Consider the following 114,143-nt stretch of genomic DNA (forward strand, 5'->3'; position numbering starts at 1 on the left):
TGGTCTTGTTCTTGAGCTGCTCGGCCCGTGCGGCCGCGCCCTCTTCGGTCAGCCGCATGGTGATGCGGTCGGGCTGGCGCAGGTCGATGGCGATCAGGTCCTTCTCGCTGACGGCGAAGTCGCGCTCGAGCCCGACCAGGCGGGTGACGGCGGCCTTCGTGTCGTCCTCCGGCAGGCGGATATCGATGCCGGTGTCGAGCTTGAGGTTCCAGCGACGGCCGGCGACCAGGCTGCCGGCGCGGATGCGCGGCGCGAACGGGCCGGCCTCGGCGAGCAGGGCGACGTAGTCGCGGGCGCGCAGATTGGCGCCCTCCCCGACCACCAGCGGCAGATAGGCGAAGCGGCCATCGTCCATGCGGTCGATCACGGTGCCGTCGGCGGCGATCAGGAACAGCTCGCCCTTGACCTGCCAGAGCGCGAAGGGCTCGCGCTCGACGAGGTTGATGACGATCTCGCCCGGATAGAGCTTGCGCACCGCGGCCTCGCGGATCATCGGCATCTCTTCCAGCCGCTTGCGCGCCGCATCGGCGTCGAAGAAGGCGAGCGAGATCTTCGGATCGATGCCGGCGGCAACCAGCACCTCGATCTCCGACAGCCCGTTCAGGCCCGAGACGGTGACGCGGTCGATGCCGAAGCCGGCAAGACGCGCCAGCGCGTGCTTCGGCTCGCCATAGGCTTCGCGCAGCGTCTCGACATGGCCGCCGAGGGCGGCGCCCGTCGTCACGCTCGCACCGAGGAAGGCGAGCGCCAGCCAGGTGCCGAGCCCGCGCGGCAGGCGCTGCGCCAGCGGCAGCGCGCCACGGCGCGAACCGCGGAACCAGCGGCGTTGCCGCTCTCCGACGAGCAGCGGGGGTCCGGGCCTGCGCACCGGGACCAGCGGAGTGGAGCCGACCAGCATCGCATTCACCGATTCAAGGAGGCGTCCTCGACCATCCATCCGACGAGCTCACCGAAATTCATGCCCGCATGGGCGGCCAGTTCAGGCACAAGGCTGGTCTCGGTCATGCCGGGTTGCGTGTTGACCTCCAGCCAGACGAGAGACCCGCTCTCGTCGTCGTATCGGAAGTCGGACCGACTGACCCCGCGGCACCCGATTGCTTGATGCGCCGTTAACGCACACTCTTCGATTTGGCGGTAAATATTCGGTAAAATTTGTGCCGGGCAGATGTGGACCGAGCCGCCTTTCGCATACTTGGCGTCGTAGTCGTAGAACTCGCCCGTCGCGGCGCGAATCTCGGTTACGCCCAAGGACTTGCCGTCCATCACGGCGCAGGTCAGCTCCCGCCCGGCGACGAAGCGCTCGGCCAGCAGCAGCTCGCCGCAGGGCCAGTCTTCGCGGGCGACTTCCTGCGGCGGGTGCTCGCGACCTTCCTTAACGATCACCACCCCGACCGAGGATCCCTCGTCGATCGGCTTGAGGACGTAAGGGGTCGGCAGGACATGGTGCTTGGCCGCCTCGAAGCGCGAGACCGTGACGCCATGGGCGACCGGAACGCCGGCCGCGGCGGCGACCATCTTGGCCTTGTCCTTGCGGATCGCCAGCGACGAGGCCAGCACGCCGGAATGGGTGTAGGGGATGCCGAGGATCTCGAGCAGGCCCTGGATGGTGCCGTCCTCGCCAAAGCGGCCGTGCAGCGCGTTGAAGACGACATCCGGGCGCAGCGCCGCCAGCACGGCGGCGATATCGCGCTGCACGTCGATGCGCGTGACGCGATAGCCGATCGCTTCGAGCGCGGCGGCGCAGGCCGCGCCGGAGCTGAGGCTCACCGCCCGCTCGACCGACCAACCACCCATCAGGACCGCGACATGCTTGCTCATGAGGACTCCGCTGCACCTCTGCGGAGACCCTGAACAGACATGGTTAACGGCCCGTTAAGACCGGTTAACGGACCGGCCGGTGTGACTTGGCCGCCTCACCCGCGCGCGTCCCGGACGAAGCTCCGCAACCGCAGCACACCGCGGCCGCAACGGTGCATAAGCCGCAGGGCAGGCCCGTTAACGGGCAGGAATCGGCTGCGGATCGCCACGGGAATAAGAAAGCGCCGGCGGCTCCCGCGCGCTTCAAGAGGTGGCATCGCCGGCTGCGTTTCGACCGGCGCGAGAGACGCCACGCCCCGCCTCAGGCCGGCACGCCGATGCGCTTGATTTCCCAGTGCAGCTCGACGCCGGACTGTTCCTTGACCCGGCGGCGGACCTCCTCGCCCAGCGCCTCGATATCGGCCGCCGTGGCGCCCCCGGTGTTGATCAGGAAATTGCAGTGCATCTCGGAGACCTGGGCCCCGCCGACCCGCAGGCCGCGGCAGCCGGCGGCGTCGACCAGCTGCCAGGCCTTGCCGCCCTCCGGGTTCTTGAAGGTCGAACCGCCGGTCCGCTCCTTGATCGGCTGCGCCGCCTCGCGCGCCGCCGTGACCCGGTCCATCTCGGCCAGGATCGCCTCGCGATCGCCCGGCCGGCCCTGGAACAGCGCCGAGGTGAAGACGATGTCGGCCGGCGCCGTGCTGTTGCGATAGCTGAAGCCCATCTGCGCATGGGAGAGCGTCACGATCTCGCCCTTGCGGGTGACGCCGCGCGCCTCGACCAGCGCATCCGTGGTCTCGCCGCCATGGGCGCCGGCATTCATGCGCAGCGCCCCGCCGATGCAGCCGGGAATGCCGCGATAGAAGGCGAGCCCGTCCAGCGCCGCATCGGCCGCCGCGCGCGCCAGCTTGACGTCGGGCGTGGCCGCCCCCGCCCGCAGACGGTCGCCGGGCTCTACCACGATCTCGCCGAAGGCCTTGCCGGCGAGGCGAATCACCAGCCCGGGAATGCCGCCGTCGCGCACGATCAGGTTCGAGCCGAGGCCGATCACCGTAACGGGAATTTCGGCCGGCAACCGCGCCAGCAGATAGGCGAGATCGGCCTCGTCGGCCGGGGTGAACAGCAGTTGCGCCGGCCCGCCGACGCGGAACCAGGTCACCGGCGCCAGCGGCTGGTTGGCGAGAAGCCGCCCGCGCAACTCCGGCGCGGCAGCGAGGATCTCGGCGGAGATGTCGGGGAAAGCCATGAGGACGCTCGCGCTAGTCCTTCTTCCCTCGGGGGAGAAGGTGGCCCGGCGGAGCCGGGTCGGATGAGGGCAGTCCGGCGAGGCCGATCCGATCGGCGATCTCGCGCAGGACGAAATCGAGGTTTCCTAGAACGCGCTCATTGGGAAAGCGCAAGACCTGGTAGCCCTCGCGTCGCAGAAAAGCGTCGCGACGCGCATCGCGGGCTCGTGCCTCGTCACTGGCATGCGGCTCGCCGTCGAGCTCCACGATCAGGCGGTGCTCGAAGCAGCAGAAATCCGCGACGAACGCACCGATCGCCATCTGGCGCTTGAACTTGAGATTGGCGAAACGCCGGGCGCGAACCGCCTGCCAGAACGCGGCTTCGGCGCGCGTCGGCTGGCGCCGTTGGTCGCGGGCGAGAGCGAGGGTACCGGCCGTGTTCTTGCGCTCCACGGCCGGCTTTCCCGCATCCGTCAGCGCTTCGCGCTGCCACCTTCTCCCCCGTGGGGAGAAGGAACGAACGAGGCCAGCTCGCCCGGCAGGGCGTAGGCCCATTGCGTGATGTTGCCGGCGCCGAGGCAGACGACGTAGTCGCCGGGACCAGCCAGGGTCGAGACCATGGCGGCCAGCTTGTCGGGGGCCGGCAGCGGCAGGGCGTGGCGATGGCCGCGCGCCTTGATCGCGGCGACCAGCCCGTCGCGGTCGGCGCCGGGAATCGGCTGCTCGCCGGCAGCGTAGACATCGGCGACGATCACCGTGTCGGCATCGTTGAAGCAGGCGGCGAAGTCGTTGAACAGGCTGGACAGGCGCGAATAGCGGTGCGGCTGCACCACGGCGATCACCTTGCCCTTGGTCGAGGCCCGCGCCGCGCGCAGCACCGCCGAGATCTCGACCGGATGGTGGCCGTAGTCGTCGAAGATCTGCGCGCCGTTCCATTCGCCGGTGCGGGTGAAGCGGCGCGTCACGCCGCCGAAGCCGGCCAGCCCCTCACGAATGGTCTCGACCGGCACGCCGAGATCATAGGCGACGGCGATCGCAGCCGTGGCGTTCAGCGCGTTGTGATGGCCGGGCATCGGCATGACGAGGTCGCGCACCAGCTCCTCGCGGCCGCGCTTGCGGTCGCGGATCAGCAGCGAGAAGCGCGACTGGCCGCCGGCGAGGTCGATGTCGACCAGGCGGAAATCGGCCTGCGGGTTCTCGCCATAGGTGATCACCCGGCGGTCCTCGATCTGCCCGACCAGCTCCTGCACGGTGGGATGGTCGATGCACATCACCGCGAAGCCGTAGAAGGGCAGGTTCTCGACGAAGGAGCGGAACGCCGCCTTGATCGCATCGAAGGAGCCGAAATGGTCAAGATGCTCGGGGTCGATATTGGTGATGATCGCGACGTCGGCCGGCAGCTTCAGGAAGGTGCCGTCGGATTCGTCGGCCTCCACCACCATCCAGTCGCTCTCGCCCATGCGGGCATTGGTGCCGTAGGCGTTGATGATGCCGCCATTGATCACGGTCGGGTCGAGCCCGCCCTTGTCCATCAGCGTCGCGACCAGCGAGGTGGTCGTGGTCTTGCCATGCGTGCCGGCGATGGCGACGCAGGATTTCAGCCGCATCAGCTCGGCCAGCATCTCGGCGCGGCGCACCACCGGCAGGCGCTTCTCGCGCGCCGCCATCAGCTCGGGGTTGTCGCGCTTGATCGCGGTCGAGACCACGACGACCTCGGCCTCGCCGAGATTGGCGGCGGCGTGGCCGACGAAGGTCGCGATGCCCTTCTCCGCGAGACGGCGGACATTGGCGTTGTCGGAGGCGTCCGAGCCCTGCACCTTGTAGCCGAGATTGTGCAGCACCTCGGCGATGCCGGACATGCCGATGCCGCCGATGCCGACGAAATGGATGGAGCCGAGCTTCGGCGGCAGTTTCATGGCACTACGGTCCTAAAACGATCAGATCTGGGCGGTTTCGGCGATCAGCCGCGCGAGCCGGTCGGCCGCGTCGGGAATGCCCGCGCTCTTGGCGCTCGCGGCCATCGCCGTCAAGCGCGACGGCTCGGCGAGCAGGGCCGAGAGCTCGGCGGCTAGGCGCGCAGGCGTGAAATCGGGCTGGAGGATGCGCAGCGCCCCGCCCGCCCGCTCGAGCACCGCCGCGTTGGCGGCCTGATCCTGGTCGAGCGAGCCCGGCAGCGGCACCAGGATCGCCGGCCTGCCGATCACGGTCAGCTCCGCCACCGTCGAGGCCCCTGCCCGGCCGATCACCAGATGCGAGGCCGCCATCCGCGCCGGCAGGTCCTTGAAGAAGGGCGCCAGCTCGAAGCGGATGCCGAGATCGGCATAGACCCGGCGCACGCGCTCGTCGTCCTCGACGCGCGCCTGCTGCACCACGGAGATCCGGGCGCGTTCCTCGGGCGGGAGCAGTTGCAGCGCCGGCGGCACGATGTCGGCCATCACCCGCGCGCCCTGGCTTCCGCCGAAGACAAGCAGCTCGAGCCGGCCGTCCAGCGCCGGATAGGGCGAGGCGGCTGCGATCACCGCCGGGCGCACCGGATTGCCGACCTGCCGGCACTTGGCGGCCTGCTCGGGAGCGAGCCCGCCGACCTCGGCGAAGCCGGTGGCGATCAGCTTCACCCGCCCGGCGAGGAAGCGGTTGGCCCGGCCGGCGACCGCGTTCTGCTCGTGCACCATGGTCGGCACGCCCATCAGCGCCGCGGCGAAGACCGGCGGCACGGTGGGATAGCCGCCGAAGCCGACGACCATCGCCGGTTTCAGCGCCCTGATCGCGGCCCGCGCCGCCAGCGCGCCGCGCAGCAGCACGAACGCGGCCTTCGCCATCTTGAGCGGCGACTTGCCGGAAGGCGTGGCCGCCGGAACGGCGTGGATCGATTCGGCCGGGAACGAACCGGCATATTCGGCCGCGCGCGTGTCGGTGATCAGCGCGACACGGAAGCCGCGCGCATGCAGCGCATGGCTGGCCGCCTCCGCGGGGAACAGATGCCCGCCGGTCCCGCCCGCGGCGAGCACGATCAGCGGCGCGGAGCCGCCCGCAGCCTGGGCCATGGTCTCAGTACCTCGAATTGCCGAGCGTCTCGGAGCGCGGCCGTCGCCGCGTCAGCGCCAGCAGGAAGCCGGTGCCCAGCGCCAGCGAGATCAGCGAGGAGCCGCCATAGGAGATGAAGGGCAGCGTCATGCCCTTGGCCGGCATCATGTGCAGGTTGACCATCATGTTGATCGCGGCCTGCGTGCCGAACAGCAGGGCAAGGCCGGTGACGGCGAGGCGGATGAACGGATCCTCCGCCCGCTGCGCGATGAACAGCGCCCGCAGCACGATGACCGCGAACAGCGCCACCAGCAGCATGCAGATCACCACGCCGAACTCCTCCGCGGTCACGGCGAAGATGAAGTCGGTATGGGCGTCGGGCAGGATGCGCTTCACCGTGCCCTCGCCCGGCCCCTTCCCGAACCAGCCGCCCTGCGCGAAGCTCTCCAGCGCGGTGTCGACCTGGAAGGTGTCGCCCGAATCCTTGTCCATGAAGCGCGCGATACGGCCGCGGACATGCGGGATGAGCTGGTAGGCGATCAGCAGGCCGAAGGCGCCGAGCCCCCCGAGCCCCATCACCCAGAACCAGTGCAGGCCGGCGACGAAGAACAGCCCGGCCCAGACCAGGGTGATCAGCACGGTCTGGCCGAAATCGGGCTGGAGGATCAGCGGCACGATCGCCAGCGGCAGCAGCGCGAAGGCGATCAGGGTGCCCGGCAGGTCGGGCCGGCGCGAGCCCTCGGAAAAGGCCCAGGCCGAGAGCACGACGAAGGCCGGCTTGAGGAACTCGGAGGGCTGGATCGAGCCCAGCGGCCCGAGCGAGAGCCAGCGCGTCGCGCCCTTGACCTCGACGCCGAAGCGCAGCGTCGCCAGCACCGCCAGGAAGGAGAACACGAACAGCAGGAGCGCCGCCCGGCGCACCTGGCGCGGCGAGAACATCGAGGTGACGAGGAAGACGGCGAGCGCCGCCAGCAGATAAACCGCCTGGCGATTGACGAAATGGAAGGTGGAGAGCCCCAGCCGCTCGGCGACCGGCGGGCCGCCGGCCATCAGCAGCACCACGCCGGACACCATCAGGGCGACCAGCGTCGACAGGATGATGCGGTCGATCGACCACCACCAGCGGCCGCTCAGGCTCGGTTCTGCGCGCGAGACCATCTGTCCAAAGGCTCCTACCGGACGGGCCGACCAGTCGCGCCGGCTCCGGCGAATCACTCTGGCAAGGACTGGTTAACCGATTGATTCCGGACCGCCCCCGCGGGCGTCCCTCAACCGGACGCCGCCGAGGGCACGAAGCCCGGCAGCGCGCTCACCAGCGCCCGGAACGCATCGCCGCGCACCTCGAAATTCGGGAACTGGTCGTAGGAGGCGCAGGCCGGCGAGAGCAGCACCGCGATCTCGCCCTCCCCGGCTTGCGCCAGCGCGGCCCCGGTGGCGGCGGCGACCGCTCGGTCCAGCGTGCCGGAGCGCTCATAGGCCACCCGCCCGTCGGCGTCGAAGGTCGCGGCGAAGGCGTCGCTGGCGGCACCGATCAGGTAGGCATGCGCGATATTGGGGAAATAGCGCCGCAGCGTCTCGATGCCGCCCTCCTTGGCCTTGCCGCCGAGGATCCAGAAGATCGTGCGGAAGGAGGTCAGCGCCTTTTGGGTCGAATCGGCGTTGGTCGCCTTGGAATCGTTGATGAAGACGACACGGCCGATGCGGCCGAGTTCCTCCATCCGGTGCTTCAGCCCGGGATAGCTGCGGAAGCCGGCGGCGATCTCCTCCGGCGTCAGCCCCAGCGCCTCGCAGGCGGCGAAGGCGGCGGCGGCGTTCTGCGCATTGTGGCTGCCGCGTAAGCTACCGATGCCGGCGAGATTGGCCACGACCTTCGGCTTACCGTCGCGCACCGCGACGATGCGGGTGTCGAGCCGCCCGTCGTTGGCGGTGACGCCGGCGAAGATGCCCTCGTCGAGCGGCTGCTCGCCGCTGATCCGCACCAGCGGCAGCCCGCTCGCCGCACGCCTGCGCGCCATGGCGAGCGAAGGCGCGTCGTCGACGCCGATCACCGCGATGTCGGAGGCGACGACGAGCCGCTCCTTGATCGCGCCATAGGCCTCGAAGGTGCCGTGCCGGTCGAGATGGTCCGGCGTCAGGTTCATCTGGATGCCGACCGTCGGCTTGATCGAGGGGGCGAGGTCGATCTGGAAGGTCGAGCACTCGATGACGTGGATGCGGCCCGCGGCCGGTGGCGCCAGCGCCAGCACCGCCGTGCCGATATTGCCGCCCATCTGCACGTCGCGCCCGGCCGAGGTCAGAACATGGGCGATCAGGGCCGTGGTGGTCGACTTGCCGTTGGTCCCGGTGATGCAGATGACCGGCGCGGCCGGCGCGGACTTCGCCCGCTCCAGGAAGAACAGTTCGATGTCGCCGATCACCGGGACATTGGCGGCCTTCGCTTTCTCGACGGTCCAGTGCGGCGCCGGATGGGTCAGCGGCACGCCGGGCGAGAGCACGAAGGCGGCGAAGCCCGACCAGTCCGCCTCGGCGAGATCGAACAGCGTGAAGCCCTCGGCTGCCGCTTTGTCGCGGCTCGCCTGGTTGTCGTCCCAGCACGCGACCTCGGCACCGCCGGCGACCAGCGCGCGCGCCGTCGCCAGCCCCGAGCCGCCGAGACCGAACAGGGCGAGCGTCTCGCCCGCGAAAACCGTGACGGGTGTCATGGCCGGCGCCATCCTCAGCGCAGCTTCAGCGTGGCGAGGCCGACCAGCGCCAGCACCACCGAGATGATCCAGAAGCGGATCACCACCTGCGGCTCGGTCCAGCCCAGCTTCTCGAAATGATGGTGGATCGGCGCCATCAGGAAGACGCGCCGGCCGGTGCGCTTGAACACCGCGACCTGGATGATGACCGAGAGCGCCTCGACCACGAACAGGCCGCCGACGATCGCCAGCACGATCTCGTGCTTGGTCGCCACCGCGATGGTGCCGAGCATGCCGCCCAAGCCGAGCGAGCCGGTATCGCCCATGAAGATCTGCGCCGGGGGCGCGTTGAACCAGAGGAAGCCCAGGCCGGCGCCCATCATCGCGCCGCAGATCACCGCGAGTTCGCCGACGCCGGGGACGTGGTGGATCTGGAGGTAGTTGGCGAAGATCGCGTTGCCGCTCAGATAGGCGATGAAGCCGAAGGTCCCGGCCGCGATCATCACCGGCACGATAGCGAGGCCGTCGAGCCCGTCGGTCAGGTTCACCGAATTGCCGGCGCCGACCACGACGAAGGCCGTCACCAGCGGGAACAGCAGGCCGAGCGGGATCATCCATTCCTTGATGAAGGGCAGCGCGAAGCCGGTCGCCAGCGAGGGCGGGCTGATCATCATGATGCCGGCGCAGGCGATCAGCGCTATGACCACCTCCAGTCCGAGCCGGGCCGCGCTGGAGAAGCCCTTGTGGGACTGCTTCGTCACCTTGAGGAAGTCGTCGTAGAAGCCGATCGCGCCATAGCTCGCGGTGACGCCGAGCACGATCCAGACGTAAGGGTTGGCGAGGTTGCCCCAGAGCAGCGTCGCCGCGAACAGGCCCGACAGGATCATCAGCCCGCCCATGGTCGGCGTGCCGCGCTTGGCGAGATGCGATTCTGGCCCGTCGGTGCGGATCGGCTGGCCCTTGCCCTGCTTGATCCTGAGCCAGGAGATCGCCGCCGGGCCGAAGAAGAACACGAAGAGCAGCGCCGTCGCCGTCGCGCCGCCGGCGCGGAAGGTGATGTAGCGGAATACGTTCAGGATCGGGAAATGCGCCGAGAACTCGGCGAGCAAAACCAGCATGAAACCCTGTCCCCTGTCCCCCCGGCGCGCGGATGCGGCGCCCGGTCTCGTCAGTCGTCGGAAGTCTCGACCGGGAAGCGCGCGGTCATCGCCTTCACGATCGTGCCCATGCGCGAGCCCAGCGACCCCTTGACGGTGACCACGTCACCGGCCCGCAGCGCGTCGAGCACCAGCGGTTCCAGCCCGCTCGCCTGCGCGGCATAAGCGCCCCGGAGGCGGGAAGGCAAGGCGTCGTAGAGCGATCGCATCAGCGGACCGCAGGCGAAGACGAGGTCGATGCCGTTTCCCAGCACCGGCTCGGCCAGGCCCTTGTGCAGCGCTGGCCCGGTTTCGCCGAGTTCGAGCATGTCGCCGAGCACGGCGATTCGCCGGCCGCGGCCGCCCGGCGCCATCCGGCCGAGATTCTCGATCGCGGCACGCATCGAGGCCGGGTTGCCGTTATAGCTCTCGTCGATCAGCGTGAACGGCCCGGCCGGCGCGTGCAGCATCTGCCGCGCGCCACGCCCAGCCGGCGGCTTGAGATCGCCGAGCGCCAGCGCCGCCAGCGCCAGGTCCGCCCCAAGCGCCTCGGCCGCCGCCAGCACGGCGAGCGAGTTCAGCACGATGTGGCGGCCAGGGCTGCCGAGCTTGTAGGCGACGCTCTGGCCGTTGACGCTGGCCTCCACCGTCGAGAGGTCGGGCGTCAGGCAGCAGCCGAGCAGGCGCACATCCGCATCGGCGCTCTCGCCGAAGCCGATGACGCGGCCGGCCGGACTGTCCTGCGCCAGCTCGCGCAGCAGGCCCGCCTGCGGAATGTCCGCGTTGACGATCGCCGTGCCGCCCGGGCGCAGCCCCTGGAAGATCGAGGCCTTCTCGCGCGCGATACCCTCGATCGACTCGAAGGCGGCGAGATGCACCGGCTGCACGGTGGTCACCACCGCGACCTCGGGAGAGACCATGCGCGCCAGCGGCAGGATCTCGCCCGGGCTGTTCATGCCGATCTCGTAGACGCCGTAGCGCACGTCGCGCGGCGTCCGGCACAGCGTCAGCGGAACGCCCCAGTGATTGTTGTAGGAGGCGACCGGCGCATGCGTCTTGCCCTGGCGCGAGAGCACGAGCCGCAGCGCCTCCTTGGTGCCTGTCTTGCCGACGGAGCCGGTGACCGCGACCACGCCGGCCTGAAGCTCGGCGCGGCGGGCCATGCCGGCCTTTTCCATGGCGCGCAGCACGTCGGGAACCACCGCGAGCGGCGCGTCGGCCGGAAAGGAATCGGCATGGGCCGCGTCGACCACCGCCAGCCCAGCGCCCTTGTCCAGTGCGCCGGCGACGAAGTCGTGCCCGTCACGGCTGTCGCCGCGGATGGCGAAGAAGGCGTCGCCCGGCTCCAGCGTGCGCGTGTCGATCGAGATCCCGCCGATCGCGCCCGGCACCGGGCCGCGCCCGGCCGCCTCCATCGCCGCGAGCAGGCGCGCGCCGCTCCAGAGCGGTTCCGCAGTCATGATGTCATCCCCCAGCCAGATCGGCGATCGCCGCCAGCACCACCGCATGGTCCGAGAACGGCAAGGTCCGATCGCCGACGATCTGGCCGGTTTCATGGCCCTTTCCGGCCACGACCAGCACGTCCCCTTGCCGCAGCTCGGAAACCGCCGTGGCGATCGCCTCGGCGCGGTCGCCGATCTCGCGCAGACGCCCCGGCGCGGCGGCCATGATCGCCGCGCGGATCGCGGCCGGATCCTCGCTGCGCGGATTGTCGTCGGTGACGATCGCGATGTCGGCGCCCTCGGCGGCGATGGCCCCCATCAGCGGGCGCTTGGCCCGGTCGCGGTCGCCGCCGCAGCCGAAGACGCAGATCAGCCGGCCGGTGGCATAGGGCCGCATCGTCGCCAGCACGGCCGCCAGCGCGTCGGGCTTGTGCGCGTAGTCGACGACGACGAGCCCGCCGCGGAAGTCTCCGACCCGTTCGAGCCGGCCGGCGACGCCGCGCAGGCCCGCAAAAGCCGCGACCGCCGCCTCGGCGCGCTCGCCCGCCGCGACGGCGAGCCCGGCCGCGACCAGCGCATTGCCGGCCATGAAATCGCCCGCGAGCGGCAGCAGAACCGGAACACGGACGCCGTCAGCCTCGACCACGAGACGCTGCGCGAAGCCCTCGCGCTCCACCGAGATCAGCCGCAGCCGGTCGCCGCCCTTGCCGACGCCGATCACCGGATGGCCGGCGGCGCGGGCCGCCTGCTCGGCCTTGTCCGCCATGGCGCCGTCGCGGTTGATCACCACCGGCGCGCCGTGCGGCAGCAATTCCCAGAGCCGCAGCTTGGCCGCGAGGTACTCCGCGACATCGGCGTGATAGTCGAGATGGTCGTGGCCGAGATTGATGAAGGCGCCCGCCGAGAGCCGGACACCGTCGAGCCGCCGCTGGTCGAGCCCGTGCGAGGACGCCTCCATCGCCAGATGGGTGATGCCGTCGCCGGCGAGCCGGTCGAGCGAAGCGTGCAGCGAGAGCGGGTCCGGCGTGGTCAGCGAGCCGTAATCGGCGCCGCTCTCGGTCACCACGCCGATCGTGCCGAGGCTCGCCGCCTTGCGGCCGCAGGCCATGAATATCTGCCGCGTGAACTCCGCGACGGAGGATTTGCCGCTGGTGCCGGTCACCGCGACGATCATCGCCGGCTGGCGCGGATGCACCACAGCGGCCGCCAGCGCCAGCGCGCGACGCGGATCCTCGACCCGGGCGAAGACGACCTGCGCCGGCAGGTCGGCCGGCCTGTCCTGCGCCGAGACGATCGCGACTGCGCCCTTGGCCACCGCGTCGGCGATGAAGCGGCCGCCATCGGCGCGCGAGCCGGCCAGCGCCACGAAGGCGTCGCCGCTCACGACCTTGCGACTGTCGAAGGCGACGCCGCCGACGCGCTGCGCGGGCGCATCCGGAAAGGCTCCCGGAAAGAGCTGGCCCAGGCTGAAACCGGTGTCGCGCGTCGCCATGATGTGCCGATCCGTCAGCGTGTGCCCCAGGCGCCGAGCCGCGCCATCAGCGGGAACGGGGCGGTCGGCGGCTCGAAGCGCGGCGGCAGGCCGAGCAGCGGGGCCGCCCGCTCGATGACCTTGCCGGTGGTGACGCCGGCGTTCCAGGCCGCGGTCGAATAGCCGCCGCTCTCGGCATAGCCCTTCGGCTCGTCATAGATCGAGAGGAAGAGGTAGCGCGGCTTGTCGGAGGGCACGACCGCCATGAAGGTGGTGAAGTTCTTGTTCTTGGCGTAGCGGCCGTTGATGACCTTCTCGGCCGTGCCGGTCTTGCCGCCGACGAAATAGCCCGGAATGCTCGCCTTGCGGGCCGAGCCGCGCTCGCCGTTAAGCCACATGATGTAGCGCATCGCCTCCGAGGTCTCGGGCTTGATGACGCGCTGCGCCACCTTGTCCGCCTCCTCCTGGGTGCGCTTGATATAGGTCGGCGTGATCAGCTTGCCGCCGTTGACCAGCGCGGCGACCGCGGCCAGCGCCTGGATCGGCGCGACCGCGAGGCCGTGGCCGAAGGCGATGGTCGCGGTGTTGATCTCGCCCCAGCGCGGCGGCAGGATCGGCGCGGCGCTCTCCGGCAACTCGGTCGTCATGCGGTCGAGCTGCATCATCTTCTTCAGGAAGGCGCGGTGGCCCTCGACGCCGACAGAGAGCGCCATCTTGATGGAGCCCATGTTCGACGAGTGCAGGAAGACCTCCGGCACGGTCAGCGTCCGGCCGGTGCCGTGATATTCGCGGATGACCTGGCGGCCGAAGCGCATCATGCCGCCGGCGGTCGAATAGGTGGAGTTGATATTGGCCTTGCCGGCGTCGAGCGCCATCGCGACCGTCAGCGCCTTGAAGGTCGAGCCCATCTCGTAGACGCCGACATTGATCCGGTTGATCCGGTCCTTCTCATGCGCGTCGACCGGGTTGCTCGGGTCGAAATCGGGCAGCGAGACCGAGGCGATGACCTCGCCGGTGTTGACGTCCATGATCGCGCCCGCCGCGGCGATGGCACGGTACTTCTCCATGCCCTTGACCAGCTCGTCGCGCAGAAGGTGCTGCACGCGCAGGTCGACCGAGAGCTGGATCGGCTTGAGATCGCTCGCCTGGGTGGCGAAGCCGGCACCGTTGAGGTCCTGCAGCCCCTTGGAGTCGATGTATTTCTCGATACCGGCGATGCCGACATTGTCGACATTGGCGAAGCCGAGGATATGCGCCGCCGCCGGGCCGTTCGGATAGACGCGCTTGTTCTCGGGCACGAAGCCGACACCGGGGATGCCGAGCCGGTGGACCTCGGCCTGCTGGCGCGGGGTGATCTCGCGCTTGATCCAGGCGAAGCCGCGGCGGGTGCCGAGCTTGTCGCGCAGATCCTTGGCGTTGAGGTCGGGCAGGACCGCTGTCAGCAGCTCCGTCGCCTCGTCCTTGTCGAGGATGTTGCGCGGTTCGGCGAAGACCGAGACCGAGCGCACGTCGGTGGCCAGCGTCACGCCGTTGCGGTCGACAATGTCGGGGCGCGCCGCCGAGGTCGCGTTGGAGGTCGCGCGCCGCAGGCCGACCTGGTCGTTCGGGAAGGCGGCCAGCGCGACGAGGCGGCCGGTAATCGCCAGGAAGAGCACGCTGAAGGCGAGGATGACCAGGCCGACGCGCGGCTCGCTCTTCTCGCCGCTCATGCGGAAGATGTCGCGCAGGTTGAAGCCCGGCAACAGGCGGCGGCGCGGCTTGGCGACAGGTGCCTTGGCGATCTCCGGCGCGGCGACGGGGGCTGCGGGGGTGTCGGGCGTCTCGTGGCTCACGGGCGGGCTCCCGGCGTCGTGGCGGCCGTGCTCTTGCGATCGCGCGGCGTCTCGGTCGGGACGCCGAGGCCGAGATCCTCGAGCTTGCGGCCGATGGAATCGACCTTGGGACCGCGATTGGGGATGTCGGACAGGCGCACGATCTGGGTGATCGCCAGCGGCTGCAGGTCGAGGTGGCGCTCCGCGAGCACCTGCAGGCGGTCGGGCCGGTTCAGCAGCTGCCATTCGGCCTTGAGCACGGCGATGGCGTCGCGCTCGCGCTGCGCCTGGGTCTTCAGCTTGCGCAGCTGCTCCGCCTCGAGCGTGGTCTCGTATTTGATCGAGTAGGAATAGAGCGCGGAGGCGACCAGCGCCCCGATCGCCACGACGTGCAGGAACTTGATCACGTCCGTGCCCTCCCCCGGCTCTGCGGCTCCGGCACCGCCGCCAGCGCGGCGAGTTCCGGATCGGCCGCCCGCGCCGGCTCCTCGGTGCGCTCCGCCGCGCGCAGCTTGGCCGAGCGCGCCCGCGGATTGGCGCGCGTCTCGGCCTCCGACGGCGCGACCGCGCCCTTGGTCACCAGCCTGAACGTCGCCTGCGGCGCCGCAGCCGAGGGCGCATGGCGCGAGCCGGAGGGCGCACGGCCGGAGCGCTGCGCCATGAACAGCTTGACGATGCGATCCTCGAGCGAATGGAAGGTCACGACGGCGAGCCGCCCGCCCGGCGCCAGCGCCGCCTCGGCGGCGTGCAGCGCCCGCACCAGTTCGCCGAGTTCGTCGTTCACCGCGATCCGCAGCGCCTGGAAGGTCCGCGTCGCCGGATGGGCGCCGCCGGGCTCGCCCCGCACCACGCCCGCCACCAGATCCGCCAGCGCCTTGGTGCCGGTGATCGGCGCCTTGCGGCGGGCCTCGACGATGGCGCGGGCCACGGCGCGCGAGCGCCGCTCCTCGCCATAGTAATAGATGATGTTGGCGAGCACGCCCTCTTCCGCCTCGTTGACGAGGTCGGCGGCGCTGCGCCCGCTGGCTTCCATGCGCATGTCGAGCGGCCCGTCCATGCGGAAGGAGAAGCCACGCTGCGCCTGGTCGATCTGCATCGACGAGACGCCGATATCGAGCACCACGCCGTCGAGCGGCCGCATGCCGAAGCGCTCCGCCTCCGCCGCGAGATCGCCGAAGCGCGCCTGCGCCACGGTGAGGCGTCCGCCCATCGCCGTGACCAGCGCGGCGGCGCCCGCGACGGCGGTCGGATCGCGATCGAGCGCCAGCAGCGTCGCCTGCGGCTCGCGCCCGAGCAGCGCACGTGCATAGCCACCGGCGCCGAAGGTGCCGTCGAGATAGCGCCCGCCGGGCTTGAGGGCGAGCGCGTCGAGGGCTTCGTCCATCAGGACGGGGATATGGGGCTCGCTCACGGCGCCGGCCTCGCGCCAAGCACGCGCTTGACGTCGCGCAGCTTCGCCCGCGCCTCGTCCAGATGCGCCTTGAAACGCTCCGGCTCCCAGATCTGGAACTTGTGCCCCTGCCCCACGAAGGTCACCGCGTCGGTGATGCCGGCATGGGCCTTCAGCGTCTCGCTGAGCACGATGCGTCCCTCCGGATCGATCTTGAGAACCTCCGAGGTGCCGTTGAGCGCCGTCGAGAGCGACTCCCATTCCTCGGAGAAGGGCGAGAAGCGCGACAGGATCTCGTCGATCACTGCCCGCAGCGCATGCCCGCCGCAATCCAGGCTCGCCTGATCCAGCGCGGGATGGACATAGAGTCCCTCGTAGCCGTCGCGCGCCAGCACGGCGCGGAACGATGCCGGGATCGAAACCCTGCCCTTGGCATCCAGCCGGTTGGTGAAATGGGAAACGAAGCGGTCCGTCAACGCCGCCTCCGAGCCGGGCTTCCACGACACCAGACGCGCCGGCCTCGACCGGCGGTCGCAAGTCCCGTCGACCCCGGCAAAACGAAGCCCCCGACCGAAAACCGCGCGGCACACGGCTCTCGCTCTGTCGCTTGCCTGTCGGTGCCGACGGGATGATTTGGGATACCATGGGGCAATATGGGCGTCAATGGAGCGAGCAGGCGCCCGCAAGGACGCGAGCCACCGTTTTCGATGACAGCCCGACAAGGTTAACTATCAGTGAAGACGCTGCTTTTCGGAGGCGCCAGCCGGGCCGAGCGCGACCATTCGCCCCGAGGCCGGGCAGCGATTTTTCCGGGGCGGGATAGGTCTACCGCCGCTCAGCCTTCGTCGGCTGCGGCCCGGCTGAGCAGAGCGCCGCGCAGATGGCGGATATCGGCCAGCAGGCGCGCCGCCGGCAGCCCGCTCTCCTCGACCGCGCAGGGCACCGGATTGGGCAACTGCGCCGCCTTGTCGTGCAGAGCCCGGCCGGCATCCGTCAGGTCGATGAAGACCTGCCGCTCATCCTCCCGCCCCCGGCGCCGCGTCACCAGCCCGGCAGCTTCGAGCCGCTTGAGCAGCGGGGTGAGCGTGCCGGAATCGAGCAGGAGCCGCTCGGAGAGCGCCTTCACCGGGCAGCCATCCTCCTCCCACAGCACGAGCATGGCCAGATACTGCGGATAGGTCAGCCCCAGCGCCGCGAGATACGGCTTGTAGGCGCGATTGAAGGCATGCGCCGCGGAGTACACCGCAAAGCAGAGCTGCCGGTCGAGACTGTCGACGCGCCGGTCGCCGGGATCATTCGTCATGCTCGCACGTTACCTCTTCCCAGCCCCGCCGCCAGCGGGCGATGGCGGCCGAACGCCGCCGTCACGGCGATTTGAATAGCTTGCTATTTAATTGTGCGCAATCTATATAGCATCGACCAGCTGGCGGACGATCCGCCTTTCGACAGGGAGTGCCTCATGAAGATCCTCTATACGGCCCATGGCTCCGCAACCGGCGGCCGCGAAGGCCAGGCCGCGACCGATACCGGCAACGTCAAGCTGACCCTGAACACGCCGAAGGAGCTCGGCGGCGGCGGCGGCGAGGGCACCAATCCCGAGCAGCTCTTCGCCATGGGCTACTCCGCCTGCTTCCTCGGCGCGCTGAAGTTCGCGGCCGGCAAGGAAAAGGTGAAAATTCCGGACGATGCGCGCGTCAGCGCCGATGTCGGCATCGGGCCGCGCGACGACGGCGCCGGATTCGGCATCGCGGTGAAGCTCACCATCTCGGCGCCCGGCATCGACAAGGCGCAGCTCGAGGACCTGGTCCAGAAGGCCCATATCGTCTGCCCGTATTCGGACGCGACGCGCGGCAATATCGATGTCGAACTGACTGTCGCCTGAGGCGAACCGGCGGGATGCTCGCCGCCCGTCAGGGCTCGAGCCTCCCGCGATCGCAAGCCCGCGGCGCGTCCAGCGCGGCGGGCCATCGGGATGAGGTGCCAGCCGGCCTGTAAGCCGGGTTCTGGACGGCCGGGAGATCGCTCTCCCGACGTGACGGCCATTCCTCTGGGACGCGCATCGCTGCGCGCCTCGAGCAACCAACCCGGACGACTGGACCGGAAAACAGGTCCTTCACCCTTGCGGGCGAGCGCCGTCCCTATTCGGTTTTGCTCCCGGTGGGGCTTGCCATGCCGTCCCCGTTACCGGGTCCGCGGTGCGCTCTTACCGCACCTTTTCACCCTTACCGCGGGCCGAGGCACGCGGCGGTTCGATCTCTGTGGCGCTTTCCCTGGGGTCGCCCCCGCCGGACGTTATCCGGCACCGTGTTTCCGTGGAGCCCGGACTTTCCTCCCCCGCACGAGGCGGGAGCGGCCGTCCGGCCGACTGGCGCCGCCGATGTGCGCCCTCAGGCCCGGCCCGTCAAGCCGGGACCCGGCGTCAGTTGCTGGCGAGGATGGTGCGGACCTTGGCGCAATAGACGCGGTTGGCGCCGTTCATGCGCACGGCCATGTGGCCGCTCTGGTACTTCATGATGGTGCGGCAGGTGTCGCCGCCGGCGAGGCGATAGGCCTCGGCGAGATACTTCATCCCGTAGCGGACATTGGTCTCGGCATCGAGCAGGCCCGAGGCGCTGCCGCGATAGCCGACGCCGCGCGCGGTCTGGTGGCGGATCTGCATCATCCCGTAATTGCCGGCATGGGCGGCGCGGGGATTGTAGCGGCTCTCGATGCGCACGACGGCATCGGCGAGCTCGAATGGCACGCCATGGGCGGCGGCATGCCGGGCGACCAGGCCGCGCAGCCCGTCCGATGCGGCCGGCGCTGCGAGCGGCTTGCGACCGGCGCTCCGAACCGCCTTCGCAGGCTTGGCGGCAGTGGCCGGCGCGGCCTTGGCGGTCTCTGATCCGGCCTCGGCGGGGGTTGCGGCGGCCTTCGCCTCCTCGGCGGCATGGCGGCGGATTTCCGCCTCACGCACGATGAACGCACGGGCGTCCGTCTCGGCATTCACCTCGGCCGCAGCAGGCTGGAGAGCGGCCAGGCAAATCACGAAGGCGGCGCATCCGCCGGCGGAGATCTTATGCATTACGCGAGTGCCTCATCTTTCGTTCCGGCCCCCAGAGCGGCGGCTCATCTGATAGATGAATGCGACATAAATCAGGCTGATACGCTCACGGAATGAGCCAATACGAAGACATCAGAACTACTATAGCCTCGTACAGCCAAAAGTAATGATCATGTATTGAGCCGGGGAACGATTCGCAGGCGATGGCGTTGACGCAGCACTCGGCCGGCCCCACATCAGCGCCCCATTGCCACCGCAATTCGCGGTCGCAATGGCATCGCAGGCCCGGGCGAGGCAGGAGCAACGCCGGACCGAGCCCTTGAGAGGGGGAAACCGAGATGAAGAAGATGTTGGCTATCGCGGCGGTCGGCATCGCCATCAGCGCCTGCACGCCCCATGAGGAGCGCGTCGGCGGCGGCGCGGCCATCGGCGCCGCCACGGGCGCCGTGATCGGCGGCCTCGCCACCGGACGCGCCGGCGGCGCGCTCGCGGGCGGCCTGATCGGTGCGGCCGGCGGCGCGATCATCGGCGGTGCGACATCGCCGTACTATGACGACGGCTATTACGATGGCTGCCCCTACGGCTATTATCGCGACCGCTACGGCCGGCTCTACTGCCGCTGAGCGCTCGCATTCGCCCGGCCCGCCTCGACAGCGGGCCGGTCAGGCCGGAGGACGGATGACGTCGTCATATTGGGGCGCCCTCGGGGGCGGCGGCATCGGCTTCGCCCTCGGCGGCCCCCTCGGTGCGCTGATCGGCGCGCTCGCCGGCCATGTCCTCGTCGACCGCGAGGGCGCTCTGTTCGGCCCTCCCCCGCGCCAGCTTGTCTTCACCACCGGCCTCGTCGCGCTCGCCGCCAAGATGGCGCGCGCCGACGGCGTGGTGTCCTGTGCCGAGGTCGCGGCCTTCCACCGCATCGTCACGGTACCGGAGGGTGAGCGCGCGCACGTCGACCGGCTCTTCGACCTCGCCAAGCAGACCACCGCAGGCTTCGAGGCCTATGCGGCGCAGATTGCCCAGAGCTTCAGCGACGAGCCCGCGCTGCTCGAGGGCGTGCTCGACGGCCTCTTCATGATCGCCGCCGCGGACGGCGCGGTGCATGAGCGCGAACATGCCTATCTGCGCGAGGTCGCCGCGATCTTCAAAATCTCGGACGCCGATTTCGCGCGGATCGAGGCGCGGCATCTGCGCCGGCGCGACGATCCCTATCTGGTGCTGGGCGCCAATCGCGAGATGTCCGACAGCGAATTGCGCGGCCTGCATCGCCGCCTGGTGATCCAGAACCATCCCGACCGCGAGATCGCCCGTGGCCTGCCGACAGAGGCGGTGGCGATCGCGACGCGCAGGCTGGCGGCGATCAACGCCGCCTGGGACCAGATCGCCCGCGAGCGCGGCTTCACCGGCCGCCTGCCGGAACCCGCCTGAACGACGCCGCGTGACAAGGCCAGCATGACCGCCCAGCCCACCCCCGACAGCCGTTTCGCCGCCAAGGTCTTCCCCTCACCCAATCATGGCGAGCGCCGTTTCCGCGACGGCACCGGCGAGCGCCGGCCGGATATGCTGCTCCTGCACTATACCGGCATGCCGGTAGCCGGCGAGGCGCTGCAATGGCTGTGCAACCCGGTCTCGCAGGTCTCCAGCCACTATTTCGTCTTCGAGAACGGCCATGTGCTCCAGCTCGTGCCGGAGGCGCGCCGCGCCTGGCATGCCGGCGCCTCGCACTGGGCCGGCGAGACCGACGTCAACTCGGCCTCGATCGGCATCGAGATCGCCAATCCCGGCCATCCCGGCGGGCTGCCGGCCTATCCCGAGCCGCAGATCGTCGCGACGCTGAATCTCTGCCGCGACATCTGCGAGCGCTGGTCGATCCCGCCCGAGCGGGTGCTTGCGCATTCCGACGTCGCGCCCGGCCGCAAGATCGATCCCGGCGAGGGCTTCCCGTGGCGCCGCTTCGCAGAGGGCGGCGTCGGGCTCTGGACCGAGCCGGCGCCGATCGGCGGCGGGCGCTTCTTCGCCCGGGGCGATGCCGGCCCGCCGGTCGAGGCGCTGCAGGCGATGTTCGCCATGCTGGGCTACGGCATCGCGGTCGACGGCCAGTACGATGAGCGCACCGAAGCGGTGGTCGCAGCCTTCCAGCGGCACTGGCGCCCGGCCAAGGTCGATGGCGTCGCCGATGGCTCGACCATCACGACGCTGCGCGATCTGCTGGCGGCGACGCAGGGCTCGCGCACGGCCTGAACGATCGCGCGCAAACCCGGCCGGTGCGAAGATTTCGTTAAGGAACTCGGCCTAGCGTGCGAGCCTGCTTTCTCCGACCAGTCTGCCGCCCATGCCGCTCTCCGACGCCGAGGCGCGACGCCTCTACGATCAAGCCGCAGCCATCGCGGCGATCGGCGCGTGGGAATGCGATCTGGCGACCGAGCAGTTGAGCTGGACCGACGGCGTCTACGACCTGTTCGGCCAGATGCGCGGCAGCCGTCTCTATCGGCGCGATACGCTCGACACCTATCACAGCACGTCGCGCAGCGAGATGGAGCGCGCGCGCCACCTCCTGATCGCGACCGGGCAGAGCTTCACGCTCGACGCCCGCCTGCGCGTGTCCGACCAGTGCGAGCGCTGGATGCGGCTGAGCGCCGGCGTCGCCTATGATTGCGGCCGCCCGGTGCGGCTCTTCGGCGTCAAGCAGGACATCACGCAGGAAAAGGCGATGTGGCAGGGGCTGCGCCGGCTCGCCTACAGCGATCCGCTGACGGGGCTGGCCAATCGCCGCGCCTTCGAGGCGCGGCTCGGCGAGTTGCGCGATTGCCCGCGCGATGCCCGCACCGCCGGGCTGATCGCCATCGTCGACCTCGACAATCTCAAGCCCGTCAACGACCGGCACGGCCACGCCGCCGGCGACGAATGTCTGCGCCAGCTCGCCTACCGGCTCGAAGCCTCGCTGAGCGACGCCGCGGTGGTCGCCCGCATCGGCGGCGACGAGTTCGCCTGCCTGATCTTCTCGAACGCCGGTACGGGCTATCTGCTGCGCCGGCTCGAGCTGACACGGCAGGCCCTGGCGCGCCCGGTGAACTGGAAGGGCGAACCGCTGCGGGCCAGCGCCTCGATCGGCGTGCGCCTGCTGCCGCCGGGGCAATCGCTCGATCTCGACATGTGCTTCGCCGAGGCGGATGCCGCGCTCTATACCGCCAAGGCGTCGGGCCGGAACCGGCTCTGCGTCTTCGGCGCGCCCCTCCCCGGCCCGCAGGAGCTGCCCAAGGAGCCGCCCGCCGACGACGCCGGTTGGGACCGCCAGTCGGCTTGAGGCCGCGCGCCGCGTCAGAGCGACTTGACGAAGACGCTCTGCCCGTCGGCCTGCCGGCCGGTCTCGTGCCAGCCAGCAGCGGCATAGAAGCCGGCGGCACGCGTGCCCGGATCGGTCGAGAGCCAAGCCTGGCGATGGCCGATCTCGGCGAGACGCGCCAGCACGGCGTCGTGCAGCGCCCGGCCATGGCCCTGCCCCTCATGCGCCGGATCGACGAAGAGCGCGAAGAGCCAGGCGTTGAGATGGTCGCCGCTGGCGAAGCCGACGATGACGCCGTCCACCTCCGCGACGAGGAACACCGCCTGGTCGATATACCAGAGCACGTCCTCGTCGGTGACGGCATCGGGATCGGTCAGCCGGTTCTCGCGGACGCCGTTGCGGATCTCCCAGATGCGCGCCAGATCCTCCCGGCGCGCCGCACGCAGATGCCTCATTCCGCTGCCTCGAGCGCGTAGCCGGCGGGATCGTAGTTCAGGATCGGCGCCAGCCAGCGCTCGACCTCGCGGATGTCCATGCCCTTGCGCAGGGCATAGTCCTCGACCTGATCGCGCTCCACCTTGGCGACACCGAAGTAATAGGCGTCCGGGTGCGAGAGATAGAGGCCCGAGACCGAGGAGCCCGGCCACATCGCATAGCTCTCGGTCAGCTTCACGCCGGCGCGCCTCTCGGCCTCGAGCAGGGCGAACAGCGTCGCCTTCTCGGTGTGGTCGGGCTGGGCCGGATAGCCCGGCGCCGGGCGGATGCCGCGGTACTCCTCGCGGATCAGATCCTCGTTCGAGAAGGCCTCGTCCGGCGCATAGGCCCAGAACTCGGTGCGGGCACGCTGGTGCATCCGCTCGGCGAAGGCCTCGGCGATGCGGTCGGCCAGCGCCTTGACCATGATCGAGCGATAATCGTCATTGTCGCGGGCGAAGCGATCGGCGATGCGCTCTTCCTCCGCGCCGGCGGTGACGACGAAGGCGCCGATGTAGTCGGGCCGGTCGATGCCGGCGGGCGCGACGAAGTCGGAGATCGACAGGTTGGGCTTGCCGTCGCGCTTCGAGAGCTGCTGGCGCAGGCCGTGGAAGGTCGCCAGCGTCTCCTGCCGGCTCTCGCCGGTGTAGAGGCGGATGTCGTCGCCCACCGCATTGGCCGGCCAGAAGCCGATCACCGCCTTGGGGTTGAACCAGCGTTCCTCGACGATGCGCTTGAGCATCGCCTGTGCGTCCTCCCAGAGCTGGCGCGCTGCGGCACCCTGCTTCTCGTGTTCCAGAATGGCCGGGAAGCGGCCCTTGAGCTCCCAGGTCTGGAAGAACGGCGTCCAGTCGATCAGCGGCACCAGTTCGGCGATGTCGTAGCTGCGGAAGGTGCGCGTGCCGAGGAAGGTCGGCTTGGGCGGCAGGTAGCCGCTCCAGTCGGGCTTGAAGGCGTTGGCGCGCGCCTTCTCCAGCGGCAGGCGCTGCTTGTCGGCCTCCGAGCGGCGATGCGCCGCGGCGACCTTCTCGTACTCGGCCCGCAGCCCGTCGACATAAGGCCCCTTCTGCTCGCCGGAGAGCAGGCTCGACACCACGCCGACCGCGCGCGAGGCGTCGGTGACGTAGACCGCCTGGCCTTGGTGATAGGCCGGGTGGATCTTCACCGCGGTATGGACGCGGCTGGTGGTGGCGCCGCCGATCAGCAGCGGAATGTCGAAGCCCTCGCGCTCCATCTCGGAGGCGACCGTCACCATCTCGTCGAGCGACGGCGTGATCAGGCCGGAGAGGCCGATGATGTCGACCTTCTCCTTGCGCGCCGTCTCGAGGATCTTCTGGGTCGGCACCATGACGCCGAGGTCGATCACCTCGTAATTGTTGCACTGGAGCACGACGCCGACGATGTTCTTGCCGATGTCGTGGACGTCGCCCTTCACGGTCGCCATTAGCACCTTGCCGGCCGCCTGACGCTCGGCGCCGCCGTTGAGGCGCTTCTCTTCTTCCATGTACGGCATGAGATAGGCGACGGCCTGCTTCATCACGCGGGCCGACTTCACCACCTGCGGCAGGAACATCTTGCCGGCGCCGAACAGGTCGCCGACGACGTTCATCCCGGCCATCAGCGGCCCCTCGATGACGTGCAGCGGCTTCTCCGCCTGCGCCCTCGCCTCTTCCGTGTCGCGGTCGATGAACTCGGTGATGCCGTTGACCAGAGCGTGCTTGAGGCGCTCGTGCACGTCTGCCTCGCGCCAGGCGAGGTCCTTGCCGGAAACCGCCTGCGAGCCGTCGCCCTTGAAGCGCGGCGCCGCCTCCAGCAGCCGCTCGGTCGCATCCTTGCGGCGATTGAGGACGACGTCCTCGCAGAGTTCGCGCAACTCGGGGTCGAGGTCGTCATAGGAGCCGAGTTGGCCGGCATTGACGATGCCCATGTCCATGCCGACGCGGATGCAATGGTAGAGGAAGACCGAGTGCATCGCCTCGCGGACCTTCTCGTTGCCGCGGAACGAGAAGGAGAGGTTCGAGACGCCGCCCGAGATGTGCGCGTGCGGCAGCGTCTCGCGGATCGTCTTCGTCGCCTCGATGAAGTCGTTGCCGTAATTGTCGTGTTCCTCGATCCCGGTCGCCACCGCGAAGATGTTGGGATCGAAGATGATGTCTTCCGGCGGGAAGCCGGCCTGTTCGGTCAGCAGCCTGTAGGCGCGCGTGCAGATCTCGACCTTGCGGGCGTAGGTGTCGGCCTGGCCGGTCTCGTCGAAGGCCATGACCACGACGGCCGCGCCGTATTGCCGGCAGATCCGCGCCTGTTCGAGGAAGGCGGCCTCGCCCTCCTTCATCGAGATCGAGTTGACGATCGGCTTGCCCTGGATCGTCTTCAGCCCGGCCTCGATCACGTGGAACTTGGAGGAGTCCACCATGATCGGCACCCGCGAAATGTCGGGCTCCGAGGCGATCAGGTTGCAGAACTCGGTCATCGCCTTCTCGGAATCGAGCAGGCCCTCGTCCATGTTGATGTCGATGACCTGCGCGCCGTTGGCGACCTGGTCGCGCGCCACGTCGAGCGCCGCGGCATAATCGCCGGCCGTGATCAGCTTCCTGAACTTGGCCGAGCCGGTGACGTTGGTCCGCTCGCCGACATTGACGAAGGGGATCGTCTCGTCGAGCGTGAAGGGCTCGAGACCGGCGAGGCGCAGATAGGGCTTCGGCTCCGGAATCGCCCGCGGCGGCTTGCCCGCAACCGCCTGAGCGATGGCGCGGATATGGTCGGGCGTGGTGCCGCAACAGCCGCCGACCACGTTCACCAGCCCGGAATCGGCGAACTCCGCCAGCATGGCGGCCGTCGCCTCCGGCCGCTCGTCATACAGGCCGAACTCGTTGGGCAGGCCGGCATTCGGATAGGCGCAGACCAGCGTGCCGGCGATGCGCGACAGGTCCTGGATATGGGCGCGCATCTCGCGCGCGCCGAGCGCGCAGTTCAGCCCGATGGTCAGCGGCTGCGCATGCCGCACAGCGTTCCAGAAGGCCTCGACGGTCTGGCCCGAGAGCGTGCGCCCGGACAGATCGGTGATCGTGCCGGAGATCATCACCGGCAGTTCGACGCCCTTCTCGCGGAAGACCTCGCGGATCGCGACGATCGCGGCCTTGGCGTTGAGCGTGTCGAAGATCGTCTCGATCAGCAGCAGCTCGGACCCGCCGTCGATCAGCCCGCGCACCTGCTCGGCGTAAGCGTCGCGGACCTGGTCGAAGGTCACGGCGCGGAAGCCGGGATTGTTGACGTCCGGCGAGATCGAGAGCGTGCGGTTGGTCGGGCCGATCGCCCCGGCGACGAAGCGGCGGCGCCCGTCCTCGGCGCGGGCGATCTCGGCGGCCTCCCGCGCCAGACGCGAGCAGGCGACGTTGAGCTCGTAGACCAGCGCCTCCATGCCGTAATCGGCCTGGGCGATCGAGGTGCCGGAAAAGGTGTTGGTCTCGACGATGTCGGCGCCCGCCCGGAAATAGGCGAGATGGATGTCGCGCAGCGCCTCAGGCAGCGTCAGCGCGATGATGTCGTTGTTGCCCTTGAGATCCTGCCCCCAGTCACTGAAGCGCTCGCCGCGGAAATCGGCCTCCGACAGCTTCAGGTTCTGGATCTGCGTGCCCATGGCCCCGTCGAGCACGAGGATGCGCTCCGACGCCGCCTGGCGCAGCGCGCGCTGCACCTCGGCGCCGTCGACGGGGGCGAGCTTGATATCGGTCATGGGACGCTTTCGTCTCGTCGTTCGGTCGTCAGGTCGCGCGCTGCCGCAGCACGGCGGCGCGCGACGGCATCACGCGGCAGCCACCTGCAGCGCCGGCGCCTTCTCGGGCTTGAGGCCGACGAGATGGCAGATCGCATAGACCAGGTCGGCCTTGTTCATCGTGTAGAAATGCAGATCGGGCGCGCCGCGATCGATCAGGTCGAGCACCTGCTCGGCGCAGACGGCCGCCGCCACCAGCCGCCGCGTCGCCGGGTCGTCCTCCAGCCCCTCGAAGCGCTCGGCCAGCCAGCCGGGCACGCTCGCGCCGGTCTTGACGGCGAAATTCGCGGTCTGGCGGAAGTTCTGCACCGGCACGATGCCGGGCAGGATCGGGATGTCGATACCGGCGGCCCGCACCTTGTCGAGATAGCGGAAATACACGTCGTTATCGAAGAAGAACTGGGTGATCGCCCGCGTCGCGCCGGCATCGACCTTCTTCTTCAGCGCCTCGATGTCGGCATCGAGCGAGGCGGCTTCCGGATGCTTTTCCGGATAGGCCGAGACAGTCACCTCGAAATCGGCGATGCGCCTGATGCCGGAGACGAGGTCGCAGGTCTGATGATAGCCCTGCGGGTGCGGCTCATAGGCCGTGCCGAGCCCGCCGGCCGGATCGCCGCGCAGCGCCACGATATGGCGCACGCCCGCCTCCCAATAGGAGCGGATCACCTCGTCGACCTCGCCGCACGAGGCCGAGACGCAGGTGAGATGCGCAGCCGGGCGCAGTCCTGTCTCGTCGACCATGCGCTTGACGGTGGCGTGGGTGCGCTCGCGCGTCGAGCCGCCGGCGCCATAGGTCACCGAGACGAAGGCCGGGTGCAGCGGCTCGAGCCGGCGCACGCTCTCCCACAGGCTCTCCTCCATCTCCGCGCTCTTCGGCGGGAAGAACTCGAAGGAGACGCGCGGGCGGCGCGACCCGTGCCGGCTCGGGCGGAAGGCATTCATCAGGCGACCTCGCGATCGTATTGGCGCAACGGAAAATCGCCCTGGACCCGCGGGTCGCGCCCGCGCCAGAGCATGACGCCGAGCTGGCCGCTGCCGCCGTCGAAGGCGGTGACCTCCTCGGCAAGATCGCAATCGAGCCCGGCCTCGCCCATCCAGGCGATGATCTGCTCGCGCGCGAAGCCGAGGCGGCGATGGGCGTGCTCGGCGCGCAGGAATTCCATCTCGTGCGGCGCGAAATCGACCAGCACCAGCCGGCCGCCGGGCGCCACCATCGCCGCGGCCTCGCGCAGCGCGCGCGCCGGATCGTCGAGGAAATGCAGGACCTGGTGCACGATCACCAGATCGAAGGAGCCACGCGCGAAGGGCAGCGCGTAGATATCGCCCTGGCGCAGCTCGACCCGCGACAGCCCGGCCGCTTCGAGATTGGCGCGGGCCACCGCCAGCATGGCATGGTTGGCATCGACGCCGACAGCCCTACTGGCGCGCGGCGCCAGCCGTTCCAGGATGCGGCCCGTTCCGGTGCCGAGATCGAGCAGCGCGTTCACCGGCTGCGGCCCGACCGCAGCCTCGATCGCCGCCTCCACCGCATCGTCGGGCACATGCAGCGAGCGCAGCCGGTCCCATTCGCGCGCGACATTGGCGAAATAGGACTGCGCCGTCGCGGCGCGTGCCGCGCGCACCGAGGCCAGCCGCTCGCGATCGGCGGCGAGGATCGGATCGGCGGGATCGAGCTCGCGCGCCAGCGTCAGCGCCAGCGCGCCGCCGGGCGCCCCGTCGTCGATGCGGAAGAAGGCGAAGGCGCCCTCCCGCGAACGCCGCAGCAGCCCGGCCTCGGCCATCAGCTTGAGATGGCGCGAAATGCGCGGCTGCGACTGGCCGAGAATGTCGGTGAGGTCCGAGACCGAGAGCTCGCCCTCGGCCAGCAGCGCCAGGATCCGCAACCGCGTCTCCTCCCCCGCCGCCCTCAGCGAGGCCAGCAGCGTCGTCAGCGCTTGTCCGGAAGGGCGGGTCACGGCGATCTCGATCCACACAGCGAAAAAGATATAAATATATCTTTATGTCAAAAGCACTGAGAACGCAAGGGTACGGGGATATGGACCGGAACGTGTACGGCGAGAGGCAGGCAGCCTTCGCGGAGGGCGAGTTGGAGGCACCGCGACGTGCATAGACGGCGCAGTGGGATGCCGCCCACCGCCGGCGACCTCGAGCCGGCGCGGCCGTCTAGCCCAGACCAGCTTCGCCGCACCGCACCTCACCAACTCAGTTCATTGACGGTCGGAATCGCACACCACTGGCGGCGTGGGCCACGCAAGATTGCGGGCCATTTGACGCCGAAGTCGAGCCAGCAAGCCCGCGTCATTCCGGGGCTTCGCGTAGCGAAGAGCCCGGACCCCATGAACACGACGCGCGTAGCTGACCACGGCACATTGCCGAAAAGGCCAGCAGCCTCGCGACAAGCGATGATCGCGGCTCGCCGCCCGCGGTCGCCGGCCAGATCACCGCCATACAGAAGCCGCCGGGCGCACAGCGACGGCGCCATACCCGGCTACCGTCGTGATCATGGGTTCCGGGCTCAGGCCTATCGGCCTGCCCCGGAATGACAAGGGTGGGGCCATCGATCAGAAAACGGCGTGCGGGCGTAGGCGAGCGCGGGGCGCGGGGCGCGGGGCGGACTTCAGGTAAGACTGTCCGCCTGGCGCTACGCATGCCGCTAAGGCGAACGAGGCTTTCCGGCTCCAGCGCCCCGAACGGCACAGAGAAACGCTAGCGTGACCGCCCCGCCATCGTCATTCCGGGGCTTCGCGCAGCGAAGAGCCCGGAACCCATGAACACGGCGATTCTCGCACTGAACACGCGGCGCGCGCATCGCGTCACGCGCCAAGCTTGCTCCAACGCTACGACAAGCGGCTCCACAGCCTGCGCGCAAACAGCCCGGCCGCCGCAGAATTCGGCACCGCCCGCCCGGCGACATGCCGGCTAACAGGGGCGTGTCGCGAACACGCCCTGCGATCGCCTGTCGACGATGTCGGGAGAGGGCGCTTCGACCGTGAACGGTCATCCGCGCCAAAGCCGGAGCCGGCACTTCATGGCGAGCCCCGTCGCCGGCCCATGCGAAAGCGGACGGCGCGCCGCCGCAGCGGCGTTCGGACGGGGCGCCCGATCAGAGCAGCTTGAGATCGCCCGCGGCAGTCTTGCCGCGTTCGGTGCGCATCTCGAAGGAGACTTTCTGTCCCTCCATCAGCGACATCAAGCCCGCTTCCTTTACGGCAGTGATATGTACGAACACATCCTTGCCGCCATCGGACGGCTGAATGAAGCCGTATCCCTTTTCAGTGTTGAACCATTTTACGGTCCCGGTCGCCATCGTCGCATCCCTTGGAGCATCCGTGGTCTCGCGGCACGCCCCGGAAGACCATCCGGGGAGCAACGCCTGGACAGGATTGACCGAAAATTCACGGTTGTCGAGATGAAAGCTCGCGCAAGGACAGGTTGATGGTGATCAGTCTTTGGTCGACCTTTATGCAACTCAGTTACGCGTCACCTCGAAACTCGTCGCCCGCTCGGCCAGCGAGGAGCCGCCGAGGAAGACCTCGAACAGGCCGGGATCGACCCGGGAGACCCCGGCATCGTCGTGGAAGCCGAGCGCCCGAACCGGCAGCCGGAACGCGACCGTCCGGGTCTCGCCGGCCTTCAGCGTGATGCGCTGGAAGTCCTTGAGCTCGCGCACCGGGCGCGACCGGCTGGCGACCGGCTGGCGGACATAGAGCTGCACCACCTCGTCGCCGTCGCGCGAGCCGGCATTGGTCACCTCAACCGAAATCGTGACGCTGCCGTCGAGCCCGACGCGCGGCCGGTCGACGCGCGCACCCGCATAGGTAAAGCGGCTGTAGGACAGGCCGAAGCCGAAGGGAAACAGCGGTTCGTTCGCCTCGTCCATGTAGATCGACTCGTAGCGCTGGCGCACCTGCTGCGGCCGGCCGGTCGGCAGATGGTCGTAATAGACCGGAATCTGCCCGACCGAACGCGGGAAGCTCATCGGGGTGCGGCCGGCCGGATTAACCTTGCCAGCCAGAACGTCGGCGATGGCGGCGCGGCCCTCGGTGCCGCCATGGAAGGTCTGGACGATCGCCGCGACATGCTTGGCGGCCCATGTCAGCACCAGCGGCCGGCCGGTCGCGAGCACGAGAACCACCGGCTTGCCGGTCGCGACCAGGCCCTCGAGCAGCTCCTGCTGCACGCCGGGCAGGCCGAGATCGGTGCGCGAGGCGCCCTCGCCCATGAACTCGCAATCCTCGCCGAGCATCGCCACCACCAGATCGGCCGCGGCCGCAGCCTTCAGCGCCGCGTCCTTGTCGGCGAAGGCGGTGCCGCAGGCCTTGGTGAAGGCCGGCTCGTAGGTGACGGTCGTGCCTTGCGGCAGCTGCTCGCGCAGCGCGTCGGGCAGCGGCTGCACCATCCGCCGGCCGAGCCCGGCCGGGTCGGTCCAGACGCGCTCGTCCTCCGGCACCGCCATGGCGCCGATCACCGCGACCGTATTGGTGCCGGCCGCGATCGGCAGGGTGTCCGCATCGTTCTTGAGCAGGATCACGCCCTCTCGCGCGATCTGCCGGGCGACGCGGCGCGCCTCCTCGGTCTGCATCAGCTTGGGCGCGGCGGCGACGTCGACATCGGGCCGGTCGAACAGGCCGAGATGGAACTTCACCCGCAGGACGCGCCTCACCGCCTCGTCGAGCGCCTTCATCGGCACCCGCCCGGCCTTCACCTCGTCGGCGAGATGGCGGTGATAGACATTGCCCATCATGTCCATGTCGATGCCGGCGATCAGCGCCTTGCGCGCCGCCTCGGCGTCGTCCTTGGCGATGCCGTGCAGGCGCAGCTCGGTGATCGAGCCGAAATCCGAGACGACGAAGCCGCGGAAGCCCCAGCGCCCGCGCAGCAGGTCGGTCAGCATGGCGCGGTTGGCGGTCGCCGGCATGCCGTTCAGCGCGTTGAACGCAGCCATGGCGGTCATCGAGCCGGCGTCGAACGACGCCTTGAACGGCGGCAGGTGCAGGTCGTGCAGCTGGCTGGTCGGGATCCAGGTCGAGTTGTAGTCGCGCCCGCCCTCGCCGGCGCCATAGCCGACGAAATGCTTCACCGTCGCCGCGACGCCGCCGCGCTGATAGCCGCGGGTGCGGGCCGCCGCGACGACGCTGGCGAGGTGGACATCCTCGCCCGCCCCTTCCAGCACGCGGCCCCAGCGCGGATCGCGCGACATGTCGACCATCGGCGCGAAGGTCCAGTTGACGCCGGCGGCGCGCGCCTCGCGCCCGGTCCAGAACGCCGCCTGCTCGATCAGCCCGGGATTCCAGCTCGCGGCCTGGCCGAGCGGCAGCGGGAAATAGGTCGAGAAGCCGTGCACGGCGTCGAGGCCGATGATCAGCGGGATCTTGAGGCGCGACTGGCGCACCGCTTCCTGGACCTCGCGCACCTCCTGCGGCACCACGAAGTTCATCACCCCGCCCATGCGCCCGGCCTTGATCTGGCCGATGTCGAAGCCGTCGCCACGGCCGGAGAGGTGCAGCTGGCCGACCTTCTCCTCCAGCGTCATGGTCTTGAGCAGCGCCGCGACACGCTTCTCGATGGCGGCGGCCTCGGCACCGGTGCGCCAGCCGACGGACTGGGCCGGCGGCAAGGCGGGCGTCTGGCTGGAAGCGGGCAGCGTGGCGGGAAAGCAGAGCAGAAGCGCAGCGACGAGCCGCAGGATCATGGAGACGAACTCTCGGGAGACTGGCGCGAAGGATGCTGCGGCCCTACAGGAACAGGCCGCATGGCTCAACCATTGCATGGCGCCGGATGCATGAACCGGCGATGAAGCGCGGCGCCGCCGCCGCACGACACGGAAGAGGAGGCCCAGCATGAGCGACAGCAGCCAGCCTTTGCCGGTCGAGCATCACCGCCTGTACGAAGATGCCTTCGCGGTGGTCGTCGGCACGCTGATGATGAGCCTCGGTGTCGCGCTCTACGCGCAGGCCGGCCTCGTCACCGGCGGCGCGGCCGGCATCGCCCTGCTGATCCAGGCGGCGACAGGGCTGTCCTTCGGCCCGGTCTTCTTCGCGATCAACCTGCCCTTCTACTGGCTGGCGGTCCGGCGCATGGGCCGGGGCTTCACGCTGCGCACCCTGCTGGCGGTCAGCCTGGTATCGCTGATGACCTGGGCGACGCCGCATCTGCTCCACATCGCCCGCATCGACACGCTCTATGCCGCGGTCGCCGGCGGCCTGCTCATGGGGCTCGGCATGCTGGTGCTGCTGCGCCACCGCACCGGCATCGGCGGGCTGAACATCCTCGCCGCCTATCTGCAGGAGCGCCACGGCATCCGCGCCGGCTGGTTCCAGCTCGCGGTGGACGGCGCCATCCTCGCCGCCGCGCTGACCGTGCTGCCGCCGGCGCAGGTTTTGCTCTCGCTGGTCGGCGCCGTCGCGCTCAATGTAAGCCTCGCGGTCAACCATAAGCCGGGGCGCTATCTGGGCGTGACCTGAGGACACGTTGCGCCACGCGCCGTTCCGTGGCACCGACCGGCTCGACACGACCAGCGGGAGCCTTGCGCCATGTCCCTGCCCCTGACCATCGAAGATCTGCGCCTGCAGGCGAAGCGGCGGGTGCCGCGCATGTTCTACGACTACGCCGATTCCGGCGCCTGGACGGAAGGCACCTATCGCAGCAACGAGACCGACTTCGCCAAGGTCAAGCTGCGCCAGCGCGTCGCCGTCGACATGACCAACCGCTCGCTCGCCAGCACGATGATCGGCCAGAGCGTCGCCATGCCGGTGGCGCTGGCGCCGACCGGCATGACCGGCATGCAGCACCCCGACGGCGAGATCCTGGCCGCGCGCGCCGCCGCCAAGGCCGGCGTGCCCTTCACGCTCTCGACCATGAGCATCTGCTCGCTCGAGGACATCGCCAACCATGTCGGCGGGTCGTTCTGGTTCCAGCTCTATGTGATGAAGGATCGCGCTTTCATCTCGCGGCTGATGCAGCGGGCCAAGGCGGCCGGCGTCAACGCGCTGGTGCTGACGCTCGATCTGCAGGTGCTCGGCCAGCGCCACAAGGATATCCGCAACGGTCTCTCGGCCCCGCCGAAGCCGACGCTGATGAACATGATCAACCTGGCGACCAAGCCGCGCTGGTGCCTGAAGATGCTGGACACGCCGCGCCGCAGCTTCGGCAACATCGTCGGCCATGTCGACGGCGTCGGCGACATGAGCTCGCTCTCATCCTGGACCGCCGACCAGTTCGATCCCAAGCTCGACTGGGACGACGTCAAGCGCCTCAAGGACGAATGGGGCGGCAAGCTGATCATCAAGGGCATCCTCGACCCCGAGGACGCCGAGATCGCGGCGCAGAGCGGCGCCGACGCGCTGATCGTCTCCAACCATGGCGGACGCCAGCTCGACGGCGCACTGTCGTCGATCGCCGCGCTGCCGGGGATCGTCGATCAGGTCGGCAACCGCATCGAGGTGCTGTTCGACGGCGGCATCCGCTCGGGTCAGGACGTTATCAAGGCGCTGGCGCTCGGCGCGCACGGCACCTTCATCGGCCGCGCCTTCCTCTACGGCCTGGGCGCTGGCGGCGAGGCGGGCGTCACCCGCTGCCTCGACATCATCCGCAAGGAGCTCGACGTCACCATGGCGCTCTGCGGCCTGCGCGACGTCACCACGGTCGACGAGCGCATCCTGGTCGGCGGGCGCGAGGGCGCGGTAACGCGGCTCGGCGTGGAGTAGAGCGCGGCCGCGCCGATCCGGCTGGAATCGAGGACCCCGGACGGGCGCGGCTACCGCCGCCCGTCCTTGAGCGCCGGGTGATTGCGCGAACCGCGCACACCACCTCGCATCTCCGCCACCCCCATCCCATCGCCAGATTTGGCGCGACCGCGAGCGCTCCGTTTCGCGACGTCGCGAGGTCGAACGCCGAAGGAGCCTGCCCCATGCGCTACGCCCTGCGTGCCGGGTTCCTGCCCATGGCCGCCGCCTGCGCCTGGCTCTCGGCGATCTCCTTCGGCGCGTGCCATGCGGCAGAGCTGGGGCCGCTCATCGCGAAGGGCAATGTCCCGGGCCTCGCCTATGCCGTCATTCGCGGCGGCAGGATCGCCGAGACCGGAGCCGTCGGCGTCCGCGACAGCGCGACAGGCGCGCCGGTCGACGAGAATACGGTGTTCGAGGCGGCCTCGCTGTCGAAACCCGTCTTCGCCTATGCCGTGCTGCAACTCGTCGATGCAGGCGTCCTGTAATTGGATACGACGCTCGCGAGCTATGATCCCGGTCATGTCTCGGGAGATCCCAACGCCGGACTCGTCACCGTCAGGGACGTGCTCAGCCAGACCTCCGGACTGCCGAACTGGCGCGGCTGGACGACGCCTCTGAAGACGAACTTCCAGCCCGGCAGCCGCTTCAGCTATTCGGGTGAGGGGTTTGTCTGGCTCCAGCGCGTCGTCGTCGCGGCCACCGGCGAAAAGCTGGACGCCATGATGGCCCGCCTCGTCTTCGATCCGCTCGGGATGAAGCGAAGCAGCTATGTCTGGCGGGCAGAGTTCGAGGCCGATCATGCCGTGCCGCATCAGGGGCGCCAGCCTGGGACGAAAGCGAAGCCAGAGGCGCCGATCGTGGCTTACACGCTGCACACGACGGCAGCCGACTATGCGCGTTTCCTGCAAGCCGTCCTGTCGGGCGCCCGCCTCGGACGCGCGACCGCGAAGCAGTGGCTCTCGCCGCAGATCGCCCTCTTCCAGCGCTGTATCGAATGCCTCGGCTCCGAGGTGACGAAGATAGACCAGCACGTCGCCTGGGGGCTGGGCTGGGGGCTGGAGCCTCGACAGGGAACGTTTTTCCATTGGGGGGGACAATGGCGGCTTCAAGGCCTTCGCGACGGGCTCGCCGGCCAGGCGATCAGCCATCGTCGTCCTCACCAACGGCTCCAACGGCATGGCGATCATGCCGGACGTCATCGACCGCTTGATGCCCGCGGAGCATCCGGCCTTCGCATGGCTCGCCTACGACCGCAGGGCCCCGGCCGGCGGATGGCTCGACTGGCTCGGCCTGCCGTGAAAGTGCCAGAGCGCGCTCCGAAAACGGACTGTCGCGCGGACGGGCGCCCCGATCACCCCGCTCCATGAAAAAAGCCCCGCGACACGGGCGTGTCGCGGGGCTTCTCGATCCTGGATCAGGCGGCGCTCAGCGCGAGAACTTCTTGTACTGGATGCGCTTGGGGATCGTGGAGTCGATGCCGAGGCGGCGCTTCTTGTCCTCCTCGTAATCCTCGAAGTTGCCCTCGAACCACTCGACATGGCTGTCGCCCTCGAAGGCGAGGATGTGCGTGGCGATACGGTCGAGGAACCAGCGATCATGGCTGATGATCACGGCGCAGCCGGCGTAATCCTCCAGCGCCTCCTCCAGCGCCCGCAGCGTATCGACGTCGAGGTCGTTGGTCGGCTCGTCGAGCAGCAGCACGTTGGCGCCGCTCTTCAGCATCTTGGCGAGGTGGACGCGGTTGCGCTCGCCGCCCGAGAGCATGCCGACCTTCTTCTGCTGGTCGCCGCCCTTGAAGTTGAAGGCGGAGCAGTAGGCCCGCGAATTGATCTCGCGCTTGCCGAGATAGATCACGTCGTTGCCGCCGGAGATCTCCTCCCAGACGGTCTTCTTGTCGTCGAGCGAGTCGCGGCTCTGGTCAACATAGCCGAGCTGGACGCTCTCGCCGACGGTGATCGTGCCGGCATCCGGGGTCTCGGCGCCGGTGATCATGCGGAAAAGCGTGGTCTTGCCGGCGCCGTTTGGGCCGATCACGCCGACGATGCCGCCCGGCGGCAGCTTGAACGACAGGTCGTCGATCAGCAGCTTGTCCTGGAATCCCTTGGACAGGTTCTGGAAGTCGATGACGTTGTTGCCCAGGCGCTCGGCGATCGGGATGATGATCTGCGCGGTGTCCGGCCCCTTCTGCGACGCCTTCTGCACCAGTTCGTCATAGCGCTGGATACGCGCCTTGTTCTTGGCCTGCCGGGCCTTCTGCGAGGCGTTGACCCATTCCTGCTCGCGCGCCAGCGTCTTCTGGCGGGCCACGTCCTCGCGGCCCTCCTGCTCGAGGCGCTTCTGCTTCTGCACCAGCCAGGACGAGTAGTTGCCCTCATAGGGGATGCCGTGGCCGCGATCGAGCTCGAGGATCCAGCTGGTGACGTTGTCGAGGAAGTAGCGATCGTGGGTGACGATCAGGATCGCGCCCGGATAGGTGCGCAGATGCCCTTCCAGCCAGGCGGTGGTCTCGGCGTCGAGATGGTTGGTCGGCTCGTCGAGCAGCAGCAGTTCGGGCTGCTCCAGCAGCAGGCGGCAGAGCGCGACGCGGCGGCGCTCGCCGCCCGAGAGCTTGGAGACCTCCCAGTCGTCCGGCGGGCAGCGCAGCGCGTCCATCGCCTGGTCGACCTTGGAATCGAGATCCCACAGGCCCTTGGCCTCGATCTCGTCCTGGAGATTGGTCATCTCGTCCGCCGTCTCGTCCGAATAGTTCATGGCGAGCTCGTTGTAGCGGTCGAGGATCGCCTTCTGCGGGCCGACGCCGAGCATGACGTTCTCGCGGACGGTCAGGCCCTCCTCGAGCTTCGGCTCCTGCGGCAGGTAGCCGACGCGCGCGCCTTCCGCGACCCAGGCCTCGCCGGTCCATTCCTTGTCCATCCCCGCCATGATTTTGAGCAGGGTCGACTTGCCGGCGCCGTTGACGCCGAGCACGCCGATCTTGGCGTCGGGATAGAAGGACAGATGGATATTGTTGAGGACCTGCTTGCCGCCCGGATAGGTCTTCGACAGACCACGCATATGATAGATGAACTGGCGGGACATGAAGATGCGCACTCCGCTGCGAGCTGGCGACTGCCGGTTGTCGGGAAACTGCCCGCGTATGTAGCGACCGGCCGCCCTGCTAGCAACCGCCACGGCCCGTCGCCGGCCCGTTCACATCCCCGGGGCGAGGCTTTCCCCGGCCCGCTCTTTGCGTGAAGCTCCCTTCCAGCGTGGATACGGGAGCCGCCGATGCCGACACCGTCCAGCCTGCGCCTGATCGTCGCCCGTGGCCTCGCCCTGCTCGCCATGCTGGCGGCCTGCCTGTCGCCAGCGCTTCCCCGCGCCGCCGAGCCGGGCTGCCGGCCGGAGATGGCCCGCCTCGGCCCGCCGGTGCTGCGCGCCAACCTGGCCGCCGACCAGGTGCGCGTCACCTTCGTCGGCCATGCCACCTTCCTGATCGAGACCGCCGGCGGGGTGAAGGTCGCGACCGACTACAACGACTATGTTCGCCCGCCGGTGACGCCCGACATCGCCACGATGAACAAGGCGCATTCCACGCATTTCTCGCGGGCGCCGGATCCCGCCATCCGGCACGTGCTGCGCGGCTGGGACCCGTCCGGCGCCGGCGCCGCATTGCATGACCTCACGCTCGGCGACCTGCGGGTGCGCAATGTGCCGACCAACATCCGCACCTATGCCGGCGGCACCGATCATGACGGCAACTCGATCTTCGTCTTCGAGGTCGGCGAGCTCTGCATCGTCCATCTCGGCCATCTCCACCACCCGCTGGAGCCCGGCCATCTGCGCGCGCTTGGCCGCGTCGACGTGATGCTCTTCCCGGTCGATGGCAGCTACACGCTCGACCAGGACGGCATGCTGGAGGTGCTGACCGCCCTGCAGGCCAGGGTGATGATCCCGATGCACTTCTTCGGCGGCGGCTCGCTGGCACGCTTCCTCGGCCGGGCGCAGGAGAGCTGGCCGATCGAGCGGCGCGACAGCCCGCAGATCGTCGTCGGCAGGGCCTCGCTGCCGCAGCGCCCGACCGTGATCGTGCTGCCCGGCAACTGAGGCCCGCCTTGGCGCTTCAGCCCGTCAGCGCCGGGCGTCCCTCGAGCGGATAGGCCGGATCGCTGTAGCCCGGCGTCGAGGGATGGCCGGCTGGCACCAGCGCGTCGACCAGCGCCTCGTCCTCGGCCGTGAAGTCGGCATCCAGCGCCGAGAGATAGGCCTGCCACTGCTCCACGGTGCGCGGACCGACCACGGCGGCCGTGAGCAGGCGGTTGTTGAGCACCCAGCGCACTGCGAACTGCACCGGCGTCAGGCCGCGTTCGGCGGCGTGCTCGCGGATGCGGCTGGCGATCTCCAGCGATTCCGTGCGCCATTCCGTCTGCATCATCCGCCGATCGGCCCGGCCGGCGCGCGAATCCTCCGGCGGGGTCTGCCCGGGCGCGTATTTCGCGGTGAGCACGCCGCGCGCCAGCGGCGAATAGCTCGCCACGCCGAGCCCGTAATAGCCGCAGGCCGGCAGGTGCTCGACCTCGGGCATGCGGTTCATCGCGTTGTAATAGGGCTGGCTGACCACCGGCCGGTCGATACCGAGCTCGTCGCAGAGCCGGCAGATCTCGGCGATGCGCCAGCCGCGATGGTTGGAGACGCCGAAATAGCGGATCTTGCCGGCCCGCACGAGGTCGGCGATCGCCCGCAACGTCTCGCCGAGCGGCGTACAGTGATCCTCCTTGTGGAGGTAGTAGATGTCGACATAGTCGGTGCCGAGCCGCTTCAGGCTGTTGTCGCAGGCCTCCATCAGCCATTTGCGCGAGAGCCCGCGCTGGTTCGGCCCCTCGCCCCAGGCATTGGCCGCCTTGGTCGCCAGCACCCAGTCGTGCCGCCGCGCCGCGATGGCGCGGCCGACGATCTCCTCCGAACGGCCCTGGGCGTACATGTCGGCCGTGTCGATGAAGTTGATGCCGGCGGCGGCGGCATGGTCGACGATCGCGCGCGAGGCCGCCTCGTCGGTCTGGTCTCCGAACATCATCGTGCCGAGGCACAGCGGCGAGACCTTGAGGCCCGAGCGGCCGAGCGAGCGGTAGTCCATCAGCGATCTCCCCGAGAGTGCGGCGCGAAGCCTGCCCCAAGCCGGAAAGCCGCACCAGCGCGGCTGGCGCATTGGGGCTTTGCGCAAGGAATTCCTCATCCTTTTCCGACAGGCTCGCCGCATGCCAGCCCTGCCGCCAACCCAGGCGACCCTCGCGAGCTTCCTGCAGCAGCGCAACCTCGCCACGCTGCTCGCCGCGCTGGGCGGCGACGGGCTCGCCGCCGGCCGCACCGTCGAGGCCAGGCTGATCGCGCTCGCGGCCGACGGCAGCGCCACCGCCAGCATCGCCGGCACCACCGTATCGCTCGTCCTCGCCGGCCCTGAAGCGCGGCAGGCGGCCCTGCAACCGGGCACCAACCTGATCCTGAAGCTGCTGGCCCCGCAATCGCCGGGCGCGCCCTTGCAGGCCGAAATGATCGGCCTGCGCCAGCCCGGCCAGCCGCCCGCACCACCCGGAACGCCGCCCGCGCCTCCCCGTGCCGCGAACGGCCAGCAGGCCCCAACCACGGTGCTATCCGCGGGCCAGGGCTCGGCCGGCGCGCCGACAGCAGTCGGAGCGGCATCGCCTCAACCTGCCCCCGCCATGCAGGCTCTTGGCGGGGCGGAGGCCACGGCGGCCGCCGCCTCCCCGCGAGCCATGGCCGGTCCCCTGCTCGGCCAGGCGCTCAGCCGCCAGAACGGGCTGGCGCCGCTCTTCGCCAATCTCGACGGGCTGGCCGGCGGCTCGGTAGCGCTGGTGCTGCCGAAGCCGCTGCTCGCACTGATCGACCGGCTGCGCGGACAGCGCCTGCCGGCGGATGGGCGTCCGCTCACGCCCGAGACCCTGAAGGCCGCCATCGCGGGCTCGGGACTGTTCATGGAGGCGCGGCAGGCGGCCGGGACCGCTCCGCCACCGCGCGGCGACCTCAAGGCCGATCTCCAGGCTTTGCGCGACATGCTCCGCCCGGCGCTCGCGCCCGCCGACGGGCAGCATGCGGCGACCGTCAGCCGACCAGCGGTCGCTCCGACCACTGTCGCGGCCGCGCTCCCGCTGCCGGAGAGCGACGAGGCTGGCCGTCCGCAGCCGACCGCGACCGCGCTTCCGCCGCGTGACACGCCCACGCCAGCGCGCAGCATGCCACCGCCACCACCGCGCGAGGGGCTGCTCACGCCGCAGCCGGCCGTGGAGGCGAGCCTGGGCGCCGCGGCGCGCCCCGCCGCGATCGTGCAAGCCCTGTTCGACCAGGCGGAAGCGGCGCTGGACCGCATCACGCTGGCCCAATACGCCTCGCTGCCGCAGGAGGCAGCGCGCGCCGACCAGCCCGGCCAGGCGCGCTGGCTGCTCGAACTCCCGCTGGCGCTCCAGACCGGCACGGCCGTGCTGCCGCTGGAGATCGAGCGCGACCCGCCGCAGCGCCAGCCTGGCGCGTCGACGGAGGCTCCGATCTGGCGCGTGCGCTTCGCCTGCGATCTCGAACCGCTCGGCGCCCTGCAGGGGCTCGTGACCCTGCAGGGCCGCGCCATTTCCGTCTCCTTCTGGGTCGAGCGCGAAGATACCGGCCGGCTGCTGCGCCATGCCGCGCCCGATCTCGAGGCCTCGCTGCTGCGCGCCCGCTTCGACAGCGCCTCGCTCGACGTCGTCACCGGCCTGCCGCGCGCCGCCAGCGCCGCGCCCGGCCGTTTCCTGGACCGGCGCTCATGACCGAGCCGACGCCGATCCCGCTCGCCGTAGCGCTGGAATATGACGGCACCGGCGCGCCCCGCGTCACCGCCAAGGGCTATGGCGAGCTGGCGCGCCGGATCGTCGAGACCGGCGAGGAGCACGGCGTCGCGGTCGAGCGCAACGCCGCGCTTGCCCAGGCGCTCTCCGCCGTCGAGCTCGACGACAGCATTCCGGAGGAACTCTATCTCGCGACCGCGCAGGTCATTGCCTTCGTGCTCGGCCTGCGCCGGCGCCCGGACGGGTCGCGGCGGGAATGAGAGGAGGCATCCTCGTCAGCCGCGTGCCGGCCGGCACCTATGCCGGCCGCGACGCCGCCTTAGCCACGCTCTGGTCGCGCGCCGAGGCGCCCAATCCGCACATGGCGCCGCCAGCCATCGGCGCGGCGCTCGCCTCCGGCGTTCCGGAGCGAGAGATCGTCGTTCTCGAAGCCCGCACTGCGCCGGACGGCCCGCTCGTCGGCGTCTGGGCCCTGCGCCGCCAGGCCGGCCTGCGCAGCGGCTTCGCCCCCGTGCTGACCGCGCCGCTCGTGCCGCTCTATGAAACCTCCTCGGCGCCGGTGCTCGACCGCGACCACGCCATGGCCGCCGGACGAGCACTGCTCGCCGCGATCCTCGACGATCCCGCCCTGCCGAAAGTGCTGAGCCTGCCGCTGCTGCCGCTGCACGGCCAGGCGGCCAACGCGCTCGAAGCTGGGCTCGCCGCGCTCGGCGGCCGCCTGCGGCGCTTCGAGCACTGGCAGCGGCCGATGCTGATCCCGCGCGCCGGCGAGGATGCGACCGCCTATCTGCGCCGCGCGCTCGGCTCCGGCTACAAGAAGCGGATGCAGCAGCATCGCCAGCTCCGCAAGGCCGGCGACCTCGTCTACACCCGCCATCGCGGTGCGGACGCGGTCGTGGCGCTCGACACGCTGCTGGCGCTGGAAGCCTCGGGCTGGAAAGGCCGCGCCGGCACTGCGCTGGCGCAGCGCCCGCACGACGCCGCCTATATCCGCGAGATCGTCGCCCGCTTCGCCGCGGTCGACGCGGTGCGCATCGACCTGCTCGGCCTCGACGGGCAGCCTCTGGCCGGTGGGCTGCTGCTCGACCGGGCCGGCCGGAGCCATTTCATCAAGATCGCCTATGACGAGAGCCGTGCCCGCCTGTCGCCCGGCCGCGCGCTGGCCATCGCCATGCTGCAGGCCGACTTCGCCGCGGGCACGCCCTTCTCGCTCGACAGCGGAGCCGGCGACGGCGTCGACGCCGCGCCCTATCCCTGGGCCGAGCGCCAGCCGATGGCGAACGTGCTGGTGACGGTCGGCTCCACTGGTGATCTGCGCCCACGTCTCGCGGCCCAGGCGCGCGCCCTGCTGCGGCGTTGGCGCGCAAGGCTGCGCGGCTGAGACGGCCATGGCGAATGCGTTGACCCGGCGATCCGCCTGCCCGATAGAGCAGGCAGCATGAGGCGATGGCGAACCCCGGAAGGATGATGCGCGTTCTGGTCACCGGAGCCGCCGGCTTCATCGGCAACGAGACGGCCCGTGCCCTGCTCGCGCGCGGCGACGAGGTCGTCGGCATCGATAATCTCAACGGCTATTACGACCCCGCGCTGAAGCGAGCCCGCCTGCGCCGCCTCGACGGCGAGGCGCGCTTCGGCTTCCGCGAGCTCGACCTCGCCGATGGCGAAGCCATGCGCCGCCTCTTCGCCGAGGGCCGGTTCGACCGCGTGGTGCATCTCGGGGCACAGGCCGGGGTGCGCTTCTCGATCGAGAACCCGCAGGCCTATCTGGAGTCCAATCTCGTCGGCTTCGGCCATGTGCTCGAAGGCTGCCGCCATAACGGCATCGCCCATCTGGTCTACGCCTCGTCGAGCTCGGTCTACGGCGCCAACACCCGCACGCCCTTCCGCGTCGAGGACAATACCGACCATCCTGTCAGCCTCTACGCCGCCACCAAGAAGGCGAACGAGGGCATGGCGCACGCCTACAGCCATCTCTACGGGCTGCCGACCACGGGCCTGCGCTTCTTCACGGTCTACGGACCCTGGGGCAGGCCCGACATGGCGCCGCTGATCTTCACCCGCAAGATCCTCGCCGGCGAACCGATCGAGGTCTTCAACGAGGGCCGGCACGAGCGCGACTTCACCTATGTCGACGACATCGTCGAGGGCGTGGTGCGGGTGCTCGACAAGCCGGCTGCGCCGGACCCGCACTGGTCGGGCGACGCGCCCTCGCCCGCGAGTTCGTCGGCGCCCTGGCGCCTCTACAATATCGGCAACGCCGCCCCCGTCGCGCTGATGGACTTCATCGCGACGATCGAGGCGGCTGTCGGCCGCCAGGCGGTGAAGCAGATGCGTCCGCGCCAGCCCGGCGACGTGCTGCGCACCGCCGCCGATGTCGGCGCGCTGGAGGCCGCGGTCGGCTTCCGGCCGCATACGCCGCTGGCCGACGGCATCGGCCGCATGGTGCGCTGGTATCGCGACTATCACGGCGTCTGAGGAGGCGGGGATGAGCAGCGCGACCAAGATCGGCCCGGCCAGGATCGGCATCGTCACCGTCTCCGACCGCGCCTCGGCCGGCATCTATCCCGACGAGGGCGGGCCGGCGATCGCCGATTATCTGATGAAGGCGCTGGCCAGCCCGTGGCAGGCGCTGGCACGCATCGTCCCCGACGACAGGGGCGTGATCGCCGAGACGCTGACAGCGCTGGCCGACAGCGAGGGCTGCTGCCTCGTCGTCACCACCGGCGGCACCGGCCCCGCCCCGCGTGACGTCACGCCGGAAGCGACCGAGGACGTGATCGAGAAGCCGATGCCCGGCTTCGGCGAACTGATGCGCCAGGTCAGCCTCGCCAAGGTGCCCACCGCCATCCTCTCGCGCCAGACCGCCGGCATCCGCGGCGGCTGCCTGATCGTCAACCTGCCCGGCCGCCCGCGCGCCATCGCCGAATGCCTCGACGCGGTGATGCCGGCGATCCCCTATTGCATCGACCTGATCGGCGGCCCGCGGCTGGAGACCGACCCGGCGGTGATCGCAGCCTTCCGCCCCGGCGAGAAGAGCAAGCCCTGAGGCCTGCGGAACGGGCCGGGCGACCGCCGCGTTCACCTCATGGTAGCCTCGCGGCGCGTAAACGCTCACACACCTCCCTCGCAGCCGGAAGCGCAACCATGACCGCCAAGATCGTTCCGCTCGTCATGGCCGGCGGCTCCGGCACGCGCCTGTGGCCGCTCTCGCGCGAGACCATGCCGAAGCAGTTCATCCCGCTGCTGGAGGGCCGTCTCTCCACCTTCCAGACCACGCTGCAGCGCCTCGCCGATCCGGCCTTCGACCGGCCGATCGTCATCACCAGCCATGATTTCCGCTTCATCGCCGCCGAGCAGATGCGCGATATCGGCGTCGAGGGCGAGATCGTGCTGGAGCCGGAGCGGCGCGATTCCGCCGCCGCGATCGCCGTCGGCACCGTGATGGCCGAGGCGCGCGATCCCGCCGCCGTCTGTATCGCGCTGGCCTCCGACCATGTCATCGGCGACGCCTCGGCCTTCCGCAGCGACTGCCGCATCGCCGCCGGCCTCGCCGCCACCGGCCTGATCATGACGCTCGGCATCACGCCGACCCATCCGGCCACGGCCTATGGCTATCTCGCGCCGGGCGCCGCGCTCGACGCGCCCCATGCGCATCGCCTCGCCCGCTTCGTCGAGAAGCCGGGCCGGGAGCTCGCCGAGCGCTACATCGCCGAAGGATTCCTCTGGAACAGCGGCAACTTCCTGTTCGCGGCGCGCAGCATGCGCGCAGAACTGGCGCGCCACGCCCCGCAGGTCCTCGCCGCCGCCGAGGCCGCCGTCGCCGGCGCCCGGCGCGACCTCGACTTCCTGCGCCTCGATCCCGCGAGCTTCGCGGCCGCGCCGCGCATCTCGATCGACTATGCCGTCATGGAGCGCACCGACAGCGCCGGCATGCTCGCCGCCTCCTTCGACTGGTCGGATGTCGGCACCTGGGATTCCATCCACGAGATCACGCCCAAGGACGGCGACGGCAACGTGCTGGAAGGCCCGGCCATCGCGCTGGACACGCATCGCTCGCTGGTGCGCAGCGAGGACATGCTGACCGCCGTCGTCGGCCTCGACGACGTGGTGGTGATCGCGACGCGCGACGCGGTGCTGGTCAGCGCCATGTCGGCCGCCGGCCAGGTCAAGGCGCTGGTCGAGCGCATGAAGGCGGAGGGCCGGCCGGAGGCGAGCGAGCATCTGCGCATCTACCGCCCCTGGGGCTGGTACCAGCGCATCGACATCGGCAACCGCTTCCAGGTCAAGCGCATCCACGTCAAGGAGCAGGCGCAGCTCAGCCTGCAGAAGCACTTCCATCGCGCCGAGCACTGGGTCGTGGTCTCGGGCACCGCCGAGGTCACGGTCGACGGCACGACCAGCCATGTCCACGAGAACGAATCCGTCTACCTGCCGATCGGCTGCACCCACCGGCTGAAGAATCCGGGCCGCATCCCGCTGGAGCTGATCGAGGTCCAGGTCGGCAGCTATACCGGCGAGGACGACATCGTCCGCATCGAGGACATCTACGCGCGCGGCTGAGACGCAGGCGGGCGCGACGTCCGCCCGTCCGTCCGGGCATCCCCGAACGACAAAGCCCTGGCCGACGGCCAGGGCTTTGAAACCGTGTGCGTCCTCGGCGCCCTCGGCGCGCTCAGCAGTTCAGCACCTTCTGGATGCGGACCTCGAGGTCGCGCAGCTCATAGGGCTTCACCACGTAATGGTCGGCGCCATTGCTGGTCGCCTCGTCCATCTTGTCGACCGAGCGCTCGGAGGTCGCCATGATGATCTTGATCTGGTTGAGCTCCGGCACCGAGCGGATCGCCCGCAGCAGGTCGATGCCGCTCATGCCGTCCATGTTCCAGTCGAGCAGCAGCAGGTCGTAGCGCTTCACCTGCATCTTCATCAGGGCCTCGCGCGCGCTTTCCGCCTCGTCGATGTCCTGGAACTCGATCTGCTGGAGGAAATAGGTGGCGAGCCCGCGCATGCTCTTCTGATCATCCACCACGAGGATGCGATAATCGCTTCGCGCCTTCGACATACTACTCTCCTTACGCCGTACGCTGCTGTGGGCGGTCTCCGGCCAGGGATGCCACCACGCCGCCGATCTGCGCGAGCGGGACGACCCGTTCGGCGGCTCCTATCTCGAATGCGGCTTTGGGCATACCGTTTACCACACAGGTTTCGCCGCTTTGGATTAACGTCTCGGCGCCGGCTCTGCGCATGGCTAACAGTCCGTCAGCACCGTCGCGGCCCATGCCGGTGAGCAGCACGCCGATCGCATGCGCGCCGAGCGCGCGGGCGACCGAATGGAACATCACGTCGACAGAGGGGCAGTGCCCGCTGACCAGCGCGCCCTCGCGCAGCACGCAGACCAGCTCGCCGCGGCGCTCCTCGATCTCGAGATGCCGGTTGCCGCCCGGCGCGACCACGGCGCCGCCCGGCCGCAGCCGGTCGCCGTCCTCGGCCTCCTTGACGTCGAGCCCCGTCGCCGCCGCGAGCCTTGCCGCGAACTTCGCGGTGTAGCCGGCCGGCATGTGCTGGACGACGACCATCGGCAGGCGCGACGGCGCGAGATCGCGCATCACGGTCTGCACCGCGGGCACACCGCCGGTCGAGGCGCCGATCGCCACCAGCGGCGCGCGGCCGGCCGGACGCGGCTCGGACCGGGCGAGCGGCGCGCGGCCGACCTCGCCCACCGCGGAGACCGCCTGCGTCATCGCCTTGGTGGCGAGGATCAGCCGGCGGCTGGCCGAAGCGCGCTGCAGCGCCGAGCCGACATGGCGCACGAAGCTGTCCAGCGTCTGGCCGGTGCCGTCGGGCTTCTCGATGAAGTCGATCGCGCCGAGTTCCAGCGCCTGGATGGTGTTGTCGGCACCCGGCCCGCCGAAGGCCGAGACGATCAGCACCGGCAGCGGGTCCTGCTTGAGCACGCGCGCCAGGAGCTTGAGCCCGTGCCGGCCCGGCAGTTCGAGGTCGAGGGTCAGGATGTCGGGACGCAATTCCTGGATGCGGTCCCAGCCCTCCTCGGCGCTGCCGGCGACGCCGATCACCCGGAATCCCGGGGTGGCGTTGACGATCTGCGTCATCAGCTTCTGCATCAGCAGGGAGTCGTCGACGACGAGGACCGTGACCGGCGTGGCCGCTGCTGGAGCGCTCATGTGAAGATCTCGATGTCACCGGCGACAGGCTGGTTACGGAGACGGTCCATATAGGCCATCTCCTGCTCATGGGCCGGATCGCGCGCCGCCGACTGGACGTGCTGGACCCAGGCGCGGCCGGTCGAGGGCTGGTAGTGGATTCGTCGCGACCGTGTGCCGCCGACATCCTGCGAGACCACCGGGATGCCCTCGCGCTGCAGGAACTCGGTGACGAAGCGGATATTGCCCTCGCCGATCGCCAGCATGGTCGAGCCCGAGAGCACCCGCGCACCGCCGAAGACCTTGGCCTCGAGATTGCTGCGGCGGGCGCCGCGCTTCATCAGGTCGTTGATCAGGACCTCCATGGCGGTGTCGCCATAGCGCTCCGCCGCGCTGGGATCGCTGCTGCCGGTGTTGCGCGGCAGCAGGAAATGGTTGAGCCCGCCGATGCCGGCCTGCGGATCGCGGATGCAGGCCGATACGCAGGAGCCCAGCACCGTCGCCATGATCTCGTCCTTGGCCGCGGTGATCGCGTGCTCACCGGGCGCGACGGTGACGATGGTCGCGTCGAAACGCGGGTCGAAATAGCGTCGGGATGGCCTGGGGGCCGGGTTCATGGGATGCGCTCGTAGATGGTCCGGCCGATCAGCCTGAGCTGGGGATGCGGCTGCGGCAGGGATTCGGAATGGCCGAGGTAGAGGAAGCCGCCGACCTGGAGAAGCGCGACGAACCTGTCGAGGATCGCCGATTTGGTCGGGGCGTCGAAGTAGATGAAGACGTTGCGGCAGAAGATCACGTCGAACGGGCCCTTCATCGGCCAGCTCTCGATCAGGTTCAGCCGCTTGAAGGCGATGAGGCGGCGCAGCTCTTCCGCGATCCGGACCTCGCTGCGCCCGGACGCCGGGTCGATCTTCAGCAGCGGGCGCATGTCCGCCGGCAGCCGCTCGATCAGGTCGGCCGGATAGCGCCCGGCCGCGGCCCGGTCGAGAATGTCGGTGTCGATGTCGGTCGCGAGGATGCGGAAATCGAGATCGCTGCGCGGGCCGATCGCCTCGCGCGAGACGGCCGCGATGCTGTAGGCCTCCTCGCCCGAGGAGCAGGCCGAGGACCAGATGCGGATGCGTGCCTTGCGTCCGGCATGCGCCTGCACCAGCCGCGGCAGCACCGCCTCGCGCAGATGGTCGAAATGGTGCCGCTCGCGGAAGAAGGCGGTGTGGTTGGTGGTGACGGCGTTGATCAGCTCGGGAATCTCGCCCGCGGCCGCCGGCGTGCGCAGGAAGGCGCAGTACTCGGCGAGCGAGGTCATGCCGAGCGCCTTGACGCGACGCGCCAGACGGCCACGCGCCATCGCCTCCTTGTGCTCGCGGATGACGATGCCGGCATGCTCGTAGACCAGCGCGGCGACGAAGCGCATGTCGTCGCGCGACAGCACCGGCTCGGTGGCCGGCGTGGCGAGGGGCACAGCGGCAGGAAGATCGGACCGCATGCTGTTCAGGCCTCCGTCCAGCCGCCACCGGCCGCGCGACGGCGCGGCGCCGGCGCCGGGCGCTCACGCTGAGCCTGGCGCAGGCGCGGAGGCTCGGCGCGGAGCTGGCGGCTCGCCGGCTCATCCGAGCGGAACACGCCGAGCAGTGCATTCAGCGCCGCGATCTCGCGGGCGAGGCTGGCGGCCGAACCGGCGCTCTGCTCGGCGAGCGCGGCGTTCTGCTGGGTCGCCTCGTCCATCTGCGCCACGGAGAGGCTCATTTCGGCGACGCCGCCGGCCTGGCGGGCCGCGGCGTCGGATATCTCGGCGACGGTGGTCGAAACCTGCTCGACCGCCGCGACGATCCGCACCAGCACGTCGCCGGCCTCGCGCACGAAGCGCACGCCATCGGCGACCTGCGCGTTGGAATCGGCGATCAGCCCGCGAATGTCCTTGGCGGATTCGCTCGAGCGCTGCGCCAGCGTGCGCACCTCGGAGGCGACGACGGCGAAGCCCTTGCCGGCCTCGCCGGCGCGGGCGGCCTCGACGGCGGCATTGAGCGCAAGCAGGTTTGTCTGGAAGGCGATGCCCTCGATGACGGCGACGATCTCGGAGATGCGCGAGGACGCCTCCTCGATCCGCCCGATGGCGCCGACAGCGTCGGCGACGACGCGCTTGCCGGTGCCGGCGACGTCCATCGCCCCGTCGACGAGCTGGCTCGCCGCGCGCGACCGGGCCGCGCTGTCACGGACGGAGGCGGCGATCTGCTCGGTCGTCGCCGAGGTCTGCTCGAGGCTGGCGGCGCCCTCTTCCGTGCGCCGCGCGAGATCGGCCGCGCCCTCGCCGATCTCGACCGCCGTCACCGCGACATGGTCGCAGGATTCCTGGATGCCGGCGATCGTGCCCGAGAGCCGGGCCATCGTCTCGTTGAGCGCACCGGCCAGCTCGGCCAGCCGGCCGCCATAATGCCCGTCGATGCGCTGGCGCAGGTCGCCGGCCGCGAGCCCGTCCAGCACCTGCGCGAACTCGCCGAGCGCCGCATCGACGATCGCGTTGATCTGGTTCATGCCCTCGGCGATGCGCGCCAGCCCTTCCGGCTTGCCCGCGAGCGGGATGCGGCGGGAGAAGTCGCCCTCGGCGGCCGCGGCGACGACATCGGCGACCTCCTCGGCGGCGCGGACCTCCTCGGTCAGCTCCAGCCATTCCATGGTCGAGCCGATCTCGCTGCCGTCCTCGCGCAGGATGCGGCTCAGCGTCAGGGCGACGATGCGCCGGCCCAGCCGCACGCGCTGGGTGCGCACCGTGCCGATGGCGGGCTGCTGCGCCGCCTGCTCGGCGAAGACGTGCATCACCTTGCCGAGCATGTCCTTGGCGGAAATGCCGGGAAAGGCGACGCGGAAATCGTCCTGCGCCTCGGAGAAGAAGCGCAGCAGCGAGCGGTTGGCGAAGACGACGCGGCCCTGCACGTCGCAGACCATGATGCAGGTGCGGCAGCCGTCGAGCGCGGCGCGGATCCGGGCCGCGGCGAGGCTGTCCTGCGAGAAGCCGTCGAGCGCACGCGCCAGCGCACCGATCTCGTCGCGGCGCGTTTCGCTGCCGGCGGGCAGCGCGAAGCCCTCGTCACCGGCGTTTTCGAGGCCGGCGCTCATCGCGGCGAGCGGCTGCGCCAGGCGCCGCGCGGCGAGCCAACCCAGCCCGGCGGCGAGCGCACAGCCCGCGACGCCGAAGCCCAGCCCCTGGGTCAGCACGGAAGACACCAGCGCATCGGCCCGCGCCGGATCGAACCCCGCGGCGACAGCCTGCGAGGCCGCGCGCCAGGCGCCGAACCCGGCCAGCCCGGCCGAGGCCAGCGCCCCGGCGCCGAACAGCACCGGCAATCTCACGGTGAGTTTCGACAACCCCCCCGGCATCGCGCTCATCCGTTTCCGGTCTCGTCGGGTGGCGGGACACCGGCGGCGGGGTGCCGCGGGCTCGCAGCCCGGTCCTGATCAGTTCACCCGTGCCGCCGGCTTCGCTTGCGTGTCGCCGCCGTCGCGGATCACCGCGGCGAGGTCGAGCAGCGCGACGATGTCGGTGTCGAGCAGCACGAGGCCTTCGATCAGCCCGTGCTCGTCGCGCTCGAGATCGGGCGCGGGCCGCACGGCGCTGACCGGCACGTCGACGATGTCCGAGACCGAATCGACCAGCAGGCCGGCGGTCTTGTCGTCGACGTCGACGACCACGATCACATGGGTCGCGGTGGCTTCCGTGGTGCCGAGACCGATGGCGGTGCGCAGGTCGTAGACCGCCAGGATCACGCCGCGCAGGTTGAGCACGCCGCGCACATGCGGGGCCGCGTGCGGCAGCGGCGTCGTGGCCTGCCAGCCCTTGATCTCGCGCACCATGCCGACATCGATGCCGAAGGTCCGGTCGCCGACGCGGAAGGTGACGATGCGGCGCGCCGCGGATTCGGACTGCGCCGTGGAGAAATGCTTCTCACCGAGTTGGAGCGTCATCGTTCAACCAGCCAGTTTGAGTTCGGGAGCGGCTTGGCGACCGCTTGCGGCCAGGCGCAGCATCGAATCCACGTCGAGGATCAGGGCGACGAGGCCGTCGCCGAGAATGGTGGCGGCGGAGGCGCCGTTGACCGCGCCGTAATTCGCCTCGAGGCTCTTCACCACCACCTGCTGCTGGCCGACGATCTCGTCGACCGCGATGCCGACGTTCCCGCCACGCTCGGTCTCGGCGATGATGATGATGTTCTCGTCGCGCTTGCCGGAGGAGCCCATCACCGCCCCGAGCCGATAGAGCGGCGTGACCTCGCCGCGCCAGCGCAGAACCTCCTGGCCGAAGGTCAGGTGCTCGATCGCCGAGGTGGCGAGGTGCTGCGTCTCGATCACCGAGGCGATCGGTATGACGTAGCGGTCGTCGCCACAGCGGATCACCATGCCTTCCAGCACGGCCAGCGTCAGCGGCAGGGCGAGCGTGAAGCGGCAGCCGCGGCCGGGATCGGAATCGACGCTGATGCGCCCGCCCAGTGCCTCGACATTGCGGCGGACCACGTCCATGCCGACGCCGCGGCCGGAGACGTCGCTGACCACCTCGGCGGTGGAGAGACCGGCGGCGAAGATCAGCTGGTCGATCTCCTCCGGCGCCAGCCGCTCGTCCTCGCTGACCAGCCCGCGCGAGCGCGCCTTGGCGAGCAGCTTCTCGCGGTTGATGCCGCGGCCGTCGTCGGTGACGCTGATCACGATGCGCCCGGCGCGATGCTCGGCGACCAGGCGGATGGTGCCCTCCGGGCCCTTGCCGGCGGCGACGCGCTCCTCGGGCGTCTCGAGCCCGTGATCCATCGAGTTGCGGATCATGTGGGTCAGAGGATCGGCGAGTTCCTCGATGATCGTCTTGTCGACCTCGGTGTTCTCGCCCTCCAGCACCAGCCGGACTTCCTTGCCGAGCGTCTGGGCGAGCTCGCGCACCAGGCGCGGCATGCGCTGGAACACGGCCTTCACCGGCTGCGCCCGCACGGCCATGACATGGTCCTGCAATTCGCGCGTCTGGCGCGACAGGGTCAGGATGCCCTCGGCCGTCTTGGCGTAGACGTCATAGGGCAGCGAGCGCACGCACTCGACCAGCATGGACTGGGTGATGACGATCTCGCCGACCAGGTTCATCAGCCGGTCGATCCGGTCGAGATCGACGCGAACGCTGACCGCCTGGCGCTGGCGCGCTGCCGCTTCGGCCCGGGCCGGCGGGGCGGGCGCGCGCTGCGCCGGCACGGGGGACTGGGCCGGACGGGCGGGAGCGGCGGTCTGCGCCGGGGCGGGCACCGGCGTCTGCGCCGGTTCGCTCGGCCCGAGACGGGCCAGGATGGCCGACAGGTCGGCGGCGACGCTCTGGGGAACCTCGGGCGCGGCCGCGGCGGACACTGACTCGGCCTGCGGCTCGGCCTCGACCTCGGCCTGCTCCTCATCGGCCTCGGAGACGAGCTCGATCTCGAATTCCTCGGCGGCCAGCACGAAGTCGAACTTGGCGACCAGCTCCTCCACCGACATCTCGGTGCGCAGCATCACGGTGAAGCGCAGATGGCACTCCGACACGTCGAGCGCTTCCAGCGTCGGCACGCCGTCGAGCTCGCAGCTGATGGAGACGACGTCGTCGGGCGGTAGAATGCCGAGCACGACGCGCGGCTCGATCACCCGGCGGAACAGGTCGCCCTCGGGCATGATGCGGACGCAGACATCGCGGCCCGGCTTGCGGATGACGGGCGCAGGCTCGTCGTCCCAGCCGTCGTCGTCGCTTGCGGCAGCGGGCGCGGCGGGCGCCGCCTGCCTGGCATCGACCATGGCGAGCAGATTGCCCAGCGCCGCGACGCCGAGCGGCGCATCGGGCGTGGGAGCGGCCGGCGCAGGCGCAGGCACGGCCGGTGCGGCCGCGGGCTTGGCCGGCGCGGCATCGCCCCGGCCGACCTGCTCCAGCGCCTGCAGAAGATCGGGACGCTCCTGGGCGGGTTCGTCGTTGCGCGCGGCGGAAACGAGGTCCGACACCGCATCCGAGCAGCGCAGGAACAGGCCGAACGGCGCATCGTCGAGCGCCACGCGGCCGGAGCGCAGATGGTCGAGAGAGGCCTCGAAGACATGGGCGAAGGCGACGAGCTCGGTGCAGCCGAAGGCACCGGCGCCGCCCTTGATCGAGTGGATCGCCCGGAAGGCGGCGTTGACGTCCTCCGAATCGCGCGATCCCTCGTCGAGCGCCTGGAGCTTCTGCTCCAAGGCGCCGAGCAGTTCGTCGCACTCTTGGAAGAAGGTCTGCTTGAGTTCAGCGAGCGCGTCCATGGCCGGCCTCAGCTCTGGTAGCGCGCGACGAGGCCGAGGAGCATGTTGGGCTCGAACGGCTTCACCATCCAGGCGCTGGCGCCGGCGCGGCGCCCTTCGGCCTTGATCTCGGCACCGTTCTCGGTGGTCAGCACGATGATCGGGGTGTTCTGCCCGGCAGGACGCGCGCGACAGGCGCGCGTGAACTCGATCCCGTCCATGACCGGCATGTTGAGGTCGGTGATCACCAGGTCCGGCTTGAACTGGTCGAAGCGCTGCAGGCCCTCCTCGCCGTTCTCCGCCTCGGCGACCTCATGCCCCGCATTGCGCAGGGTCATGCTGAGCAGGCTCAGCAGGGTCTTGGTGTCGTCGATCGCCAGAATACGCATCGATGGTCACTCCACGACGAGCGCGCTGTGAGAAAAGTCGAACCCGATCGCCTCGAACGACTTTCGGCACTCGGCGGACAAGCCCCTGAGCGTCACGCTCAGCCCCTTGGCCTGCGCGCTGCCGGCCGCCGCATGGAGCAGCTGGATCCAGAGACTCGGAAACGGCCCGGCCCCGGCGCACTCGACCGCAACGCTCTCCTTCTGCTCGATCGCGACGAGCAGCTGGTTCCGGAAGGCAGCGGCTTCGGAGCGTCCGAGCAGCGGCGGCAGCGAGACTGTGATGACCACGGCGCAATGACCTGTGACTGGGCATCGAAAAATCTCATGCCGCTGGTAAACACTTCGCTAACTTTTAGCGCGGACGGCAGGGATTGCGGCGCTTTTGCGGCGTGTGTGGTGGCGGCGACGGCTCGCGCAGCCGGTCAGAACAGGTTGTTGCTGATTGCGCGCGGGACGAGCGAGATGCTGCCGTCCTGCTCCTTGTATTTGCGCGGGACGTTGATGATCCCGGACAAGTGCAGCCAGAGATTGTTCGGCGAGATCGGCTTCACCACGATCTCATGGGCGCCGAGCTTCACCGCCTGCACCACGGCGCGCCGGTCCGGCCGCTCCATCATCACCAGCACGGGCGCCTTGGCGAAGGGCGAGGTCTTGAAGGAGCGGATCGCCGCCAGGCATTTCGCGCTCTCGCCATCCGGCAGATCCCAGTCGAGGATGACGATGTTCGGCTGCTTCTGGATGAAGGTGGTCGCCGCGGTCGGCAGGTCCGCCGCCTCGAACACGCGCTGCAGCTGCGCCTGGTAGAGCATGGTGCGGATGATGCGGCGATAGTGCGGGCTGGGGTCGATCAGCAGCACCGAGAGATTGGGAAAGGCGGGAGCGATGTGCATGACGCGACTGTGACCCGGTACCCGACAGAAGAGACGGGCCTCGCGCCCGCCTTCACGGCACGACCCCGTTCCGGCGGGCCATGGCCCGGCATCTCCGGCACGAGACCCTGACGGAACACGGTAAAACTGCGGTTAATGCCGCCGGCATGGCGTCACGCATGGCGGCTTCCCGTTCCGCGCCGGAACCGGGACCGGGGCTGGCGGGTTGAGGCCGTCAGCCAACCCAGGGAGCATCCCCGTGTCCAGACTTCGCTTCTCCGCCCTCGCGGCGCTCGTCCTCCTCGCCACCCCGGTCGCCGCCCAGCCGCGTTCGCTCGGGCCGCAGACCGGGTCGCTGCGCATCGAGCAGATCTCCGTCGCCTTCATCGGCCAGGGCGAATTGGGTGGTGGCACCCTCACCTATGCCGGGCGCAGCTACCCGATCACCATCGGCGGTCTCGGCATCGGAGGCATCGGCGCCTCCCGCCTCGTCGCCAGCGGCCGGGTCTACGGGCTGAAGCGCCGGGCCGATCTCGCCGGCGCCTATGTCCAGCTCCGCGAGGGCTGGGCCGTCGGCTCGCGCGGCGAGGGCCGGATCTGGCTGCGCAACAACAAGGGCGTCACCATCAGCCTCGACGCGCGCCGCCAGGGCCTGCAGCTGACCCTCGGCGCCGACGGCGTCCTCATCGGCTTCAAGTGAGGCGCATGGCGGGGAGATGCGCCGGCAGGTGCCCTCCCCGCCAGGTCACACATGACCCTGCCGGGCCAGTGCCTCGAGGGGACAGTCATGGTCATGGGTTCCGGGCTCTTCGCTAGCGCGAAGCCCCGGAATGACGGCATTCCTACTTGCGAACACGCCCCGGAATGACGGGGCGCGCCTCTACGCCGCCACCCTCACGCCACGCCGCTTCGGCCCGGCGAGGCAGGCCAGCATCAGGATGACGCCCGAGGCGGTGGCGATCATGCCGGCGGCGCTGACGCTGGAGGCCATGCCGATCCAGAGCGGCCCCCAGGCGGCGAGCCCATAGCCGATCACCGCCGCCGCCACTGCGAACGCCACGCTCCACGCCAGCTGCGGCACCAGCCTGTCGGTCATCAGCCGGGCCGCGCCAGCCGGGCAGATGAACATCGCGATCACGATGATCGCCCCCACCGCGTCGAAGGCCATCACCGAGACCATCGCCACCATCACGATCAGCGCCAGCCCGACCGGCCCCGGACGCGCGCCGACGCTTTCGGCGAAGGCGGCATCGAAGGTGCCGATGAACAATTCCTTCCAGAATGCCACGACGAACAGCAGCACGGCGCAGACCACGAGCGCCAGCCGCGGCAGTTGCGGCGGCAGATCGGCCAAGGCCGCGGGGTCGACGAGCGAGCCCCAGCCCTGCGCCGAGAACCAGACGATGCTCTCGAGATTGCCGTAGAGCGCGTGCTCCACGTCGAGATGCACGCTGCGGGCATTCGACTGCTCGAGCATCAGCACGCCGGCGGCGAACAGCGCCGTGAAGACCACGCCCATCGCCGCGCCGGGCTCGATGCGCCCGGCCTTGCGGATCACCTCGATCAGCAGGATCGCCGCCAGCGCCGCCACCGCCGCGCCGGCCAGCATCGCGCCGGCCGCGATCGTCCCGGTCAACAGGAAGGCGCCGACGATACCCGGCAGCACGACATGGCTGATCGCGTCGCCGACCAGGGCCTGCCGCCGCAGCACCAGGAAATTGCCGAGCAGCGCGCAGGCCACCGAGGCGAGGATACCGACGCCGAGTGGCACCAGGTTGAGCATCACGAAGGTTTCGCCGGTCATGCGCGTGCTCCGCTCGGGCGCAGCTCGCCGCGCAGGGTGGCCAGCAGGTCGGGCGGCACCGCATCGGCGATCGGCACCAGCCCCTGGCGCGGCTCGGCCGCCGCCTCGTCCGGAAAGCGACGGCGATAGGCGGCCCAGAGCGCCTCGTCGAGCACGGCCGCCGAGGCGGCACGGCCCCCGGCCTCTGTGGCGACGCCATCGGCGCGGACATAGCCCCGGCGCCGCAGCACCCGGCGCGTCAGCGGGTCGTGGATCGGTTCGCCGCGTGCCAGCGCCAGCAGCCCCTGCCGCTCATGGATGCGCCGGCTCAGCACGACGCGCTCGATCGTGCCCGCCAGAAGCCCGCGCACCGGCGAGAACACCAGCGAGACGGAGAACAGCGCGAAGGCGACCAGCACGATCAGCGCGCCCGTCGGCAGGCCCGGACCGGTCGAGGAGATCACCGCCCCGAGATAGGCCGAGACCGCGCCGATCGCCGAGGCGACCACGACCATGCGTTCCGGCCGGTTGGTCCAGAACCGCGCGGCGACCGGCGGGATGATGATCAGCGCCACGATCAGCACCAGGCCCGCGACCTTGAGCCCGATCACGGTGACGGCGAGCGTCAGCCCCATCATGGCGAGGTCGGTCAGCCGCACGTCGATGCCGCGCGTCGCGGCATAATCCTGGTCGAAGCAGACCAGCGTGAACGGCCGGCGCAGCAGGAAGATCGCCACGCCGAGCAGCGCCGCCGTCACCGCGATCAGCTCGGCCTCGCTGCGCAGCATGCCGGCGGTCGAGCCGACCAGGAAGCCGGTGATCCCGGCCTGCCCGCCGGTGCTCAGGCTCTGGATGACCGTGACTATCACGGTGCCGAAGCCGAAGAACACCGAGAGCACGGCGCCGATCGCAGTGTCCTCGGTCAGGCGCGTGCGCCGCGTGATCCACTCGACCGCGAGGATGCCCAGCGCCGCGCTGAGCGCCGAGCCAACGAGCAGGCCCGGCATCCAGCGGCCGTTCCCGGTCCACAGCGCCATGGCGATGAAGGCACCGGCCAGCCCCGGCAGCGTCGCATGCGAGATCGCGTCGCTGACCAGCGAACGCTTGCGCAGCAGGACGAAAGTGCCGATGGCGCCCGCGCTCGCCCCGAGCAGCGCCGCGCCCAGGCTGACCAGCGTGGTATTGAAACCGGCCTGCAGCAGCAGAGCGGAGAGGAAGGCCTCCATGCGCTCGCCCATGGCTCAGGCTCCGGCCGCCGGTCGCGCCGCGAGCTGGTCGATCTGCGCGGTCGCCAACCGGCCGCCATACGTTGCCTGCAGGCTCTCCTCGGTGAAGGTCGTCGCCACCGGCCCGTCGGCGATGCGCCGCCCGTTGATCAGCAGCACATGGTCGAAATAGTCCGGCACCGTCGACAGGTCGTGATGCACGCAGATCAGCGTCTTGCCGGCGCGGTTGAGCGCCTTGAGCACGCCGATGATGGCGCGCTCGGTAGCAGCATCCACGCCGGCGAAGGGCTCGTCCATGATGTAGAGATCGGCCTCCTGCGCCAACGCGCGCGCCAGGAAGACGCGCTGCTGCTGGCCGCCCGAGAGCTGGCCGATCTGCCGGTCGGCGAATGCCGCCATCCCGACGCGCTCCAGGCAGGCGCGCGCGGCCTCTTCATGCCGGCGCCCGGCGAAGCGGAACAGGCCGATCTCGCGGTAGAGCCCCATCAGCACCACGTCGAGCACAGTTGCAGGGAAGTCCCAGTCGACGCTGGCGCGCTGCGGCACATAGGCGATGCGCGGACGCGCCTTCGCGACATCGCGGCCGAAGACCGAGACCTCGCCCGACAGGCGCGGCACGATCCCCAGCGCCGCCTTGATCAGCGTCGACTTGCCGGCGCCGTTCGGCCCGACGATCGCGATCATCGCGCCCGGCGGCGCGGTATAGTCGACCGAGAACAGCACCGGCTTGCCGCCATAGCTGACCGAGAGACCGCGGATGGCGAAGGGCGAGCCGGCCCTGTCGTCGGCGAGGCGACGGCCATTGCTCGCGGCGAGGCGGGGATTGCCGGTGGAGGACATGGCGGCCTCGGTGGCTGGCTGGGTGGACGACACGGACATCAGGACTGGGCCAGGCGGCCGTTCAGGCCCCGCGCCGGCGCCTCGCCGCCGAGAGCGCGCGTGATCACCGTGGCATTATGGTCGATCATGCCGAGATAGGTGCCCTCATAGGTGCCGGGCTCGCCCATCGCGTCGGAGAACAGCTCGCCGCCGATGACCACGCTGTGGCCCTTCGCGGCGGCGCCCTCGATCAGCGCCTTGACGTTTCGATCGGACACCGAGGATTCGACGAAGATCGCCCCGATCCGGCGCTCGACGAGCACCTTGACCAGATCTTCGATGCGCCGGAGCCCCGCCTCGCTCTCGGTCGAGACCCCCTGGATGCCCATGACCTCGTAGCCATAGGCCCGGCCGAAATAGTTGAACGCGTCATGCGCCGTCACCAGCACCCGCGAACGTGCGGGCACCGAGGCGAAGGCCTTGTCGGCATAGTCCGCCAGCCGCTCGATCTCGGCGAGATAGGCGCTGGCGCCGGCCTCGAAATCGGCTTTGGCCGCCGGGCGCAGGCGGTTCAGAGCGTCGCGCGCCGCGGTGACGACGCCCGTCCACAGTCGCGGGTCCATCCAGACATGCGGATCCGGCAGGCTGGCATCTGACTGGTCGGACAGAAGCTTGTCCTTCGGCAGCGCCTCGCCGAGTGCCACCACGGGCCGCGAGCGCGACAGCCCGGCGAAGAAGGTCTTCATCTGGGCCTCGAGGTTCAGCCCGTGCCAGAACACCGCCTCGGCGCGCGTCGCCGCGGCGATGTCCGAGGAGGTCTGGCGGTACATGTGCGGATCGACGCCCGGGCCGAGCAGAGCCCGGACCTCGACATGCGCACCGCCGACCTGCCGCACCGCATCGGCGATCATCCCGGTCGTGGTGACGACGGCGAGCTTCGCGGCCTGGGCGAAGATAGGCCCAGACGCGGCGGCAGCGACCAGCGCCACCCCTGCCCCCGCAGCCCCCCGGAGAAACACCCGCCTGCCCCGATCGACCATCCGCCACTCCTCTTGCGATTCAATTGCAGTTGCAGGATGCAGGAGCACGACATCGATTGCAAGTGCAATCCATTTGCAAGAGAGGAGGGGGGGGATGATGCGGGCGGAAAGCGGTTCGGTTTCGGATGCACCAGGTTACGATGCCGGTCTGTCACGCCGGTATCCTGACCCGGGCCCATCGTTCGGCTCATCCCTCTGGCGCGCTGCAGGGCCGACACAGAGCGAGACCGCCCTCCGGAGGAATGGCTCCAGATGTCAAAAGCAGCGGCGCGGACCGCCAAAGGGCGGCCGCGCCCCCGCCTGCGTCAGGGACGGGCTCCCGGGGGCAGCGGCGGCTCGGCGTTGAGCAGCGTGATCGTCACGCGCCGGTTGGTCGGGAGATGAGGATTGTCGGGCAGGAGCGGCTCCGTGTCGGCGCGCCCGATCACCGAGGTGAAGCGGTCGTTGGGAAGGCCGGCACCCGACAGGATCTCGCGCACGGCGAGCGCACGGCCGGTCGTCAGCCCCCAGGAATCGATGGCCTGCACCGAGCCGGGGCGCGCCGTGGCCGTATGGCCGGAGATGGAGACCTGATTGGGCAGGCGCCGCATCGTGGGCGCGATCGCCTCCAGCACGCGACGGGTACGATCATAGGGCTGGACCTGGCCGTCCGGGAACATGGCGCGGCCATACTCGTCGACGAGCGACACCGCCACGCCGTCCTTGGTCGGCTCGATCACGATGTTGCGCGACAGGTCCGCGATGTCCGGCATCGCCTGGAGCGCCTGGCGCAGGCTGGCGATGGCGCTGTGATTGGCCTGCGCATTGGCGGCCTGGCGGCTGGCCTCGCGCTCGCTGGCGCCGCCCGCCGTCATCGGGCGCGCCTTGTCGTCCAGCCCGCTGGTCCCCCGCGCCACGTCGCGCGGCAGGGACGACCTGTTGCCCGCCTTGTCGAGGGCGCTGCCCATCAGGACGCCGCCGGCGCCGCTGTTCGACGGGCTGACATTCGCCGGGGCGAAGTATTCGGCCAGACCGATCTTCTGCTCCTGCGTCGTCATGCTGATCAGCCACATCAGCAGGAAGAACGCCATCATCGCGGTCACGAAGTCGGCATAGGCGATCTTCCAGGCCCCGCCATGATGCGCATGGGCGGCCTTCTTGACCTTCTTGACGATGATCGTCTGGTTGGGCTTGGACATTGCGTGCCTGTCGGAAATCGGGGCGGCGCTAGGCGGGCAGGCTGGCGGTCGCCGCCTCCACTTCGCTGAAGGTCGGGCGGACGTCGCTCATCAGCGCCTTGCGGGCGAACTCGACCGCCATGACCGGCGGCTGGCCGCCGATATGGGCGAGCAGCCCGGCCTTGAGCGAGAGGTAGTACTTGGATTCCGCCTCGAAGGTGCTCTTGAGCGACTGCGCCATCGGACCGAAGAAGCCGTATGCGACGAAGACGCCGAAGAAGGTGCCGACGAGGGCGCCGCCGATCAGATGCCCCAGCACCTCCGGGGGCTCGGTGATGGCGCCCATGGTCTTGATCACGCCGAGCACGGCGGCGACGATTCCGAGCGCCGGCGTCCCGTCGGCCAGCGACTGCATCGCCGAGACGATCCGCTCCTGTTCCTGGTGATGCGTCTCCAGTTCCTCGTCCATCAGGGCGTCGATCTCGTGGACGTTATTGGCGCCCAGCGTCACCATGCGCATGTAATCGCAGACGAACTCGACGGCGTGGTGGTTCGCGGCGAAGGTCGGGAACGCGTTGAACAGCGTCGAGCTGCTCGGGTTCTCGATATGCTCCTCGAGCGCCAGCAGACCCTTCTGCTTTGCGAGCTTGTACAGGGAGTACTGCATCCCCAGCAGCTCGACATAGCATTCCTGGGTATATTTCGGGCCCTTGAACAGCGTGCCGAGCATCATCGGCACGGCCTTCAGCACGGGGGCGGGGTTGCCGATGATGAAGGCGCCGATCGCGGCCCCGAGAATGATGACGAACTCGAACGGCTGCCAGAGGACCTCGAGATGGCCGCCCATCGCCGCGTAGCTGCCGAAGACGCAGGCGAAGACGATGATTGTGCCGACGATCAGCCGCATGGTTCTGCCACCCTCGCACCCCGCAGGTACCGCCCACGCGAAGTCACTCCTGCCCCAAGGAAATGGCCGATCGAGGTTAAGGTCGGGTTTATCCCCGCCCGCCGGCGCATCCGCCCTCCCCTCCGGGATGTGCGGCATGGGGGCGGAATCGGCGCACGCGCCGAGTCGTCACGCGTAGCGATCTTCGACCGCACCCACGCGTGCATACCCAGGCTTACTGGCGCTGCGTGGAGGGTGAGCCGGAGATTGGTGGGCCGGACCGGACAAAGCCACGAACACGTATGTGATTGAGATACCGATCTAAAATCTGGAAAGTCAGTTCGGCCAGCCAGCACAGGTCCTAAGCGGAACATTCCGGATTACAGATGATGACATCGCGATGGTCGCGGTATCTGAGGATCGAGCTTTACCTCACTTCGGTCAGGAGCCTTCATGGGTCCTTGCGCCATCTGGACGGTCCCCGGTTTCGTGGACAGAGCCGAGCCTCACGCCGAAGCGCGTTCGAACGCCTCGGGACTGACGCCGCCGAGATGGCTGTGGCGGCGGGTTCGGTTATAGAACGTCTCGATATAGTCGAAGACATCGGCGCGGGCCAAGGCGCGGGATTGTAGATACGTTTCTGGATGCGCTCCTTTTTCAGGCTGCTGAAGAAGGATTCGGCGACCGCGTTGTCCCAGCAGTTGCCGCGTCTGTCATGCTGGTTTCGAGCGAATGGGCCGCGCAGAACCGCTTGAAGTCCTCGCTGCCATATTGGCTGCCCTGGTCGGAATGCACCAGGACACGCCCATCGGGTTTGCGGCGCCAGACGGCCATGAGCAGGGCATCCAGCGCCAGTTCGCGGCTTAGCGTCGGCTTCATCGACCAGCCCACGACCTTGCGGGCGTACAGGTCCAACACCACGGCCAGGTACAGCCAGCCCTGCCATGTGCGGATGTAGGTGATGTCGGTGACCCAGACTTTGTTGGGCGCGTCTACCGTGAAAGCTTGCTGCAGACGGTTGGGCGCGATGAGGGACGGGCGGCCGGCAAACGTGCGGGGCTTCCTGTAGCCGCGGACGGCCCGGATCTTGTGACACCGCATGAGCCGCTCGACACGATGCAGGCCGCAGGTCTCGCCCACTTCCCGCAGGTCGCCGAACACCCGGCGAGCCCCGTAAATCTCGTGACTGCCTGCATGGGAGTGCCGGATGAGCTCCAGCAACCGGGCATCCTCGATGTCGCGATCCGATAACGGGGTATGAAGCCAGGCATAAAACCCTGCCCTGGCAACCCGCACGACACGGCACATCAGCGTGACGGCATAGTCATGCCGATGCTCGTTCATGAAGCGGTACTTCACTCGGGTTGCCTGGCAAAGTACCGCGCGGCTTTTTTTAGCAGGTCGCGCTCCTCCTCGATGCAGACGGCTGCAAGAAAGTTTACGGCGTTTCGGTCGTATCGGGTTGCGACACGTCGGAAGTCCTTGAGGCGGCAGAACATGCTTTCGATGGCGTTTCGGTCGCGGTAGAGGACAGGCGAGAAGCAGTTCTTCCAGCGGCGGTTAGCCTTGGGCGAAATGTTGGGTATGGTGCCATTCTCCTCGACCTGCCGGCGGATGGCGTTGCTATCGTAGCCCGTGTCGCCATGAAGGATGCGGGCAGCCGGCATCTGCTTCAGCAGGGCCGATCCGGCCGTGCAATCGGCGACCTGGCCGCCGGTGAGCAGGAAGGCGATGGGCCGGCAGTCGCAGTCGGTCTGCGCGTGGATTTTGGTCGTGCGGCCGCCGCGCGAGCGCCCGATGGCTTGGTTCCGCTCCCCCCTTTTCCGCCCGAGGCCGAGCGGTGCGCCTTCACGGCGGAGGAGCGGAGGAGTCGATGAGCACTTGGGCCGGCGGACCACCGGCGCTGGTCAGCGCATGGAAGAGATCGGCCCAGATGCCCTTGGCGGCCCAGCGCACATAGCGGTTGTAGAGCGTCTTGCGCGGTCCGTAATCCGGCGGCGCATCGATCCAGCGCCCGCCCGACTTCAGGACGTGGACGATGCCGCTGATCACCCGGCGGTCATCCACGCGCGGTTTGCCCCGCGTATCGGTTGGAAAATGCGGCTCGATCCGAGCAAATTGCGCGTCCGTCAGCCAGAAACGATCCCGATTCATCCGTGTTTCCTTTCGGAAGCCGTGAATCACACTGCGCCGGCGACGCCAACCAATTTATGGGTCCAGACCCTAGGGGCAACCGATTCCGCGCTCGCCGAGCTGATGATCCGACATAACACCCGGCGCCAGGACTTAACGGCTAAACTGCCTCCTCAGACCAGTTACGTTTGTGGCTTCGTGCCGCGCTGACCGCCGGCGCGATCTCATCGTGTGGCGCCAACCTCCTCAACCAGCGCACACTCTGCGATTTCCCTCCGGATTGCGGCAAGTGCTGAGACGAGGCGAGTAACCTTGGAAGTCGCGAGACGGCTCGAAGCTGCAACAGGGTTCCGGTTTCCACGACTTGACGCAGAGGCGATAGAAATTAAGTCTGATGACGTTCAGTTACTCAGATTAAAATAAAACAAAATAAAAATGTTATAAGAGACATGGCCAGCATGAACGACACATCGATAACACACGAGGCAAAACTGCGGCCACGATAAAGCGCTGCCCTCGAATTATTTAAACGAGAGAAGAAAATGCTTGAACGCCTCAGTCCGTAGCTGCAGGCAGAATGGCCTGCCCTAGACAGAACGGACGAATGGAACGCATGGATCGGATCCGCTATCAGGAGAACGACATTGAGCGTATTGCAGAGCGGCTGGCTCAGGAAACGCGGCTTGCGCCGGCTCGCCTCAACGCCGCCGATACGGCGCTGTCGAGAGGGCGGCTGATCGGCGAAGAGGTCGATACCGGACTTTTCGTCGGGGCCTACGACCTGGAATACCTCATCGACACCAAGCTCGAAGTTCGCGAGCGGCGTGGCATCGCATTCGGCCTCCTGCTCGAAGGTGATCCGGCGCAGCTCACGGTCGCGGACCACGGTGAGTACTGCCTCTGGCCGACGGTTCCGGTCGTGCTGGGCTTCGACGAAGGGCGTCTCTGCACCGGGCATTGTCACGCCGGCAGCCGTGCCGCCGGACTCTGCGTCCGCTTGCTGCCGGACTGCCTCGACAGGCTCGCCGCCGATGACGACAGCTTCGGCCCCTTGCAGGCGCTTGCGGAAAACGGTTTCTGCTTCCGCGAGCTGCCTCGCTCGCGGCGCCTCACCAATATCGGGCGCCAATATCTCGACAACCCCTATGACGGGTTGCTCGAGCGGATGTTCCTGCAAGGCTGTGCGCTGTCCTTCATCGCCGAGGCGATGCATCTGTTCAACCAGACCGATGCCAGCCCTCCCGATCCGGCTCGCTCGCTGTCGGCCATCGAGCAGGACCGCGTCGCGAGAGTCAGCCGCTGCCTCGACGAGAACATCGTCAGCCCACCTTCGCTGAACCAGCTCGGGATCATGGTCGGCCTGAACGTGACGACACTCACCCGCCATTTCCGGCAGGTCCACGGCATGACCATCTTCGAGTATCTGCGCGAGCGGCGGCTTGAGCTCGCCCGCGAGATGCTGCGCCTGGGCACGCTTCCGGTTTCGCAGATCGGCTACCGGGTCGGCTTCTCCAACCCGGCGGCCTTCACCACCGCCTACCGCCGGCGCTTTGGTCTGACGCCCAGCAGCGAAAAAGAAATGCGGCCGCATTGATTTGATCCCGCGAAAGTTTCGTTCGACGCCGCGAAAGCCGGCGCGATAGCCAAATCCCGCTCCGATGGACATCACTGCCCGACGCTGGCCTCGCGCCGCTTCGGTTCCGTATGGAAAGCTCAGGATGATGTCTGTCTCCCGCCTCCCTTTCATGCTCGGCAGCGCGCTGGCGCTCGTCCTCGTTTCACAGGCCCGCGCCCAGGAGCCGCCGAAGAGCGGCGTGATCGCCCTCGACGAGATCACTGTGACGTCGCTGAAGCGCAAGGCCGACCCGCAGAACGTTCCGATCGCGATCACTGTCATCGACGGGGCCGCCATTCCCAACACCAGCTCCGACCCGGCCCGCGAGATGGTCTCGACTGCTCCGAACGTGATGTTCAACTCGGTCAACGTCGCCGGCCAGGACTTCCTGAACATTCGCGGCATCGGCCCGCTCGCTTTGCCGATCAACGCGCTCGACAACACGGTCGGTGTCTCGACCAACGGTGTGCCGACGACCATGTTCGGCTATCCGCCCACCCTGCTCGACGTCCAGCAGATCGAGGTTCTGCGCGGGCCACAGGGCACGCTCTTCGGCCGCAACGCCCTCGGTGGCGCGATCAACGTGGTGACCAAGCCGGCCGACGGAACCCGCGAGTTCCGTACCACCGTAGAGGCCGGCAAGAAGGGACACCTGCTCGGCGAGGCGGTCGCGGGCGGCTGGCTCGTGCCAGAGGTCTTGGCCGGGCGCGCGGCGCTGCGCTTCTCGCGCGTCGATGGCGACATTCCCAACACCATCGCCGGAGGCAAGGAAGGCGCGGCGCGCCTCAGTGTCGGCCGTGGCAGCCTACGCTTCACCCCAAGCGGCGACCTCACCATCGATCTCAGGGCGAGCTATGATCAAGATCGCCGCACCGGCCAGTTCTCGCTGCTCAAGGAGCATCCGCGCTTCCCGGTCAGCGGCGGCGACATCGTGCCGTGGATCACTCTGCGCCGCGCCGACGCCTCTCTCACGGTCGAGAAGCGCTTCGATGCCTTCACCATGACCTCGGTGACGAGCTTCCAGGACATCACCAGCAAGCACAGCTACGACTATTTCGATTCCTATGTCTTCGGGGCTCTCACCGGGCTGCCGCCGCGCACATTCGCCGATCCGCTGAACGACAAGATCCGCACTCTGGAGCACGACCGGATCTTCAACCAGGAGCTGCGTCTGAACTCAGCAGAGGGCTCCTGGCTCTCCTGGGTCGGCGGCATCAGCTATTTCCGTTCCGACTACGATCAGCAGCGCACAGCGCGAACCTCGTCGGTCTACGCCAATGGCGACTACGACACCGCGATCCTCTCGCAGACCGGCGCAATCTTCGGGGATGCCACCGTGCCGTTGAGCGAGCGCCTGAAGCTCTCCGGCGGCCTGCGGTTGGCGCGTGACTGGCAGTCGCTCGATTCGCGCTATCGCCCGCTCGGGGCGCCCGGCATCCTCACCGACCGCAACAGCATTTCCGACACCTATCTGACAGGCCGCGCCGCCCTCTCCTATGAATGGCAGCCGGGGCTGATCACCTATGGCTCAGTGGCGCGCGGCTACACATCGGGCGGTTTCGACAAAGTCACGCTCAACTCCGCGCTCGGCCTCCCCAATCGCGCCTTCTCGCCGTCGACCGGCTGGACCTATGAGCTCGGCGCCAAGAGCGATTTCCTCGACGGTCGTGCCCGGCTCAACGCCAGCCTGTTCTTCAATGACGTGGAGAAGGGTCAGATCATCGACTTCCTGGTCTCGGGCAGCACCGTGAGCTACGTCTTCGCCAATCAGGACTATCGCAGCCGCGGCTTCGAACTCGAGGGCAGCCTGCGCCTGACCGACCAACTCTCGCTCAATGGCAGTTTCGGTCTGACACGTTCCGAATTGGTCAATGTGCCGGTCACGCAGACGCGCTACCGCAATGGCAACGCCGTGCCGAACGCTCCTAGCGTGACGGCGAGCTTTGGCGTCGATTACCGCCTGCCTGCTTCGCTCATCGGCCTTCCCGGCGAGTTCCTCGCCCGCGCCAGCTACCAATATGTCGGGCAGCGCGAAGCCGATCTCGCCAACAACTTCAAGCTCGACGCCTATCACATCGTCAACGGCCGGATCGGCTGGTCGGGGCGCGATACGCAAGTTTACGCCTTCGCCAACAACCTGCTCGACGAGCGTCCGCAACTCTACGGCGCCGCATACAGCCCGGCCGTGCATTCGATGGCGGTGGGCCGCGGGCGGGTCATTGGCCTTGGCCTCAGCCGCAACTGGTAAACGAAGGCGGTAGGGACATTATGCTGCGGCATCTGTTTACGGTCGGCCTGCTCAACCTCGTCCAGGGGATGCCGGCCTATTTCTTCACCGTGGCGATGCCGGCCCTGATGCGCGATGGCGGCGCCTCGCTCGCCACTGTCGGCCTTGCCTATGTAATCTGGCTACCCTGGGCTCTTAAATGGCTATGGGCACCGTATTTCGACGCCGCCGCCGCTCCGCCGTTCCGTTCCCGTATTGCCTGGCTGCGCACCCTGCCGATCGCCATGGCCGCGGTCTTCCTCGCGGTCGCCGCTTTCCCGCCAGGCAGCCCGCACTGGCCGTTGATCGTGATTTCACTCGTCAGCGCCGCTGTCGGCGCGACCTTGCAGGTCGTGCTCGCCGCCTGGCTGATCGAGGCGCTCGACGAGAAGCAGCGTGCGCTCGCCAATGCCGGGCAGGTCGCCGGCATCACGCTCGGCGGCATCATCGGCGGCGGGCTGATCCTCACGCTCGGCGCTCATCTGCCATGGGCCGTGGCGATCGTCGTCGTCTCGCTTCTGATCGCTGCGCTCTCGCTTCCTGCCTGGCTGGAGCCGGTCCCGCGCATTTCGCAGGAGCGCCCCGTCGCCGCGGGGCGCCGCCTCGGCATGCGCGCCTTGCTGGCGAGCTGGAGCGGCCTGTTCCGGCGACCTGGCTTTGCGCGTCTCGGACTGCTGATCTTGCTCGCCGGTGGTGCGGCCGGCGCAGACGCGCTGCTTCCCGCGATCATGATCGATCGTGGCTTCAGCGCCGCCGAGGTCGGCTGGATCATCGGCACGCTCGGCATGGCCTGCATCCTGCCGGCGAGCGCCGCCACCGGCTGGCTGGTCCGCCGCTTTGGAAGCCTGGCGGTCCTGGCTGGCCTCTATATGGCGAAGGCGGCGGCCATGGCGGCGCTCGCGATGTCGCTCGCCTTGCCCGCCGCGGTCGTCGCCGGGCTGGTGGTCGTCGATTGCGCGATCTCGGGAGCGTTGATGGTGGCGATGTACCAGCTCTATATGGGTTACGCCGCGCCGGAGCGGGCCGCCACGGATTACGGGCTGCTGACCTCGCTGGAGGCGGCGCTGCGTCTCGCCGGCGGCCTCCTGTCCGGGCAAGGCGGCGACATGCTGGGCTACGGCGCGATCTTCTCGGCCTCGGCGTTGTTCGCTCTTGCGGCAGCCGGCAGCGCTCTTCTATGGGCTCCGAGCCCGTCAGCTCAGCCGAAGAGCACCGCAGGTCCTACCGGATTCGAAGCCAGTTGAGAATCCATATAAACATCGGATTTTATTGACTTTTATGTTCCTTCGCGTTCAATCCCGGGCATGGATGGAACGCTTCCGGCCGCACGCCCGCTGGCGATCGCCAATCTGGAGGAAGCCGCCGAGCGGCTGCGCGCCCGGATCGCGATCACCGGCCCCTTCACGCAGCGGATGAACACCCCGGCAGCGCTCGGCAAGGTGCTGACCCGCGAGGTCCAGCCAGGGCTGTTCGCGGGCGGCTATGACGTCGAATATCTCGTCGACATGCGCCTGGAAGAGGTGATCGAGCCTTCGCTGTCCTGCAGTCTGGCGCTGACGGGCGCGCCGCTGTCGATGGAATGCGACGGCCACGGCACGATTCTCTACGAGGCGGGTTGTCCCGTACTGATCGCTCTCGACGCGCCCGGCCGCTTTGTCGGCCATTGCCAGCGCGGCCGGCACTGCGCCGCGGCCGGCCTCGTCATCAAATCAGAGTTTTTTGAGCGCTTTCGGGACCGCGAAGGCGGCCATGGCCTCGCACCACTGCAGGACATGCTGGCGAATGGGGGCGGCGTGCGCCGCCTGCCGCCTTCACGCCGGCTTGCCGAACTCGCCCATCAGAGTCTCTCGGACATCTATTCCGGCTCGCTCGGCGAACTTTTCCTGGAAGGCTGCACCCTTTCCTTCGCCGCCGAGCTCTGCCGGATCGTCAGCGAGGATGATGCTCAGGCCGGTCGCAGCGGTCTCGGCCCGCGGGAACGCGAGCGCGCCTTTCACTTGCGCGCCACGCTCGACGAGCACATCGTCGAAACGCCGAGCCTCGATGCGCTCGCGGCGATGTTCGCCGTCAATGCGACCACGCTCGGCCGTCAGTTCCGCCAGGCTTTCGGCTCGACCATCTTCGGCTATGTCCGCAGCCGCAGGCTCGATCTCGCCCAGTTGCTGCTGCGCAGCCAGGATCTCCCGGTCTCGGCGGTGGGTTACCGGGTGGGCTTTGCCAGTCCGGCTGCCTTCGCGGCCGCCTATCGCCGCCGCTTCGGCTATGCGCCCAGCCTGGAGGCCGGACGCAGCCGGGGCGAGACGATCGCGCGATAGTCAAACTTGCTCGCGCGACAGCCGTACGCGTGGCCGCCCGCCGCCGCGCCGGCGATAACCCGCAGCGGGTGAGGAGCTTTCCACGCCCGCGCGGCAGGGAAGCAACGGATGCTCTCCCACGTTGGCTCAAATTTCGGGAGCGCGTCATCGGATGCGGATCGGCTTGTCATTTTCGCTGTTCGGCGCAGCGCTCCTCTCCGTCCTGCCGCACCGCGCTGACGCCGACCCCGCGCCGGCTGGCAATGACGCAACGATCACCCTCGACACGATCACTATCACGGCTCGCAAGCGCAGCGAGGACGCCTTCGACGTACCGGGCGGGGTGACCGTCGTGCAGGGTGGCGCACTCGCTTCCAGCAGCGTCGATCCCGGTGCTGAGATCGCCCGGCAGGTGCCGAATTTCAACTTTGTCGACTTCGCCCAGCCCGGCCAGAATTTCACGACCATGCGCGGCATCGGGCCACTCGGCGCGCCGCTCAACTCGCTCGACAACACGGTCGGCTTCGCCGTGGATGGCGTGCCGACCACGATGTTCGGCTTCTCGCCGACACTGCTCGATGTCGAGCGCGTCGAGGTGCTGCGCGGGCCGCAAGGTACGCTGTTCGGCCGCAATGCGCTCGGCGGAATGGTCAATGTGGTCACCGCGCCGGCCGACGGGAAGCGCATCTTCAGGGCGACGGGTGAGATCGGCAGCAATGGCCATGCACTGGGCGAAGTCATCGCCGGAGGCTGGCTCCTGCCGGACCAGCTGGCCGGGCGCGCCGCGCTGCGCATCCAGCGGTATGGCGGCGACATCCCGAATCTGGTGATCGGCGGCAAACAGGGCGAGGCGGACGTCGCCGCCGGACGCGCCACGCTGCGGTGGACGCCGTCCGGCGATGTCGACGTCACCTTCACTGGCGGTTACGAACGCGACGAGCGCAATAACCTCCTCGCCGTGCTCGATCCGCTCCGTGGCCGCCCGTTCAGCGGCGTCGATTCGCCGGTGCCGGCCGCCCGGCGGACCGCCCATGGCGCATTGACCATCAGCAGGCGATTCGACGCCTTATCCTTCACCTCCGTCACGGGCTACCAGGATATCCGGATCAAGGCCCGCACCGACGATACCGACGCTTTCGTCTTCGCTCGGGTGACGGGGCTGCCGCCAACCTCGTTCAACGATCCCAGTGTCGACTGGAGCCGGGCCGTGGAGCGCGAGCGGGTCTTCTCGCAGGAGTTCCGGCTGAATTCGGCCGAAGGGAGCCGCGTCACCTGGGTCGCGGGCCTGCACTATTTCCGCTCGGAATACGGCCAGAACCGTATCCAGGACAGCACGACCTCGCCGATCAGCCATGGCTCCAACCGGGTCGAGATCCTCTCGGAAACCTTCGCGGGGTTCGCCGACGTCTCGTTGCCGCTGACCGAGCGGCTGACGCTTTCCGGCGGCGCGCGCTATGCCTTCGACCGGGCACGGCTCAATGCGAACTGGAGATCCTCGGGTTTCCCGGGAACGGTGCCGGTCTTCGACCAGCGCGGACGTTACTCGGACCCCTACCTCACGGGCCGCATGGCGCTGAGCTACAAGTGGAGCGATACGCTCAACAGCTACGTTTCGGTCGCACGCGGTTATGCCTCCGGTGGCTTCGAACGGTATACTGTCAACGCGCCCTACGGCCTGCCATCCGAACCGTTCCGCTCGGCGAAGGGGTGGAGCTACGAGATCGGTGCCAAGTCGCGCCTCTTCGGCGGGCGCATCGATCTCGCGGCCGCAGCCTTCTACAACGACATCAAGGATGGCCAGATGATGGATTTCGATCCGTCGACCTTCGCCATCTTCTACGCGAACCAGGATTTCCGTAGCTATGGGCTGGAGATCGAGGGCCGGGCGCGGATCGGCGACCGCCTGGAGATCGGCGGCGGACTCGGCCTCACCCGCTCCGAAATGCGCGGCGTGTCGCCCACGACGCTGACCGGAGCGCGCAACGGCAACCCGGTTCCCCTTGTGCCGCGCGTCACCGCGAATGCGAGCATCCAGTACACTCTTCCGGGTTTAGAGATAGGCATGCCAGGCAGGTTCGTGGCCAAGGCCGATTACCAGTTCGTCGGCTCGCGCGCGGCAGACGTCGCGCGGCGCTTTGATCTGCGCCCTTATCACATCGTCAACACTCAGCTGTCCTGGGAAAACGAGACCCTCAAGGTCTATGCCTTCGGCCGCAACCTGCTCGATCAGCGCCCCGAATACTTCGGCGCTCTCTACGGCGCCGATGCGCGCGGGCTGATCATCGGTCGCGGCCGTTATTTCGGCGCGGGCGTCAGCGCTACCTTCTGAGATTCTCGATGCAAGCCTACCTTCGTCCTTATCGCTTGCGCCTCGCGCTGTCGGCCGCTCTCGCAATCGCCGGGGCGGCCTTCGGCCTGGTTCCGTTCTACGCCGTTTACGCGGTCACGCTCGCCCTCATGCCCGGCGGCACCTTCGACCCGGACACGCTCTGGCTTTGGACTGGCATCGCCTTCGCCGCGATCCTGGGCAAGACGCTGGCGCAGAGCCTCGCCGCCCATCTCTCGCATCTCGCCGCCTATGATCTGCTGCTCGATCTGCGCATGGCGCTGGTGGCCAAGCTGGATCGTGTCCCGCTCGGCTTCTTCGCCGGCCGCTCCACCGGCGAACTGCACCGGGTCATCGTCGACGACGTCCAGGAGATCGAGGACGCGATCGCCCATGCCGTTCCCGACACCGCCGCCGCCTTCGCCGTCCCGCTGCTTTCTGCAGGATTGCTGGCCAGCATCGACTGGCGCCTGGCGCTGGCGGCGATGGCGATGTTCCCTGTGCTGCTGGCCCTGTTTCCTCTGACACTGGTGGCGACGAAGCCCCACCGCCACGCCTTCTTCGGAGCCATGGCGCGGCTGAAGGGGCTGACCATCCAGTATGTACAGGGGATGAAGGTCATCCGCGCCTTCCTCGGCGCGGAACACGTCCACGCCGAGCTTGAGCGCGCCATCGACGACATGGCGACCGTCGGCCTGCGCTATGCCGGGGCATCGCTCACGCCGATGGCGTTGCTGACAGCGGGGCTGCGCGCCAATGTCCTGGTCCTGCTGCCCGTCGCCGGGCTGCTGAACCTGTCCGGGCAGGCCGATGCCGGCACCGTCGTGCTCTTCCTGCTACTGGGCATGGGGATCAACGTCCCAGTCTTCCGGATCATCATGGTGGCCGGCACCATCTTCTGGCGCATGCAGACCGCCGGGCGGGCGATACTCGCCGTGCTCGATGCTCCGGAACTGCCGGAGGCGACGGCGCTGCGTTTGCCCGAGCGCTTCGATCTCGCCTTTCGCGACGTGCGCTTCGCTTATGACGGCAAGACCGTGCTCGACGGCGTCAGCTTCACGGCGGCGCAAGGCAGCCTGACCGCAATCGTCGGTGCCTCCGGAGCCGGCAAAAGCACGATCGCCCGGCTTGCTGCTCGCTTCTGGGACCCTGATGGGGGCGGGATCGAGATCGGCGGCGTCGATCTGCGCGACCTTCAGGCAGATGTCCGGGTGCGGACGGTCGGATTCCTGCTGCAGGATGCCTGGCTGTTCAATGACACAATCCGCGCGAACATCCACGCCGGACGCCCGGACGCCAGTGACGCAGAAGTCGATGAAGCGGCGCGCCGCGCCTGCGTCAGCGAATTCGCGGTTGAGTTCCCGCTCGGCCTCGACACGCCGGTCGGCGAAGGTGGCCGGGCGCTGTCGGGTGGCCAGCGCCAGCGCGTCGCCATCGCCCGGGAAATCCTCAAAGCTGCCCCGGTCATCCTGCTCGACGAGGCAACCGCCGCCCTCGATACCGAGAACGAAGCCGCGGTGCTCAAGGCGCTGCGCGAGCTGGGGCAGGGGCGAACCGTCATCGCGATCGCTCACCGGCTCGACACGGTTCGCAACGCGGACCGCATCCTCCTCGTGGAGGATGGCCGCATCGCCGCGCAAGGAGACCATGACACGCTCCTGACCGGAAGCAACAGCTATCGCACGCTCTGGCAGCGCTACGAGGCGAACGCGGGCTGGCGTTTGCCGCCGGGCGGTGGCGGGAACGTTGCCGTGCCCCAAGACGAGCCGCCGCAACCCGCCCCCGGCCCGGCCGGCTGCGCCTCGGCGGGCATCCCGCTCGCTGGCGGGGCGGGTCTGCGGCTGCTCTGGCAGCTTGCCGGTCCGGCAGGCCAAGCGCTGCTGCGCCGCGCCGTGCCGCTGCTCGCCTTGGAGAGCCTGCTTTTCGGCGCTCCCGTCATCGCCACCTTTCTGGCCTTGTCGGACATTTTCGCCGGCATGCTGACGCGTGAGCGCATCGTCGCCTACACCCTCGCCCTCCTCATCTGCTTCATCTTGCAGGCGCTGGCGGCCGTCTTCTCTCAACGCATCCTCTGGCGTGTCCAGACCTCCGCCGTTGCCGATCTTCAGCGCCGCCTCGTCCGGCACCTGCGCGCGGTTCCGCTCGGCCTGCTGCTCGCTCGCGACACCGGCGAAGCGGAGGCTGCGGTCACCCGGCATGCCGCGGAGCTCAACTTCGTCATGCCGCCGGGCCAGGCCATGCGCATCTTCGTCGCGCCGTTGCTGAGCCTGGCGGTGATGTTGCTGCTAGACTGGCGCCTCGCGCTGGCAGCGGTCGCGACACTGCCGCTCTTCGCCGTGCTCGTCTCCTGGATGGATCGTGCGCATCGGACGGTATGGGAACGGCTCGTAGCGGCGCGAGAGCGGCTCGGCGGCCGCGTCATCGACTATCTTCAAGGCATTGGCACCTTGCGTGCGCTCGGCCTGGGCGCAGGCCGGTTCACGGCATTGCAGCAGGCTCTGGAGGAACACCACAAGACCACCCGTGACACGATCGTCCGGCTCACTCCTTCGATCGTGATGAGCTGGTCGGCGCTTGATGTCGGATTCTGCGTCATCCTGCTGACGGGAGGGCTCCTTACGCAGAGCGGCACGCTCGCGCCTGCGATCCTGCTGCTGTTCCTCGTCGTCGGTCTCGTTTTCTATGCGCCGATTGCGGATGCCTTCGAATTCCTCGCCTTTCGCCGCCTGCATGCGCAGCGCATGCAGCGTATCGCAACCCTGCTCGATCTGCCTGTTCAGCACGAGCCGGCGACACCGCTCCGGCCCGCTTCGCTCGACCTCCGCTTCGAGGGCGTTTCCTTCGCCTATGGCGACCGGCCGGCGCTCAAGGAGGTCGATCTCGACCTGCCGGCGGGACAGCTGCACGCCTTCGTGGGCGCGTCCGGCTCGGGCAAGAGCAGCGCGCTTGCGCTGATCGCTCGCTTCTTCGATCCGGATGCGGGAAGGATCAGTCTCGGCGGCGTGGATCTGCGCGAGATTTCGGAAACCCTGAGATCGAAACTATTCGCGATCGTGCTCCAGGACACCTTCCTGTTCGACGACACCGTCGCCGCGAACCTCAAGCTCGGCAGGCCGGAAGCGAGCCTGGAGGAAATGGTCGCGGCAGCGCGGGCCGCCGGCTGCCACGACTTCGTCATGGCCCTGGAGAAAGGCTACGACACTCCCATTGGCGAGGGCGGCCAGCGCCTGTCCGGCGGTGAGCGCCAGCGCCTCTCGATCGCCCGCGCCATCCTGAAGGATGCGCCGATCGTCCTGCTCGATGAAGCCACGGCGTCGATCGACCCGGACACCGAATACGATATCCGGCAAGCGATCGAGGCGGTCTGTCGCGGCAAGACCGTCATCGTGGTGAGCCACCGGCTGCAATCGGTGAAAGCCGCAGACCAGATCATCGCGTTCCGCAGCGGCCGCGCGTTGCTCCGGCCTGACTCCTGCTGACGATTTCTGACCCGCCTCGTAAACCGCCGAGGCATCAGCGCCGCCGGAACCTCACCACCGAAATCTAACCTGCCCCGATTGAGTGGTCCGGCTTCAATCTAATGCATGATCGGTTTCACGACCATGTTTGACGACGCCACGATAGATGTCGGGCTGGCGGCTTGTAGCCGAGCGAGGAGTGCGAGCGCCTGGTGTTGTACAACAAGGCTTGAGAACGCCCACGGGACCGAGCCCCCTCGGTCGTCGCGATCCACCGGTCCAGTCGCCCGAGCCCATCTGAATCCATCCCCATCGGCCCCGTCTCGAAGAACAGGTTGGCCGGCCAGGCTGGACCCGTCCCGAGCATCTGCTCCAAGCGGCCGCGAAGGCGCCGGTCGTTATCCTCGAGAGCAAGGTACAAAACCGCCCCCTTCGTGCAGCGATGAGCGCTTTCGTCGAGAACGGCGGTGCCCCTCGCCACCGACAGCGCGATATCCAGGCTCAGCCAGCTCTTGCCCACCTTCGGCGCGCCGGCCAGCACCGTCAGCCCGAGAGGAATCAGATCGTCGACGATGAATTGCAGCGGCGCGAAGTCCCGCCCCTTGAGATCATGAGCGCTGAAGGGCCCCTGCCCCGCCCCTGGCGTCATCTGCGTCATGCCTGCCGGCCTCTCCCAATTCTTCAGCAGGAGCATGCCGAGCAGCCCTGAAAATCGAGCCCGAATATTCGGTCAAATTGAAACGATCTCGCTGGAACGTAGTGGCAACGGCAGGCATCTCCGTGCTCATCCCAACGTCATGTAAAATCCAGCGCGTGATTCGTGTGTGGAGTTGCGTCATGGGCGTACTGGAATTCTGGGGAACCATCCCTCGGCTAATGCCGGATTTTCTGCGGAGAACCGGCCAGGTCGAGCATTTCGTCAAGGTCCACTTCCAACCGCCGGATCGAGCCGGGCCGGATCCTTATGCCGGCGGCGGATCGGGCAAGAGGCCGAGGACCAAGCTCGAGAACGAGCTTGACGACGTCCAGGCCTGTCTGATCGCCGATCTGGAATGCGTCGTGAAGGCGCTCGAGGCCGTCGAGGCGCGCCAGCAGGCCGACAAGAACCGCAAAGCAGCCCCACGGACTCTCGGAGATGTGCTGAATTCGGCAGCACCGGGGCCCTCCTCTATCGGCACGTTGCTGGCGAAGGGGCGCCGGTCTATCCGCCAGCGTCACGCACGATGCCATCCGGCCTATCAGGGCTATCTGGTCCCGATGAAAGCCGCACGGCTCACAGCGGTGAATGACGCCGATGGCCTGCGGGCTCTAGTTTCGTCCCATGTCACCGCCATCGACCTCGTCGGCCGAGCACGAAATGCCGCGCAGGCGACCGCAGAGGGGATGCGGGCGACATTCGTCGAGGTCAACAAGAACAAGCGACGAGCCGACGAGACCATCTCTCGCGATGTGCTGGATCGCCTGCCCCGCCTCTCGATCACGGAAATGACGGAGCTTTCCTTCGTCAGCGGCGTGAATGCGTCTCGGCTCCGGCAGTGCTATCACGGCGCGCCGAAAACGATCGATTATCATCGCGTATTCGATCTGGCCGTTTTCGCTGGGCGCCTTTCCCGCGGCGAGCCCGCTTTCCTTACCTGGGACCTGGCGCGATATCTTCTTGCCCATCAACCTGACCCGAATATCCGGTTGGGTTGGAAGGTGCAGCTCTTCCCCAACACCGTTCTCGTCCACGACGCGATCGAATGGATCTGTGCGCAAATTGATCAGGCGTACGGGCTTGCCGCTTTCACCGGCGGCCTGATCCTGTGCGATCGACCGGGAGAAAGCCGGACCTTTCGCTTGCCCCCTCTCGCACCCTGACGTCGCGAAAAGTGCCCGGTCCCAATTAGATTCATGTCGGCGGCGATGCCGAACAGCCAGCCTCCCGCTCCTCGACAGGAGCGGCGGACGTGGGCAAGCGGGGTGAAAAAGGACGGAGAAAGGAGGTCCGGACCAGAGGTTCAGGCGGCCGCCCTTCGCTGTGCCCCGCCTCCATCTCTGGGGAGGCCCTCCCCGATCGGGAGATCATCCTCGAAAAGATAGACGCCGGCTTCATCGGCACGGAGGAACTCGACGCGCTCGAGCAGAATTTCGGCGACATCGTCACGAAGGCACTCGGGCAATGACCTGACCCGAGACAGGCTTCAACACGGCGAATTCGACCTTAAATGCCCTGAAAACCCCATAGGATTCGAACATGGCCCGCCGCCGACGCCCCGCTTCCGAAGACGCTCCGAGCGGCCCCGACCGGGTCGTACTCTATATTCGCGTCTCCACCGACAAGCAGGCCGAGAACCGGCTCTCGCTCGAGGAGCAGGAGCTCCAGATGCGCGACCATTGCGAGCGTCAGGGCTGGACGGTGGTCGGGCTCTATTGCGATGCCGGGGAAAGCGCGAGTTCTCTGCAGCGCCCCGAATTCCAAAAGATGCTGGCACGCTGCCTGGACGGGACGCGCTCCATCGACGCCGTCCTGGTGCATTCGATATCGAGGGCGTTCCGCAATCTCCTGGACCAGGAGCGGACCGTGCTCGATCTCAAATCACACGGTATCGCCACTCGCTCCATGACCGAGAACATCGTCGCACGCGATGGCGGCAAACTGATGCGGCTGGCCCTAGGGTTTGCGAACGAACTCAAGTCCCATGACGCTCATGTCGGCACTATGCGGGGCATGTCCGCGACCGCCCGGCTCGGCTTTTCGAACGGAGGGACCGCCCCGTTCGGTTATCGCTCCGTCGCGGCCGAAACGATCGGCCGGACGACAAAGCGGAGGCTCGAAATCGACGCCATCGAGGCTGACATCGTCCGTCTCGTTTTTCGTCTCGCGCTCGAAGGCGACGGCTCGTCGGGCCCGATGGGGGTGCGCAATATCGTGCAGCACCTCAATGCCGCCGGATATCGCACCCGCAGGGGTGGCGAATTCTACCACAGCACCATTCACGAAATACTGCTTCGCGAATCCTATACCGGCGACCGTTCCTGGAACGTATTCGACAAGCATGGCAACCAGAATCCCGATCGCGAGATCGTCGATTACAAGGTGCCTGAGATCATCGATCGCGAAGCCTACGGCGCCGTGCAGGCCCAGCTGGGCGAGCGGCAACCGAGCCGCCGTGGTCCCCGTCTGGACAGCGCCCCGTCTCTCTTCGGCGGGCTAATCCACTGCGGATGCTGCAAGAGGGCCATGTCGCCATCCAGCGGCACTGGCCGTCATGGCAAGATCTACCATTATTACAAATGCGCCGGCTCCATTAACAAGGGGGCCGGAGCGTGCAGGAACAAGCCGGTAGGGCGAGGTTTGGCAGAAGCCCGCGTCATGAGCGAACTCGTGCAATGGCTGACCACGCCGGATCGCCTCGCCGGTATTCTGGCTGCCCTGCACGAGCGCAAGGCCTCGAAACAGCAATCGGTCATCGTGCGCATCGCTCAGCTGCAGCGGAAAGCCGCAGAGGCTGAGAAAGCGCTGCAAAACGTCTATGCCGCGATAGAAGCCGGTATCCTCGATCCGACCGAACCTTCACTCCAGAGCCGTGTGAGGAGCTTACGGGAGAAGCGGGACCTAGCCTCGGCCGCACTCGAGCGCGCCAAGGCTAGTATGGTCGAACGACCCGCTCTCGATTCTCAATTTGTGGAAACCTTCCGCCGGGCGCTCGTCGAGCGTCTCTCCGAGGGGCCGATCGAAGGACGCAAGGCCTGGCTCGGTGCCATCGTCGACGCCATTGTGGTCGAGCCTGAGAAAATCCACGTTATCGGCAAGAATGACAATTTCGAGAAGAATATACGTAGCCACGCCGCCGGGCGAGGGCCGGTTCGTAGTTCTGTTCGGAAGTGGTGGGCCGGGCCGGACTCGAACCGGCACCGGCGCTGTTATGAGCAGCGAGCTCTAACCATTGAGCTACCGGCCCGCGCCACGCCTAGCATCCGCGTGCCGCACCGGCAACGGTCGCGCTGGGCGGAATCCGAAACGGCGGACTGCAACAGGCCGGGCTGCGCAAGAGCGCAATGCGAAACGGCCTCCGCGTCAAGGCGGAGGCCGTCTGTCGTTTCAGGCGGCCGGCCCGAGCTGGGCCGGGCTGTCGGCGCGGCTGCGATCAGGCGGCGCGCCGGTCTTCCTCGGCCGTGTGGCCTTCGCGGAACTCGAAGCGGGCGATGTGCTCGGTCAGCGAACGGGTCTGGGCGTCGGTCAGAGCGAGCGCGGCATTGGTCTGCTCGACCAGCGCGGCGTTCTGATGCGCCATGGTGCCGATGCCGTCGATCTCCTTGTTGATGGTGGAGACCTCGCTGGCTTGGCCGCGGGCGGTCTCGGAGATGCCGTTCATCAGCCCCGACAGGTCGTTGACCGAGCTCAGGATGCTGACGAACACCTCCGAGGTCTGCTCGACCAGCCCGACGCCGACCTTGACGTCGCCATGGGCGGCCTCGACCAGCTTCTTGACGTCGTTGGAGGCGTCAGCCGAGCGCTTGGCGAGGCTGCGCACCTCGCTGGCGACCACCGCGAAGCCCTTGCCGGCATCGCCGGCCCGCGCCGCTTCCACCGCCGCGTTGAGCGCCAGCAGATTGGTCTGGAAGGCGATCTCGTCGATCATCGCGATGACCTCGGAGATCTTGTTCGAGGAGACGCGGATGCGCTGCATCGCCTGGAGGGCGGAGGCGACGACCTCCTCACCCTGCTGGGCGCGGTTTTCGGCGTCATGGGCCATGCCCACCGCGTTCTCGGCGTCGCTGGCGGTCTTGCGGACCGAGCCGGCGAAGGTGCCGAGCTGGTTGGTCGCCACCGAGACCGCATTGCTCTCCTCGCTGGTGCGTTCGGCCAGGTCGGTGACGCCGTCCAGGATCTCGCTGGTGGCGCTGCGGACGGCGGAAACCGTCTCGGACAGGCGTGCCAGCGTGCTCTCGAACTCGCCGGCCAGCCCGTTGGTGCCGTCCTTCAGCTCGGCGAAGGCACCGCGATAGAGGCCCTCGACCCGCGCGGTGAGGTGGCCGGCGGAGAGCTCGGACAGCACCGCGCAGGTCTCGGAGAGACCGCCCTGCACCGTCTCGAGCAGCTCGTTGACCGAGCCGGCGAGCGCGTTCAGCTCCTCGTCGGCGAAGGTGGCGGCGACGCGCTGGCGGAAATCGCCCTGCGCGGCAGCGGCGACGACCTGGCCGAAGGCGTCGCCGAGCTCGCGCATCATCTCGCGGCGCTGCTCGCGGCCCCTGGCCTCGTCCTCGATCTTGGCCTGCTCGGCGGCGCGCAGCGCCACCGCATTGTCGCGGAACAGCAGCACGCTGCGGGCGATGTCGGAGATCTCGTCATTGCCGCGCACGTCGACCACGGTGTCGAGCTTGCCGTCGGCGATCGCCTTGGTGGCGCCCCACAGCCCGTTCAGGCGGCGGACGATCATCGGGCGGACATAGAACACGGCGAGCGCCAGCGCGACCAGCAGCGAGCCGAGGCCGATCAACCCGAGCCAGAGCTTGTTCTGGGCGATGAGGTCGCGTGTCGAGACGCTGGCCGCCTGGGATTCCTCGCGGGCCGCCCGGACCAGGCTTTCGACCTCGCCGCGCAGGGCGGTCGCGGCCTCATCGACCTCCTTGAGCCCGCGCGCGATCGACTCGCGGGTGGTGATGTCGCGGCTGCGCACGTCGATCAGGCCGGTCGAGCCCTCGCCGACGGCGATCAGCTCTTCCACCGTGGCGGAACGCGTCTTGTTCGGGGTGATCTTGTCGGCGTCCTGCACCGCGGAGCGCAGCTTGTAGGCGATGCCGTTGAAGCGCTCGCGGGCGGTGGCAAGCTTCTGGCTGTCGCTGATCTGGGAGATCTCGCGCAGCAGGCCGACCAACTCGTTGACGTCCGCCTGCAGGATGCGGGCGAGATCGAAGATCGCGAAGTCGCGGTCGACCAGCGTCTTGAGCGCACCGGCGAGCGCGTCGCCGGAGAGCACGCTGAGATCGTCGAAGGTGAAGGTCACCGCGAACTTGGCCTGCTCGGCCTCGCCCTGCGCCGCCTTGGTGAAGTTCTCATAGGCCTTGTCGAGCGCGGCCATGGCGGTCGCGGCCTCGTTGGCGATGCGCAGGCGCTCGCCGGTCAGGTCGTTGATGTCGTTGATGTGGCGCGAGAGGTTGTCGATCGCCTCCTGGGCCTTCTTCTCGCCAGCATTGCCGAAGGTGCCGATGCGCCGCACCAGCTCGTACTGGCGGCCCTCGACCTTGTCGAACTCGCCGGTCAACGCCGAGCGACCCTGGACGGTGGAGACCTCCATGAAGCGCGGGGCCAGCGCCGTCGATTCTGTCGCCGCCTGCGACAGCTCCAGCGCCAGCTCGACCACCGGCATCTTGCGGGTGACCATCTCGTCGACCGTGACGCCGACGCGCTCATAGGAGAACCAGGCCACGCCGGAGGCCGCGACGGTCATCACCGCCAGCGTCCCCAGCGCCGCATAGATGCGCCCTGCAATCCCTCTGCGCGTCGCCTTCTTGGTCACGGGCGCCTTGGACTTCGACATGATCCGATACTCCTGGATCCGGGCGTCCGGCACGGCAACTGGCCGGCCGGTGCGGTCTCCCTCCCGCAACCCGACGGTTTCGACTGAAATCAGATGAACAAAATGCTGCCGGCTGCAATTCCGGTCCGAGCCGTGCCCCGGCGTCCGGCGGCCCGCCCCGAGCCCTCCGGACAGGCCGACAGTCGCGCCCCCGCGCTGCGGCCAGAGCGCCGATAACGGCGATCGGTCATACGGATTCTCCCAGCCCCGCGGATCGGCCCGGAGGCCTTTCCGGAGCCGACACTGCGGGCGCCGGGTTTAAAGAACGCTTAAGCGAACGGATTCTTCTGAATCAACCGCGAGTCCGGGCCGTTCAGCTTTGCTTAACCGGTGCGGCGCCAGCGGGATCGACCGGGCGCGGGCGCCCCTCGTCGTCGATCGCCACGAAGGTGAAGGTCGCGTCGGTGACCTTCTCGTGCACGGAGGTGCGGAAACGCTTGGCCCAGGCCTCGACCTGGATCTTCATCGAGGTGCGGCCGACCGAGACCACCTGCGTATAGACGCTGAGCACGTCGCCAACCTTGACCGGCTGGATGAAGGTCATCGCCTCGACCGCCACCGTCACGACCCGGCCGAGCGCGCGGTCGACGCCGGCGATGCCGCCGGCCTGGTCCATGCGCGACATCACCCAGCCGCCGAAGATGTCGCCATTGGCGTTGGTGTCCGCCGGCATGGCGATGGTGCGGACGGTCAGCGTCCCGCGCGGTTCATCGGCCGTCTCAGTCATCGCGGTCCCTGCCCTCCTCGACATGGATGGAGTGGAGCACACGATGCAGCAGCGGCGCCAGCACGAAACCGGTGGCGATCACCACGAACAGGCCTGAGAAAATCGCATAGCTTCCGGCGAAGAGCTTGCCCGCCTCCGTCTTCAGCTCGCCGACCGGGCCCATGCCCGAGAGGATCATCGCGGCGTTGAGATAGGCGTCGACCAGGCTCATGCCTTCGGTGCCGACATAGCCGGCCATGCCGATGCCGAGGCCGACCGCGGTCAGGCAGAGCCAGACCAGCACGGCCCGGCCCATGCGCGCCGCGAAGCGCCGCACCGGCACCACCGGCTGGCGCCGGGTCTCGAAGCGGGTGAGCCGGATCACGCGCGGTCCCCGCGCGCGAAGTCTGGGAGCATGCGATGCGTGGTGGCCATCCGAGCGGCTCCGGTCGAGACGCGCCGACGGGCGCCCCTCGCCCACTCTGGCGCGGGCGCGGCGGCCGTCAAGCCGCCGCCATCCGGACGCGGCTCAGGCGGCGACGGCCGCACGCGGGCGCGCCTTCATCATCAGCCAGCAGACGATGGCGAGGTTCAGCAGGTTCCAGGCCAGCCCGTTGAGGAAGGCGAGCCGGTAGGAGTTCGAGAGGTCGTAGATCAGCCCCGAGACATAGCCGCCGGCCGCCATGCCGAGCAGGGTCGAGGACATCACGATGCCGATACGCACCCCCGCCTCGCGCGCCGGCAGGTATTCGCGGATGATGACCGCGTACATCGGCACGATCCCGCCCTGGAACAGGCCGAAGATGCCGCTGACGATGTAGAGCGAGGTCAGCCCGTCGAAGAAGAGGTAGAGGAACAGCGCCACGCCCTGCATCAGCGCGCCCAGCGCCAGCGTCGGCGCGCCGCCGATGCGGTCGGAGATCACGCCGGACAGCACGCGGCTGATGATGCCGAGCCCGAGCATCAGCGACAGCATCTCCGCGCCGCGGGCGACGCCGTAGCCGAGATCGCCGCAATAGGCGACGATGTGGACCTGGGGCATCGACATGGCGATGCAGCAGCAGAAGCCCGCCACCGCCAGCAGGAGCTGGATCTGGCGCGGCGTCAGCCCGAGATCGCCGCGCGCCGAGGAGGCCGCCGCCTCGTCGACCGCGAGATGGCCGGCCGCGGGCTGGCGCCGGAAGAACAGCGAAAGCGGGATCAGCACCGCCGCCGTGACGATGCCGATGCCGATATGGGTGACGCGCCAGTCGTAATGCGCCAGGCCCCAGGTCACGACCTGCGGCCAGAGCATGCCGGCGAGATAGCTGCCCGAGGCGCCGAGCACCACGGCGAGACCGCGATGGCGGCGGAACCAGTGCGAGAGGTCGGCGATGATCGGGCCGAAACCCGCCCCCGCGCAGAAGCCGATCAGCAGGCCATGCGCCAGCGCGAACTGCCAGAGATTGGACGACATCCCGGCCAGGACGAAGCCGAGCCCCGCCCCGACGCCGGCGATCAGCACCGGCACCATCATGCCATAGCGGTCGGCGACGCGGCCCATCACGATGTTGCCGGCGCCGAAGCCGAGCATCACGCAGGTATAGGGCAGCGAGGCTCCGGCGCGCAGCGTCCCGAACTCGGCCTGCACCGCCGGCAGCACCACGACCACCGACCAGGTGCCGGCGCAGGCCACGGTGCCGACAACGAGCGCCATGGCGAGGCGCAGCCAGGCATAGGATGAATCGGGCGCGTAGCGCTTATCCTCGGGAACCATGTTTCCTCGCCGGGCCCGATCGCAGCAGGCCGTTCTCTTCTCAGCGAGGAATAGGAGGGCGGCCGGAGCGGCACAAGCGCTCCGCTTGCAGGCGGCCATGCCGCCCGCGAGGGGTTCAGGCGGCTGTCGCTCAGTCCGGCCGCCGGCCCATCAGATCGGCATAGCCCTCCGCCGGCTGCGGCCGGCCGAGGAAGAAGCCCTGCATGACGTTGCAGCCTTCCTCGGCGAGGAAGTCGAACTGCTCGCGCCTCTCGACGCCTTCGGCGACGACCTCGATGCCGAGCGCATGGCCGAGCGAGATCACGGCGCGCGCGATGGCTGCCGCCTCCGAGACCACGCCGAGATTGGCGACGAAGCTGCGGTCGATCTTCAGCGTGCTGAGCGGGAAGACGTGGAGATAGGACAGCGAGGAATAGCCCGTGCCGAAATCGTCGAGCGCGATCCGCACACCCAGCGCCTTGATCCGGTGCAGCACGGTCATGGCGCGGTCGAAATCGGTGATCATCACGCCTTCGGTGATCTCGAGCTCCAGCCGCTCCGGCGCCAGCCCGGTCTCGGCCAGCACGGTCTCGATCAGCCCCGGCAGGTCGCCATGGCGGAATTGCAGCGGCGAGATGTTGACCGCTACGCGCAGCGGCTTGGTCCAGCGCGCCGCCTCGGCGCAGGCCAGCCGCAGCAGATGTTCCGCGAGCGGCAGGATCAGCCCGCCCGCTTCGGCCGCGGCGATGAAGTCGGAAGGCGCGACATCGCCGCGTTCGTCATGCCGCCAGCGTGCCAGCGCCTCGAAGCCGAGCAACGCCCCCGAGGCGTCGAACAGCGGCTGGTAGTGCAGGCGAAGCTCGCCGGCGGAGAGCGCCGCCTCGAGGTCGAAGAGCAGGGAGCGCGTCTCGGCCTCGAGCGTGACACGGGCCTCGCTGCTGTCGCGCATGTCGAAGACGAGATTGACGACCCCGGTGACCGCGCCGTCCGCCCCAAAGAGTGGTGTAAGGAACGGCATGACCGGCACGACGCTGCCACCATGCTCCTCCATCAGCAGTTCGGGGCCACGCACGGCCCGGCGCTCGCGCAGGACGATCACTGTAGGGAGGTCGTCCGCGGCGATCGGCGAACCGTCCAGCCGCATCACCCGCCGGCCGATCCACCAGCGCTTCTCGCCGAGCGTGAGCTTCGTCCCGCCAAGGCGCTCGGCCACGGCGTTGAAATAAGTCAGGCGCCCCTCGCTATCGACCACGAAGACGGCCGTCTGCAGGCTGGCGAGAATGGCCTCGTGGCAGGCCGCCTCAGGCCCTACCGCCTGGGCGAGTGTCTCCGTCGCTCCGGTTCGGCCTCTTCCCACGCGACGTCCACTGGTTTCGGTCGGACCTTCGGGCGAGCCGCCGGCCTTGGCGCTGGGGGGCATGCAGAACCTGTGTCAGTGTCGGAAAGGGTGCTGGATGCGCATCTGGAAACACCAAATACGAAAAAAGATTTAAGCGTGCCAACGGCGATCAATAGGCACCCAGCAAAGTGAGAGACGCCCCTACGGCAACCCGCACGCGAACCAAACCAACTAATAAGGCGATCCGAAAAAATTTACCGACCTTTTATCTTGGCGTTATTGCGTAGAATTACTGCAGCATGACGAAACGTAATTCTGCATCCAGCTTGAGAACAAAGAAGAGTCCGCTCAACCGGCAAGAAGCTTGTCGCCCTGCTCGTCGATCAACTGGCGCCCCTTGAGCAGCGCGAAATCCGCCGCCTCCTCCTGCGCGGGAAAGCGATCGGCCCGGATGAAGGCATGGCTCTTCGTCACCCCGTCTATCTCCTTCTCGATCAGGCCGGAGAGCTGATGCTGCCCGCCCTCGAGGAACGGCGTCGCATGGATGGTGAAGCCCTTGTACGCGACGCTCTTGACCGGACCAGCCGGCACGGGCTCGGCCTTCTTGCCGCCGAACAGCGTTTTCCAGAACGACATGGGTTTCCTCCCGTCAGGCGATCGAAACGGCACAAGGCGCCTTCTGATGGTCAGCCCGGGCGCCCTGCTCCCGGCCCTGGCGCCGCCATCTGCGTCTAAAGCATCGCACCGCAAAGGGGAATCCGGCTTTCGGCGGCCACCGCGCGCGAACCGGACTCCGCAAGCGCCTCTTGCCGGAGGCGCACGGATATTCTATCGCCGTCGCGTCCGGCAAGACGGCCACGCGCCGCCGGCCCGTAAGCGTCTCACGTCAGGCAACGCGTTCACCCCGGCCACGCCGACTGCGGACGACGCAATGCCCGCCTCAGGCCCGGCCGTTCGCGAAGGCATGTCTTTCCATGACCAGAGTTTCCCGCCGTCTTCCGGCCCGCTACGGCACCGTCCTCATGCCGCTGCTGATCTCCATCATCATGACGTTTATCGTCTCGGGCATCTCGACGCTCAAGGCGCTCGGGCCGACCGTCGAGGCGCTGAGGAGTTGGCCCGCCGCCTGGGGCATTTCCTGGCTCGTCGCCTTTCCGACGCTGATGCTGGTATTGCCCGTCGTCCGGCGCATCCTCGCCCGCGTGCTCGCGCCGCACTGAGCCCGCAACAGCTCACGCCGCGAGATGCAGCACGATCTCGCGGCGGTGCGGCCTGTCCCGGTGCTCGAACAGATAGAGCCCCTGCCAGGTGCCCAGCGCCAGGCGCCCATCCATGACCGGCACCGAGAGCGAGACCGGCAGCAGCGCCGCCTTGATATGGGCCGGCATGTCGTCCGGCCCCTCGGCGCGATGGACGAGATAGTCCATCCGCGGATCATCGGCATGCGGCACGAGGCGGCGGAAGAAAGCCGCCAGGTCGCGCTGCACATCCGGATCGGCATTCTCCTGGATCAGCAGCGAACAGGAGGTATGGCGAACGAAGAGGGTGAGCAGGCCGGCCTTGAGGCCCGCCTGCCTTGCGAAGGCGGCGGCGCGATCGGTGAATTCGTAGAGACCGGGCCCACGCGTCTCGAGGCACAGGATCGTCTGTGCCGGCGCTTTACCGGAAGCCCCGCTCAGGAGCCCAGACCTTCCAGAAGCCCGCCGAGCACGGCCAGCACGCTCTCGCCGATCGTGGCGGCGGCCGCCTCGACGCCGTGAGCCGCGGCGCTGACCGCCTCGACCGCGCCGAGGCCGAGCGTGTCGCCGCCGGCGGCAAGCGTGTCGAAGGAGGAGCCGGACTGCCGCTTCGCCTCCTCTGCGAGCTGCGTGGGGACGGCTGCGGTGTCGATGAGACCAGTCATGCGGGTTCTCCGGTTCGATGCGCTGAGTCTGCCGGCAATTCGAGCGGAAACAAGGCTGCGCCGGGCAAGGCTGCGGGCGCGGTTAACAGGGTCTCGGCGTGACATCCGGCGCCGAGACGTCGGCATCCAACCCGTCGAACGCTTGGTCCGCAAACGAAAAAGGGCGGCTCGCGCCGCCCTTGTCTCGAACCACCGTGTGACCGGCGATCAATTGTCGAGGAAGCTCCGCAGCTTCCGGCTCCGCGACGGATGCTTGAGCTTGCGCAGCGCCTTCGCCTCGATCTGGCGGATACGCTCGCGCGTCACCGAGAACTGCTGGCCGACCTCCTCGAGCGTGTGGTCGGTGTTCATGCCGATGCCGAAGCGCATGCGCAGCACGCGCTCCTCGCGCGGGGTGAGCGAGGCGAGCACCCGGGTGGTCGTCTCCCTCAGATTGGACTGGATCGCCGCGTCGATCGGCAGGATCGCGTTCTTGTCCTCGATGAAGTCCCCGAGATGGCTGTCTTCCTCGTCGCCGATCGGCGTCTCGAGGGAAATCGGCTCCTTGGCGATCTTCAGGACCTTGCGGACCTTCTCCAGCGGCATGGCCAGCTTCTCGGCCAGCTCCTCCGGGGTCGGCTCGCGGCCGATCTCGTGCAGCATCTGGCGCGAGGTGCGGACGATCTTGTTGATCGTCTCGATCATGTGCACCGGGATGCGGATCGTGCGGGCCTGGTCGGCGATCGAGCGGGTGATCGCCTGTCGGATCCACCAGGTGGCATAGGTCGAGAACTTGTAGCCGCGGCGGTACTCGAACTTGTCGACCGCCTTCATCAGGCCGATATTCCCCTCCTGGATCAGGTCCAGGAACTGCAGGCCGCGGTTCGTGTACTTCTTGGCGATCGAGATCACGAGACGCAGGTTCGCCTCGATCATCTCCTTCTTCGCCTGCCTGGCCTCGCGCTCGCCCTTCTGGACCATCAGCACGATCTTGCGGAACTCCTGGATCTCGAGCCCGGTCTCGGAGGCCATCGTATGGATGTCCTCGCGCAGCTCCTTGATCCGGTCCTTCTCCTGCGCGACGAACTCCTTCCAGCCGCGCGAGCCCAATTTGGAGACGCGCAGCAGCCATTTCGGGTCGAGCTCGCCGCCGATGTGCTGCTTGAGGAAATCCTCGCGCGCCACGCCATAGCTCTCCGCCAGGCGCAGCAGGCGGGTCTCGTGCGAGATCAGGCGCTTGTTGATGTCGTAGAGCTGCTCGACCAGCGCCTCGATGCGGTTGTTGTTGAGCGAGAGCGACTTCACCGCGGTGATGATGTCGTCCTTCAGCTTCTTGTACTTGCGGTCCTGCGACGGCGTGAGCTTGGCGTTCTCCAGCCGGTTGGCGATGTCCTGGTCCTGCAGGCGGCGCAGCTTGGTGTAGTTCGAGTGGATCGAGTCGAACGTCTCGAGCACGCGCGGCTTGAGCTCGGCCTCCATGGCCGAGAGCGACACGTTGTTCTCCATGTCGTCGTCGTCGATGTCGGACGCGGCGCCCTCGGCCGGGCTCTCGCCCTCCTCGGAGGCCTCTTCGCCCTCGCCTTCGCCCGCGACCTGGTCGGGATTCTTCCCGTCCGGCCCGGCATAGGTCGCCTCGAGGTCGATGATGTCGCGCAGGAGGACCTTGCCCTCCATCAGCTCCTCGCGCCAGATGATGATCGCCTGGAAGGTCAGCGGGCTCTCGCAGAGCCCCGCGATCATCGCCTCGCGGCCGGCCTCGATGCGCTTGGCGATCGCGATCTCGCCCTCGCGCGACAGCAGCTCGACCGAGCCCATCTCGCGCAGGTACATGCGCACGGGGTCGTCGGTGCGCTCGGTCGGCTCGAGATTGCGCTTGACCTCGACCGGCAGCGCCGAGCGCGAGGCCTCGACCAGATCGCCGCCCTCGACCTCGTCTTCCTCGCCTTCCTTGCCGCGCGCCGCCCGCTCCTCGCCGGCGGCCTCCGGGTCCTCGTTGTCGACGACGTTGATGCCCTGCTCGCTGAGCTGGCCGAGCACGTCCTCGATCTGCTCCGAGGTGAATTCCTCGGAGGGCAGGACCTCGTTCAACTCGTCATAGGTGACATAGCCTCGCTTCTTCGCGAGCTTGATCATCCGCCGTACGGCCTGATCCGTGAGATCGAGGAGAGGACCGTCCGCGCTCGGGGGGGCTTCCGGCGAAGCCGGTTCGGACTTGTCCCGCTCGCTCACTTTGGTGGCCATCAATCAATGCTCCGCCATCTCGAGCCCCGGGACACCGCTGGGCGGTATCCCGACGCATAAAAGGGCGCGGCGACCGTCGCCGATCGCGCACCCAACCGATTCGTCCAAACCAGATAGCGACGCTCGTGTTGACGAACCGTTCACTATCGCGATTTCCCTGCGCCGCCGGTCGGGCCGGTCTCGCGCCGCCTGTCAGTCCTCGGCGCTGGCCTCGGTCCCCTCGATCGTCTCGAGGCGGGCCTTGACGTCCTTCATCCAGGCGAAATTGGCTTCCGTCGCGTCTTCGGCCAACGCGCGCTCGGCTGCCTTCAACTCGCTATGTAGCGTGCGCGCCCGATGATGCAAGACGAGAGCCTGTCGAATTGACTCGAAAACGGATTCAGGATCAGCGGCTTGGCCCAGCATGGCCCGTTCCGCGGCGCCCGTCACGGCCATCAGCGCGGCGCGCGCCTCCGCAACCCTGGTCTGCTCCAGACGCAGGCCGAACGCCTCGGCGTCGAAGGCCCCGTCGATCGCCGCATCCAGCAGCGCCTGGCGGAAGCGTTCCGCCGCCGGCCCGTCGAGCGCGAGCTCGGCGATCTCGTCGACGCAGCGCATCAGCAGGCTGGGATGGCTCGCCAGCGCCAGGAGGATGAAGGCTTCGCGCGGGTTTTCGCCGCGCTTCTGCAGGAAGAGCGGCGAGCGCGAGAGCTGCGGGCTGGCGCGCAGCGGCCCGACCGGGCGCGCGCCGAAGCCGCCGGGCGCCCCGCCGCCGCGCCCCGGCTTGCCGCCCTCGCGATAGCCGCCGCCGCGGCGCCCGCGCGCCTCGGCCCGTTCGCCCTGCGCCGGGCCGGCGAAGAGCCGCTCCAGCCGCTCGTCGATCTCGCGACGGTAATGGCGCCGCGTCGCTTCGTCGCGGATCTGTGACAGCGGTTCCTTCAGCCGGCGCTCGAAGGCCGCGCGCCGTTCCGGCGTGTCGAGCTGTGCGGCCTCGAACTCGCGGGCCCAGAGCATGTCGACCAGCGGCCGCGCCGCGGCCAGGACCTCGGCGACCGCGGCCTGCCCGCCGGCGCGGGCGAGATCGTCCGGGTCCTGCCCCTCGGGCAGCAGCGCGAAGGCGAGCGACCGGCCGGGTTCGAGCAGTGGCAAGGCGAGGTCAATGGCGCGGCCGGCCGCCTTGCGCCCGGCCTTGTCGCCATCGAGGCAGATCACCGGCTCCTCGGCCATGCGCCAGAGCAGGCCGATCTGGTCCTCGGTCAGCGCGGTGCCGAGCGGCGCCACCACCTGCGGGAAGCCGGCCATCGTCATGGCGATGACGTCGACATAGCCCTCGACCACGATCACCTGGCCGCGGTCATGCGCGGCCTTGCGGGCGTTGTGGTGGTTGAACAGCAGCGCGCCCTTGTGGAAGAGCGGCGTTTCCGGGGAGTTGAGATACTTGGCCGAGACCTCGGCGCTCATCGCCCGCCCGCCGAAGGCGACGACGCGGCCGCGCACATCGTGGATCGGAAACATGATGCGGTCGCGGAAGCGGTCATAGGGCACGGCGATCTCCTCGCCGTGGACCAGAAGCCCGGTCTCCATCATCGCGTCAGCGCCGACGCCCTTCCCGGCGAGATGGTCGCGCAGGGCATAGCGATCCGGCGGGGCGTAGCCGATCCGGAACAGCTCGCGCGCCTTGCCCTCCAGCCCGCGCCCGGCGAGATAGCGCCGTGCCGGCCCGCCGCGCTCCGCCTGCAGCTCCGCCTCGAAGAAGCGGGCGGCGAGCTCGACCACCTCGTGCAGGCCCTTGCGGCGCTCCTCCTGCGCATGCGCCTCGGGCGAGACCTTCGGCAGGATGACGCCGGCCTCGGCGGCGAGCTTCTCCACGGCCTCGGGGAAGGAAAGCCCCTCGGTCTCCATCACGAACTTGAAGATGTCGCCGTTCTTGCCCGAGGAGAAATCGAAGAAGGAGGCCTTCTGGTCGTTGACGAAGAAGGAGGGCGTCTTCTCGGCGTTGAAGGGCGAGAGCCCCTTCCATTCGCGCCCCGCCTTCTGCAGCCGCACGCGCTTGCCCACGACCGCCGAGACCGGCAGCCGCGCCTTGATCTCCTCGAGGATGGAGGGCGGGAACTTCATGGCTCTCGGTCAGACGTTCGCACGGCCGCGCGTCGACCTGCGGCAGGAACTGGGCGGGCCGATTATCGAGCCGCCGGCGGAAAGCTGCAACGGCCCGCCGATCTCGACGGGCCGCGACCGGGCCTTGGCCGCCGGCCCTGGGGCCGGCGCCGCGATCGAGGCGGCTCAGCCGCCGAGCAGTTGCTTCACCAGCGGCGAGACCTTGGCGAAGTCCATGCGGCCGGCATAGGCGCCGCGCAGCGCGCCGATCACCTTGCCCATGTCCTTGACGGAGGCGGCGCCGGTCTCGGCGATGACCTCCTCGATCGCCGCCTTGATCTCGGCATCCTCCATCTGCTGCGGCAGGTAGGCGGAGATCACGGCGACCTCGTCGCGCTCGCCGGCGGCGAGCTCCTCGCGGCCATTGGCCTCGTAGATCGCGATCGATTCCTGGCGCTGCTTGATCATCTTCTGCAGCAGGGCGAGAATCTCGTCGGCCGTCGCCTCGCCCTTGCCGGCGCCGCGCGCCTCGATGTCCTTGTCCTTCAGCGCCGCCTGGATCAGGCGGATCGCGGCGACCTTGCCCTTTTCGCCCGCCTTCATCGCGGTCTTGAGGTCGGCGGTGAACTGCTCGCGCAGACTGGTCATGGGCAAGGGACCTTCTTCAGTACCAAACTGTCTTCGTTCATTGACGGGGCGCGGGCGGCTCATTAAGGCTCGCGCTCCAGACCGGCGGCGCCAGACGGCGTGACGCCATCACGATTGCCGCGCCTGGCCGGCAGCTGGACGAGACATAGACATGACCGCTCACGAAGGAAACCCCGCCCCCCAAGGCTGGAGCGAACCGCGCGCGACCGCCCTGCTCGTCCTCGCCGACGGCACGGTGCTCGAGGGCTTCGGCATCGGCGCCATCGCCGAGGCGCCCGGCGAGGTCTGCTTCAACACCGCGATGACCGGCTATCAGGAGATCCTCACCGATCCCTCCTATGCCGGCCAGATCGTCACATTCACCTTCCCCCATGTCGGCAATGTCGGCGTCAACGAGGAAGACACCGAGACGGTCAACGCCGCCGCCTCCTCGGGCGTGCGCGGCGTCGTCGTCCACGCGGCGGTGACCGAGCCCTCGAACTGGCGCGCCGCGCGCCATTTCGACGCCTGGCTCAAGGCCCGCAACATCGTCGGCATCGGCGGGATCGACACCCGCGCCCTGACCACACTGATCCGCGAGAAGGGCATGCCCAACGCGGTGATCGCCCATGATCCCAAGGGCATGTTCGACGTCGAGCGCCTGAAGCGCGAAGCAGCCGCCCTGCCCGACATGGCCGGCCTCGATCTCGTGCCGCTCGTCGCCGCCACCCAGCGCTACGACTGGAGCGAGACCCCGTGGCAGTGGCCGCAGGGCTACGGCAAGCGCGAGACCGCGGCGCATCGCGTCGTCGCGATCGACTACGGCGTGAAGCGCAACATCCTGCGCCTGCTCGCCAAGGCCGGCTGCGACATCCAGGTCGTGCCCGCCACCGCCAGCGTCAAGGACATCATCGACCTCGCCCCCGACGGCATCTTCCTGTCCAACGGCCCGGGCGACCCGGCCGCGACCGGCGAATACGCCGTGCCGGTTATCCGCGAGCTGCTCGACCGCAAGATTCCGACCTTCGGGATCTGCCTGGGCCATCAGATGCTGGCGCTCGCCATCGGCGGCCGCACCATGAAGATGAAGCAGGGCCATCACGGCGCGAACCATCCGGTGCAGGACAAGACCACCGGCAAGGTCGAGATCGTCTCGATGAACCACGGCTTCGCCGTCGATCCGCAGAGCCTGCCCGAGAACGCCACCGAGACCCATGTCTCGCTGTTCGACGGCTCGAACTGCGGCATTGCGCTGACCGACCGCCCGGCCTTCAGCGTGCAGCACCATCCCGAGGCCTCGCCCGGCCCGCAGGACAGCCACTACCTGTTCAACCGTTTCATCGCGCTGATCGAGACGGACAAGGCCGCCAAGAGCGCGGCCTGAGAACCGCGTTTGCCGAGGCGGGCCCCGCGGCCCGCCCCGGCGGCCGCGTTGACATCGGCCCTGGCGCGCGCTCTAAGCGCGCCATGACCACCTCCTGCCTGTTCGCCCGCAGCTATTACGCCCCGTCCTCATAGAGGCGGTGGCATTCTCATGTCTCAACCGCCGCGCTGGCGGTTGAACACAGGCAGTCATCCGGCATCGCGGCCCCTTCGAGGAAGAACGCGATGTCCCTTTCCCAAAAACCTGCTCTCGGCCTGATGGGCTTCGGCGCCTTCGGCCGCCTCGTCGCCCGCCATCTCCAGCCGCATCTGCCGGTGCTGGCCTTCGATCCGGCGACGACGATCGCGGCCGATCCCTCGGGCCATGGCCTGCATCCCGCCACGCCCGCAGAGGTCGCCGCCTGCGCCTTCGTCGTCCTCGCCGTGCCGGTCGCGGCGCTGCCGGAGGCGATCGCGCTGCTCGCGCCGCAGCTGAAGCCCGGTACGGTGGTGCTCGACGTCGGCTCGGTGAAGACCGGGCCGGTCGCGGCGATGCAGGCCGCCCTGCCCGCCTGCGTCGAGATCGTCGCCACCCATCCGCTGTTCGGGCCGAACAGTGCCTGCGAAGGCATCGCCGGCCTCTCCATCGCGCTATGCCCGGTGCGCGGCACGCGGCACCGGCGCATCGCGGCCTTCCTGCGCAAGGTGCTCGGCCTCCGGGTCATCCTCACCACGCCGGACGCCCATGACCGCGAGGCGGCCGTCGTCCAGGGGCTGACGCATCTGATCGCGCGCATCCTCACCCGCATGGAGCCGCTGCCGACGCGGATGACGACCGCCAGCTTCTCGCTGCTGATGCGGGCGACCGACATGGTGCGCGACGACAGCGCCGGGGTCTTCCTGGCGATCGAGCGCGCCAACCCGCATGCACGCCAGGTCCGCGACCGCTTCTTCGCGCTGGCGCAGGAGATCCGCGACCATCTCGACGGCGAAACGCCCGCGCCGGCCGCGGAGGAAGGCTCCTGTCGCGTGCCGGCGGCCGGGTGAGCCGCGTCAGGCCCCGCCGATCAGGATACCGGCCATCAGCACCAGCACGCCGCCGAGGATGACCTGGATCATCGCGCGGCCGACCGGCGTCTCCATGAAGCGGTGCTGAATCCAGACGATGGCCCAGAGCTCGACGAAGACGACGCAGAGCGCGATCGCCGTGGCGGTCCAGAAATGCGGGATCAGATAGGGCAGCGCGTGGCCGAGCCCGCCGAGCGTGGTCATCACGCCCGACGCCAGCCCGCGCTTCCAGGGCGAGCCGCGCCCGGAGAGCTTGCCGTCGTCATGGGCGGCCTCGGTGAAGCCCATCGAGATGCCGGCGCCGACCGAGGCCGACAGGCCGATCAGGAAGGTCGTCCACGGGTTCTGCGTGGCGAAGGCGGTGGCGAAGATCGGCGCCAGCGTCGAGACCGAGCCGTCCATCAGCCCGGCGAGCCCGGGCTGGACCCAGGTCAGCAGGAAGCTGCGCTTGGCATGCTCGGTCTCGTCCTGCCCGGCGGCGCCATGGCTCAGCGTCTCGGCGAGCGCCTGCGCCCGGCGCTCGTGCCGGCTCTCGGCCTGGGCTAGATCGCCGAGCAGCCGGCGGATTTCGGCATCGGTGCAGCGCCCCGCCGCCTCCTGGTAGAAGCGCGCCGCCTGCCGCTCCATCTCGGTCGCCTCCTCGCGGATGCGCGCCAATGGCAGCGACTTGGTCAGCCAGAGCGGCTTGCGGCTGTAGAAGCCCGCGACATGCTCGCGCCGGATCGGCACCAGCGTCTCGCCGAAACGGCGCACATAGAGGTCGAGCAGGCTGCGGCGATGCCCGTCCTCCTCCTCCGCCATCTGCACGAACATCTGCGAGGACGCCGGGTACTCGGCCCGCAGATTGGCGGCATAGGCGGCGTAGATCCGCGAATCCTCCTCCTCGGACAAAATGGCGAGGGAGAGGATTTCCTGCTGGTCGAGGCTGTCGAAGCGGCGCCGTGCGGGCCGGAACAGCGAGGTCAAGGCGGCCATGGCGGCGCTCCCGATGATGATCGGAGTATATTAGAATAATTCTAAACTAATGCAATCCGCGCGAATGCGTCGGCCATGCAGCCCTGCCCTGCGGGCTCGGCCGGGGACCTCGGAGCGTTTCGGCGTTTACGCCGATCGCCGCCGCCCGCCCCCGGTTCCGCGCCGGCCGAAAACAGGCTAGGGCTTGCCCGTCCCGGGCGCCCTTCGGTGCCGGCAGCGAACGGAACCCCGATGTCCTGGCGCGACTTCTGGAACGGCGAGCACGCGATCTACGTCTCCGACCGGCACAAGCACCTGCATTACCGCCGCATCGCGCAGGACATCGCCGCCGCGGTGCCTGGTCGGGACGCCGCCGTGCTCGACCATGGCTGCGGCGAGGCGCTCAGTGCCGATCTCGTCGCCGCGGCCTGCGGCCGGCTGATCCTGTGCGAGGCCGCGCCGACCGTGCGCGACCGGCTGCGCGCCCGCTTCGCGACGCTTTCCAACCTCTCGGTGGTCTCGCCGGAGGAGGTCGCGGCCCTGCCCGACGCCTCGCTCGACGTCGTCGTCGCCAACTCGCTGATCCAGTATCTCTCAACCGACGAGTTCAACCAGTGCCTGGCGCTCTGGCGCGACAAGCTGAAGCCCGGCGGCGAGCTGATCCTCGCCGACGTGATCCCGCCCGATCTCTCGGCCCTGACCGATGCGGGCGAACTGCTCGGCTTCGCCTGGCGCGGCGGCTTCCTCGTCGCCGCGATCGGCGGGCTGGTCCGCACCGCCTTCTCGGATTACCGCAAGCTACGCGCGCAATACGGGCTGTCGACCTACAGCGCCGTCGCCGTCACCGCCCTGCTCGAGGCGGCCGGCTTCGCGGCGGTGACGCGGCGCCCGAATTTCGGCCACAACCCGCACCGCATGGCCTTCTGGGCCCGCCGTCCGGCCGCCTCGGTGAGCGCGCAGTCCTGAGCCGGACGCGCCCGATCAGCCGCCTTCGCGATCGGCGAAGGAGAAGACCTTGTGGCCGAAGAAGGTGAACACCATCACAATCAGCGTGGTGACGAGCTGCATCGGCAGATAGGGCAGCCCGGCGCGGGTGACGAAGAGGTGCATCAGCAGGCCGGTGAGCAGGAAGCCGCCGAAGGCGATCAGCCCGAAGCGCCAGCTGGCCTGGGCGTGGCTGCGCGTCGCCTCGAAGGTCAGCCGGCGATTGAGAAGATAGGAGACGACGGCGCCGAGCGCGAAGCCGGCGAGCGAGGCCGGCACCGGATCGCTCCCCGCCAGCTCGACCAGCCCGATCAGCAGGGCGTAATGCGCGACCGCCGTCACCCCGCCGGAAAAGGCGTAGGCGATGAGCTGGCGACCGGGACGGGGCAGAGAGTTCAGCATCCGGCAGCCTCTATACGCCGGATGCTGAACGGGAGCCTACAGCGCCCTCAGCCGCCGTCGCTGCCGGCGAGATTGGCCGGCATGCCCTCGACCGGCATGTCGAGCCCCTGCTTCAGCGTGCCGAGCTGGTATTCGCGGATGCGGGCATTGGTCGGGTCGCTGACGAAGGCGCTGGAGCCGACGACGGCGAGCGAGGGCGTCGGCGTGCGCGCGCCGAACTGGCAGTCGAAGGCAGGCACGGCCTCGAAGCGCGCGACCTCCTTCCAGGCGGGCGCGATCTCGTAGACGCGCAGCACCCCGTCCGGCGTCAGGTTTGCGAGGCGCTTGCCGTCGCCGGACAGTTCGAACTGGCAGGCCGACTGGCCGCCCGGCACCGCCTGCACGTCCTCGGCCGTCAGGCTCCTGGCCGCGGGATCGACCCGCAGCAGCGCGTCGTAAGGGGCGGAGCTGCCGTAATTGGCCACCATGTAGCGCGCGTCCTTGCGGGCCTTGATCGCACTGATGCGACGGCCGTCGGGATAGGCGAGCTTGCGCGCCGTGAACGCGGCCTTGCCCTTGCCCCCGGCCTGCGACAGCACCAGCAAGCCGCCGCCCTCGCCCTCGGCACAGCCGAAGACATGGCGCGGCCCGGCGGCCGCATGGCCGTGATAGAGCTTGCAGGAAGCGTCGGGCTTGGCCTGGTCGTTGAAGGAGGCGGTCCGCGAGAAGCCCTTGCGGCCCTGCTCCAGCACCTCGAACCCGTTCGGCCGCGACGAGGCCTTACGATCCTCGCCCTTCACATAGTCCGGGTTCGGCACGGACATCAGCCAGCTCTTCCCGGCCAGCGGCACCACGATGCCGTGCTGCGGGCCGGGGCTCGGCCATTCGGTGAGAGAAGGCTTGGCCTTGGCGAGGTCGTCGATCGCTACCAGGATCGCCTTGGCCGTGCTCTTGCCCTCCCAGGGCCGGATCCCGTCATAGAACACCGCCAGGCGACCATGGCCGGAGACGACATGGCCCGGACGCTCGCCGATCAGGGCGAGGTCTGTCAGGCGTACCGGCCCCTTCTCAACATCCATGTGGTCGCCATGCGATTCGTAAGTCAGGCCGGCGTCGAGGACGCGCACGGTTCCCGCATCGTCACCCGTCTTGATCGCCACGAAGCGGCCGCCCTCGATCGCGGCGAAGCCGGGATTGGCCTTCGGCACGTCGAAGCTATGCGTGACCTCGCCGCTGTCGAGATCGAGCACGCGCACCACCGGCTTCTGGTGGTCGGCGAAGACGAGCCGGCCGCGCGAGACGGCGTGATCATGAGCGGCGGCGGAATAGGCGCCGATGGCGGCGGACAGCAGCAAGGCCGTCCCGAGAACGGGATATCGCATCAGAGGGTCTCCGGTAGACGTGGATGAGGGGCGGCGGCGCGGCTCAGGCGGCCTGCGCGCGCTGCCAGGCGGGGAAGGGATCGGGCAGGTCGCTATATCGCTCGGGGCGGAAGGCCAGCGTCGGCGTCTCGCCGAGCAGGCAGGCGTCGAGCGCCGAGCGAATCGCCGCCTCGTCCATGCCGGAGCCGATGAAGACCAGCTCCTGCCGGCGATCGCCCCAGACCTTGTGCCAGTGCCGGTTCAGGATCGCCTTCCACTCCGGATGGTCCGGCCAGCGCGTGCGCGGCACTGCCGCCCACCAGAAGCCCATCGCCTCGGTGCGGCAGATGCTGCCGGCCAGCGACATCTCGCCGACCCAGTCCGGCCGCGTCGCCAGCCAGAAATGGCCCTTGGCACGGATCAGCCCCGGCCAGGTCCGGGCCAGCAAGTCGCTGAACATCTGCGGATGGAACGGCCGCCGCGCCCGGTAGACGAAGGAGGAGATGCCGTATTCCTCGGTTTCCGGGACATGGTCCTTGAAGCCGTAGAGCTCCTTGTGCCAGAGCGGGTGCGTCTGGGCCTTGTCATGGTCGAACAGCCCGGTATCCAGCACGGAATCGAGCGAAACCCGGCCGAAATCGGTCTCGACGACCCGCGCATCCGGGTTGAGCGCCCGCACGATCAGCCGCGCCTGCTCCAGCCGCTCCGGGCCGGCATCCGCGGCCTTGTTCAGCACCACCACGTCGGCGAACTCGATCTGCTCGACCAGGAGATCGACCAGCGTGCGCTCGTCGCCCTCCCCGGCCGTCTCGCCGCGCTCGCGCAGGAAGTCGCGGGAGCCGTAATCCCTGGTCAGGTTGATCGCGTCGACCACCGTCACCATCGTGTCGAGCCGCGCCAGGTCCGACAGCGAGAAACCCTCCTCGTCGCGGAATTCGAAGGTCGCGGCGACCGGCAGCGGCTCGGCGATGCCGGTGCCCTCGATCAGCAGGTAGTCGAAGCGGCCCTCGCGGGCGAGGCGGGAGACCTCCGCCAGCAGGTCGTCGCGCAAGGTGCAGCAGATGCAGCCATTGCTCATCTCGACCAGCTTCTCGTCGGTACGCGACAGGTTGCTGCCGCCCTCGCGCACCAGGTCGGCGTCGATGTTCACCTCGCTCATGTCGTTGACGATGACCGCGACCTTGCGGCCCTCGCGGTTGTTGAGGACGTGGTTGAGCAGCGTGGTCTTGCCGGCGCCGAGGAAGCCGGAAAGCACTGTAACGGGGAGGCGTTTGTCCATGGCGATCCCTTGCAGGATTAATGTTATGTTGTAACATTTCATACAGAGCAGCCCATGACTCCGCAAGGCCGTGATCCGCCGCCGTCCACCGTCGCCGGCCTGCTGCGCTGTGCAATGCAGGGCGGTCGCGCGCGCTTTCCGCTTCCCCCGGCCGCCCGCGCCGTCTATAGCGAGCGCCTAGCATTCATTCCGGCGCCGCACCCACCCGCTCGCGAGAACGGAGGCGGGTCCGCGCGCGCCACGAGACCAGAGCCGGACCCATGCCCAAGCGCACAGACATCAAGACGATCCTGATCATCGGCGCGGGCCCCATCATCATCGGCCAGGCCTGCGAGTTCGACTATTCCGGCACCCAGGCCTGCAAGACGCTGAAGGCCGAGGGCTACCGCATCGTGCTGGTCAACTCGAACCCGGCGACGATCATGACCGATCCCGAGCTGGCGGACGCGACCTATGTCGAGCCCATCACGCCCGAGGTGGTCGCCAAGATCATCGAGAAGGAGCGCCATGTGCTGCCGGGCGGCTTCGCCCTGCTGCCGACCATGGGCGGCCAGACCGCGCTGAACTGCGCGCTGTCGCTGCAGAAGATGGGCGTTCTGGAGCGCTTCGACGTCGAGATGATCGGCGCCACCGCCGACGCCATCGACAAGGCCGAGGATCGCGAGCGCTTCCGCGAGGCGATGACCAAGATCGGCCTCTCGACCCCGCGCTCGCACCACGTCAAGACACTGGGCGCCGCGCTCGAGGCGCTTGAGGATATCGGCCTGCCGACCATCATCCGCCCCTCCTTCACCATGGGCGGCACGGGCGGCGGCATCGCCTACAACAAGAGCGAGTTCATCGAGATCTGCGAGCGCGGCTTCGACGCCTCGCCGACCAGCGAGATCCTCATCGAGGAGAGCGTGCTGGGCTGGAAGGAATACGAGATGGAGGTCGTCCGCGATAAGGCGGACAACTGCATCATCGTCTGCTCGATCGAGAACTTCGACCCGATGGGCGTCCACACCGGCGATTCGATCACCGTCGCCCCGGCGCTGACGCTGACCGACAAGGAATACCAGATCATGCGCGACGCCTCGCTGGCGGTGCTGCGCGAGATCGGCGTCGAGACCGGCGGCTCCAACGTTCAGTTCGCGGTCGACCCCGCCACGGGGCGGATGATCGTCATCGAGATGAACCCGCGCGTCTCGCGCTCCTCGGCGCTGGCCTCGAAGGCGACCGGCTTCCCGATCGCCAAGGTCGCGGCGCGCCTGGCAGTCGGCTACACGCTCGACGAGATCGAGAACGACATCACCGGCGGCGCGACCCCGGCCTCCTTCGAGCCGACGATCGACTACGTCGTCACCAAGATCCCGCGCTTCGCCTTCGAGAAGTTCCCCGGCTCCGAGCCGACGCTCACCACCGCGATGAAGTCGGTCGGCGAGGCGATGGCGATCGGCCGCACCTTCCAGGAATCGCTGCAGAAGGCGCTGCGTTCGCTGGAGACCGGCCTGGACGGGCTCGACGAGATCGAGATCGACGGCCTCGGGAAGGGGGACGACCGCAACGCCATCAAGGCAGCGATCTCGACCCCGACCCCGGACCGCATCCTGCACGTCGCCCAAGCGATGCGCCTCGGCTTCTCCGACGAGCAGATCCACGAGAGCTGCAAGATCGATCCCTGGTTCCTCGAGCAGATGCGCGGCATCGTCGACACCGAGGCGCGCGTGCGGGCCCACGGCCTGCCGCAGACTCCCGGCGCGCTGCGCCAGGTCAAGGCGATGGGCTTCTCCGACAAGCGCCTCGCCGCGCTCGCCGGCACCGGCGAGGCCGAGGTGCGCAAGCTGCGCCGCTCGCTCGCCGTACGCCCGGTCTACAAGCGCATCGACACCTGCGCCGCCGAGTTCGCCTCGCCGACCGCCTACATGTACTCGACCTACGCCATGCCCTTCGGCGCGACGGCGGCCGACGAGGCCATGCCCTCCGACGCCAAGAAGGTCGTCATCCTCGGCGGCGGGCCGAACCGCATCGGCCAGGGCATCGAGTTCGACTATTGCTGCTGCCACGCCTGCTACGCGCTGCGCGACGCCGGCTACGAGACCATCATGGTCAACTGCAACCCGGAGACGGTGTCGACCGACTACGACACCTCGGACCGGCTTTATTTCGAGCCGCTGACCGCCGAGGACGTGCTCGAGATCCTCGAGACCGAGAAGCAGAACGGCACGCTGCACGGCGTTATCGTGCAGTTCGGCGGCCAGACCCCGCTCAAGCTCGCCAATGCGCTGGAGCAGGCCGGCATCCCGATCCTCGGCACCACGCCCGACGCGATCGACCTCGCCGAGGACCGCGACCGCTTCAAGCGCCTGCTCGACAAGCTCCAGCTCAAGCAGCCGAAGAACGGCATCGCCTATTCGGTGGAGCAGTCGCGCCTGATCGCGGCCGAGCTCGGCCTGCCCTTCGTGGTGCGCCCCTCCTATGTGCTGGGCGGCCGCGCCATGGAGATCATCCGCGACGAGGCGCAGTTCGAGAACTACCTGCTCGGCACCCTGCCCTCGCTGATCCCCTCCGAGGTCAAGGCCAAATACCCGAACGACAAGACCGGCCAGATCAACACGGTGCTCGGCAAGAACCCGCTGCTGTTCGACCGCTATCTGTCGGACGCGATCGAGATCGACGTCGACTGCCTGTCGGACGGCAAGCAGGCCTTCATCGCAGGGATCATGGAGCACATCGAGGAAGCCGGCATCCATTCCGGCGACTCGGCCTGCTCGCTGCCGCCGCGCTCGCTCTCGCCCGAGATGATCGCCGAGCTGGAGCGGCAGACGGTTGCGATGGCGCTGGCGCTCGACGTCGGCGGGCTGATGAACGTCCAGTACGCGATCAAGGACGGCGAGATCTACGTGCTCGAGGTCAACCCGCGCGCCTCGCGTACTGTGCCCTTCGTCGCCAAGGTCGTCGGCAAGCCGATCGCCAAGATCGCCGCCCGCCTGATGGCCGGCGAGAAGCTGGCCGAGTTCGGGCTGAAGCCGGAGCCGCTGAAGCATGTCGGCGTCAAGGAGGCGGTGTTCCCCTTCGCGCGCTTCCCCGGCGTCGACGTGCTGCTCGGGCCGGAGATGCGCTCGACCGGCGAAGTCATCGGCCTCGACCGCAGCTTCTCGATGGCCTTCGCCAAGAGCCAGCTCGGCGCCGGCTCGAAGGTGCCTGTGAAGGGCGCCGTCTTCGTCTCGGTGCGCGACGAGGACAAGCCGCGCATCCTGCCGGCGATGCGCATGCTGGCCGATCTCGGCTTCCAGATTCTCGCGACCGGCGGCACGCTGCGCCTGCTGCAGGATCACGACATCAGCGCGGTCAAGATCAACAAGGTCCTCGAGGGCCGGCCGCATGTCGTCGACGCGATCAAGAACGGCGAAATCCAGCTCGTCTTCAACACGACGGACGGTCCACAGGCGCTTGCGGACTCGCGCTCGCTGCGCCGCGCGGCCCTCTTGCACAAGGTGCCCTATTATACCACCTTGGCCGGAGCGATCGCCGCCGCCGAGGGCATCAAGGCCTATTGCAGCGGCGATCTCGAAGTGCGGTCGCTCCAATCCTATTTCGACGCCGCCTGAAGCGCGACGCCGCGAAATAGACTCATAGACGATCGGAAACGACGACGCCGGCCGCGTACAGCACGGCCGGCGTGATCGCTTCCGGAACTGGGACGAGACGATGGAAAAGGTTCCGATTACGGCCGGCGGCTTCGCCGCTCTTGAAGTCGAGCTGAAGCACCGCCAGCAGGTCGAGCGCCAGCGCATCATCGAGGCGATCTCCGAGGCCCGCGCGCTCGGCGATCTCTCCGAGAACGCCGAGTATCACGCCGCCAAGGAGGCCCAGTCGCTGAACGAGGGCCGCATCATGGAGCTGGAATCGCTGATCGGCCGCGCCGACATCATCGATGTGAGCAAGCTCGGCGGCGACACGATCAAGTTCGGCGCCACCGTCACCCTGATCGACGACGACACCGAGGAAGAGAAGCTCTACCAGATCGTCGGCGAGCCGGAATCCGACGTGAAATCGGGCAAGGTCTCGATCGGCTCGCCGATCGCCCGCGCGCTGATCGGCAAGAAGATCGGCGACTCGGTGCAGGTCAACACGCCCGGTGGCGGCAAGTCCTACGAGGTCCTGAACGTCGTCTTCCGCTGAGCCTCACGCTCCGCACGGTCCTTGAAGGCCCGGTCGCCCTGTGCGGCCGGGCCTTTCGCTTGCCCGCCGTTCACCAGGACTGCACGACCAGGCGCACGCCCTTGACGATGCCGTCGACGGCGACGCTCGCCAGGATCAGGCCCATCACCCGGCTGATCACGCTGGCGCCCGCATTGCCGATCACCGCGATGATCCGCGAGGCGCTGAGCAGCAGGACAAGGGTGATCGCCAGGATGATCAGCACCTGCGTCACCGTCTCCGCCTGCTGCTCGAGGCTGAAGCGGCTGTTGTCAGTCACCGTCATCACAGTGAGCATCGCGCCGGGGCTGGCGATGCTGGGGATGGCGAGCGGATAGACCGCCCGCTCCAGATCGCTGCCGCGCAAGAGCTTCTGGTCCTCCTCCAGCTTCGATTTGCCGAAGATCATCGTCAGTGCGAACAGGAAGAGCACGATATTGCCGGCGATCTCGAAGGAGCCGAGATGGATGTCCATCGCCGTCAGCAGCAACTGCCCGCCGACGATGAAGAAGACCAGCACCAGGAAGGCGACGAGGACGCCGCGCAGCGCGACCCCGCGCGCCGCAGACGCCGTCATCCCGGCGGTGACCGCCAGGAAGACCGGCAAGGTACCGATCGGGTCGATCACGACCCAGAGCTTGACGAATTCGGTGAGCCACCTGTCCATCCGCCCGCCTTACCCCCGGCGCGGCCCGCTGCAAAGCCGTCTTTCGCAGCGGGCGCCGCGTGCCTATCTTTCGGAGACGATCAGGAGAGCGGCGGCACCGGCCCCGCTTCGAATCCGGAGACACCAAGCCATGATCACGCGCCGCAGCCTGCTCCTCGCCCTCTCCGGCGCCGCCATCGGTGCCGCGCTGCCGGCCTTCGCGCGCACCGGCGACTTCGCCGTGGGCGCCATCCGTGTCGACGCCTCGGCGCTCGGCCCGCAGGGCTGGGGCGGCAATGCCGGCCGCATCGCGCAGGCGCTGGAGGCCGAGCTCGCCGGGCGGCTGGCGCCGCTGCGCCGCAGCGGCGCGCCGACCTTGCGCGTCACGGTCGGCAGCCTGCGGCTCGGCAGCGGCGCCGGCGGCATGACCGGCGGCGGTGGCGGCGGCGACGATTCGATCGACAGCATGGTCGAGCTGGTCTCGGGCGGCCGCGTGCTGTTCTCGCGCCGCATCCTGGTCCAGCAGCCGGACAGCAGCGGCGGCGCCTGGTACAACCCCGAGGCCGACAACAACCGCATCGCCAAGCTGATCGAGGACACCGCGCGCTGGACGCAGCGCTATCTCGGCGCCTGAGCGCCGGGACTGCCGTCCGTCAGAGCGGCATGATCGGCTCGTCCTTGACCCGGTCGAGGGCGAGCGCGGTGCGGACATTGCGGACGTTCGGCAGCGCCGTGAGCTCGGCCACGAAGTCCTGGAAGGCCTTCAGGTCGGTCGCGACGCATTTCAGCACGAAGTCGATATCGCCCGACAGCGTCCAGCATTCGCGCACCGTCGGCCATTCGCGGATGCGGGTCTGGAAAGCGACGAGATCGGCTTCCGCCTGGCTGGCCAGGTGCACGAAGGCGAAGCAGACCACCTCCATGCCGAGCTTGCGCTCGTCGAGCTGGGCCCGGTAGCCGCGGATCACCCCCGCTTCTTCGAGCGCGCGCACCCGGCGCAGGCAGGGCGGCGGCGAGATTCCGACGCGGCTGGCGAGTTCGACATTCGTCATCCGCCCGTCGCGCTGCAGTTCGGTGAGAATGCGAAGGTCGATCTCGTCGAGTTTAGAACGCACTAATCCGCCCCGAAAAAGGTTGCGCTGGTGTAGACGCAGCGCCGGCGCGATACAAGGCATGGACCGTGCCGCGGCGGCGCGAAGCCCGCGAAGCCGGGGACGGACGGCCCCGGAGAGGATGACGTGGACCAGCGAGCGGACGATCCGGCGATCTGGGTGCTGACCGACGGCAAGGCCGGCGACGAGGTCCAGTGCCGCGGCGTCGCCGAGCGCCTCGGCGAGCGCGTCGAGATCCGCCGCGTCGCGCCGCGCCGACCCTGGTCCTGGCTGATGCCGCGCGGGCCGATCGATCCGCGCGAGGCGCACGACCGCCCGCGGAGCCCGCTGCGCCCGCCCTTCCCCGACATCGCCATCGCCTCAGGGCGCCGCGCCGTCGCCTATCTGCGTGCGCTGAAGGCCGTCTCCAACGGCCGTGTCTTCACCGTCTTCCTCAAGGATCCGCGTACCGGTACCCAGGCGGCCGACCTGATCTGGGTGCCGCAGCACGACAGGCTGCGCGGCGAGAACGTGCTGGTCTCGGTCACCGCGCCGCACCGGCTCTCGCCGCCGGCGCTGGCTGCCGCCCGCGCCGCGCCGCCGGCCGCGCTCGCGGCTCTCCCGGCTCCCCGCGTCGCCGTTCTGGTCGGTGGCGACAGCCGCCATCACCGCTTCGGCCCGCGCGAGATCGCCGAATTCTGCGACCACCTCGCAGCCCTCGCCGCCACGGGCGTCTCGCTGATGGGCACCGGCTCGCGCCGTACGCCTCCGGCCCTGCGCGAGGCAGTGGCGGGCATCGTGCGCGCCCATGGCGGCTGGTGGTGGGACGGCGACGGGCCCAACCCTTACGTGCCCCTGCTCGCGCTCGCCGACGCGATCGTCGCCACCGCCGATTCCACCAACATGATCGGCGAGGCCGCCGCCACCGGCGCCCCGATCCTGGTCTACGAGCCGCAGGGCGGCCATCGCCGCATCAGCGCCTTCCTGGCGCTGCTGGCGGGGCACGGCGCTGTGCATCGCTTCACGGGCGTGCTTGAAGGGGCGCGCTACGAACCGCTAGATTCGACCGGCATGATCGCCGATGCGGTGCGGGAACGCTGGCTGCGTCACAAGGCTGCGATGGGGCTGGCGTGACGGCGCCGGCCCACCGATATCCCGCAGACGCCGCGTTTGAGGAACAGGACGAATGGCCCATATCCACGCCAAGGTGATGATCATCGGCTCCGGCCCGGCCGGCTACACCGCCGCGATCTATGCCGCCCGCGCCATGCTTGAGCCCGTGCTGATCTCCGGCCTGCAGATGGGCGGCCAGCTCACCATCACCACCGATGTCGAGAACTATCCCGGCTTCGCCGACGTCATCCAGGGCCCCTGGCTGATGGAGCAGATGCGCGCCCAGGCCGAGCACATGGGCACGAAGCTGGTCTCCGACCATGTCGGCCGCGTCGACCTCTCGCAGCGCCCCTTCCGGCTCTGGGGCGATGCCGGCGACACCTATTCCTGCGATTCGCTGATCATCGCGACCGGCGCCCAGGCCAAGTGGCTCGGCCTGCCCTCGGAGCAGGCCTTCCAGGGCTTCGGCGTCTCAGCCTGCGCCACCTGCGACGGCTTCTTCTTCCGCAACAAGGAGGTCGTGGTCGTCGGCGGCGGCAACACCGCGGTCGAGGAGGCGCTCTATCTGGCCAATCTCGCCAGCAAGGTGACGCTGGTCCACCGCCGCGATTCGCTGCGCGCCGAGCGCGTGATGCAGGAGCGCCTGTTCAAGCATCCCAAGATCGCCGTGGTCTGGGACAGCGAGATCGCCGAGATCTGCGGCGCCACCCAGCCGCCGAACGTCACGCATCTGCGCCTGCGCAACCTCAAGACCGGCGCCGAGAGCGAACTGAAGACCGACGGCGTCTTCATCGCCATCGGGCACAAACCGGCGACCGAGCTCTTCGCCGGCCAGCTCGCCATGAACGCCTCGGGCTATCTCACCGTCGAGCCCGGCACGACGCGCACCGATATCGAGGGCGTGTTCGCCGCCGGCGACGTCACCGACGAGCATTACCGCCAGGCGGTGACCGCCGCCGGGCTGGGCTGCATGGCCGCGCTCGACGCCGAGCGCTGGCTGATGGCGCAGCAGCTCGCCACCCGTGAAGCCGCGGAATGAGGCAACCGGGACACATCAGCGATTTTGATCGGTGACAGCACGCGTTTTGAGCAGCTGGAATCCCGGATCCCGGCTCAGCAGCCGTTGACCTGACGCGTTTCCCCTTCCATCATGCGCTGAACGCATAACACGGGGGGAACGCGGTGGATTGGGACCGCATCCGCATCTTCTACACGGTTGCTGAATCCGGGAGCTTCACCAAGGCTGGAGACAGCCTCGGCCTGAGCCAGTCGGCGGTCAGCCGGCAGATCGGCGCACTCGAGCGCGAGCTGCGCGCACCGCTGTTTCACCGCCACACCCGCGGCCTGATTCTCACCGAACAGGGCGAGCTGTTATGGCGCGCCGCGCGCGAGATGACGCAGCGGCTCGAACGCACCCGCGCCCAGCTCTCGGAGACGCGCGAGCACCCCTCGGGCGAGCTGAAGGTCACCGCGACGCGCGGCTTGGGCGGCCATTGGCTGACGCCGCGCCTCGCGGAGTTCCTCGACCTCTATCCCGACATCAAGGTCCAGCTGATCCTCACCGACGAGGAGCTCGACCTGTCGATGCGCGAGGCCGACATCGCCATCCGCCTGCGCCAGCCGCAGCAGCCCGACCTGATCCAGCGCCGGCTTTTCACCGTGCACTTCCACGTCTATGGCTCGCCGGCCTACATCAAGCGCTTCGGCGAGCCGAAGAGCTATGAGGACCTGGACAATCACCGCCTGCTCTCCTTCGGCGGCACCTCGCCCTCCTATCTCACCGCGGTGCACTGGCTCGGCTCGCTCGGGCGCGACCAGCGCAATCCCCGGCCGATCCATCTCGAGGTCAACAACATCACGGCGATGAAGCGCGCGGTCGATTCGGGCGCCGGCATCGCCGTGCTGCCGGATTATCTCATCGAGACGGGCTCGCCGCTCGTGCAGCTGATGCGCGAGACTGAGATGCCGCAGCTCGAGAGCTATCTGGTCTATCCCGAGGAGATGAAGTCGGTGGCGCGCGTGCAGGTCTTCCGCGACTTCCTGATCCAGAAGGCGCAGCGCTGGACCTACTGAACGGGCGGCTCCGGCCGCCCTTGCGACGGCATCCGGCCAGCGCGCCGGATGCTGCGGCGCGAGATGAGTCCTCCCGGGCCGGCCACACCGCCGTTTACGGCCCGATCCGCCGGCGAACATCTGGCGCGTGGCGCACGAAACACCACATTCCCGCCCCGTTTCGTCCCTGCAGCGGCTGCTCGCAGCTGCACAGTTTCCGCGCCGACGGAGAACTGCGCGCGGCAGCAGCGCGAAAATGCGGCACTCGGCGCCTGCCTTTTTTCCGCCACACCTGCGGCAGACGCAAGGCAATGCGGAATTATGACGCAACCAGCCCAATTCTCATGCATCAAGCGCATGACCGCCCCGCCGAATGCTGCATTGCAAAAAGGCACGACCTGCCCGATATTCAGCTCACGGTTGTTCGGAACGGGCTCCGCATTCTCCTCCCGGCGTCGAGTTCGTTCCAGCCGTTCCCCTCTGAGATGTTTGGCGCTCTGCGCTGAATGTTTCAAACTTCTAGGCCGGCTCCTTCGGGACGCCGGCCTTTTTTCTTGCCTATCGCTCTTCCATTCACGGCATCCGCCGCGGGGCTGCCTGCCCGTTTTTCAGGCGCCGGCTAGTGCGTGCGCGCCTGCAGCGGCAAAGCCTCGAACAGCGAGGGCTGCGCGCCGGTGCGTGCCTTTTCGATGGTCAGCAGCCTGAGCTTGGTCTCGACGCCACCATCCGCCGAGAAGCCGCCGGTGCCGCCATTGGCCGCGAGCACGCGGTGGCAGGGCACGATGATAGGGATCGGATTGCGCCCGAGAGCCACCCCGACGGCCCGCGCCGCACCGGGCTCGCCGATCCGCGCAGCCACCTCGCCATAGCTCAGTGTCTCGCCATGCGGGATCGCCAGCGCCACCGCGTAGACGCGCCGCTCGAACGGCGTCGCGGCGTCGAGGTCGAGGTCGAGTGCCACATCGGAGAAATCGACCGCCTCTCCCGCCATCAGGGCGACGATGCGGGCGATGGCCGCGCGGATCGTGGGAGGCGGCTCGGCCTCGCCGGCCTCGGGGCAGCGCCGCGCGAGGCGCTTTCGCGCCGTCGCCTCGTCACGCTCCGGCAGCTGCGCGGCGACGATGCGCCCGTCGCGCCAGACCAGGGCGCAACGGCCGATCGCCGTGTCGAAGAAGCAGAAGGACGTCTCCATGGCGGCAGGATAGCCTTGCATGCCGGCGCATGGCACCCGATTCCCGCCGTCGCCTCAGGCTCAGGCCCAGAGGCGTTCCTTTTCGAGGCCCTTGTAGAGGCCGGCCACCTGCTCGGCATAGCCGTTGAACAGCAGCGTCGGCCGGCGCTCGCGCGAGCCGAGCACCTGCTCGCTCGCCTGGCTCCAGCGCGGATGCGCCACCTCGGGGTTCACATTGGCCCAGAAGCCGTATTCCGAGGCCTGCAGCCCCTCCCAGAAGGTCTTGGGCTGCTCGGCGACGAAGCTGATGCGGTTGATCGACTTGACCGACTTGAAGCCGTACTTCCACGGCACGATCAGCCGCAGCGGCGCACCGTGCTGGTTCGGCACCGGCTTGCCGTAGATGCCGGTCACCATCAGCGTGAGGTCGTGCGTCGCTTCGGCCAGCGTCAGCCCCTCGGTATAGGGCCAGGGCAGCCAGCGCTGCCCCTGGCCCGGCGCCATGCGCGGATCGAGGAAGGTCTGCATCTGGATGTATTTGGCACCCGATTGCGGACGGGCGAGCTCGACCAGCTTCCGGAGCGGGAAGCCGGTCCACGGCACGGCCATCGACCAGGCCTCGACGCAGCGGAAGCGGTAGAGCCGCTCCTCGACGCCCATCTTGCGGATCAGCTCGTCGGCGTCGATCTCGAAGGGCTTCTCGACCAGCCCGTCGATCTTGATCGTCCAGGGTCGGGCGACGAGGCGCTTGGCCGCGCCCGCCACGTCCTTCGACATGCCGAACTCGTAGAAATTGTTGTAGCTCGCCGCGAGCTTCTCCTCGGTAAGCGGCCGGTCCAGCGTGAACGCCTCGTTGCGCTTCGCCGGATAGAGGTCGCTCGTCGGAGCCGTGGTGTCGGCCCGTGCGAGGCCCGGCAGCGCCGTGCCCGCGACGAGACCGGCGGCGCCCGCCAGCCACTGGCGGCGGTCGAGATAGACGGATTCCGGGGTCGCGGCGCTCTCGGGCAGTTCCCAGCCGGCGCGGTGCCTGATCAGCATGACGGACATACTCCGTGTCGATTGGCGGTCAGCCTAGTGCTCCCCGCGCACCCGACCAACTCACGAGAGGGAGAGCGGTTGCGCCGCAAACGTGAACGGCCCGCGCGAGGCGGGCCGTCAGAGCGTCCAGTCGTGGCCCGCACGGAGGCGGAGCCGAAGCCGCCTCAGCCGCGGGCTTCGAGCGCCTTGATGATCGCGTCGCCCATCTCGGTGGTCGAGACGGCATTGGCGCCCGGCGCCGCGATGTCCTTGGTGCGCGTGCCGGAGCCCAGCACGTCGGCGATCGCGCCCTCGAGACGGTCGGCGGCCTCGCCGGCGCCGAAGGAGTAGCGCAGCGCCATGGCGAAGGAGCCGATCATCGCGATCGGGTTCGCGAGGCCCTTGCCGGCGATGTCGGGCGCCGAGCCGTGGACGGGCTCGTAGAGCGCCTTGCGCTTGCCGGTCGCCGGATCCTCGGCGCCCAGCGAGGCGGAGGGCAGCATGCCGAGCGAGCCGGTCAGCATCGCCGCCACGTCGGAGAGGATGTCGCCGAACAGGTTGTCGCAGACCACGACGTCGTACTGCTTCGGCCAGCGCACCAGCTGCATGGCGCAGTTGTCGGCCAGCACGTGCTCGAGCTCGACATCCTTGTATTCGGCGGCGTGCAGGGCGGCGACCGTCTGCTTCCAGAGTACGCCGGTCTTCATGACGTTGTGCTTCTCGGCCGAGGAGACCTTGTTGCGGCGGGTGCGCGCCAGCTCGAAGGCGACGCGCGCGATGCGCTCGATCTCGCCGGTGGTGTAGAGCTGGGTGTCGACGCCGCGCTTCTGGCCGTCCTCCAGCGTCACGATCTCCTTCGGCTCGCCGAAATAGACGCCGCCGGTCAGCTCGCGCACGATCAGGATGTCGAGGCCCTCGACGACCTCGGGCTTTAGCGACGAGGCCGAGGCCAGCGCCGGATAGCAGATCGCCGGGCGCAGATTGGCGAACAGGCCGAGATCCTTGCGCAGGCGCAGCAGGCCGGCCTCGGGACGGTGCTGATAGGGCACATCGGCCCATTTCGGCCCGCCGACCGCGCCGAACAGCACGGCGTCGGCGTCCTGGGCGAGCTTCATGTCGCCTTCCGAGATCGCCTGCTTGTGGGTGTCATAGGCGATGCCGCCGACCAGGCCTCGCTCCAGCGCGAAGGAGGCCAGACCGGTCTTCTCGAACCAGGAGACGATCTTCTCGACCTGGGCGGTCACTTCGGGGCCGATACCGTCGCCGGGAAGCAGCAGCAGCTTGTGGGTCGCCATGGTCGAGAGCCTCGCGCAATCTGAAAAGAATGGTGCCGGGTGATTACGGGCGCTGCTCGCCGCAGGCAAGCGCAACCGCGCCTGCCGGGCGCACACCGGCCCCACCGACGGGACATGACATCGAAACGCCACGGCCCGGCGCAAGAACCGGCCCAGCACCGGAGCCCTCGGCAGGACAGGAGCAGCCCGCATGAGCAGCGATCGCGAACAGGACGCGGATCGCTCCACCCGGCCGCAGCGCGCGGCTTCGCCTCCGGCGCCGACGCCTATGTGCGCCGCAGGCCGGACTATCCGCCGGCGCTCGGCACCTGGCTGCGGGACACGATCGGCCTGGGCCCGGGCCGGCGCGTGCTCGACCTCGGCGCCGGAACCGGAAAGTTCGCACCGCTGCTGCTCGCCACGGGCGCGGAGGTCATCGCCGTCGAGCCGGTGGCGGCGATGCGCGACAGGCTGGCGGCCGCCTATCCCGCCGTCACCGTGCACGAAGGCAGCGCCAAGACGATCCCCCTGGCGGATGCCAGCCTCGACGCGTTGATCTGCGCCCAGTCCTTCCACTGGTTCGCCAATGCAACAGCGCTGCGCGAGATGGCGCGTGTGCTGCGGCCCGGCGGCCGGCTCGGCCTGGTCAGGAACCAGCGCGACGCCACGATCGGCTGGGTCGCCCATTTGGGCGAGCTGGTGGCGCGCTACGAGGGCGACGCGCCGCGCGCCCATCGCGGCGGCTGGAAGGCGGCTTTCCCGGCGGAGGGCTTCGGCCCGCTGCTGCGGGCAGACTTCGCCTTCGGCCATAGCGGCCCGGCGGAGGACGTCATCGTCGCGCGCGTGCTCTCGACCAGCTTCATCGCGGCGCTCGATCCAGCGGCGCGCGACGCGGTCGCGGCCGAGGTCAGGACGCTGATCGCCGGCGAACCCGCGCTCGCCGGCGAGACGTCGGTGACCGTGCCCTATCGCACCGAGGCCTACAGCGCCGTCAGGCTGTGACGGCGGCCGGGCGCAGCCGCGCCGTCACCTCGATCTCGACCTTGAGCTCGGACTTCAGCAGGCCGGAGATCACATAGATGCCGGCCGCCGGGCGGATCTCGCGGAAGACCTCGCCGCAGACGGCGAGCACCGGCTCGCAATAGGCCGCATCGGTGACGAAATACTGGGCCCGCACCACCTCGGCCAGCGATGAGCCGGCCTCCGCCAGCACGCTCTCCAGCGTGCGGAAGATGTTGCGCGCCTGGGCGCCGACATCCTCGGGCAGCGCCATGGTCGC

97 protein-coding genes, 1 tRNA gene, 1 other RNA gene and 4 pseudogenes (2 of these 103 running past the window's edge) are annotated in these 114,143 nt (G+C 68.7%); 36 read left to right on the plus strand and 67 right to left on the minus strand.

Annotated features, from left to right (window positions below):
* The 16 genes from ABE438_RS01630 to ABE438_RS01705 form a co-directional block, all read right to left on the minus strand.
* Nucleotides 1-898, minus strand: the 5' portion of a protein-coding gene (locus tag ABE438_RS01630; RefSeq protein ID WP_346501027.1) for a cell division protein FtsQ/DivIB. 23 nt of this gene lie to the left of the window's left edge; 898 of the gene's 921 nt are visible here — the first part of the coding sequence; the start codon lies at nt 896-898; its stop codon lies off the left edge, out of view.
* Nucleotides 899-903: 5 nt separating this feature from the next.
* Nucleotides 904-1,818 (minus strand): D-alanine--D-alanine ligase, encoded by a 915-nt coding sequence (locus ABE438_RS01635; RefSeq protein ID WP_346500556.1) that lies wholly within the window; start codon nt 1,816-1,818, stop codon nt 904-906.
* Between the two features lie 301 nt (nt 1,819-2,119).
* Complete coding sequence (murB, locus tag ABE438_RS01640; RefSeq protein WP_346500558.1) at nt 2,120-3,043, minus strand: UDP-N-acetylmuramate dehydrogenase; 924 nt, start codon at nt 3,041-3,043, stop codon at nt 2,120-2,122.
* A gap of 13 nt (nt 3,044-3,056) precedes the next feature.
* Nucleotides 3,057-3,476, minus strand: a complete 420-nt coding sequence (locus ABE438_RS01645) for an endonuclease domain-containing protein (RefSeq protein ID WP_346500560.1) — start codon at nt 3,474-3,476, stop codon at nt 3,057-3,059.
* A 20-nt stretch (nt 3,477-3,496) separates the two neighbouring features.
* A complete protein-coding gene (murC, locus tag ABE438_RS01650; protein WP_346500562.1) occupies nt 3,497-4,939 on the minus strand; it encodes a UDP-N-acetylmuramate--L-alanine ligase in 1,443 nt (480 codons plus the stop codon).
* A 21-nt stretch (nt 4,940-4,960) separates the two neighbouring features.
* The gene (gene murG / locus ABE438_RS01655) at nt 4,961-6,067 is read right to left on the minus strand and encodes an undecaprenyldiphospho-muramoylpentapeptide beta-N-acetylglucosaminyltransferase (RefSeq protein ID WP_346500563.1); all 1,107 of its coding nucleotides are present in this window, start codon (nt 6,065-6,067) and stop codon (nt 4,961-4,963) included.
* A 4-nt stretch (nt 6,068-6,071) separates the two neighbouring features.
* On the minus strand, nt 6,072-7,205 hold the full coding sequence (locus ABE438_RS01660) for an FtsW/RodA/SpoVE family cell cycle protein (protein WP_346500565.1): 1,134 nt from the start codon (nt 7,203-7,205) through the stop codon (nt 6,072-6,074).
* 110 nt (nt 7,206-7,315) lie between these two features.
* A complete protein-coding gene (gene murD, locus ABE438_RS01665; RefSeq protein ID WP_346500567.1) occupies nt 7,316-8,749 on the minus strand; it encodes a UDP-N-acetylmuramoyl-L-alanine--D-glutamate ligase in 1,434 nt (477 codons plus the stop codon).
* A 14-nt stretch (nt 8,750-8,763) separates the two neighbouring features.
* Nucleotides 8,764-9,846 carry a phospho-N-acetylmuramoyl-pentapeptide-transferase gene (gene mraY / locus ABE438_RS01670; RefSeq protein ID WP_346500569.1) on the minus strand — a complete coding sequence of 361 codons (1,083 nt, stop codon included), beginning with the start codon at nt 9,844-9,846 and terminating at the stop codon, nt 8,764-8,766.
* Between the two features lie 50 nt (nt 9,847-9,896).
* Complete coding sequence (locus tag ABE438_RS01675; RefSeq protein WP_346500571.1) at nt 9,897-11,324, minus strand: UDP-N-acetylmuramoylalanyl-D-glutamyl-2,6-diaminopimelate--D-alanyl-D-alanine ligase; 1,428 nt, start codon at nt 11,322-11,324, stop codon at nt 9,897-9,899.
* Nucleotides 11,325-11,328: 4 nt separating this feature from the next.
* Complete coding sequence (locus ABE438_RS01680; protein WP_346500573.1) at nt 11,329-12,798, minus strand: UDP-N-acetylmuramoyl-L-alanyl-D-glutamate--2,6-diaminopimelate ligase; 1,470 nt, start codon at nt 12,796-12,798, stop codon at nt 11,329-11,331.
* Nucleotides 12,799-12,812: 14 nt separating this feature from the next.
* Entirely contained in the window at nt 12,813-14,609 is a 1,797-nt protein-coding gene (locus ABE438_RS01685; RefSeq protein ID WP_346500575.1) for a peptidoglycan D,D-transpeptidase FtsI family protein, read from the minus strand.
* A complete protein-coding gene (ftsL, locus tag ABE438_RS01690) occupies nt 14,606-14,995 on the minus strand; it encodes a cell division protein FtsL (RefSeq protein ID WP_346500577.1) in 390 nt (129 codons plus the stop codon). Before ftsL ends, ABE438_RS01685 begins: the two co-directional genes overlap by 4 nt.
* Nucleotides 14,992-15,999, minus strand: a complete 1,008-nt coding sequence (gene rsmH / locus ABE438_RS01695; protein WP_346500579.1) for a 16S rRNA (cytosine(1402)-N(4))-methyltransferase RsmH — start codon at nt 15,997-15,999, stop codon at nt 14,992-14,994. The genes ftsL and rsmH overlap by 4 nt, the downstream gene beginning before the upstream one ends.
* Nucleotides 15,996-16,454 (minus strand): division/cell wall cluster transcriptional repressor MraZ, encoded by a 459-nt coding sequence (locus tag ABE438_RS01700; RefSeq protein WP_346500581.1) that lies wholly within the window; start codon nt 16,452-16,454, stop codon nt 15,996-15,998. The genes rsmH and ABE438_RS01700 overlap by 4 nt, the downstream gene beginning before the upstream one ends.
* A gap of 359 nt (nt 16,455-16,813) precedes the next feature.
* Nucleotides 16,814-17,281 carry a MarR family winged helix-turn-helix transcriptional regulator gene (locus ABE438_RS01705; RefSeq protein WP_346500583.1) on the minus strand — a complete coding sequence of 156 codons (468 nt, stop codon included), beginning with the start codon at nt 17,279-17,281 and terminating at the stop codon, nt 16,814-16,816.
* 156 nt (nt 17,282-17,437) lie between these two features.
* Between ABE438_RS01705 and ABE438_RS01710 the strand changes: the two genes are divergently transcribed.
* Nucleotides 17,438-17,860: an organic hydroperoxide resistance protein gene (locus tag ABE438_RS01710; protein WP_346500585.1), complete on the plus strand. Its 423-nt coding sequence runs from the start codon at nt 17,438-17,440 to the stop codon at nt 17,858-17,860.
* 94 nt (nt 17,861-17,954) lie between these two features.
* On the opposite strand, the gene rnpB is transcribed toward ABE438_RS01710, so the two are convergent.
* Both rnpB and ABE438_RS01720 read right to left on the minus strand, forming a co-directional pair.
* Nucleotides 17,955-18,347, minus strand: an RNA gene (gene rnpB / locus ABE438_RS01715) — RNase P RNA component class A.
* A gap of 50 nt (nt 18,348-18,397) precedes the next feature.
* Nucleotides 18,398-19,006, minus strand: coding sequence for a lytic transglycosylase domain-containing protein (locus tag ABE438_RS01720; RefSeq protein WP_346500587.1), 609 nt, complete (start codon nt 19,004-19,006; stop codon nt 18,398-18,400).
* Between the two features lie 353 nt (nt 19,007-19,359).
* Here ABE438_RS01720 and ABE438_RS01725 point away from each other — a divergent pair, with 353 nt between their 5' ends.
* From ABE438_RS01725 to ABE438_RS01740, 4 genes are all read left to right on the plus strand, one after another.
* A complete protein-coding gene (locus tag ABE438_RS01725; RefSeq protein ID WP_346500589.1) occupies nt 19,360-19,644 on the plus strand; it encodes a glycine zipper domain-containing protein in 285 nt (94 codons plus the stop codon).
* Between the two features lie 55 nt (nt 19,645-19,699).
* Complete coding sequence (locus ABE438_RS01730) at nt 19,700-20,446, plus strand: TerB family tellurite resistance protein (protein WP_346500591.1); 747 nt, start codon at nt 19,700-19,702, stop codon at nt 20,444-20,446.
* Between the two features lie 24 nt (nt 20,447-20,470).
* Nucleotides 20,471-21,259, plus strand: coding sequence for an N-acetylmuramoyl-L-alanine amidase (locus tag ABE438_RS01735; protein WP_346500593.1), 789 nt, complete (start codon nt 20,471-20,473; stop codon nt 21,257-21,259).
* A gap of 91 nt (nt 21,260-21,350) precedes the next feature.
* Nucleotides 21,351-22,322, plus strand: coding sequence for a sensor domain-containing diguanylate cyclase (locus tag ABE438_RS01740; protein WP_346500595.1), 972 nt, complete (start codon nt 21,351-21,353; stop codon nt 22,320-22,322).
* Nucleotides 22,323-22,336: 14 nt separating this feature from the next.
* On the opposite strand, the gene ABE438_RS01745 is transcribed toward ABE438_RS01740, so the two are convergent.
* The 6 genes from ABE438_RS01745 to ABE438_RS01770 all read right to left on the minus strand — a co-directional run bounded on the left by ABE438_RS01745 (nt 22,337) and on the right by ABE438_RS01770 (nt 32,239).
* Entirely contained in the window at nt 22,337-22,756 is a 420-nt protein-coding gene (locus tag ABE438_RS01745) for a GNAT family N-acetyltransferase (RefSeq protein ID WP_346500596.1), read from the minus strand.
* Nucleotides 22,753-26,508: a methionine synthase gene (metH, locus tag ABE438_RS01750; protein ID WP_346500598.1), complete on the minus strand. Its 3,756-nt coding sequence runs from the start codon at nt 26,506-26,508 to the stop codon at nt 22,753-22,755. Before metH ends, ABE438_RS01745 begins: the two co-directional genes overlap by 4 nt.
* Nucleotides 26,509-26,577: 69 nt before the next feature.
* Nucleotides 26,578-27,489: a methylenetetrahydrofolate reductase [NAD(P)H] gene (gene metF / locus ABE438_RS01755; protein ID WP_346500600.1), complete on the minus strand. Its 912-nt coding sequence runs from the start codon at nt 27,487-27,489 to the stop codon at nt 26,578-26,580.
* The gene (locus tag ABE438_RS01760) at nt 27,489-28,502 is read right to left on the minus strand and encodes an ArsR/SmtB family transcription factor (protein ID WP_346500602.1); all 1,014 of its coding nucleotides are present in this window, start codon (nt 28,500-28,502) and stop codon (nt 27,489-27,491) included. Before ABE438_RS01760 ends, metF begins: the two co-directional genes overlap by 1 nt.
* A 1,148-nt stretch (nt 28,503-29,650) precedes the next feature.
* Complete coding sequence (locus ABE438_RS01765; protein ID WP_346500604.1) at nt 29,651-29,854, minus strand: cold-shock protein; 204 nt, start codon at nt 29,852-29,854, stop codon at nt 29,651-29,653.
* A 162-nt stretch (nt 29,855-30,016) separates the two neighbouring features.
* Entirely contained in the window at nt 30,017-32,239 is a 2,223-nt protein-coding gene (locus ABE438_RS01770; RefSeq protein ID WP_346500606.1) for a glycoside hydrolase family 3 N-terminal domain-containing protein, read from the minus strand.
* 148 nt (nt 32,240-32,387) lie between these two features.
* On the opposite strand from ABE438_RS01770, the gene ABE438_RS01775 reads away from it, so the two are divergent.
* The 3 genes and pseudogenes from ABE438_RS01775 (at nt 32,388) to ABE438_RS01785 (ending at nt 35,641) form a co-directional block, all read left to right on the plus strand.
* The gene (locus ABE438_RS01775; protein ID WP_346500608.1) at nt 32,388-33,011 is read left to right on the plus strand and encodes a YitT family protein; all 624 of its coding nucleotides are present in this window, start codon (nt 32,388-32,390) and stop codon (nt 33,009-33,011) included.
* Between the two features lie 69 nt (nt 33,012-33,080).
* Nucleotides 33,081-34,253 carry an alpha-hydroxy acid oxidase gene (locus ABE438_RS01780; protein WP_346500610.1) on the plus strand — a complete coding sequence of 391 codons (1,173 nt, stop codon included), beginning with the start codon at nt 33,081-33,083 and terminating at the stop codon, nt 34,251-34,253.
* A gap of 236 nt (nt 34,254-34,489) precedes the next feature.
* Nucleotides 34,490-35,641: pseudogene (locus ABE438_RS01785) on the plus strand (serine hydrolase domain-containing protein).
* A 58-nt stretch (nt 35,642-35,699) separates the two neighbouring features.
* Here ABE438_RS01785 and ettA read toward each other — a convergent pair.
* Nucleotides 35,700-37,352 (minus strand): energy-dependent translational throttle protein EttA, encoded by a 1,653-nt coding sequence (ettA, locus tag ABE438_RS01790; RefSeq protein ID WP_346500612.1) that lies wholly within the window; start codon nt 37,350-37,352, stop codon nt 35,700-35,702.
* Between the two features lie 189 nt (nt 37,353-37,541).
* On the opposite strand from ettA, the gene ABE438_RS01795 reads away from it, so the two are divergent.
* Nucleotides 37,542-38,360: an MBL fold metallo-hydrolase gene (locus ABE438_RS01795; RefSeq protein WP_346500614.1), complete on the plus strand. Its 819-nt coding sequence runs from the start codon at nt 37,542-37,544 to the stop codon at nt 38,358-38,360.
* Nucleotides 38,361-38,376: 16 nt separating this feature from the next.
* Here the strand turns inward: ABE438_RS01795 and ABE438_RS01800 are convergent, their stop codons facing one another.
* Nucleotides 38,377-39,387, minus strand: a complete 1,011-nt coding sequence (locus ABE438_RS01800) for an aldo/keto reductase (protein WP_346500615.1) — start codon at nt 39,385-39,387, stop codon at nt 38,377-38,379.
* A gap of 121 nt (nt 39,388-39,508) precedes the next feature.
* Here ABE438_RS01800 and fliK point away from each other — a divergent pair, with 121 nt between their 5' ends.
* From fliK to ABE438_RS01830, 6 genes are all read left to right on the plus strand, one after another.
* Complete coding sequence (fliK, locus tag ABE438_RS20340) at nt 39,509-41,068, plus strand: flagellar hook-length control protein FliK (protein WP_465248532.1); 1,560 nt, start codon at nt 39,509-39,511, stop codon at nt 41,066-41,068.
* Complete coding sequence (locus tag ABE438_RS20345; protein ID WP_465248533.1) at nt 41,065-41,346, plus strand: EscU/YscU/HrcU family type III secretion system export apparatus switch protein; 282 nt, start codon at nt 41,065-41,067, stop codon at nt 41,344-41,346. The genes fliK and ABE438_RS20345 overlap by 4 nt, the downstream gene beginning before the upstream one ends.
* Nucleotides 41,343-42,467 (plus strand): GNAT family N-acetyltransferase, encoded by a 1,125-nt coding sequence (locus ABE438_RS01815; RefSeq protein ID WP_346500617.1) that lies wholly within the window; start codon nt 41,343-41,345, stop codon nt 42,465-42,467. The genes ABE438_RS20345 and ABE438_RS01815 overlap by 4 nt, the downstream gene beginning before the upstream one ends.
* Nucleotides 42,468-42,553: 86 nt before the next feature.
* Nucleotides 42,554-43,561 carry an NAD-dependent epimerase gene (locus ABE438_RS01820; protein WP_346500619.1) on the plus strand — a complete coding sequence of 336 codons (1,008 nt, stop codon included), beginning with the start codon at nt 42,554-42,556 and terminating at the stop codon, nt 43,559-43,561.
* A 10-nt stretch (nt 43,562-43,571) separates the two neighbouring features.
* The gene (gene mog / locus ABE438_RS01825; RefSeq protein ID WP_346500621.1) at nt 43,572-44,132 is read left to right on the plus strand and encodes a molybdopterin adenylyltransferase; all 561 of its coding nucleotides are present in this window, start codon (nt 43,572-43,574) and stop codon (nt 44,130-44,132) included.
* Nucleotides 44,133-44,230: 98 nt separating this feature from the next.
* On the plus strand, nt 44,231-45,646 hold the full coding sequence (locus ABE438_RS01830; protein ID WP_346500623.1) for a mannose-1-phosphate guanylyltransferase/mannose-6-phosphate isomerase: 1,416 nt from the start codon (nt 44,231-44,233) through the stop codon (nt 45,644-45,646).
* 112 nt (nt 45,647-45,758) lie between these two features.
* Here the strand turns inward: ABE438_RS01830 and ABE438_RS01835 are convergent, their stop codons facing one another.
* The 10 genes from ABE438_RS01835 to ABE438_RS01880 form a co-directional block, all read right to left on the minus strand.
* Nucleotides 45,759-46,145 (minus strand): response regulator, encoded by a 387-nt coding sequence (locus ABE438_RS01835; RefSeq protein ID WP_346500625.1) that lies wholly within the window; start codon nt 46,143-46,145, stop codon nt 45,759-45,761.
* A 10-nt stretch (nt 46,146-46,155) separates the two neighbouring features.
* Nucleotides 46,156-47,265, minus strand: coding sequence for a chemotaxis-specific protein-glutamate methyltransferase CheB (gene cheB, locus ABE438_RS01840; RefSeq protein WP_346500627.1), 1,110 nt, complete (start codon nt 47,263-47,265; stop codon nt 46,156-46,158).
* Nucleotides 47,262-47,861: a chemoreceptor glutamine deamidase CheD gene (cheD, locus tag ABE438_RS01845; RefSeq protein ID WP_346500629.1), complete on the minus strand. Its 600-nt coding sequence runs from the start codon at nt 47,859-47,861 to the stop codon at nt 47,262-47,264. Before cheD ends, cheB begins: the two co-directional genes overlap by 4 nt.
* Nucleotides 47,858-48,730 (minus strand): CheR family methyltransferase, encoded by an 873-nt coding sequence (locus ABE438_RS01850; RefSeq protein WP_346500630.1) that lies wholly within the window; start codon nt 48,728-48,730, stop codon nt 47,858-47,860. The genes cheD and ABE438_RS01850 overlap by 4 nt, the downstream gene beginning before the upstream one ends.
* A gap of 5 nt (nt 48,731-48,735) precedes the next feature.
* Nucleotides 48,736-50,607, minus strand: coding sequence for a methyl-accepting chemotaxis protein (locus ABE438_RS01855; protein ID WP_346500632.1), 1,872 nt, complete (start codon nt 50,605-50,607; stop codon nt 48,736-48,738).
* Between the two features lie 90 nt (nt 50,608-50,697).
* Complete coding sequence (locus ABE438_RS01860) at nt 50,698-51,204, minus strand: chemotaxis protein CheW (RefSeq protein WP_346500634.1); 507 nt, start codon at nt 51,202-51,204, stop codon at nt 50,698-50,700.
* A gap of 3 nt (nt 51,205-51,207) precedes the next feature.
* Nucleotides 51,208-53,520, minus strand: coding sequence for a chemotaxis protein CheA (locus ABE438_RS01865; protein WP_346500636.1), 2,313 nt, complete (start codon nt 53,518-53,520; stop codon nt 51,208-51,210).
* 8 nt (nt 53,521-53,528) lie between these two features.
* Nucleotides 53,529-53,888: a response regulator gene (locus ABE438_RS01870; protein WP_346500638.1), complete on the minus strand. Its 360-nt coding sequence runs from the start codon at nt 53,886-53,888 to the stop codon at nt 53,529-53,531.
* A gap of 6 nt (nt 53,889-53,894) precedes the next feature.
* A complete protein-coding gene (locus ABE438_RS01875) occupies nt 53,895-54,176 on the minus strand; it encodes an STAS domain-containing protein (protein WP_346500640.1) in 282 nt (93 codons plus the stop codon).
* Between the two features lie 134 nt (nt 54,177-54,310).
* Complete coding sequence (locus ABE438_RS01880; protein WP_346500642.1) at nt 54,311-54,778, minus strand: response regulator; 468 nt, start codon at nt 54,776-54,778, stop codon at nt 54,311-54,313.
* A gap of 238 nt (nt 54,779-55,016) precedes the next feature.
* Here ABE438_RS01880 and ABE438_RS01885 point away from each other — a divergent pair, with 238 nt between their 5' ends.
* Complete coding sequence (locus ABE438_RS01885) at nt 55,017-55,457, plus strand: hypothetical protein (RefSeq protein ID WP_346500644.1); 441 nt, start codon at nt 55,017-55,019, stop codon at nt 55,455-55,457.
* 180 nt (nt 55,458-55,637) lie between these two features.
* On the opposite strand, the gene ABE438_RS01890 is transcribed toward ABE438_RS01885, so the two are convergent.
* The 8 genes and pseudogenes from ABE438_RS01890 to ABE438_RS01925 all read right to left on the minus strand — a co-directional run.
* Nucleotides 55,638-56,561: a metal ABC transporter permease gene (locus ABE438_RS01890; RefSeq protein WP_346500646.1), complete on the minus strand. Its 924-nt coding sequence runs from the start codon at nt 56,559-56,561 to the stop codon at nt 55,638-55,640.
* Nucleotides 56,558-57,778 (minus strand): metal ABC transporter permease, encoded by a 1,221-nt coding sequence (locus ABE438_RS01895; protein ID WP_346500648.1) that lies wholly within the window; start codon nt 57,776-57,778, stop codon nt 56,558-56,560. Before ABE438_RS01895 ends, ABE438_RS01890 begins: the two co-directional genes overlap by 4 nt.
* 3 nt (nt 57,779-57,781) lie before the next feature.
* On the minus strand, nt 57,782-58,645 hold the full coding sequence (locus ABE438_RS01900; protein WP_346500650.1) for a metal ABC transporter ATP-binding protein: 864 nt from the start codon (nt 58,643-58,645) through the stop codon (nt 57,782-57,784).
* Complete coding sequence (locus ABE438_RS01905; RefSeq protein ID WP_346500652.1) at nt 58,645-59,574, minus strand: metal ABC transporter solute-binding protein, Zn/Mn family; 930 nt, start codon at nt 59,572-59,574, stop codon at nt 58,645-58,647. Before ABE438_RS01905 ends, ABE438_RS01900 begins: the two co-directional genes overlap by 1 nt.
* Before the next feature lie 356 nt (nt 59,575-59,930).
* A complete protein-coding gene (locus ABE438_RS01910; protein ID WP_346500654.1) occupies nt 59,931-60,803 on the minus strand; it encodes a flagellar motor protein MotB in 873 nt (290 codons plus the stop codon).
* Between the two features lie 28 nt (nt 60,804-60,831).
* Nucleotides 60,832-61,689 carry a flagellar motor stator protein MotA gene (gene motA / locus ABE438_RS01915; protein ID WP_346500656.1) on the minus strand — a complete coding sequence of 286 codons (858 nt, stop codon included), beginning with the start codon at nt 61,687-61,689 and terminating at the stop codon, nt 60,832-60,834.
* A gap of 485 nt (nt 61,690-62,174) precedes the next feature.
* Nucleotides 62,175-63,083, minus strand: a pseudogene (locus ABE438_RS01920) (IS3 family transposase); the annotation flags it as partial.
* Nucleotides 63,084-63,822: pseudogene (locus ABE438_RS01925) on the minus strand (IS5 family transposase); the annotation flags it as partial.
* A gap of 583 nt (nt 63,823-64,405) precedes the next feature.
* Here ABE438_RS01925 and ABE438_RS01930 point away from each other — a divergent pair.
* The 6 genes from ABE438_RS01930 (at nt 64,406) to ABE438_RS01955 (ending at nt 75,781) form a co-directional block, all read left to right on the plus strand.
* Nucleotides 64,406-65,395, plus strand: coding sequence for a helix-turn-helix transcriptional regulator (locus ABE438_RS01930; RefSeq protein WP_346500658.1), 990 nt, complete (start codon nt 64,406-64,408; stop codon nt 65,393-65,395).
* Between the two features lie 124 nt (nt 65,396-65,519).
* Nucleotides 65,520-67,664, plus strand: coding sequence for a TonB-dependent receptor (locus tag ABE438_RS01935; RefSeq protein ID WP_346500660.1), 2,145 nt, complete (start codon nt 65,520-65,522; stop codon nt 67,662-67,664).
* A gap of 20 nt (nt 67,665-67,684) precedes the next feature.
* Entirely contained in the window at nt 67,685-68,926 is a 1,242-nt protein-coding gene (locus tag ABE438_RS01940; RefSeq protein WP_346500661.1) for an MFS transporter, read from the plus strand.
* A gap of 60 nt (nt 68,927-68,986) precedes the next feature.
* The gene (locus ABE438_RS01945) at nt 68,987-69,997 is read left to right on the plus strand and encodes a helix-turn-helix domain-containing protein (protein WP_346500663.1); all 1,011 of its coding nucleotides are present in this window, start codon (nt 68,987-68,989) and stop codon (nt 69,995-69,997) included.
* A 151-nt stretch (nt 69,998-70,148) separates the two neighbouring features.
* Complete coding sequence (locus tag ABE438_RS01950) at nt 70,149-72,305, plus strand: TonB-dependent receptor (protein WP_346500665.1); 2,157 nt, start codon at nt 70,149-70,151, stop codon at nt 72,303-72,305.
* 8 nt (nt 72,306-72,313) lie between these two features.
* The gene (locus ABE438_RS01955; protein ID WP_346500667.1) at nt 72,314-75,781 is read left to right on the plus strand and encodes an ABC transporter ATP-binding protein; all 3,468 of its coding nucleotides are present in this window, start codon (nt 72,314-72,316) and stop codon (nt 75,779-75,781) included.
* Nucleotides 75,782-75,896: 115 nt separating this feature from the next.
* On the opposite strand, the gene ABE438_RS01960 is transcribed toward ABE438_RS01955, so the two are convergent.
* On the minus strand, nt 75,897-76,454 hold the full coding sequence (locus ABE438_RS01960) for an AAA family ATPase (protein WP_346500669.1): 558 nt from the start codon (nt 76,452-76,454) through the stop codon (nt 75,897-75,899).
* 143 nt (nt 76,455-76,597) lie between these two features.
* Here ABE438_RS01960 and ABE438_RS01965 point away from each other — a divergent pair, with 143 nt between their 5' ends.
* The 3 genes and pseudogenes from ABE438_RS01965 to ABE438_RS20350 all read left to right on the plus strand — a co-directional run.
* On the plus strand, nt 76,598-77,620 hold the full coding sequence (locus ABE438_RS01965; RefSeq protein ID WP_346500671.1) for a hypothetical protein: 1,023 nt from the start codon (nt 76,598-76,600) through the stop codon (nt 77,618-77,620).
* 89 nt (nt 77,621-77,709) lie between these two features.
* Nucleotides 77,710-77,925: a hypothetical protein gene (locus ABE438_RS01970; RefSeq protein WP_346500673.1), complete on the plus strand. Its 216-nt coding sequence runs from the start codon at nt 77,710-77,712 to the stop codon at nt 77,923-77,925.
* Nucleotides 77,926-77,996: 71 nt separating this feature from the next.
* Nucleotides 77,997-79,115 (plus strand): annotated as a pseudogene (locus tag ABE438_RS20350) (recombinase family protein); the annotation flags it as partial.
* Between the two features lie 513 nt (nt 79,116-79,628).
* Here ABE438_RS20350 and ABE438_RS01980 read toward each other — a convergent pair.
* The 7 genes from ABE438_RS01980 to ABE438_RS02010 form a co-directional block, all read right to left on the minus strand.
* A tRNA-Ile gene (locus ABE438_RS01980) sits at nt 79,629-79,704 on the minus strand.
* A gap of 186 nt (nt 79,705-79,890) precedes the next feature.
* A complete protein-coding gene (locus ABE438_RS01985) occupies nt 79,891-82,284 on the minus strand; it encodes a methyl-accepting chemotaxis protein (protein ID WP_346500676.1) in 2,394 nt (797 codons plus the stop codon).
* Nucleotides 82,285-82,636: 352 nt separating this feature from the next.
* A complete protein-coding gene (locus ABE438_RS01990) occupies nt 82,637-83,050 on the minus strand; it encodes an acyl-CoA thioesterase (RefSeq protein ID WP_346500678.1) in 414 nt (137 codons plus the stop codon).
* Complete coding sequence (locus tag ABE438_RS01995) at nt 83,043-83,414, minus strand: hypothetical protein (RefSeq protein ID WP_346500680.1); 372 nt, start codon at nt 83,412-83,414, stop codon at nt 83,043-83,045. Before ABE438_RS01995 ends, ABE438_RS01990 begins: the two co-directional genes overlap by 8 nt.
* Before the next feature lie 144 nt (nt 83,415-83,558).
* A complete protein-coding gene (locus ABE438_RS02000; protein WP_346500681.1) occupies nt 83,559-84,785 on the minus strand; it encodes an MFS transporter in 1,227 nt (408 codons plus the stop codon).
* A 130-nt stretch (nt 84,786-84,915) separates the two neighbouring features.
* Nucleotides 84,916-86,121, minus strand: a complete 1,206-nt coding sequence (locus ABE438_RS02005; protein ID WP_346500683.1) for a putative bifunctional diguanylate cyclase/phosphodiesterase — start codon at nt 86,119-86,121, stop codon at nt 84,916-84,918.
* A 330-nt stretch (nt 86,122-86,451) separates the two neighbouring features.
* Nucleotides 86,452-86,739 (minus strand): HlyU family transcriptional regulator, encoded by a 288-nt coding sequence (locus ABE438_RS02010; RefSeq protein WP_346500685.1) that lies wholly within the window; start codon nt 86,737-86,739, stop codon nt 86,452-86,454.
* A gap of 338 nt (nt 86,740-87,077) precedes the next feature.
* Here ABE438_RS02010 and ABE438_RS02015 point away from each other — a divergent pair, with 338 nt between their 5' ends.
* Complete coding sequence (locus ABE438_RS02015) at nt 87,078-87,323, plus strand: DUF2798 domain-containing protein (RefSeq protein ID WP_346500687.1); 246 nt, start codon at nt 87,078-87,080, stop codon at nt 87,321-87,323.
* 12 nt (nt 87,324-87,335) lie between these two features.
* On the opposite strand, the gene ABE438_RS02020 is transcribed toward ABE438_RS02015, so the two are convergent.
* The 5 genes from ABE438_RS02020 to ABE438_RS02040 form a co-directional block, all read right to left on the minus strand.
* On the minus strand, nt 87,336-87,782 hold the full coding sequence (locus ABE438_RS02020) for a secondary thiamine-phosphate synthase enzyme YjbQ (RefSeq protein WP_346501031.1): 447 nt from the start codon (nt 87,780-87,782) through the stop codon (nt 87,336-87,338).
* A complete protein-coding gene (locus tag ABE438_RS02025; RefSeq protein WP_346500689.1) occupies nt 87,779-88,006 on the minus strand; it encodes a hypothetical protein in 228 nt (75 codons plus the stop codon). Before ABE438_RS02025 ends, ABE438_RS02020 begins: the two co-directional genes overlap by 4 nt.
* A 207-nt stretch (nt 88,007-88,213) precedes the next feature.
* Entirely contained in the window at nt 88,214-90,226 is a 2,013-nt protein-coding gene (rpoD, locus tag ABE438_RS02030; protein WP_346500690.1) for an RNA polymerase sigma factor RpoD, read from the minus strand.
* A gap of 192 nt (nt 90,227-90,418) precedes the next feature.
* Complete coding sequence (gene dnaG / locus ABE438_RS02035) at nt 90,419-92,323, minus strand: DNA primase (RefSeq protein WP_346500692.1); 1,905 nt, start codon at nt 92,321-92,323, stop codon at nt 90,419-90,421.
* Between the two features lie 165 nt (nt 92,324-92,488).
* Nucleotides 92,489-92,950, minus strand: a complete 462-nt coding sequence (locus ABE438_RS02040; protein ID WP_346500694.1) for a GatB/YqeY domain-containing protein — start codon at nt 92,948-92,950, stop codon at nt 92,489-92,491.
* A gap of 151 nt (nt 92,951-93,101) precedes the next feature.
* Between ABE438_RS02040 and carA the strand changes: the two genes are divergently transcribed.
* Both carA and ABE438_RS02050 read left to right on the plus strand, forming a co-directional pair.
* Nucleotides 93,102-94,313 carry a glutamine-hydrolyzing carbamoyl-phosphate synthase small subunit gene (gene carA / locus ABE438_RS02045; protein ID WP_346500696.1) on the plus strand — a complete coding sequence of 404 codons (1,212 nt, stop codon included), beginning with the start codon at nt 93,102-93,104 and terminating at the stop codon, nt 94,311-94,313.
* Between the two features lie 224 nt (nt 94,314-94,537).
* Nucleotides 94,538-95,338 carry a prephenate dehydrogenase gene (locus ABE438_RS02050; protein ID WP_346500698.1) on the plus strand — a complete coding sequence of 267 codons (801 nt, stop codon included), beginning with the start codon at nt 94,538-94,540 and terminating at the stop codon, nt 95,336-95,338.
* Nucleotides 95,339-95,344: 6 nt separating this feature from the next.
* Here ABE438_RS02050 and mbfA read toward each other — a convergent pair whose 3' ends face one another.
* On the minus strand, nt 95,345-96,334 hold the full coding sequence (gene mbfA, locus ABE438_RS02055) for an iron exporter MbfA (protein WP_346500700.1): 990 nt from the start codon (nt 96,332-96,334) through the stop codon (nt 95,345-95,347).
* 231 nt (nt 96,335-96,565) lie between these two features.
* Between mbfA and ABE438_RS02060 the strand changes: the two genes are divergently transcribed.
* Nucleotides 96,566-97,279, plus strand: coding sequence for a class I SAM-dependent methyltransferase (locus ABE438_RS02060; RefSeq protein ID WP_346500702.1), 714 nt, complete (start codon nt 96,566-96,568; stop codon nt 97,277-97,279).
* A gap of 15 nt (nt 97,280-97,294) precedes the next feature.
* Here the strand turns inward: ABE438_RS02060 and ABE438_RS02065 are convergent, their stop codons facing one another.
* The 3 genes from ABE438_RS02065 to zigA are packed head-to-tail and all read right to left on the minus strand — an operon-like array spanning nt 97,295 to nt 100,318.
* Nucleotides 97,295-97,699: a GtrA family protein gene (locus ABE438_RS02065; protein WP_346500703.1), complete on the minus strand. Its 405-nt coding sequence runs from the start codon at nt 97,697-97,699 to the stop codon at nt 97,295-97,297.
* Between the two features lie 47 nt (nt 97,700-97,746).
* A complete protein-coding gene (locus ABE438_RS02070; RefSeq protein ID WP_346500705.1) occupies nt 97,747-99,060 on the minus strand; it encodes a hypothetical protein in 1,314 nt (437 codons plus the stop codon).
* A gap of 43 nt (nt 99,061-99,103) precedes the next feature.
* Nucleotides 99,104-100,318, minus strand: coding sequence for a zinc metallochaperone GTPase ZigA (gene zigA / locus ABE438_RS02075; protein WP_346500707.1), 1,215 nt, complete (start codon nt 100,316-100,318; stop codon nt 99,104-99,106).
* Between the two features lie 260 nt (nt 100,319-100,578).
* Between zigA and carB the strand changes: the two genes are divergently transcribed.
* Nucleotides 100,579-103,908, plus strand: coding sequence for a carbamoyl-phosphate synthase large subunit (carB, locus tag ABE438_RS02080; RefSeq protein WP_346500708.1), 3,330 nt, complete (start codon nt 100,579-100,581; stop codon nt 103,906-103,908).
* A gap of 100 nt (nt 103,909-104,008) precedes the next feature.
* Nucleotides 104,009-104,482: a transcription elongation factor GreA gene (gene greA / locus ABE438_RS02085; RefSeq protein ID WP_346500710.1), complete on the plus strand. Its 474-nt coding sequence runs from the start codon at nt 104,009-104,011 to the stop codon at nt 104,480-104,482.
* Between the two features lie 70 nt (nt 104,483-104,552).
* Here the strand turns inward: greA and ABE438_RS02090 are convergent, their stop codons facing one another.
* Nucleotides 104,553-105,167, minus strand: coding sequence for a MarC family protein (locus ABE438_RS02090; RefSeq protein WP_346500712.1), 615 nt, complete (start codon nt 105,165-105,167; stop codon nt 104,553-104,555).
* 130 nt (nt 105,168-105,297) lie between these two features.
* Here ABE438_RS02090 and ABE438_RS02095 point away from each other — a divergent pair, with 130 nt between their 5' ends.
* Nucleotides 105,298-105,780, plus strand: a complete 483-nt coding sequence (locus ABE438_RS02095; RefSeq protein WP_346500714.1) for a hypothetical protein — start codon at nt 105,298-105,300, stop codon at nt 105,778-105,780.
* Nucleotides 105,781-105,799: 19 nt separating this feature from the next.
* Here ABE438_RS02095 and ABE438_RS02100 read toward each other — a convergent pair whose 3' ends face one another.
* Complete coding sequence (locus tag ABE438_RS02100) at nt 105,800-106,261, minus strand: Lrp/AsnC family transcriptional regulator (RefSeq protein WP_346500716.1); 462 nt, start codon at nt 106,259-106,261, stop codon at nt 105,800-105,802.
* Nucleotides 106,262-106,384: 123 nt separating this feature from the next.
* On the opposite strand from ABE438_RS02100, the gene ABE438_RS02105 reads away from it, so the two are divergent.
* The 3 genes from ABE438_RS02105 (at nt 106,385) to ABE438_RS02115 (ending at nt 109,423) form a co-directional block, all read left to right on the plus strand.
* Entirely contained in the window at nt 106,385-107,371 is a 987-nt protein-coding gene (locus ABE438_RS02105) for a mitochondrial fission ELM1 family protein (RefSeq protein ID WP_346500717.1), read from the plus strand.
* A 52-nt stretch (nt 107,372-107,423) separates the two neighbouring features.
* Nucleotides 107,424-108,389 carry a thioredoxin-disulfide reductase gene (gene trxB, locus ABE438_RS02110; RefSeq protein WP_346500719.1) on the plus strand — a complete coding sequence of 322 codons (966 nt, stop codon included), beginning with the start codon at nt 107,424-107,426 and terminating at the stop codon, nt 108,387-108,389.
* 143 nt (nt 108,390-108,532) lie between these two features.
* On the plus strand, nt 108,533-109,423 hold the full coding sequence (locus tag ABE438_RS02115) for a LysR family transcriptional regulator (RefSeq protein ID WP_346500721.1): 891 nt from the start codon (nt 108,533-108,535) through the stop codon (nt 109,421-109,423).
* Nucleotides 109,424-110,021: 598 nt separating this feature from the next.
* On the opposite strand, the gene ABE438_RS02120 is transcribed toward ABE438_RS02115, so the two are convergent.
* The 3 genes from ABE438_RS02120 to leuB all read right to left on the minus strand — a co-directional run bounded on the left by ABE438_RS02120 (nt 110,022) and on the right by leuB (nt 112,885).
* The gene (locus ABE438_RS02120) at nt 110,022-110,594 is read right to left on the minus strand and encodes a methylated-DNA--[protein]-cysteine S-methyltransferase (RefSeq protein WP_346500723.1); all 573 of its coding nucleotides are present in this window, start codon (nt 110,592-110,594) and stop codon (nt 110,022-110,024) included.
* Nucleotides 110,595-110,654: 60 nt separating this feature from the next.
* Nucleotides 110,655-111,611: a protein-methionine-sulfoxide reductase catalytic subunit MsrP gene (gene msrP, locus ABE438_RS02125; protein ID WP_346500725.1), complete on the minus strand. Its 957-nt coding sequence runs from the start codon at nt 111,609-111,611 to the stop codon at nt 110,655-110,657.
* Nucleotides 111,612-111,775: 164 nt separating this feature from the next.
* On the minus strand, nt 111,776-112,885 hold the full coding sequence (gene leuB / locus ABE438_RS02130; RefSeq protein WP_346500727.1) for a 3-isopropylmalate dehydrogenase: 1,110 nt from the start codon (nt 112,883-112,885) through the stop codon (nt 111,776-111,778).
* 270 nt (nt 112,886-113,155) lie between these two features.
* On the opposite strand from leuB, the gene ABE438_RS02135 reads away from it, so the two are divergent.
* The gene (locus ABE438_RS02135; RefSeq protein WP_346500729.1) at nt 113,156-113,866 is read left to right on the plus strand and encodes a class I SAM-dependent methyltransferase; all 711 of its coding nucleotides are present in this window, start codon (nt 113,156-113,158) and stop codon (nt 113,864-113,866) included.
* Here the strand turns inward: ABE438_RS02135 and ABE438_RS02140 are convergent.
* A protein-coding gene (locus tag ABE438_RS02140) for a RidA family protein (RefSeq protein ID WP_346500731.1) crosses the window boundary here: on the minus strand, nt 113,856-114,143 show its 3' portion. The gene runs 120 nt beyond the window's last position; the window shows 288 of its 408 coding nt (coding positions 121-408); the start codon falls outside the window, past its right edge — the gene reads right to left on this strand; its stop codon occupies nt 113,856-113,858. The two genes, ABE438_RS02135 and ABE438_RS02140, sit on opposite strands and share 11 nt — an antisense overlap.

Source organism: Allobosea sp. TWI1241, from assembly GCF_039673065.1.
GTDB lineage: Bacteria > Pseudomonadota > Alphaproteobacteria > Rhizobiales > Beijerinckiaceae > Allobosea.

Coding starts and splice junctions, on each gene's coding strand:
- ABE438_RS01680 (WP_346500573.1), bottom strand. CDS start 12,798: ATGGCGACGCGCGACACCGGTTTCAGCCTGGGCCAGCTCTTTCCGGGA.
- ABE438_RS01730 (WP_346500591.1), top strand. CDS start 19,700: ATGACGTCGTCATATTGGGGCGCCCTCGGGGGCGGCGGCATCGGCTTC.
- ABE438_RS01780 (WP_346500610.1), top strand. CDS start 33,081: ATGTCCCTGCCCCTGACCATCGAAGATCTGCGCCTGCAGGCGAAGCGG.
- ABE438_RS01705 (WP_346500583.1), bottom strand. CDS start 17,281: ATGACGAATGATCCCGGCGACCGGCGCGTCGACAGTCTCGACCGGCAG.
- greA (WP_346500710.1), top strand. CDS start 104,009: ATGGAAAAGGTTCCGATTACGGCCGGCGGCTTCGCCGCTCTTGAAGTC.
- motA (WP_346500656.1), bottom strand. CDS start 61,689: ATGCGGCTGATCGTCGGCACAATCATCGTCTTCGCCTGCGTCTTCGGC.
- cheD (WP_346500629.1), bottom strand. CDS start 47,861: ATGAACCCGGCCCCCAGGCCATCCCGACGCTATTTCGACCCGCGTTTC.
- ABE438_RS01985 (WP_346500676.1), bottom strand. CDS start 82,284: ATGTCGAAGTCCAAGGCGCCCGTGACCAAGAAGGCGACGCGCAGAGGG.
- ABE438_RS01950 (WP_346500665.1), top strand. CDS start 70,149: ATGCGGATCGGCTTGTCATTTTCGCTGTTCGGCGCAGCGCTCCTCTCC.
- ABE438_RS01990 (WP_346500678.1), bottom strand. CDS start 83,050: ATGACTGAGACGGCCGATGAACCGCGCGGGACGCTGACCGTCCGCACC.
- ABE438_RS01745 (WP_346500596.1), bottom strand. CDS start 22,756: ATGAGGCATCTGCGTGCGGCGCGCCGGGAGGATCTGGCGCGCATCTGG.
- ABE438_RS01900 (WP_346500650.1), bottom strand. CDS start 58,645: ATGTCCGTGTCGTCCACCCAGCCAGCCACCGAGGCCGCCATGTCCTCC.
- fliK (WP_465248532.1), top strand. CDS start 39,509: ATGCCAGCCCTGCCGCCAACCCAGGCGACCCTCGCGAGCTTCCTGCAG.
- ABE438_RS01735 (WP_346500593.1), top strand. CDS start 20,471: ATGACCGCCCAGCCCACCCCCGACAGCCGTTTCGCCGCCAAGGTCTTC.
- ABE438_RS01765 (WP_346500604.1), bottom strand. CDS start 29,854: ATGGCGACCGGGACCGTAAAATGGTTCAACACTGAAAAGGGATACGGC.
- ABE438_RS02040 (WP_346500694.1), bottom strand. CDS start 92,950: ATGACCAGTCTGCGCGAGCAGTTCACCGCCGACCTCAAGACCGCGATG.
- rpoD (WP_346500690.1), bottom strand. CDS start 90,226: ATGGCCACCAAAGTGAGCGAGCGGGACAAGTCCGAACCGGCTTCGCCG.
- mraY (WP_346500569.1), bottom strand. CDS start 9,846: ATGCTGGTTTTGCTCGCCGAGTTCTCGGCGCATTTCCCGATCCTGAAC.
- ABE438_RS02065 (WP_346500703.1), bottom strand. CDS start 97,699: ATGCTGAACTCTCTGCCCCGTCCCGGTCGCCAGCTCATCGCCTACGCC.
- murD (WP_346500567.1), bottom strand. CDS start 8,749: ATGACACCCGTCACGGTTTTCGCGGGCGAGACGCTCGCCCTGTTCGGT.
- ABE438_RS02095 (WP_346500714.1), top strand. CDS start 105,298: ATGATCACGCGCCGCAGCCTGCTCCTCGCCCTCTCCGGCGCCGCCATC.
- ABE438_RS02070 (WP_346500705.1), bottom strand. CDS start 99,060: ATGCGATATCCCGTTCTCGGGACGGCCTTGCTGCTGTCCGCCGCCATC.
- ABE438_RS01865 (WP_346500636.1), bottom strand. CDS start 53,520: ATGGACGCGCTCGCTGAACTCAAGCAGACCTTCTTCCAAGAGTGCGAC.
- ettA (WP_346500612.1), bottom strand. CDS start 37,352: ATGTCCCGCCAGTTCATCTATCATATGCGTGGTCTGTCGAAGACCTAT.
- ABE438_RS01895 (WP_346500648.1), bottom strand. CDS start 57,778: ATGGGCGAGCGCATGGAGGCCTTCCTCTCCGCTCTGCTGCTGCAGGCC.
- ABE438_RS01830 (WP_346500623.1), top strand. CDS start 44,231: ATGACCGCCAAGATCGTTCCGCTCGTCATGGCCGGCGGCTCCGGCACG.
- ABE438_RS02010 (WP_346500685.1), bottom strand. CDS start 86,739: ATGTCGTTCTGGAAAACGCTGTTCGGCGGCAAGAAGGCCGAGCCCGTG.
- ABE438_RS01710 (WP_346500585.1), top strand. CDS start 17,438: ATGAAGATCCTCTATACGGCCCATGGCTCCGCAACCGGCGGCCGCGAA.
- msrP (WP_346500725.1), bottom strand. CDS start 111,611: ATGCTGATCAGGCACCGCGCCGGCTGGGAACTGCCCGAGAGCGCCGCG.
- ABE438_RS01870 (WP_346500638.1), bottom strand. CDS start 53,888: ATGCGTATTCTGGCGATCGACGACACCAAGACCCTGCTGAGCCTGCTC.
- ABE438_RS01910 (WP_346500654.1), bottom strand. CDS start 60,803: ATGTCCAAGCCCAACCAGACGATCATCGTCAAGAAGGTCAAGAAGGCC.
- ABE438_RS01850 (WP_346500630.1), bottom strand. CDS start 48,730: ATGCGGTCCGATCTTCCTGCCGCTGTGCCCCTCGCCACGCCGGCCACC.
- cheB (WP_346500627.1), bottom strand. CDS start 47,265: ATGAGCGCTCCAGCAGCGGCCACGCCGGTCACGGTCCTCGTCGTCGAC.
- mog (WP_346500621.1), top strand. CDS start 43,572: ATGAGCAGCGCGACCAAGATCGGCCCGGCCAGGATCGGCATCGTCACC.
- ABE438_RS01820 (WP_346500619.1), top strand. CDS start 42,554: ATGCGCGTTCTGGTCACCGGAGCCGCCGGCTTCATCGGCAACGAGACG.
- ABE438_RS01795 (WP_346500614.1), top strand. CDS start 37,542: ATGCCGACACCGTCCAGCCTGCGCCTGATCGTCGCCCGTGGCCTCGCC.
- ABE438_RS01930 (WP_346500658.1), top strand. CDS start 64,406: ATGGAACGCATGGATCGGATCCGCTATCAGGAGAACGACATTGAGCGT.
- ABE438_RS20345 (WP_465248533.1), top strand. CDS start 41,065: ATGACCGAGCCGACGCCGATCCCGCTCGCCGTAGCGCTGGAATATGAC.
- ABE438_RS01890 (WP_346500646.1), bottom strand. CDS start 56,561: ATGACCGGCGAAACCTTCGTGATGCTCAACCTGGTGCCACTCGGCGTC.
- carA (WP_346500696.1), top strand. CDS start 93,102: ATGACCGCTCACGAAGGAAACCCCGCCCCCCAAGGCTGGAGCGAACCG.
- zigA (WP_346500707.1), bottom strand. CDS start 100,318: ATGGACAAACGCCTCCCCGTTACAGTGCTTTCCGGCTTCCTCGGCGCC.
- ABE438_RS01770 (WP_346500606.1), bottom strand. CDS start 32,239: ATGATCCTGCGGCTCGTCGCTGCGCTTCTGCTCTGCTTTCCCGCCACG.
- ABE438_RS01740 (WP_346500595.1), top strand. CDS start 21,351: ATGCCGCTCTCCGACGCCGAGGCGCGACGCCTCTACGATCAAGCCGCA.
- ABE438_RS01835 (WP_346500625.1), bottom strand. CDS start 46,145: ATGTCGAAGGCGCGAAGCGATTATCGCATCCTCGTGGTGGATGATCAG.
- ABE438_RS02015 (WP_346500687.1), top strand. CDS start 87,078: ATGACCAGAGTTTCCCGCCGTCTTCCGGCCCGCTACGGCACCGTCCTC.
- ABE438_RS01965 (WP_346500671.1), top strand. CDS start 76,598: ATGGGCGTACTGGAATTCTGGGGAACCATCCCTCGGCTAATGCCGGAT.
- ABE438_RS01660 (WP_346500565.1), bottom strand. CDS start 7,205: ATGGTCTCGCGCGCAGAACCGAGCCTGAGCGGCCGCTGGTGGTGGTCG.
- ABE438_RS01800 (WP_346500615.1), bottom strand. CDS start 39,387: ATGGACTACCGCTCGCTCGGCCGCTCGGGCCTCAAGGTCTCGCCGCTG.
- ABE438_RS01935 (WP_346500660.1), top strand. CDS start 65,520: ATGATGTCTGTCTCCCGCCTCCCTTTCATGCTCGGCAGCGCGCTGGCG.
- ABE438_RS02050 (WP_346500698.1), top strand. CDS start 94,538: ATGTCCCTTTCCCAAAAACCTGCTCTCGGCCTGATGGGCTTCGGCGCC.
- ABE438_RS01725 (WP_346500589.1), top strand. CDS start 19,360: ATGAAGAAGATGTTGGCTATCGCGGCGGTCGGCATCGCCATCAGCGCC.
- ABE438_RS01675 (WP_346500571.1), bottom strand. CDS start 11,324: ATGACTGCGGAACCGCTCTGGAGCGGCGCGCGCCTGCTCGCGGCGATG.
- ABE438_RS02025 (WP_346500689.1), bottom strand. CDS start 88,006: ATGACTGGTCTCATCGACACCGCAGCCGTCCCCACGCAGCTCGCAGAG.
- ABE438_RS01635 (WP_346500556.1), bottom strand. CDS start 1,818: ATGAGCAAGCATGTCGCGGTCCTGATGGGTGGTTGGTCGGTCGAGCGG.
- mbfA (WP_346500700.1), bottom strand. CDS start 96,334: ATGGCCGCCTTGACCTCGCTGTTCCGGCCCGCACGGCGCCGCTTCGAC.
- ABE438_RS01880 (WP_346500642.1), bottom strand. CDS start 54,778: ATGCACATCGCTCCCGCCTTTCCCAATCTCTCGGTGCTGCTGATCGAC.
- ABE438_RS02060 (WP_346500702.1), top strand. CDS start 96,566: ATGTCCTGGCGCGACTTCTGGAACGGCGAGCACGCGATCTACGTCTCC.
- ABE438_RS01860 (WP_346500634.1), bottom strand. CDS start 51,204: ATGACGCTCCAACTCGGTGAGAAGCATTTCTCCACGGCGCAGTCCGAA.
- dnaG (WP_346500692.1), bottom strand. CDS start 92,323: ATGAAGTTCCCGCCCTCCATCCTCGAGGAGATCAAGGCGCGGCTGCCG.
- ABE438_RS01945 (WP_346500663.1), top strand. CDS start 68,987: ATGGATGGAACGCTTCCGGCCGCACGCCCGCTGGCGATCGCCAATCTG.
- leuB (WP_346500727.1), bottom strand. CDS start 112,885: ATGGCGACCCACAAGCTGCTGCTGCTTCCCGGCGACGGTATCGGCCCC.
- trxB (WP_346500719.1), top strand. CDS start 107,424: ATGGCCCATATCCACGCCAAGGTGATGATCATCGGCTCCGGCCCGGCC.
- ABE438_RS01940 (WP_346500661.1), top strand. CDS start 67,685: ATGCTGCGGCATCTGTTTACGGTCGGCCTGCTCAACCTCGTCCAGGGG.
- ABE438_RS01775 (WP_346500608.1), top strand. CDS start 32,388: ATGAGCGACAGCAGCCAGCCTTTGCCGGTCGAGCATCACCGCCTGTAC.
- murC (WP_346500562.1), bottom strand. CDS start 4,939: ATGAAACTGCCGCCGAAGCTCGGCTCCATCCATTTCGTCGGCATCGGC.
- metH (WP_346500598.1), bottom strand. CDS start 26,508: ATGACCGATATCAAGCTCGCCCCCGTCGACGGCGCCGAGGTGCAGCGC.
- murG (WP_346500563.1), bottom strand. CDS start 6,067: ATGGCCCAGGCTGCGGGCGGCTCCGCGCCGCTGATCGTGCTCGCCGCG.
- murB (WP_346500558.1), bottom strand. CDS start 3,043: ATGGCTTTCCCCGACATCTCCGCCGAGATCCTCGCTGCCGCGCCGGAG.
- ABE438_RS01815 (WP_346500617.1), top strand. CDS start 41,343: ATGAGAGGAGGCATCCTCGTCAGCCGCGTGCCGGCCGGCACCTATGCC.
- ABE438_RS01955 (WP_346500667.1), top strand. CDS start 72,314: ATGCAAGCCTACCTTCGTCCTTATCGCTTGCGCCTCGCGCTGTCGGCC.
- ABE438_RS02000 (WP_346500681.1), bottom strand. CDS start 84,785: ATGGTTCCCGAGGATAAGCGCTACGCGCCCGATTCATCCTATGCCTGG.
- ABE438_RS02120 (WP_346500723.1), bottom strand. CDS start 110,594: ATGGAGACGTCCTTCTGCTTCTTCGACACGGCGATCGGCCGTTGCGCC.
- ABE438_RS01960 (WP_346500669.1), bottom strand. CDS start 76,454: ATGCTCCTGCTGAAGAATTGGGAGAGGCCGGCAGGCATGACGCAGATG.
- carB (WP_346500708.1), top strand. CDS start 100,579: ATGCCCAAGCGCACAGACATCAAGACGATCCTGATCATCGGCGCGGGC.
- ABE438_RS02090 (WP_346500712.1), bottom strand. CDS start 105,167: ATGGACAGGTGGCTCACCGAATTCGTCAAGCTCTGGGTCGTGATCGAC.
- metF (WP_346500600.1), bottom strand. CDS start 27,489: ATGAATGCCTTCCGCCCGAGCCGGCACGGGTCGCGCCGCCCGCGCGTC.